At 71.7% G+C, this 114,044-nt stretch carries 90 protein-coding genes and 2 pseudogenes (1 of these 92 only partly in view); 51 read left to right on the plus strand and 41 right to left on the minus strand.

Going from position 1 to position 114,044, the window contains the following annotated elements:
• The 6 genes from atpA to AB0J88_RS05515 all read left to right on the plus strand — a co-directional run.
• On the plus strand, positions 1-1,068 hold the 3' portion of the coding sequence (gene atpA / locus AB0J88_RS05490) for a F0F1 ATP synthase subunit alpha (RefSeq protein ID WP_364352721.1). 576 nt of this gene lie to the left of the window's left edge; 1,068 of the gene's 1,644 nt are visible here — the last part of the coding sequence; its start codon lies beyond the left edge, outside the window; the stop codon is at positions 1,066-1,068.
• Between the two features lie 7 nt (positions 1,069-1,075).
• Positions 1,076-2,005, plus strand: a complete 930-nt coding sequence (locus AB0J88_RS05495; protein ID WP_364352724.1) for a F0F1 ATP synthase subunit gamma — start codon at positions 1,076-1,078, stop codon at positions 2,003-2,005.
• Entirely contained in the window at positions 2,005-3,447 is a 1,443-nt protein-coding gene (atpD, locus tag AB0J88_RS05500; protein ID WP_364352727.1) for a F0F1 ATP synthase subunit beta, read from the plus strand. The genes AB0J88_RS05495 and atpD overlap by 1 nt, the downstream gene beginning before the upstream one ends.
• A 230-nt stretch (positions 3,448-3,677) precedes the next feature.
• Positions 3,678-4,913: an LCP family protein gene (locus tag AB0J88_RS05505; RefSeq protein ID WP_364352730.1), complete on the plus strand. Its 1,236-nt coding sequence runs from the start codon at positions 3,678-3,680 to the stop codon at positions 4,911-4,913.
• Positions 4,914-5,056: 143 nt separating this feature from the next.
• On the plus strand, positions 5,057-5,338 hold the full coding sequence (locus AB0J88_RS05510) for a F0F1 ATP synthase subunit epsilon (RefSeq protein ID WP_364352733.1): 282 nt from the start codon (positions 5,057-5,059) through the stop codon (positions 5,336-5,338).
• A gap of 12 nt (positions 5,339-5,350) precedes the next feature.
• The gene (locus tag AB0J88_RS05515; RefSeq protein WP_364352736.1) at positions 5,351-5,809 is read left to right on the plus strand and encodes a DUF2550 domain-containing protein; all 459 of its coding nucleotides are present in this window, start codon (positions 5,351-5,353) and stop codon (positions 5,807-5,809) included.
• Here the strand turns inward: AB0J88_RS05515 and AB0J88_RS05520 are convergent.
• Positions 5,806-6,660, minus strand: coding sequence for a 3-hydroxyacyl-CoA dehydrogenase family protein (locus AB0J88_RS05520; protein ID WP_364352739.1), 855 nt, complete (start codon positions 6,658-6,660; stop codon positions 5,806-5,808). The two genes, AB0J88_RS05515 and AB0J88_RS05520, sit on opposite strands and share 4 nt — an antisense overlap.
• Positions 6,661-7,454: 794 nt before the next feature.
• Entirely contained in the window at positions 7,455-8,783 is a 1,329-nt protein-coding gene (murA, locus tag AB0J88_RS05525; RefSeq protein WP_364353006.1) for a UDP-N-acetylglucosamine 1-carboxyvinyltransferase, read from the minus strand.
• Positions 8,784-8,850: 67 nt separating this feature from the next.
• Between murA and AB0J88_RS05530 the strand changes: the two genes are divergently transcribed.
• Complete coding sequence (locus AB0J88_RS05530; protein ID WP_364352742.1) at positions 8,851-9,435, plus strand: cob(I)yrinic acid a,c-diamide adenosyltransferase; 585 nt, start codon at positions 8,851-8,853, stop codon at positions 9,433-9,435.
• An 835-nt stretch (positions 9,436-10,270) separates the two neighbouring features.
• Here the strand turns inward: AB0J88_RS05530 and AB0J88_RS05535 are convergent.
• The gene (locus AB0J88_RS05535) at positions 10,271-11,092 is read right to left on the minus strand and encodes an ABC transporter permease (RefSeq protein ID WP_364352745.1); all 822 of its coding nucleotides are present in this window, start codon (positions 11,090-11,092) and stop codon (positions 10,271-10,273) included.
• Positions 11,089-11,940 carry an ABC transporter ATP-binding protein gene (locus tag AB0J88_RS05540; RefSeq protein WP_364352748.1) on the minus strand — a complete coding sequence of 284 codons (852 nt, stop codon included), beginning with the start codon at positions 11,938-11,940 and terminating at the stop codon, positions 11,089-11,091. The genes AB0J88_RS05535 and AB0J88_RS05540 overlap by 4 nt, the downstream gene beginning before the upstream one ends.
• A gap of 175 nt (positions 11,941-12,115) precedes the next feature.
• On the opposite strand from AB0J88_RS05540, the pseudogene AB0J88_RS05545 reads away from it, so the two are divergent.
• Positions 12,116-14,110 (plus strand): annotated as a pseudogene (locus AB0J88_RS05545) (protein meaA); the annotation flags it as partial.
• Between the two features lie 207 nt (positions 14,111-14,317).
• Here the strand turns inward: AB0J88_RS05545 and AB0J88_RS05550 are convergent.
• The 5 genes from AB0J88_RS05550 to AB0J88_RS05570 form a co-directional block, all read right to left on the minus strand.
• Positions 14,318-15,007, minus strand: a complete 690-nt coding sequence (locus tag AB0J88_RS05550) for a hypothetical protein (RefSeq protein ID WP_364352751.1) — start codon at positions 15,005-15,007, stop codon at positions 14,318-14,320.
• A 166-nt stretch (positions 15,008-15,173) separates the two neighbouring features.
• Positions 15,174-17,789 (minus strand): FtsK/SpoIIIE domain-containing protein, encoded by a 2,616-nt coding sequence (locus AB0J88_RS05555; protein ID WP_364352754.1) that lies wholly within the window; start codon positions 17,787-17,789, stop codon positions 15,174-15,176.
• A 1-nt stretch (position 17,790) separates the two neighbouring features.
• Positions 17,791-18,504, minus strand: coding sequence for a hypothetical protein (locus AB0J88_RS05560; protein ID WP_364352757.1), 714 nt, complete (start codon positions 18,502-18,504; stop codon positions 17,791-17,793).
• Positions 18,501-18,761 carry a hypothetical protein gene (locus tag AB0J88_RS05565; RefSeq protein WP_089246402.1) on the minus strand — a complete coding sequence of 87 codons (261 nt, stop codon included), beginning with the start codon at positions 18,759-18,761 and terminating at the stop codon, positions 18,501-18,503. Before AB0J88_RS05565 ends, AB0J88_RS05560 begins: the two co-directional genes overlap by 4 nt.
• 80 nt (positions 18,762-18,841) lie before the next feature.
• Entirely contained in the window at positions 18,842-19,426 is a 585-nt protein-coding gene (locus tag AB0J88_RS05570) for a DUF4126 domain-containing protein (protein ID WP_364352760.1), read from the minus strand.
• Positions 19,427-19,493: 67 nt separating this feature from the next.
• Between AB0J88_RS05570 and nucS the strand changes: the two genes are divergently transcribed.
• The 5 genes from nucS to AB0J88_RS05595 are packed head-to-tail and all read left to right on the plus strand — an operon-like array spanning position 19,494 to position 26,360.
• On the plus strand, positions 19,494-20,153 hold the full coding sequence (nucS, locus tag AB0J88_RS05575) for an endonuclease NucS (RefSeq protein WP_364352763.1): 660 nt from the start codon (positions 19,494-19,496) through the stop codon (positions 20,151-20,153).
• A 37-nt stretch (positions 20,154-20,190) separates the two neighbouring features.
• A complete protein-coding gene (locus tag AB0J88_RS05580; RefSeq protein WP_364352766.1) occupies positions 20,191-21,279 on the plus strand; it encodes a hypothetical protein in 1,089 nt (362 codons plus the stop codon).
• Positions 21,276-22,355, plus strand: coding sequence for a hypothetical protein (locus tag AB0J88_RS05585; RefSeq protein ID WP_364352769.1), 1,080 nt, complete (start codon positions 21,276-21,278; stop codon positions 22,353-22,355). The genes AB0J88_RS05580 and AB0J88_RS05585 overlap by 4 nt, the downstream gene beginning before the upstream one ends.
• A complete protein-coding gene (locus AB0J88_RS05590; protein ID WP_364352772.1) occupies positions 22,348-23,637 on the plus strand; it encodes a hypothetical protein in 1,290 nt (429 codons plus the stop codon). Before AB0J88_RS05585 ends, AB0J88_RS05590 begins: the two co-directional genes overlap by 8 nt.
• Before the next feature lie 5 nt (positions 23,638-23,642).
• Positions 23,643-26,360: a tetratricopeptide repeat protein gene (locus tag AB0J88_RS05595; RefSeq protein ID WP_364352775.1), complete on the plus strand. Its 2,718-nt coding sequence runs from the start codon at positions 23,643-23,645 to the stop codon at positions 26,358-26,360.
• On the opposite strand, the gene AB0J88_RS05600 is transcribed toward AB0J88_RS05595, so the two are convergent.
• The 11 genes from AB0J88_RS05600 to AB0J88_RS05650 form a co-directional block, all read right to left on the minus strand.
• On the minus strand, positions 26,329-27,837 hold the full coding sequence (locus tag AB0J88_RS05600; RefSeq protein ID WP_364352778.1) for an aldehyde dehydrogenase family protein: 1,509 nt from the start codon (positions 27,835-27,837) through the stop codon (positions 26,329-26,331). The two genes, AB0J88_RS05595 and AB0J88_RS05600, sit on opposite strands and share 32 nt — an antisense overlap.
• Positions 27,838-27,876: 39 nt before the next feature.
• On the minus strand, positions 27,877-28,200 hold the full coding sequence (locus AB0J88_RS05605; protein WP_364352780.1) for a hypothetical protein: 324 nt from the start codon (positions 28,198-28,200) through the stop codon (positions 27,877-27,879).
• 2 nt (positions 28,201-28,202) lie between these two features.
• Positions 28,203-29,981 carry a 3-hydroxybutyryl-CoA dehydrogenase gene (locus tag AB0J88_RS05610; protein WP_364352783.1) on the minus strand — a complete coding sequence of 593 codons (1,779 nt, stop codon included), beginning with the start codon at positions 29,979-29,981 and terminating at the stop codon, positions 28,203-28,205.
• Between the two features lie 33 nt (positions 29,982-30,014).
• On the minus strand, positions 30,015-30,893 hold the full coding sequence (locus AB0J88_RS05615) for an alpha/beta hydrolase (RefSeq protein ID WP_364352786.1): 879 nt from the start codon (positions 30,891-30,893) through the stop codon (positions 30,015-30,017).
• Positions 30,890-31,939 (minus strand): alpha/beta fold hydrolase, encoded by a 1,050-nt coding sequence (locus tag AB0J88_RS05620; RefSeq protein WP_364352789.1) that lies wholly within the window; start codon positions 31,937-31,939, stop codon positions 30,890-30,892. Before AB0J88_RS05620 ends, AB0J88_RS05615 begins: the two co-directional genes overlap by 4 nt.
• A gap of 76 nt (positions 31,940-32,015) precedes the next feature.
• On the minus strand, positions 32,016-32,834 hold the full coding sequence (locus tag AB0J88_RS05625; protein WP_364352792.1) for a serine hydrolase domain-containing protein: 819 nt from the start codon (positions 32,832-32,834) through the stop codon (positions 32,016-32,018).
• A gap of 9 nt (positions 32,835-32,843) precedes the next feature.
• Complete coding sequence (locus tag AB0J88_RS05630) at positions 32,844-33,671, minus strand: glycosyltransferase (RefSeq protein ID WP_364352795.1); 828 nt, start codon at positions 33,669-33,671, stop codon at positions 32,844-32,846.
• Positions 33,665-34,510: a glycosyltransferase gene (locus tag AB0J88_RS05635; RefSeq protein ID WP_364352798.1), complete on the minus strand. Its 846-nt coding sequence runs from the start codon at positions 34,508-34,510 to the stop codon at positions 33,665-33,667. The genes AB0J88_RS05630 and AB0J88_RS05635 overlap by 7 nt, the downstream gene beginning before the upstream one ends.
• 13 nt (positions 34,511-34,523) lie before the next feature.
• The gene (locus AB0J88_RS05640) at positions 34,524-35,861 is read right to left on the minus strand and encodes an O-antigen ligase family protein (protein ID WP_364352801.1); all 1,338 of its coding nucleotides are present in this window, start codon (positions 35,859-35,861) and stop codon (positions 34,524-34,526) included.
• A gap of 2 nt (positions 35,862-35,863) precedes the next feature.
• The gene (locus AB0J88_RS05645) at positions 35,864-36,796 is read right to left on the minus strand and encodes a Wzz/FepE/Etk N-terminal domain-containing protein (RefSeq protein ID WP_364352804.1); all 933 of its coding nucleotides are present in this window, start codon (positions 36,794-36,796) and stop codon (positions 35,864-35,866) included.
• A gap of 45 nt (positions 36,797-36,841) precedes the next feature.
• The gene (locus tag AB0J88_RS05650; RefSeq protein ID WP_364352807.1) at positions 36,842-38,113 is read right to left on the minus strand and encodes a glycosyltransferase family 4 protein; all 1,272 of its coding nucleotides are present in this window, start codon (positions 38,111-38,113) and stop codon (positions 36,842-36,844) included.
• A gap of 345 nt (positions 38,114-38,458) precedes the next feature.
• Here AB0J88_RS05650 and AB0J88_RS05655 point away from each other — a divergent pair, with 345 nt between their 5' ends.
• The 3 genes from AB0J88_RS05655 to AB0J88_RS05665 all read left to right on the plus strand — a co-directional run bounded on the left by AB0J88_RS05655 (position 38,459) and on the right by AB0J88_RS05665 (position 47,074).
• A complete protein-coding gene (locus AB0J88_RS05655) occupies positions 38,459-42,142 on the plus strand; it encodes a PQQ-dependent sugar dehydrogenase (protein WP_364352810.1) in 3,684 nt (1,227 codons plus the stop codon).
• A gap of 135 nt (positions 42,143-42,277) precedes the next feature.
• Positions 42,278-45,967 carry a PQQ-dependent sugar dehydrogenase gene (locus AB0J88_RS05660; RefSeq protein ID WP_364352813.1) on the plus strand — a complete coding sequence of 1,230 codons (3,690 nt, stop codon included), beginning with the start codon at positions 42,278-42,280 and terminating at the stop codon, positions 45,965-45,967.
• A 78-nt stretch (positions 45,968-46,045) separates the two neighbouring features.
• The gene (locus AB0J88_RS05665) at positions 46,046-47,074 is read left to right on the plus strand and encodes a DUF2855 family protein (RefSeq protein WP_364352816.1); all 1,029 of its coding nucleotides are present in this window, start codon (positions 46,046-46,048) and stop codon (positions 47,072-47,074) included.
• A gap of 1 nt (position 47,075) precedes the next feature.
• On the opposite strand, the gene AB0J88_RS05670 is transcribed toward AB0J88_RS05665, so the two are convergent.
• Together AB0J88_RS05670 and AB0J88_RS05675 are read right to left on the minus strand one after the other, a co-directional pair.
• Positions 47,076-47,576 (minus strand): FBP domain-containing protein, encoded by a 501-nt coding sequence (locus AB0J88_RS05670; RefSeq protein WP_364352819.1) that lies wholly within the window; start codon positions 47,574-47,576, stop codon positions 47,076-47,078.
• A gap of 43 nt (positions 47,577-47,619) precedes the next feature.
• Positions 47,620-48,492, minus strand: coding sequence for a class I SAM-dependent methyltransferase (locus AB0J88_RS05675; protein ID WP_364352822.1), 873 nt, complete (start codon positions 48,490-48,492; stop codon positions 47,620-47,622).
• Between the two features lie 150 nt (positions 48,493-48,642).
• Here AB0J88_RS05675 and AB0J88_RS05680 point away from each other — a divergent pair, with 150 nt between their 5' ends.
• On the plus strand, positions 48,643-48,939 hold the full coding sequence (locus AB0J88_RS05680) for a hypothetical protein (protein ID WP_364352824.1): 297 nt from the start codon (positions 48,643-48,645) through the stop codon (positions 48,937-48,939).
• Positions 48,940-48,946: 7 nt separating this feature from the next.
• On the opposite strand, the gene dgoD is transcribed toward AB0J88_RS05680, so the two are convergent.
• From dgoD to AB0J88_RS05695, 3 genes are read right to left on the minus strand one after another with little or no spacing between them, the layout of a single operon-like run.
• Entirely contained in the window at positions 48,947-50,095 is a 1,149-nt protein-coding gene (gene dgoD, locus AB0J88_RS05685) for a galactonate dehydratase (RefSeq protein ID WP_364352827.1), read from the minus strand.
• Positions 50,076-50,795 (minus strand): FCD domain-containing protein, encoded by a 720-nt coding sequence (locus tag AB0J88_RS05690; protein ID WP_364352830.1) that lies wholly within the window; start codon positions 50,793-50,795, stop codon positions 50,076-50,078. Before AB0J88_RS05690 ends, dgoD begins: the two co-directional genes overlap by 20 nt.
• Positions 50,796-50,803: 8 nt before the next feature.
• A complete protein-coding gene (locus AB0J88_RS05695; protein WP_364352833.1) occupies positions 50,804-51,553 on the minus strand; it encodes an SDR family oxidoreductase in 750 nt (249 codons plus the stop codon).
• 158 nt (positions 51,554-51,711) lie between these two features.
• Here AB0J88_RS05695 and AB0J88_RS05700 point away from each other — a divergent pair, with 158 nt between their 5' ends.
• The 7 genes from AB0J88_RS05700 to AB0J88_RS05730 all read left to right on the plus strand — a co-directional run bounded on the left by AB0J88_RS05700 (position 51,712) and on the right by AB0J88_RS05730 (position 58,595).
• Positions 51,712-52,989 carry an ABC transporter substrate-binding protein gene (locus AB0J88_RS05700; RefSeq protein WP_364352836.1) on the plus strand — a complete coding sequence of 426 codons (1,278 nt, stop codon included), beginning with the start codon at positions 51,712-51,714 and terminating at the stop codon, positions 52,987-52,989.
• Positions 52,986-53,894, plus strand: a complete 909-nt coding sequence (locus tag AB0J88_RS05705; protein ID WP_364352839.1) for a sugar ABC transporter permease — start codon at positions 52,986-52,988, stop codon at positions 53,892-53,894. Before AB0J88_RS05700 ends, AB0J88_RS05705 begins: the two co-directional genes overlap by 4 nt.
• A gap of 95 nt (positions 53,895-53,989) precedes the next feature.
• Positions 53,990-54,775 carry a carbohydrate ABC transporter permease gene (locus tag AB0J88_RS05710; RefSeq protein ID WP_364352842.1) on the plus strand — a complete coding sequence of 262 codons (786 nt, stop codon included), beginning with the start codon at positions 53,990-53,992 and terminating at the stop codon, positions 54,773-54,775.
• 8 nt (positions 54,776-54,783) lie between these two features.
• A complete protein-coding gene (locus AB0J88_RS05715; RefSeq protein WP_364352845.1) occupies positions 54,784-55,998 on the plus strand; it encodes a cellulase-like family protein in 1,215 nt (404 codons plus the stop codon).
• A gap of 43 nt (positions 55,999-56,041) precedes the next feature.
• A complete protein-coding gene (locus AB0J88_RS05720) occupies positions 56,042-56,812 on the plus strand; it encodes a GNAT family N-acetyltransferase (protein ID WP_364352848.1) in 771 nt (256 codons plus the stop codon).
• On the plus strand, positions 56,812-57,327 hold the full coding sequence (locus AB0J88_RS05725) for a GNAT family N-acetyltransferase (RefSeq protein ID WP_364352851.1): 516 nt from the start codon (positions 56,812-56,814) through the stop codon (positions 57,325-57,327). The genes AB0J88_RS05720 and AB0J88_RS05725 overlap by 1 nt, the downstream gene beginning before the upstream one ends.
• Before the next feature lie 71 nt (positions 57,328-57,398).
• Positions 57,399-58,595: an MFS transporter gene (locus AB0J88_RS05730; protein ID WP_364352854.1), complete on the plus strand. Its 1,197-nt coding sequence runs from the start codon at positions 57,399-57,401 to the stop codon at positions 58,593-58,595.
• A 7-nt stretch (positions 58,596-58,602) separates the two neighbouring features.
• Here AB0J88_RS05730 and AB0J88_RS05735 read toward each other — a convergent pair whose 3' ends face one another.
• Positions 58,603-59,469 carry a winged helix-turn-helix transcriptional regulator gene (locus AB0J88_RS05735; RefSeq protein WP_364352857.1) on the minus strand — a complete coding sequence of 289 codons (867 nt, stop codon included), beginning with the start codon at positions 59,467-59,469 and terminating at the stop codon, positions 58,603-58,605.
• A gap of 100 nt (positions 59,470-59,569) precedes the next feature.
• Here AB0J88_RS05735 and AB0J88_RS05740 point away from each other — a divergent pair, with 100 nt between their 5' ends.
• From AB0J88_RS05740 to AB0J88_RS05750, 3 genes are read left to right on the plus strand one after another with little or no spacing between them, the layout of a single operon-like run.
• Positions 59,570-60,379, plus strand: a complete 810-nt coding sequence (locus AB0J88_RS05740) for an ABC transporter permease (protein ID WP_364352860.1) — start codon at positions 59,570-59,572, stop codon at positions 60,377-60,379.
• The gene (locus AB0J88_RS05745) at positions 60,376-61,353 is read left to right on the plus strand and encodes an ABC transporter ATP-binding protein (RefSeq protein WP_364352863.1); all 978 of its coding nucleotides are present in this window, start codon (positions 60,376-60,378) and stop codon (positions 61,351-61,353) included. The genes AB0J88_RS05740 and AB0J88_RS05745 overlap by 4 nt, the downstream gene beginning before the upstream one ends.
• Positions 61,350-62,171 (plus strand): ABC transporter permease, encoded by an 822-nt coding sequence (locus AB0J88_RS05750; protein ID WP_364352866.1) that lies wholly within the window; start codon positions 61,350-61,352, stop codon positions 62,169-62,171. Before AB0J88_RS05745 ends, AB0J88_RS05750 begins: the two co-directional genes overlap by 4 nt.
• On the opposite strand, the gene AB0J88_RS05755 is transcribed toward AB0J88_RS05750, so the two are convergent.
• The gene (locus AB0J88_RS05755; RefSeq protein ID WP_364352869.1) at positions 62,157-63,002 is read right to left on the minus strand and encodes an NAD(P)H-binding protein; all 846 of its coding nucleotides are present in this window, start codon (positions 63,000-63,002) and stop codon (positions 62,157-62,159) included. The two genes, AB0J88_RS05750 and AB0J88_RS05755, sit on opposite strands and share 15 nt — an antisense overlap.
• A 105-nt stretch (positions 63,003-63,107) precedes the next feature.
• Between AB0J88_RS05755 and AB0J88_RS05760 the strand changes: the two genes are divergently transcribed.
• Positions 63,108-63,473 (plus strand): helix-turn-helix domain-containing protein, encoded by a 366-nt coding sequence (locus tag AB0J88_RS05760; RefSeq protein ID WP_364352872.1) that lies wholly within the window; start codon positions 63,108-63,110, stop codon positions 63,471-63,473.
• A 322-nt stretch (positions 63,474-63,795) separates the two neighbouring features.
• On the opposite strand, the gene AB0J88_RS05765 is transcribed toward AB0J88_RS05760, so the two are convergent.
• From AB0J88_RS05765 to AB0J88_RS05785, 5 genes are read right to left on the minus strand one after another with little or no spacing between them, the layout of a single operon-like run.
• Positions 63,796-65,052: a Coenzyme F420 hydrogenase/dehydrogenase, beta subunit C-terminal domain gene (locus AB0J88_RS05765; RefSeq protein WP_364352875.1), complete on the minus strand. Its 1,257-nt coding sequence runs from the start codon at positions 65,050-65,052 to the stop codon at positions 63,796-63,798.
• Positions 65,049-66,317 carry a polysaccharide pyruvyl transferase family protein gene (locus AB0J88_RS05770; RefSeq protein WP_364737801.1) on the minus strand — a complete coding sequence of 423 codons (1,269 nt, stop codon included), beginning with the start codon at positions 66,315-66,317 and terminating at the stop codon, positions 65,049-65,051. The genes AB0J88_RS05765 and AB0J88_RS05770 overlap by 4 nt, the downstream gene beginning before the upstream one ends.
• Positions 66,314-66,949 (minus strand): PIG-L family deacetylase, encoded by a 636-nt coding sequence (locus AB0J88_RS05775; protein ID WP_364352881.1) that lies wholly within the window; start codon positions 66,947-66,949, stop codon positions 66,314-66,316. Before AB0J88_RS05775 ends, AB0J88_RS05770 begins: the two co-directional genes overlap by 4 nt.
• Before the next feature lie 5 nt (positions 66,950-66,954).
• Positions 66,955-67,770: a glucose-1-phosphate cytidylyltransferase gene (locus tag AB0J88_RS05780; protein WP_364352884.1), complete on the minus strand. Its 816-nt coding sequence runs from the start codon at positions 67,768-67,770 to the stop codon at positions 66,955-66,957.
• A complete protein-coding gene (locus tag AB0J88_RS05785; protein WP_364352887.1) occupies positions 67,770-68,999 on the minus strand; it encodes a class I SAM-dependent methyltransferase in 1,230 nt (409 codons plus the stop codon). Before AB0J88_RS05785 ends, AB0J88_RS05780 begins: the two co-directional genes overlap by 1 nt.
• A 194-nt stretch (positions 69,000-69,193) precedes the next feature.
• Here AB0J88_RS05785 and AB0J88_RS05790 point away from each other — a divergent pair, with 194 nt between their 5' ends.
• From AB0J88_RS05790 to AB0J88_RS05805, 4 genes are read left to right on the plus strand one after another with little or no spacing between them, the layout of a single operon-like run.
• Positions 69,194-70,222, plus strand: coding sequence for an SDR family oxidoreductase (locus AB0J88_RS05790; RefSeq protein ID WP_364352890.1), 1,029 nt, complete (start codon positions 69,194-69,196; stop codon positions 70,220-70,222).
• On the plus strand, positions 70,210-71,388 hold the full coding sequence (locus AB0J88_RS05795; protein ID WP_364352893.1) for a methyltransferase domain-containing protein: 1,179 nt from the start codon (positions 70,210-70,212) through the stop codon (positions 71,386-71,388). Before AB0J88_RS05790 ends, AB0J88_RS05795 begins: the two co-directional genes overlap by 13 nt.
• Positions 71,388-72,284: a glycosyltransferase gene (locus AB0J88_RS05800; protein WP_364352896.1), complete on the plus strand. Its 897-nt coding sequence runs from the start codon at positions 71,388-71,390 to the stop codon at positions 72,282-72,284. The genes AB0J88_RS05795 and AB0J88_RS05800 overlap by 1 nt, the downstream gene beginning before the upstream one ends.
• On the plus strand, positions 72,285-73,823 hold the full coding sequence (locus AB0J88_RS05805; RefSeq protein ID WP_364352899.1) for a lipopolysaccharide biosynthesis protein: 1,539 nt from the start codon (positions 72,285-72,287) through the stop codon (positions 73,821-73,823). It begins immediately after the preceding gene.
• Here AB0J88_RS05805 and AB0J88_RS05810 read toward each other — a convergent pair.
• Together AB0J88_RS05810 and AB0J88_RS05815 are read right to left on the minus strand one after the other, a co-directional pair.
• On the minus strand, positions 73,820-74,350 hold the full coding sequence (locus tag AB0J88_RS05810) for a GNAT family N-acetyltransferase (RefSeq protein WP_364352902.1): 531 nt from the start codon (positions 74,348-74,350) through the stop codon (positions 73,820-73,822). The genes AB0J88_RS05805 and AB0J88_RS05810 overlap by 4 nt on opposite strands.
• Entirely contained in the window at positions 74,347-74,886 is a 540-nt protein-coding gene (locus AB0J88_RS05815; protein WP_364352905.1) for a GNAT family N-acetyltransferase, read from the minus strand. The genes AB0J88_RS05810 and AB0J88_RS05815 overlap by 4 nt, the downstream gene beginning before the upstream one ends.
• Before the next feature lie 185 nt (positions 74,887-75,071).
• Between AB0J88_RS05815 and urtA the strand changes: the two genes are divergently transcribed.
• From urtA to urtE, 5 genes are read left to right on the plus strand one after another with little or no spacing between them, the layout of a single operon-like run.
• Positions 75,072-76,316 carry an urea ABC transporter substrate-binding protein gene (urtA, locus tag AB0J88_RS05820; RefSeq protein ID WP_364352908.1) on the plus strand — a complete coding sequence of 415 codons (1,245 nt, stop codon included), beginning with the start codon at positions 75,072-75,074 and terminating at the stop codon, positions 76,314-76,316.
• Positions 76,295-77,203 carry an urea ABC transporter permease subunit UrtB gene (gene urtB / locus AB0J88_RS05825; RefSeq protein WP_364352911.1) on the plus strand — a complete coding sequence of 303 codons (909 nt, stop codon included), beginning with the start codon at positions 76,295-76,297 and terminating at the stop codon, positions 77,201-77,203. Before urtA ends, urtB begins: the two co-directional genes overlap by 22 nt.
• Positions 77,200-78,309, plus strand: a complete 1,110-nt coding sequence (gene urtC, locus AB0J88_RS05830; protein WP_364352914.1) for an urea ABC transporter permease subunit UrtC — start codon at positions 77,200-77,202, stop codon at positions 78,307-78,309. The genes urtB and urtC overlap by 4 nt, the downstream gene beginning before the upstream one ends.
• Positions 78,306-79,034: an urea ABC transporter ATP-binding protein UrtD gene (urtD, locus tag AB0J88_RS05835; protein WP_364352917.1), complete on the plus strand. Its 729-nt coding sequence runs from the start codon at positions 78,306-78,308 to the stop codon at positions 79,032-79,034. Before urtC ends, urtD begins: the two co-directional genes overlap by 4 nt.
• A complete protein-coding gene (urtE, locus tag AB0J88_RS05840; protein ID WP_364353009.1) occupies positions 79,034-79,726 on the plus strand; it encodes an urea ABC transporter ATP-binding subunit UrtE in 693 nt (230 codons plus the stop codon). Before urtD ends, urtE begins: the two co-directional genes overlap by 1 nt.
• 1 nt (position 79,727) lies before the next feature.
• On the opposite strand, the gene AB0J88_RS05845 is transcribed toward urtE, so the two are convergent.
• The 5 genes from AB0J88_RS05845 to ccrA all read right to left on the minus strand — a co-directional run bounded on the left by AB0J88_RS05845 (position 79,728) and on the right by ccrA (position 86,344).
• Positions 79,728-80,714, minus strand: coding sequence for a hypothetical protein (locus tag AB0J88_RS05845; RefSeq protein ID WP_364352920.1), 987 nt, complete (start codon positions 80,712-80,714; stop codon positions 79,728-79,730).
• A 103-nt stretch (positions 80,715-80,817) separates the two neighbouring features.
• The gene (locus AB0J88_RS05850) at positions 80,818-81,960 is read right to left on the minus strand and encodes an AI-2E family transporter (protein ID WP_364352923.1); all 1,143 of its coding nucleotides are present in this window, start codon (positions 81,958-81,960) and stop codon (positions 80,818-80,820) included.
• Positions 81,961-82,203: 243 nt separating this feature from the next.
• Complete coding sequence (locus AB0J88_RS05855; RefSeq protein WP_364352926.1) at positions 82,204-83,433, minus strand: Laminin subunit beta-1; 1,230 nt, start codon at positions 83,431-83,433, stop codon at positions 82,204-82,206.
• 184 nt (positions 83,434-83,617) lie between these two features.
• Positions 83,618-84,856: a cell division protein DivIVA gene (locus tag AB0J88_RS05860; RefSeq protein ID WP_364352929.1), complete on the minus strand. Its 1,239-nt coding sequence runs from the start codon at positions 84,854-84,856 to the stop codon at positions 83,618-83,620.
• 138 nt (positions 84,857-84,994) lie between these two features.
• Complete coding sequence (ccrA, locus tag AB0J88_RS05865; RefSeq protein ID WP_364352932.1) at positions 84,995-86,344, minus strand: crotonyl-CoA carboxylase/reductase; 1,350 nt, start codon at positions 86,342-86,344, stop codon at positions 84,995-84,997.
• A 95-nt stretch (positions 86,345-86,439) separates the two neighbouring features.
• Here ccrA and AB0J88_RS05870 point away from each other — a divergent pair, with 95 nt between their 5' ends.
• A complete protein-coding gene (locus tag AB0J88_RS05870) occupies positions 86,440-87,363 on the plus strand; it encodes a TIGR03621 family F420-dependent LLM class oxidoreductase (protein WP_364352935.1) in 924 nt (307 codons plus the stop codon).
• On the opposite strand, the gene mce is transcribed toward AB0J88_RS05870, so the two are convergent.
• Complete coding sequence (gene mce / locus AB0J88_RS05875; RefSeq protein ID WP_364352938.1) at positions 87,360-87,830, minus strand: methylmalonyl-CoA epimerase; 471 nt, start codon at positions 87,828-87,830, stop codon at positions 87,360-87,362. The genes AB0J88_RS05870 and mce overlap by 4 nt on opposite strands.
• Before the next feature lie 65 nt (positions 87,831-87,895).
• On the opposite strand from mce, the gene AB0J88_RS05880 reads away from it, so the two are divergent.
• From AB0J88_RS05880 to AB0J88_RS05935, 12 genes and pseudogenes are all read left to right on the plus strand, one after another.
• Positions 87,896-89,080, plus strand: a complete 1,185-nt coding sequence (locus AB0J88_RS05880; RefSeq protein WP_364352941.1) for an acetyl-CoA C-acetyltransferase — start codon at positions 87,896-87,898, stop codon at positions 89,078-89,080.
• The gene (gene meaB / locus AB0J88_RS05885; protein ID WP_364352944.1) at positions 89,077-90,048 is read left to right on the plus strand and encodes a methylmalonyl Co-A mutase-associated GTPase MeaB; all 972 of its coding nucleotides are present in this window, start codon (positions 89,077-89,079) and stop codon (positions 90,046-90,048) included. The genes AB0J88_RS05880 and meaB overlap by 4 nt, the downstream gene beginning before the upstream one ends.
• Positions 90,049-90,096: 48 nt before the next feature.
• Positions 90,097-93,141 (plus strand): FtsX-like permease family protein, encoded by a 3,045-nt coding sequence (locus AB0J88_RS05890; protein WP_364352946.1) that lies wholly within the window; start codon positions 90,097-90,099, stop codon positions 93,139-93,141.
• The gene (locus AB0J88_RS05895; RefSeq protein WP_364352949.1) at positions 93,138-94,016 is read left to right on the plus strand and encodes an ATP-binding cassette domain-containing protein; all 879 of its coding nucleotides are present in this window, start codon (positions 93,138-93,140) and stop codon (positions 94,014-94,016) included. Before AB0J88_RS05890 ends, AB0J88_RS05895 begins: the two co-directional genes overlap by 4 nt.
• Positions 94,013-94,687 (plus strand): ATP-binding cassette domain-containing protein, encoded by a 675-nt coding sequence (locus AB0J88_RS05900; RefSeq protein WP_364352952.1) that lies wholly within the window; start codon positions 94,013-94,015, stop codon positions 94,685-94,687. The genes AB0J88_RS05895 and AB0J88_RS05900 overlap by 4 nt, the downstream gene beginning before the upstream one ends.
• A 32-nt stretch (positions 94,688-94,719) precedes the next feature.
• The gene (locus tag AB0J88_RS05905) at positions 94,720-95,253 is read left to right on the plus strand and encodes an Asp23/Gls24 family envelope stress response protein (RefSeq protein ID WP_364352955.1); all 534 of its coding nucleotides are present in this window, start codon (positions 94,720-94,722) and stop codon (positions 95,251-95,253) included.
• A 32-nt stretch (positions 95,254-95,285) separates the two neighbouring features.
• The gene (locus AB0J88_RS05910) at positions 95,286-96,959 is read left to right on the plus strand and encodes a methylmalonyl-CoA mutase family protein (RefSeq protein ID WP_364352958.1); all 1,674 of its coding nucleotides are present in this window, start codon (positions 95,286-95,288) and stop codon (positions 96,957-96,959) included.
• A 50-nt stretch (positions 96,960-97,009) separates the two neighbouring features.
• Complete coding sequence (locus tag AB0J88_RS05915) at positions 97,010-97,876, plus strand: ATP-binding cassette domain-containing protein (protein WP_364352961.1); 867 nt, start codon at positions 97,010-97,012, stop codon at positions 97,874-97,876.
• Between the two features lie 7 nt (positions 97,877-97,883).
• Positions 97,884-100,991: an FtsX-like permease family protein gene (locus AB0J88_RS05920; RefSeq protein ID WP_364352964.1), complete on the plus strand. Its 3,108-nt coding sequence runs from the start codon at positions 97,884-97,886 to the stop codon at positions 100,989-100,991.
• The gene (locus AB0J88_RS05925; protein WP_364352967.1) at positions 100,988-103,999 is read left to right on the plus strand and encodes an FtsX-like permease family protein; all 3,012 of its coding nucleotides are present in this window, start codon (positions 100,988-100,990) and stop codon (positions 103,997-103,999) included. Before AB0J88_RS05920 ends, AB0J88_RS05925 begins: the two co-directional genes overlap by 4 nt.
• A gap of 6 nt (positions 104,000-104,005) precedes the next feature.
• On the plus strand, positions 104,006-104,917 hold the full coding sequence (locus AB0J88_RS05930) for a tetratricopeptide repeat protein (protein WP_364352970.1): 912 nt from the start codon (positions 104,006-104,008) through the stop codon (positions 104,915-104,917).
• A 13-nt stretch (positions 104,918-104,930) separates the two neighbouring features.
• Positions 104,931-105,833: pseudogene (locus tag AB0J88_RS05935) on the plus strand (arginase family protein); the annotation flags it as partial.
• Between the two features lie 1,030 nt (positions 105,834-106,863).
• On the opposite strand, the gene AB0J88_RS05940 reads toward AB0J88_RS05935, so the two are convergent.
• Positions 106,864-108,774 carry a penicillin-binding transpeptidase domain-containing protein gene (locus AB0J88_RS05940; protein WP_364352973.1) on the minus strand — a complete coding sequence of 637 codons (1,911 nt, stop codon included), beginning with the start codon at positions 108,772-108,774 and terminating at the stop codon, positions 106,864-106,866.
• Positions 108,775-108,956: 182 nt separating this feature from the next.
• Here AB0J88_RS05940 and AB0J88_RS05945 point away from each other — a divergent pair, with 182 nt between their 5' ends.
• Entirely contained in the window at positions 108,957-113,945 is a 4,989-nt protein-coding gene (locus AB0J88_RS05945) for an NAD-glutamate dehydrogenase (protein WP_364352976.1), read from the plus strand.
• Positions 113,946-114,044 lie beyond the last annotated feature (99 nt).

A 114,044-nucleotide genomic window follows, 5' to 3' on the forward strand; every position in this document is an offset into this window, starting at 1 on the left:
TGGGAGTCCGGCGACCCGAAGAAGCAGGTTCGCTGCATCTACGTCGCTATCGGCCAGAAGGCTTCGACCGTGGCGTCGATCAAGGGCATCCTCGACGAGGCCGGCGCGATGGAATACACCACCATCGTCGCCTCGCCCGCGTCGGACCCGGCCGGCTTCAAGTACATCGCGCCCTACACGGGTTCGTCGATCGGCCAGCACTGGATGTACGCCGGCAAGCACGTGCTCATCGTCTTCGACGACCTGAGCAAGCAGGCCGAGGCGTACCGTGCCGTGTCGCTGCTGCTGCGTCGCCCCCCGGGCCGCGAGGCGTACCCCGGTGACGTCTTCTACCTGCACTCCCGCCTGCTGGAGCGCTGCGCGAAGCTCTCCGACGAGCTGGGCGCGGGCTCGATGACCGGTCTGCCGATCATCGAGACGAAGGCCAACGACATCTCGGCCTTCATCCCGACCAACGTCATCTCGATCACCGACGGCCAGATCTTCGTCGAGCCCGACCTGTTCAACCAGGGCGTGCGGCCGGCCATCAACGTCGGCACCTCGGTGTCCCGCGTCGGTGGTGCCGCGCAGGTCAAGCCGATGCGTAAGGTCGCCGGCTCGCTGCGGCTCAACCTCGCGCAGTACCGCGAGCTCGAGGCGTTCGCCGCGTTCGCGTCGGACCTGGACCGGGCCTCCCGCTCGCAGCTGGAGCGCGGTGCCCGCCTGGTCGAGCTGCTCAAGCAGCCCAACTACTCGCCGGTCCCGGTCGCCGAGGAGGCGGTCGTGATCTGGGCGGGTGTCGAGGGCAAGCTCGACGACATCGCGGTCGGTGACGTGCGGCGGTTCGAGGCCGAGTTCCTCGAGCACGTGCGCCGGCACGACAAGGCGACGCTGGCGGCGATCGATTCCGGCCAGTGGGACGACGACATCTCGGGTGCGCTGGACAAGTCCATCAAGGACTTCAAGGCCAACTTCCTGGCCCGGGGCGAGACGACCACGGTCAACGAGGTACCGGCCGAGCCCACCGAGGGTGAGCTCGAGAGCGAGTCGGTGACCCGCTACACCGACCAGCCGGCAGAGAAGGCGTAGGCACCGCATGGCGGCCCAGGTACGCGTCCTTCGGCAGCGCATCCGCTCTGCGAAGGGCATGAAGAAGATCACCAAGGCGATGGAGCTCGTCGCGACGAGCCGCATCGCCAAGGCGCAGGCGCGGGTGGCGGCTTCGCTGCCGTACGCCCAGGCGATCACGGGTGTGCTGTCGGCGCTGGCGTCCAACGCCAGCATCGACCACCCGTTGCTGACGCCGCGCCCGCAGGTGCGTCGGGCCGGGGTGCTGCTGATCACCAGCGACCGGGGCCTGGCCGGCGGTTACAGCACCAACGCGATCCGGACAGCCGAGTCGCTCATCTCGCGGCTGCGGGAAGACGGCAAGGAGCCGGTGCTGTACGTCATCGGGCGCAAGGGCGTCGGGTACTACAAGTTCCGGCAGCGGCCGGTCGAGGCGAGCTGGACCGGTTTCTCGGAGCAGCCGACGTTCGAGGACGCGAAGACCGTGGGTGACACGCTGATCGAGGCGTTCACCCACGGCGCGGACGACACCGATGACGGCCCGGGCGCCGACTCGGTCACCGGGGTCGACGAGCTGCACATCGTCTACACGCAGTTCAAGTCCCTGCTGACCCAGGCGCCGGTGAGCCGGATCATCGGCCCGATGGAGGTCGAGGAGCGGCCCAAGTCCGAAGGGCTGCTGCCGGCGTACGAGTTCGAGCCCGAGGCGGAGGCGCTGCTCGACGCGCTGCTGCCGCGTTACGTCAACACCCGCATCTACGCCGCCCTGCTGGACTCGGCGGCGAGCGAGTCGGCGGCGCGGAGGCGGGCGATGAAGAGCGCGACCGACAACGCGGAAGACATGATCCAGACCTACACGCGCCAGATGAACTCGGCGCGCCAGGCGGGGATCACCCAGGAGATCAGTGAAATTGTCGGCGGCGCGAACGCGCTGGCCGCGGCGGGAAGTGAAGCCTGATGACTGCGACTGTTGAAGCTGAGACCACCACGGCCACCGGCCGTGTCGTCCGGGTCATCGGCCCGGTCGTCGACGCGGAGTTCCCGCGCGACGCGATGCCCGAGATCTACAACGCCCTGCACGTCGAGGTGAAGCTGGCCGGGGGCGACAAGACGCTGACCCTCGAGGTCGCGCAGCACCTCGGCGACAACATGGTGCGCGCGATCTCCATGCAGCCCACCGACGGTCTGGTCCGGGGTGCCGAGGTCAAGGACACCGGCTCGGGCATCACCGTGCCGGTCGGTGACATCACCAAGGGCCACGTCTTCAACGCCATCGGCGAGGTGCTCAACCTCAAGGAGGGCGAGAAGTTCGAGGTGACCGAGCGGTGGCCGATCCACCGTCAGCCCCCGAAGTTCGCCGACCTCGAGCCGAAGACGGAGATGCTGGAGACCGGCATCAAGGTCATCGACCTGCTCACGCCTTATGTAAAGGGTGGCAAGATCGGTCTGTTCGGTGGTGCGGGTGTGGGCAAGACGGTGCTCATCCAGGAGATGATCACCCGCGTCGCCCGCAACTTCGGCGGCACCTCGGTGTTCGCCGGCGTCGGCGAGCGCACCCGTGAGGGCAACGACCTCATCACGGAGATGACCGAGTCCAACGTCCTGCCGCAGACCGCGCTGGTCTTCGGCCAGATGGACGAGCCGCCGGGCACCCGTCTGCGGGTCGCGCTGTCCGCGCTGACGATGGCGGAGTACTTCCGCGACGTGCAGAAGCAGGAGGTGCTGCTCTTCATCGACAACATCTTCCGCTTCACCCAGGCCGGTTCCGAGGTCTCCACGCTGCTCGGCCGCATGCCGTCCGCGGTGGGTTACCAGCCCACCCTGGCCGACGAGATGGGCCAGCTGCAGGAGCGGATCACCTCGGTCCGTGGTCAGGCGATCACCTCGATGCAGGCGATCTACGTGCCCGCCGACGACTACACCGACCCGGCGCCGGCCACCACGTTCGCCCACCTCGACGCCACCACCAACCTGGAGCGGTCGATCTCCGACAAGGGCATCTACCCGGCGGTGGACCCGCTGGCGTCCTCGTCGACGCTGCTCGCGCCGCAGTTCGTGGGCCAGGAGCACTACAACGTCGCGTCCGAGGTCAAGCGGATCCTGCAGCGCTACAAGGACCTGCAGGACATCATCGCCATCCTCGGCATGGAGGAGCTCTCCGAGGACGACAAGGTGACGGTGCAGCGGGCCCGCCGGATCGAGCGGTTCCTCTCGCAGAACACCTACGCCGCGGAGCAGTTCACCGGCGTGCCCGGCTCGACGGTTCCGATCAAGGAGACCATCGAGGCGTTCAAGAAGATCTCCGAGGGCGAGTACGACCACTTCCCCGAGCAGGCCTTCTTCATGTGCGGCGGGCTCGAGGACCTCGAGCGCAAGGCCGCGGAGCTGATGAAGGACTGAGCGTCCTGACTGACAGCGATCCAGGCACCCCGGTGGGTGCCTGGATCGTTGCGTTTTGCCACCGTGATGTTGCCGCTCTGTAAACGTTTTGGCCCGTTTTCGCATGGCGGCGGACCGGGGCGGACCTATCCAGCGATGAGATATAGGCTCTCGGGCGCAACGGCGGACCCCCCTGCACACGTCTCCTTATCGGAATGCGGCACTCGGGGGATCGACGACAAGGAGTTCTGATGGCGAGAAGGTCGGGCAGCGGTTCATCGGGCCGCTCGACCGGGCGCGGTGCGACCGGCAAGGCCACACCCGGCGCCGCCCCGCCGGACTTCGGCGCACCCGCCGGCCCTGGCGCTGGTTCCGGCAAATCGCGCAAGCGCTCCGGCATCCCGCGCTGGGCTCGGTGGTGCACCGTCCTCGGTGCCATCCTGATGGTCGCCAGCGGCGGTCTGCTGGTCACCTCGGAGGCACTGCTGGCCCGCTACGAGGGCGCGGTCGTGCAGGAGGACCTCTTCGGCGACGGTGCCAAGGTCGAGGCCAAGAGCGACATCAAGGGCCCGCTCAACATCCTGCTGGTCGGCATCGACCCCCGCAACGCGACGACGTTGCCCCTGGCCGACTCGGTCATGATCATGCACATCCCCGCGGGCCTCGACCGCGGCTACCTGTTCTCCCTCCCGCGCGACACGTTGGTCGACATCCCGCCGTTCCCCAAGTCCGGCTACCGCGGCGGTCGCGAAAAGCTCAACGCGGCGATGTCCCACGGGGCACGGGTCGAGGGCGGCGGCACCCCCGACCGGGCCAAGGGCTTCGAACTCCTGTCCAACACGATCGCCAACTACACGGGGATCAAGCGCTTCGACGCGGGCGCCATCGTCAACTTCGCCGGCTTCAAGAAGATCGTCGACGCGATGGGCGGCGTCACCATGTACGTCGACGAGGCCGAGGTGCTCTCCGAGCACCTGCAGCCCAACGGCAAGGCCCGCCCGAGGCGCGACTGCAACAGCTGCGCGCACCCGTACTACGGTCCGCAGGCCCGCTACACCAAGGGCACGCACAAGTTCAAGGGTTGGCAGGCGCTCGACTACGTGCGGCAGCGCTACACGGTCGACGGCGGCGACTACGGCCGGCAGCGGCACCAGCAGCAGTTCGTCAAGGCGATGGCCCAGCAGGTGCTGAGCAAGAACGTGATGACCGACCTGCCCAAGCTCGACAAGGTGCTCCGGGCCGCCGGTGAGTCGCTGGTGTTCAGCGGCCGCGGTCACAAGGTCGCCGACTTCGGCTTCGCCCTCAAGGGCATGCGGCAGGACTCGATCACGATGATCAAGCTGCCCGGCGGCGGGGTCAACGAGAACGGTAAATACGCCGGCGAGGCCCTCCAGCCGGTGGCGAAGGACTTCTTCGCCTCCATCCGCAACGAGACGACGGACGCCTTCATCGCCTCGCATCCGGAGCTGGTCAACCGCGACAAGTGACAGACCTCTCGGCTGGGGTGCCTCCTGACACAGGAGGCACCCCAGCTCCGTAGAGGGCGGCTGGGCCGATTAGACTTCAGTCCAATTCCACCGCGACACCGGGCGATCCCCTCGCCCCGGTCCGGCGTCGAAGAGGAGCCATAGTGGCAAATCAGCTCCATGTCGAGCTCGTGTCCGTCGAAGAGAAGGTGTGGACAGGCGAGGCCGAGATGCTCGTCGCCCGCACCACCGAGGGCGAGCTGGGTGTGCTGCCGGGCCATGCGCCGCTCCTGGGCCAGCTGGCCGAGCCGAGTCAGATCCGCATCAAGCTCGACGGCGGCCAGACTCTCGCCTACGACGTAGCCGGCGGCTTCCTCTCGGTCACCGAGAACGGCGTCACGGTTCTCGCGGAGAGCGCGACGCCAGCCGAATCAGCGGCTCGCTGACGGAGCCGGCCGATGCAGATCATCGAGTGGATCGTCATCGGCCTCCTGCTGTTCCTGGTCACGATCGTCCTGTTCTTCGTCCGGCGCGCCGGTTACGCCCGCGCCGGCGGCACGATCCGCTGTGACCTGCGCGTCTCGACGATGCTCGTCGGCCGAGGCTGGTCGCCGGGCTTCGCCCGGTTCGTCGGTGACGAGATGCGGTGGTACCGGCTCTTCAGCATCGCCCTGCGCCCCAAACGCGTGCTGTCCCGGCGCGGGCTGACCGTCGAGAGCCGCCGCCTCCCGGAGGGCCAGGAACGGCTGATCATGCCCGCCGACTGGATCATCCTCCGCTGTGTGGGCCACCAGGCTCCCGTCGAGATAGCGATGGCCCTCGCGACGGTGACCGGCTTCTCCTCCTGGATCGAGGCGGGGCCTCCGGACTACCAGAGCCCCCGCCTGTCCGTGCCGGACTGGCCGCCGGCCGCCTAGCTCTCGTACTCGTAGAAGCCCTTGCCGGTCTTCCGGCCCAGGTCACCCGCGATCACCATCCGCTGGAGCAGCTCCGGCGGGAAGAACTTCTCGTCCGCGGTGTCCGTGTAGATGTTCTTGGCCGCGTGCAGCATCACGTCGACGCCGGTCAGGTCGACGGTGGCCAGCGGACCCATCGCGTGCCCGAAGCCCAGCTTGCAGGCGGTGTCGAGGTCCTCGGCGGACACCACGCCGGACTCGACGAGCTTGATCGCCTCCACCGCCAGCGCGGCGATGAGCCGGGTGGTGACGAACCCGGCGACGTCGCGGTTGACGACCACCACGGTCTTGCCGATCTCCTCGGCGAAGGACTTGGCCGCGTCCAGCGTCGCGTCGCTCGTCTTGAACCCACGGACGAGCTCACAGAGCTTCATCATGGGTACGGGGGAGAAGAAGTGCGTACCCACGACGCTCTCCGGCCGTTGCGTGGCCGCGGCGATCTGGGTGACCGGGATGGCGGAGGTGTTGGTCGCCAGGACGGCGTCGGCCTTGCAGATCTTGTCGAGCTCGCGGAACACGTCCTGCTTGATCTCGAGCCGTTCGAACACGGCCTCGACCACGATGTCGGCGTCCTTGGCCGCCTCGAGGTCGGTCGTGGTGGTGATCCTTTGGAGCGTGGGCTCCACGTCGTCGCCGCTGATCGTCCCCTTGGCCGCGAACCGCTCCAGCGACTTCCGGATGTTGGCGACCCCGCGCCCGGTGGCCGCGTCGTCCAGATCCCGCAGCGTCACCTCCCACCCGGCCTGCGCCGCCACCTGGGCGATGCCAGAACCCATAAGCCCGGCCCCGATGACCGCCAGCCGACCCGCCATGCCGCACTCTCCGTTCCTCTACGTGGTGCACCTGCCAAGCAACTTAGTCGCCCGGGTGAACGATCGGTCAGTCGACGGCTGTGACCGACTCCACGCCGCGCCCGGTTCCCGACTGTCAGACTGTGGCCATGCCAGTTGGCGCCTGGTCTCCAGCCCCACGACCAGCGCATTCGGCGCGGGGCTGAGCGGCGGGGGGCCGGGGATGGGTGGGAAACCGACGAACGAGGGTCCCGACTTCGGTCTGCTGGTCACGGTCGCCTTGACCGACAGCGAGGCCGACGCCGGTGAGCTGCGCCGCCGCCTGAGCGCCAACGGGATCCGGTCGACCGTGGCGCCTGGGTCTGACGGGCGGACGCGGATCTTGGTTTTTCGTGAGAATGCGGCTCGGGCTCGGCGGTTGGTGGCTCGGGACGCCAGTGCTGATTGATCTCGCGTCCCACGATCGGGCGCCGCCTTGTCTTTCGTCTTGGCCCGTCTTGGTTGCGGTCTTGGGCGGGGGAGGGTGTTGTGGTCACCGACAGGCCGCAAAGAGCGCGACCTCTATCGTCGGTGCCCACTTACAACACCCCCCGCCTTGACCTAGTTCGGCCTTGGGTGCCTTCAGCGCCGGCTCAGTGGGCCACAGTCCCTTGGCTGGTCTTCCCATCGCGCCTGGCCGGCACGCGGGCGCGTCGCTCGCCGCGCCTTGCAAGAGGGCCGAGCCGTCCCGGCTGGCATGCACCTCGTGCCCCACGTGCAGACCGCGTCCCGCTGCCCGCGCCCGCTAGCGTCGGTGTTGCTCATTGGGTTTGTGGTCAGAAGGAGAACTGGGGGTCTTCTGGGGCCGCTTCTCGGTGGACTTCGACTCCTAGGGCGGCCAGGTCGCCTACGAAGTCGGGGTAGCCCCGGTCGATGTGGTGGACGTGGGAGACCTCGGTGATGCCGTCCGAGCACAGGGCGGCGATGACCAGGCCCGCGCCCGCGCGGATGTCTGTCGCTCGGACGGGGGCGCTGGACAGGCGTTCGCGGCCGCGTACGACCGCGTGGTGGCCGTCGGTTTTGATGTCCGCGCCCAAGCGGGCCATTTCGTTGATGAACATGAAGCGGCCGTCGAAGATGTTCTCGGTGACCAGCGAGGCGCCGTCGCTGACGGAGGCCAGGCCGATGGCCATCGGGAGCAGGTCGGTCGCGAAGCCCGGGAAGGGCAACGTGACGATGTCGACGGCTTTGGGGCGTTCGTCCATGCGTACCCGGAATGATGCTTCGTGGGTCTCCACCACGCCGCCGGCGGCGACGAGCTTGTCGAGCGCGATGTCCAGGAACGCCGGGTCGACGCCCGTCACCAGCACGTCGCCGCGGGTCATTGCGGCGCCGAAGGCCCACGTGCCGGCCACGATGCGGTCGCCGACGGTCGCGTGGCGCACCGGGGTCAGGGCCTCGACGCCCTCGATCCGCAGCGTCGAGCTGCCGACGCCTTCGATGCGCGCGCCCATCGCGATCAACATCTCGCAGATGTCGACGATCTCGGGCTCGCGCGCCGCGTTGTCGATCTCCGTGCTGCCCTTGGCCAGGACGGCGGCCATGACCAGGTTCTCGGTGGCGCCGACGCTGGGGAAGTCGAGCCAGATCGTGGCACCTTGCAGGCCCTGGGGCGCCGACGCGATCACGAAGCCGTGCTCGCCGGAGATCTCCGCGCCCATCCGGGCCAGGCCGGCGACGTGCATGTCCAGGCCGCGGGAGCCGATCGCGTCGCCGCCGGGATGGGCCACCCGCACGTAGCCCCGGCGGGCCAGCAGCGGCCCCAGGACGGCGATGGAGGCCCGGAGGCGGCGGACGAGGTCGTAGTCGGCCTCCGTGCCCGGTTCGTCCGGCACGTCGATGGTGACCACCACGGACGGCGCCGGCCCCTGGCGTCCCGCCGGCACCTCGTCCGCCGTGATCTCGACCTGGCAGCCGAGCCTGCGGAGCACCTCGGCCATGATCGCGATATCGGTGATGCGCGGCACGTTGGTGAGCACGCTGCGCCCCGGCGCCAGCAGTGTCGCCGCCATCAGCTTGAGCGCTGAGTTCTTCGCGCCGACCACGGCGACCTCGCCGGCCAGCCGCGCGCCGCCCTCGACCTGGATCAGATCCACGTCGGCCATCGTAGGAGTGACTGTCGGTGTGCCGGCCTCGAGGTCGTTCCGCGAGGGCGTCCGTAGGCTGTTCGTCATGGCCGTCCACCTCACCCGCATCTACACGAAGGCCGGCGACACCGGCTCGACCCGACTGGTCAACAACGAGCAGGTGGCGAAGACCCACCCGCGGATCACCGCGTACGCCGACGTCGACGAATGCAACGCGGCGCTCGGCGTGGCGCTCGCGCTGGGCGACCTCACCGCGGAGGTGCGGGAGGTGCTGGCGAAGATCCAGAACGACCTGTTCGACGTGGGCGCCGACCTGGCGACCCCTGTGGAGCCGGAACCGGCGTACCCGCCGCTGAGGGTGACCGAGGAGTACGTGGAGCGGTTGGAGGGCTGGTGCGACGAGTTCAACGACAGGCTGTCCAAGCTCGACTCCTTCGTCCTCCCGGGCGGCACTGCGGGAGCCGCGCTGCTGCACGTGGCGCGCACGGTCGCTCGCCGCGCGGAACGTGCCGCTTGGTCGCTGATCGCGGAGGATCCCGACCGAACCAGCACGCTCCCGGCAAAGTATCTCAACCGGCTCTCGGACTTGCTGTTCATCCTGTCAAGAACAGCCAATCCCGGCGGTGATGTGCTCTGGGTGCCAGGCGGGGGCGCAACCAGGCAGAACTGACGATCCTGGATGGGTTTAGACGGCCGTTTCGGGTGGGTCTTCGGGCAGCCACGCCTTTCGCGCCACGAGATCGACTTGGGTCGGCCAGGCCTCCTGACGACGTAGCCGCCTGGGACCGGTCGCGGCCTGAGTCGGGCTGCTCCCGGCCGGCCTGGGCCTGTGAGCGAGCAGCGATCGCCGTCCGAGGCGCGAAGTCCTTCGCGGTTATCGCCGGCAGCGCGGCGCTCTGCCAGGGTTTGGGTCGTCAGGCCGCATGCCGAGGCGGCGGCGGCCTCTCTGGACCTGGTCCACGCCCCTGACGCGCGGTCTGGACCGTGGCGAAGGCCTGGTCTGCCCGCTGGGCTAGCCCTACAGGTCGCCGTGGCCTGGGATGGCCAAATGCCGCCGCGTGGCGACGTCTCTGGCGGCGCTCTGCGCGGGTTGGCGCTGTCCAGGCCGTGCGAGGGTCTGTCCTGACTGTCGGGCTATGCCTGCGGTCGCCGTGACCAGGGAAGGCCTCTGCCGCAGTGGCGACGTCTGGCGGGCCAGGGATGGCCAGTGCTGCGGCGCGGTGACGTGTCTGGCGGCACTTTGGGCAGGCTGGACCGTGCGGAGGTGTGGCGTGGCGCCGGCTAGCCCTGCGGCCGCCGTGGGATGGCCCGTGCCGCCGCGCGGCGGCATCCCCGGCGGCATCCTTCGCGGCAGGCGCCGCGTAGATCTTGCCGCGCGGCGACATCCCCGGCGGCATCCTTCGTGGCAGGCGACGCGTGGATCTTGCCGCGCGGCGACATCCCCGGCGGCATCCTTCGTGGCGGGCGCCGCCTGGATCTTGTCGGGTTCCCAGGTCGAGCAGGGGCTAGCCGTCGCGCTTCGTTGTCCAGCGGAACGTCGTGATGCAGAGGACCAGGCCGATCGCGCACCAGAGGCCCAGGACCAGGGCGACCTTGCCTAGCTCCCAGGTGCCGCCGGGCTCCTGGGTGGCGAAGGAGTCCGGTAGGAAGACCGAGCGTAGGCCCTGGCACATCCATTTCAGCGGGAAGATCGCGGCGACCTGTTGCATCCAGGTCGGGAGGCTCGTGAAGACGAAGAAGACGCCCGAGATGAACTGCAGGATCAGGGCGACCGGGGTGACTACGGCGGGCGCGCTGCGGGCGGTGCGGGCCACCGACGAGAACGCGATGCCGAGCAGTGTGCAGGCCGAGATGCCCAGCAGCGCCACCCACAGGAAGGTGAGCCAGCGGGCGCCCGAGCTCGGTAGCTCCAGGTCGAAGAAGAGCGCCGAGACGGCGAGCAGGATCGCCGTCTCCACCACACCGACGATCAGGACCATGATCACTTTGCCGGCGAAGTAGACCCACTTCGGCATCGGGGTGCCGCGTAGGCGCTTGAGCACGCCGCGGTCGCGCTCCGCCGGGATCTGGATGGCGAGGCTCTGGAAGCCGACCGACAGGAGCCCGGTCGCGATCATGCCGGTGATGAAGTATTGAGTGAAGTTGACTCCGCCGCCGATCTCGCCGTCGAAGATCGACGCGAAGATGACGATCATGATGGCCGGGAAGGCCATCGTGAAGACCACGGCCTCGCGGCTGCGGGTGAACTGCTTGACCTCGAGGCCACCCTGCCGCAGGCCGAGCGCCAGTGGACCCGGCGCGGCCGGCGTTTGCGTCACAGTGGTCATCGGTGTCCGATCATCGTCAGGTAGACGTCTTCGAGGGTCGGCCGGGTCACGGTCAGACCGGGGATCTCGCCTCCGTAGCCGGCGGCGATCTCGGCTATCAAGGCCGTCGGGGTGGAGGTCTCCTTGCGCTCGACGGTGCCTTCGGCCGTGCGCCAGGACACTGTCGCCGCCGCGTTCTGCCGGTCACCGAGCGACTGCGGCGTGGAGACGGCGACCAGCGTGCCGTCGGCGATCACGGCCAGCCGATCGGCCAGCGCCTCGGCCTCTTCCAGGTAGTGGGTGGTCAGCAGGATCGTCGTGCCGGCCGCCGAGAGGTCGCGGATGAGGTCCCAGAACTCGCGCCGGGCCTCCGGGTCGAAGCCGGTCGTCGGCTCGTCGAGGAAGAGCAGCTCCGGCCGCCCGATGATGCCCAACGCCACGTCGAGCCGGCGCTTCTGGCCCCCCGAGAGGGTGTGGGTGCGCGCCCTTGCTTTCTCGGCCAGGCCGACCCGCGCGATCACCGTCATCGGGTCGTCAGGGCTCGGATAGAACTGCGCGAAGTGGCGCACCACCTCGCCGACGGTCAGGTCGTCGAACTCGCCGGTGCCCTGCAGGACGATGCCGACCCGCGCGCGCCAGGCCCGGTCGGCGTGCTCGGGGTCGGAACCCAGCACGCTCACGGTGCCACCGTCGCGGTGCCGGTAGCCCTCGAGGATCTCGACCGTTGTCGTCTTGCCCGCGCCGTTGGGGCCGAGGAGCGCGAACACCTCGCCCCGGCGAACCTCCAGGTCGACGCCCGCCACCGCGACGTTGTCGCCGTAGGCCTTGCGTAGGCCACTCACCGCGATCGCGGGCTCCTCCTGCGTCATGACGGACATGATGCCTTTCGCGTTCGCTTATGGCCTCGCCGGGTCAGCTAGTTGTGGATAACTTCCGCCCTGTGGATAACTCACAATGATCTCCGCAGGCCATCCACACTCGTTCGCATGCGCCGTCACCCCGGTCAAACGCCCGAAAAGTGGTTAAAAGCCGCCTTACACTGCGGCCATGGAAGGCCGCCTGCCGGAGCGCGACCGCCCGTGGGTCATGCGCACCTACGCCGGGCACTCGTCGGCGACGGCGAGCAACGCGTTGTTCCGCCGCAACCTGGACAAGGGCCAGACGGGCCTGTCGGTGGCGTTCGACCTGCCGACCCAGACCGGCTACGACCCGGACCACCCGCTCGCCGCCGGCGAGGTCGGCCGGGTCGGGGTCCCGATCTCGCACCTCGGCGACATGCGCGCCCTCTTCGACGGCATTCCGTTGGCCGAGGCCAACACGTCGATGACCATCAACGCGACCGCGATGTGGCTGCTGGCCCTCTACGTCGTCGCGGCCGAGGAGCAGGGTGCGGCCGGAGCGGACCTGTCCGGCACCACGCAGAACGACATCGTCAAGGAGTACCTGTCCCGCGGCACCCACATCTTTCCGCCGGGTCCGTCGCTGCGGCTGACCACCGACATGATCGCCTGGACGGTGGCCAACGTCCCGCGGTGGAATCCGATCAACGTCTGCTCCTACCACCTGCAAGAGGCCGGCGCGACGCCGGTGCAGGAGGTCGGCTTCGCGCTCGCGACGGCGGTGGCAGTGCTCGACGCCGTGCGCGACTCCGGGCAGGTGCCCGCCGAGCGGATGGGCGAGGTGGTCGCGCGCATGTCGTTCTTCGTCAACTCCGGCGTGCGGTTCGTCGAGGAGATGGCGAAGATGCGCGCCTTCGGTGCGCTGTGGGACGAGATCACCGCGAGCAGATACCAGATCGACGACCCGAGACAACGGCGCCTGAGGTACGGCGTGCAGGTCAACTCCCTCGGTCTCACGGAGGCCCAGCCGGAGAACAACGTCCAGCGCATCGTGCTGGAGATGCTCGGCGTGACGCTGTCCCGGTCGGCCCGGGCCCGGGCGGTGCAGCTTCCGGCCTGGAACGAGGCCCTGGGCCTGCCGCGCCCGTGGGACCAGCAGTGGTCGCTGCGCATGCAGCAGGTGTTGGCCCTCGAGTCCGACCTGCTCGACTATCCCGACCTCTTCGACGGCTCGACCGTCGTGTCCGCCTTGGTCGACTCGATCGTGGCGGGGGCGCGCCGCGAGCTCGAGGCGATCGAGCGCCTGGGTGGAGTGGTCGCCGCGGTCGACTCGGGCTATCTCAAGGCCGAGTTGGTGACCTCGCTGGCCGAGCGCCGCCGGCGGATCGAGTCGGGCGACGAGGTGGTGGTCGGGGTAAACCGCTACGTCGACACGGAGCCGTCGCCACTCACCACGACCGGCGCCGATCATGTGGAGCTCGTCGACCCGGCGGTCGAGGCCCGGGCAGCGGCGGCCGTACGCGAGTGGCGGGAGTCGCGGGACCAGGCTCCGGTGGCCGCGGCGCTGGCCGGGCTCCGGCGCGACGCGGCCGGCACCGCCAACCTCATGCCGGCCACCATCGCGTGCGCGCGGGCCGGTGTGACGACGGGCGAGTGGGCGGGAGTGCTGCGGGAGGTGTTCGGCGAGTACCGGGCACCGACCGGCCTCTCGGCAGCACGCGTGGGCGGGGCGGACCATTCGCTGGTCGAGGTACGCGAGCGTGTGCTGCGCACGGCAACGGACCTGGGCGGTGGACGGTTGCGGCTCCTGGTCGGCAAGCCCGGCCTCGACGGCCACTCCAACGGCGCCGAGCAGATCGCGGTGCGGGCACGGGATGCCGGCTTCGAGGTGATCTACCAGGGCATCAGACTGACGCCCGAAGAGATCGTCGCGGCGGCGGTCGAGGAAGACGTCGACCTGGTCGGCCTGAGCGTGCTGTCGGGCTCCCACCTGGTCGCGGTGCCAGCGGTGCTCGACGGGCTGCGCGCGGCGGACCGGGCCGACCTGCCGGTTGTCGTCGGCGGGATCATCCCGCCCGCCGACGCGGAGAAGCTGCGTGCGGCCGGTGTCGCCCGCGTCTACACACCGAAGGACTTCGCCCTTACCGCGATCGTCGACGACCTGGTCGAGGTGATCCGCAGAGCCAACGCGCTGCCCTGAGCGGCTCGTCCCGGATGTGCGATGGTGTGGCTCCGAGAGGCAAGTCGGTCCCGAGCCCGGGCGGTCACCCCGCGCTGGGCAAGTCGGGCTGGCCAGGGCTGGGCTGGCCGGGGCGCCGCTGGCTGGTGGGCCGGGGGACGGTCGGGAACTGGGGACGCGGTGGACGGCGCTGTTGGCTCGGCGGGCGATCGACAGGCTGGTCGACGGTCAGGCGAGGGTGATGATCAAGGCGCTCAGGGCGGTCAATCCGCCCAGGACGATGAGGGCTACGCCGCCGGTGTCGAGGCGGGCTGACCAGCGGCGGCGTGCCCACCGAGTGGCAATGGGAATGCCGGCGAACGGTGAGACGAAGTAGGCCAGCCAAGCCACCGCGCGCAGGACGCCGGCAATGGGGAGGTCGAGGGTCGCCAGCGCTGCAAGGGCGCTGGCCAGGGTTGCGGTGATCGCCGTTGCGGCCGCGCCCAGGAAGGGGAGGAGAGGGGGCACCAGGGCGGGGAGTTTTCCGTTGTCACCTAGGGCAATGCGGGGTGGACCGCCGTGGAGTCGGTGGGCCACCCGGGCGAGCATGGCGATGCTGGCGTCTTCGTCCATGTCCAGCGGCGGCTGGGCCGTTGCCGGTGCCGGTTCCGGTGCGGCGCCTGGGCGTTGGCCGGGCCAGACTCGGGTGCGTTGGAGGTCCGACCAGAGGCGCTCGGCCTCGCGGTCAACCTCGACGACCGCGGACGCCGCCGCGGCCGCGCGGCGGTCCGTCTCCTTCGCCTCCTCTTCGGCGCGACGCAGTTCGGCGGCCGCGGCGGCCATGCCCTCGTGGTACGCGCGCTCGGCGACCGCCAGGTTCGCGGCCCGGCGCGTAACGGTCGCGGCGAGCTCCGTCATCAGGTTGCGGTAGTCGCTCATCGACGACCAGCCGAGCGGACATCGCGGGCCGCGAGCGCGCATCGCGCAGCTGATGGCGTGGGTCGGCGGGTGCTCATCAGACCGCGCCGGAAAGGCGTTGTCGGAGTTGGCCGGGTCCGTGGGGTCGGCATCGCGAGTTCGAGCCGGGCAGGTGTTGGAGGGGTGCTCAACGGGTGCCGCCGGTTGCGTTGTCGGCGTCGGCCGGCTGCGCGGCAACTCGGGTGCCGCGGTTCTGGGACGGCAGTGTCGTCGGGATGGGGGTCAGGCGGTCCGGTGGGATCTCGTACGGGACGATCACCTGGGGTGCTCGGTCCGTGCTGCGGTCGAAGAAGAGGGCTCGGCGTTCACGGGGATACCAGGCCGGCCCGCCCGGTTGGGGCGACAGCGGCGCCAGGTCCGTGCCGTGCACGTCCAGTGCCACCCAGCCGCCGATCGCGTCTGTTCGTGAGCCCGGGCCGCCCAGGTCGTCGCGCAGGCGGGCTACCGTGCGCCACCAGCCGATGACGTGTACTCCCTGTTCCGCGCCTCGGCTCAGCAGCGGCTTCAGGTCTATGCCCGGCGGGCGGGCGTCCCAGGCGAAACCGATCACCACGTGCTGGCTCGACAACGGAGACGGGGCATCGAGGGCCGCCGAAAGCTCAGCCACCAGCTCGCCCACCGTGGACCGATCGAAGAAACGGCCGCCCGGCAGCGCGGCGCACAACGTGGCCGCCGCCGGCGAGACCCCGTCGTCCAGGCACACCACGCTGAACGACGGAGAGTCGGACGAAAGCGAGAGCCCCGCCGCCGTCAGGATGGCCGTTGCCTCGGCGGCGCGGGTGCCAAGTACGGCCAGGTTGCGGCCCGGCGCCCGCACCAGTGGGAACACCGCGGGCCGGGCCAGCACGTCGATCGTCTCCCCGAGCACCGCCGACGGTCCCGACGCCGGCAGCGACGGCACCGCGTCGCCGTCGAACAGGCGGGGCGGCGGGCTGGAGGGTGGGCGGCGCGACCACAACGACTGCTGGAGGGTCCGCCACATCGCGCGGTCGCTCGCGTCCGGGACCCGCACCACCTGGTTGGCCGACGTCACCCCCGAGTCGGCGTTGACCACCGCCGTGAAACGGGGAATCCCCTCCGCGGCCAGGTTGGTCTCGGCCAGGATCCGGCGGGCCTTGGGCAGCGCCACCCGCAGCGTGAACTGCGCGACCAGGCCGGCCCGGCCCCACAGCGCCTCGATGCCGGATACGTCCTGGGACGCCAGCACCAGGTGGATGCCCTGGGAGCGGCCCCGCCGGGCCAGGTCCTCCAGCAGCGTCACCGCTTCCGTCGTCACCGCGTCCCGGCCCGTCAGCAGCACCTGGAACTCGTCGATCACCGCGACGATCCGGGGCCAGCGCGAGCCCGGGTCCTCGGCGCGCAGCTCCGCCAGCTTGGTCGCGTCGAAGCGTTTGGCGGCGGCGGCCCGGACCCGCAGCTCGTCGCCCAGGTGCCGGAGCAGGGCCAGCCCGAACTCGCGGTCGTTGTTGATGTTCACCCCGACCAGCCGTACGTGCGGCAGCCAGCTCGCGTCCCGCGCACTCGGCGCGAAGCGCGCGAACGACACGCCTTCCTTGAAATCCAGCAGGTACAGCGCCAGCTCGTCAGGGGAGTAGCGGGCGCACAGGGCGCCGAGCCACGCGTACACCAGGTTGGTCTTGCCCGAACCCGACGGGCCACCGATGAGCGCGTGCGGCGGGTCGTCGCCCAACCCGAGCGACACCAGCGAGGAGCCACCGAGCGCCGTGCCGACCGGGGCCGACACCTCCGAAGCCGCGCCACAGGTCCAATACGACGCCGGCAACAGCTCGGCGAACGTCGCCGCGGGCGGGCCTGAGGTCGCCGCGGCCGCCACCGAGCGGCACACCGCGGCGATCTCGTCCGCCGACGGCGTCGCGTCCACCGTGATCGGCAGGCCCGCCACCGCGTCGGTCACGGCGCGGCCAGGCGACACGGACACCCGCACGACCTGCGGCGACGACGGCAACGGCAGCCCGCGACCGACCACGTGGATGCCACACGGCGGTCCCAGCCGCACGACCCGGTCCAGCTGCGCCGAAGCCGCGGGTGTCAGCTCGTCCGCCGTCGCCGCGTCACCGAGCAGCACCACCACGGACCAGGGCGCGGGGCGGGGCGACAGCGCGGCCACCGAGGTGTGTCCCGCCGCCAGGACCAGCGCGTTGAGCCGCTGGATCTCCTCGACGAGCTCGTCCAGCGCCGGTGCCAGCCCGCCCGGGCCGACGAACCGCACCAGCGACGCCGCACCCAACGGCGCGAAACCGGACAACGTCCCGCCCAGCCGCTCCGGGTCGTACACCGTCAGCCGCACCGAGCCGGGCGCCGTCGACGACAGCACGCGCAGCAGCACGAGCCGCACCGCGGAGTCCACCAGGGACGAAGGCCCGGTGAACCACAGATGGCCGTGGTCGAGCAGCGGCACCAGCGCCGGCACGACGGCCCCGCAGCCGGGCGCCGACACCGTGCCGAGCCGGACCTGCGTGTGGTCCGGCGTGACACCGGCCAACGACGCCGCCAACCGCCGCGACGACTCGACGAAGTCCGCCTCGATCGCGCGCCTGGCCCGCTCCCGCTGCGCGCCCAGCCCGTTCACGCAGGCCAGGTGCGCGTCCTGGACCGCCCGCAGCCGCTCCAGCGCCGCCGCCCGGCGGGACTCGGCGAGAGCCGACGCGGTGCGAGCCTGCCCGCGTGCGACCGCCAGCGACGCACGCACCTCGGCCACCAGCCGCGACCGCGCGCTCGCCACGTCAAAGGTCCTCGAGCGAGGCGCCGGTCATCGACAGCACCACCGAGACCAGCACGACCCCGACCGCCGCCACGTCCGCGGGATGGGCGGAGACCGGATCACCCGGCAGCCGCAGCGCCTGCGACACCAGCGCCGCACCGGACGGCTCGGGCAACCCCGGCAGCAGGCGAGGTAGCAGCGCGAGGCCACCCGACCGCAGCGTCGAAGGCGCGACCACCCCTAGATATCCGGCGGTACGCCCGGCGAGCGCCCAGCCGACCGCGGACGGCGCGACGACCAGCGCCTGCCGCAGCGCCACCCGGTCGACCCGCGACGCGGCGCGAACCGCGGACCCCAGCGCCGCATCCACCGACAGCCGGTCGTCGACAGTGGGCCGCGCCGCACCCACCCGCCCGGTCAGCACGTCGACCCGGTCGGCCCACGGACACGACCCCGAGGTGACGACCGCCGGCGAGGCGACAGGCACGACCCCCACGGACGCGAGATACCGCGACAGCTCGTCCCCGGCCCGACCCAACGCGCCCGCAGCCGCGTCCAGATGGGAGGCCGCGGACGCCAGCAACAAGGCGGGTGAAGGAGAAGAGCTCTCCGACAGGGTCGTCGCCAGCAACGTCGTGGCCGATCGCAGCCGGGTCGACGCCACGTCGACCTCCACCAAAGGCAGGTCCGAACGCACCGTCACCACCCGGCTGGCAAGGGCCGAGAGCAGGCTCACAGCGCCGCGGCGTACGTCTGCGCCTGTTCCATCGCGCCCAGGGTCGCGGTCATGCAGTCGTCGAGCTCCGTGGCCGCCTGGGCCAGGGCGGAGCGGGCCGCCGCGACCGACTCGTGGGCACTGCCGTCGACCGCTGCCGCCAGGCTGGCCTGGGCCGCGTCGAGTTTGTCGTTCGCCGCGCGGACAGCCTCCTGTCCTTCCTGGACATGTGCCATCGCGACGTCGATGGCGGCCTTGACCTCGGCAACGCTCGCCACGGTTCCCCCTCCACGCAGCTTCGAACCGATGACGCTACGTTATCGCCGGAATGCGAGAGGTGAGCGCGCCGCGCCGACACTCAAGCCGCGCGTTGTCGGCGCGCCCCACGCCGGCGCAGAGCCCAGACGAACAGCGCGACGAGCGCGACGAGGAAAAGCAGGATCAGGATCGGCAGGACCAGCGCGACCACCGACATCACCACGCTGACCACGTCTTCGACCGTGCTCGCCACCGGTGCGCCGACGCCCGCGGTGCCGACGTTGATCACCGGCCGGGCGGTCGCCTTGATCCCGTGGACCACCAGGGCGAGCACCACCCCGACGGCCACCGGCACCCACTGGTTGGACCCGAAGAACCCGCCCGGGTCGGTCACCGTGGCGCTGCTCGTGCCCGCGCCGAACGCGAGGCCGCCGGCGGTCGGCCGGACCACCGTCTGCACCACGTCGTTGGCCGAGTCGAGCACCGGCACCTTGTCGGCGACCACCTCGATGGCGAGCAGCGCGCCGAGAATGAGGATCACCCAGCCGTTGCCCAGCCAACCCCAGCCGGCGGGCAGTGAGATCACGTCGGTGTAGCGGGACAACACCCCGATGGCGAGCAGCGGGATGTACGCGTTGAGGCCGGCCGAGGTCGCGAGGCCCGCGCCGGTGAGGGCTTCCAGCACGACCTCAGCATGGCACCACCAAGCCACCCGCATCAGGACGGCGAAGCCACCGGCCTAGGCTGGGCCGGTGCGTCTAGTCATCGCCCGGTGCTCCGTCGACTATGTCGGCCGGCTCTCCGCCCACCTGCCCACGGCCACCCGGTTGCTGATGGTCAAGGCCGACGGTTCGGTGTCCGTGCACGCCGACGACCGTGCCTACAAGCCGCTCAACTGGATGAGCCCGCCGTGCCGGATCCAGGAGGAGCCCGGCGTCTGGCGGGTGGTCAACAAGGCCGGCGAGGAGCTGCGGATCACCCTGGAGGAGATCTTCCAGGACACGTCGTACGAGCTGGGTGTCGATCCCGGCCTGGTCAAGGACGGCGTCGAGGCGCACCTCCAGGAGCTGCTGGCCGCCAACCCGACCACCTTCGGCGAGGGATACACGCTGGTCCGGCGCGAGTACATGACCGCGATCGGCCCCGTCGACCTGCTCTGCAAGGACCAGCACGGCGGCTCGGTCGCGGTCGAGGTCAAGCGCCGGGGTGAGATCGACGGCGTGGAGCAGCTCACGCGCTATCTCGAACTGATGAACCGCGATCCGCTGCTGGCCCCGGTGGCCGGCATCTTCGCCGCGCAGGAGATCAAACCGCAGGCGCGGGTGCTCGCCGAGGACCGCGGCATCCGGTGCGTGGTCGTCGACTACGACAAGCTGCGCGGGATCGAGCGCGACGAGCTGACGTTGTTCTGACTTCCGTCCGGTGCGTCCCTGATGCCAGGCTGTACCGGTGAGCGATGTCGAGATCGGACGGTTCGTGCGGTCGGCCACGGCGGTCCATCGGGCTGGTCGTGATCTTCAGGACGCGCTGGCCGCGGGCGAGGGGCACGACGACGCGGCCGAGCGGCTGGCCCGCTCGATCGAGAGTGGACTGGCCGACCTCCGGCGCGTCGAGACCGGCTTCTTCGAGACCGCGTCACCAGAGGCGGAGCGCACGACCGCCGACCCGGACACCCTGCTCGCCGTCGTCGCGGGTCAGCTCCGGCTCAGCGAGGTCGCCCTGGCCGCCGGCGGTGCCGTGGCGGACACCGACCTCGACACGGCCCTGGCCGACCTGCGCCACACCACTCTCACCCTCGACGAGCCGGCCCGGCACCGGGCGTTCGAGCACGTCCGCACCGTCTCGCACGACCTCCCGGAAGCCGTCGAGACCCTCCGGGATCGGCTGGGCAAGACGCTCGACGCTATCGCCACCGGCACCGCCGACGTGGTCGCCGGCCCGCTGAAGAGCATCGCCGGCAAGGCGCCCGCGCAGTGGAAGGAAGCCTGGGAGAAGGTCAGCAAGCAGCTCTTCCTCGACAACATCGGCGGCCGGCTGGTCCGGCTCGGGCTGCGCGCCCTCTCGGCCGCCCTCGACGCGCTGCGCCGCCTGGTCGACGCGACCTGGCTGGAGACGGCGCGGGACCGGCTCGTCGCCCTGGCCGACCGGGCCGGCGAGGCCGGAGCCGGCGCCGCGCTCCTCGGCGGCGTGATCGGGGCTGAGCGCGCCCGCGAAGAAGCCGCCACCCTGCTGACGGCCACAGGGCTCGACCTGGGCCGGCTCGACGGCGGCACGGAAGCGCTCGAAGCGCTGGCGGACCGGTTCGAGAGCGTGATCGGCAAGCTCGCGCTGGCCCAGGCCGCCGTCGGCGGGATGTTCGTGGTGCAGGGCCACCTCGGCCTGGCCGTGCCCTGGCTGCCGCTCGCGCTGCTCGGCGCCGAGCTCCTGATCGGCGCGGTCGCGGTGGTGCTCGCGATCGACTACATCGACACCACGGTCAGCGTCGGTCGGGTCCGCGGCGCCCGGCTGATCCTCCAGGACGCCGCACGGACCGCATGACCGGCCAGTGGTTCGCCACCCAGGTGCGGCAGGAGGTCACCGAGCTGGCCCAGGTCGGTGAGGCACTGCGGCGCGAGGAGCGGTTGGGCACCACGACCGCGGCGGTACGCGACGACTTCGCACTGCTGCTCCGCGACCGCGTACGCGATCTCGAGGACCTGGCCGACGGCGACTGGGCCGGCCTGGACCTGCTCCGGGCGCGCCGCGTCGCGCCGGTCAAGGCGGCCGCGCTCGCCGTGCTGGAGGGCATCCTGCTGCGCGGCCACCCGTTCTACCGGGCCGTCACCGTGGCGGCCGAGACCCTGCTCGACGCGCTGGTCGAGGCCACCGGGATCGGTCGTGGCGTGCTGCTCTCGGTCGCCGACGGCGAGCGCTTCGAGCGGATGGCCGGGCTCGTCCGGATGCGCTTCCCGGACGTCGACGTCTGGGGCCTGCCGATCCTCGTGCACGAGCTGGGCCACCTGGTCGCCGACGCGCTGCCGGAGCCCGGCGACCGCAACGCCCGCCCGGTGCTGTTCCACCTCGACCGCGAGGACGACCGGCTGCTCGGCGAGCTGTTCGCCGATGTGTTCGCCACGTGGGCGCTGGGTCCGGCCTATCCTTGCGCGGTCATGACGCTGCGTGCCCGGCCCGACCGGTTCGACGACGCGACCCGCACCCACCCCTCCTGGGACCGCCGGGTGTGGACGATGGTGGCCGCCATGCGGAGGACCGCCGAGCTGGTGACCGATCCGCTGACCGCCGCCGGGCACCGCCGGGGTGCCGACCAGATCGCCCGGCTCTGGTCCACGGTGAACGGCCTCGGCACGCAGCCACCGCCCAGGGCCGAACGCGACGCCCGCGGCCTGGTCGACCTGCTCGACCGCAACGCGCCGGCCCGGCTCAGCTACGACCCGCTCGGCAGCCTCGACGCGCTGGTCGCGGCGCTCGACGCCGGCACGCCCGCCAAGGGCAGCCCGGTCGACGTGGTGGCCGCGGCGTGGCGCTGGCGACTGGCCCACCCGGAGGCGAAGCCGGCGAAGCTGCGAACCGTCAGCGCCACCGCCCTGCGCGCCCTGGACCCCGCCGATGCTTGACCTGCTCACCGTGCGCCTGGCCGAGCTGCGCGACGACGTCGACAAGGTGAAGCGCGTCGCCGACCTGGCCGAGAGCCGGCACAGCCGGCTCGACGGCATCCGCACGATCCGCAAGGAGATCCGGGACGGCCTGCTGGACGCCCGAGGGCTGATCCTGGACTACCGGCGCGGCGCGGACGCACCGGAGCTGGAGGTGCTCGGCGACCTCGACGCGCTGCTGATCGACCTGGACCGCAAGGTCGACCAGGCCGGCGTGATGCTCGACCAGCTCAACGGCTCGATGATCCGGCTGATGAACACCGACACGCTGAGCGTGCGGTGCGACGCGATCATCGCCGAGCTCGACCGGCTCGAGCAGAGGGTCGGGACGATCGACCGCGCCGCGGCCTGGGACGCGGTCGACGAGCTGATCGACACGAAGGCCCGGCGCCTGTTCGCCGACTACGTCGACCTGCTCGGCGGGCTCACGTTGCGCGACACCGGCCTCGACGACCGGGTCAGCGAGCTGACCGACCGACTGCTCGAAGAGCTGGCAGCGCCGTTGCGCTCGGTGCCGGCGCGTCCGGCCGAGCTGGTCGGCGGCCGGTCCGTCGGCGACCTCGTGATGCTCTGGTTCCCCGAATGGACGATCTGGGACGTGCCGCTCTTCGGGCACGAGGCCGGCCTGGCCTGGAGCGACACGTCGCAGCTCGCTCGTGGGCTGCTCGGCGACAACCCGACACCGGAGCGGCGCGGGCTGGCCGCCGACGCCTACGCCGCCTACGCGCTCGGACCGGCGTACGCGTGCGCCGTGCTGTTGCTCCGGATGCGTCCGCGCAGCGCGTCCGACGTGGACCGGGCCTACGTCATCCTCGAGGTGCTGAGGGCGACCAGCGGCGACGGCATGGCCGCGGCGGTGATCCAGGAGGTCGCCGACTGCTGGCGCGGCGCGGCCGCCGACGGGGGTGCCGACCCGGAGCCCGGCCGGCGGGCCGAGCTGGACGCGTTCGTCGCGGAGGCCCGCGGGACCCTGCGCAACATCGGCGTGTTCCCCGGCTTCGACTCGGCGCAATGGGAGAAGGAGGCGGCCGGCCCGCACACCGCGCTCGCCGAGGGCGCCGGTGGCGAGGCAACCGCGCGGGGGCGGCTGAACGCCGCTTGGGCAGCGCGGCTGATGCTCACCGATCCGCACGACGCCGACGCGGTGCAGCAGATCGCCGAGGCCGCCCGCGCACTGCCGTGGCCGCGCAAGACGGGACGCCAGTTCGCCCGGCCGGGCCAGGCGCGAGACGGGAAACGATGAGGCCGGTGACGAACGAGCTGCTCACGCAGGCCTGGGCCGCCTACCACGCCGGCGACTTCGCGACGGCGCGGCAGCGGGCCGACGAGGCGGGGGGCCACGACGACCCGGCGACCCAGGGTGTCGGGCTGACCCTCCGCGGCCTGTGCGAGGTACGCGTCGGGGAACCGGACGACGGGTTGTTCGCCGCGGCCGCCGACCGGTTCGCCGCGTCCGAGCGGCCCGACGGCCGGGGGTACGTCGCCGCGTACGGCATCGCACTCGCCCTCAGCGGTCGGTTGGCCGAGGCGGAGTCGCCCCTGCGCCGAGCCCTGATGCTGGAGCTCGGTGGTCCCGACGTCTGGCGGTGCCTGGGCCGGGTGCTCGCCGACCGCGACCAGACGGGCGCCAGGCGCACGTTGGCGGCGGCGGCGCGCGCGTTCCCGGCCGACTGGCTGGTCGCCTTCGACCGGGCCGAACTGGTCACCGGCGACGAGGCGACGGTGGCCGAGGCGTGGGCGACGGCCGGTGCGCTCAGCTTCGCCGCCGGCCGGGTCGACCTCGCGATGACCGCCTACACCAAGGCGGTGGACCGCACGCCGAAGGATCTCCACCTGTTGCTGGAGAAGGCGAAGGTGTGCGTCGCGATCGGCGCGTTCGACGAGCTGACCGCGGCGATGGACCGGGCGGTCGCCATCAGACCGGACCACGCCGAGTTCGTGCCGGTGCTGGTGCGGACGGCCGACCTGGTGCTCGCCGCGGCACCGGACTCGGCGATCACTCTGCTGGAGCGGGTCGTCGAGCTCGAACCCGAGCACGCCCGCGCGCACGCGCTGCTGGGCTCGGCCCGCCGCCACCTCGGCGACGAGGCGGCCGCCAAGGAGGACTACGACCTGGCGTTGGCCCTTGACCCCGACGACGCGTACGCACTGGCGAACCGCGGCGAAGTGCGGTTCGGGCAGGGGGAGCACGAACGGGCGCTCGCCGACCTGGAGCGAGCGGCCGACCTCGAGCCGGCCACCGCCTGGATCCGGCTCAGCGCGGGCGAAGCCTATTTCCTGCGCGCTCAGGCGAGCGGGGCCGATGCCGACATCGCCCGAGCCCTCGCGCACGCGGACGCCGCACTGGCCATCAAACCGGACAGCCCGGCAACTCTGCGGCTCATCGGCTACGCGCATCTGTTGCGACGCGACGCGGAAGCGTTGGATGCCCTGCGCGCCGCCCGCGCCGCCAACCCCGAGGACCCGCAGCTCGCCTACCAGCTCGGCGTGCTGCTCTACGAGAACGGCGCCTACGAGGAGGCGCTGGCCTGCGCCGAACAGGCGCACGCCGGAATGCCGGACGTCCCGGCGGTGCGCTTGCTGCGCGGGCAGCTGTTCCGGGCCACCGGTGAGACGGCGAAGGCGATCGAGGACCTGGAGGTCGCGGCCCGCGCCGCGCCCGACCTCGGCGAAGCGCACGCCGCGCTCGGTGAGGCGTACCGGACGGAGGGCCGGCTGGCCGACGCGCTCACCGCGCTGACCGCGGCCATCGAGGTCCGGCCCGACGACGGCTGGGCGCTGGCCAGCCGGGGCGCCGCCAGGCACGCGCTCGGCGACGCCGATGGCGCGCTCGAAGACCTGCGCCGCTCCGTCGGCCGCGGCGCCGAGCCCAGCTTCGCCGTGTGGTGGCTGCGCGCCGCGCTGCGCGACACCGTCGACAGCGACGGCGTGGTCGCGGAGATCGGCGAGGCGGCGGCGCGCTACCCGGACGACCCCGATGTGCAGGAGGTGTACGCGGACGCGCTGCAGGACGCCCGCCGCTACGCCGAGGCCGCGGCGGCGGCGGAGCGTGGGCTCGTCACCCGGCCCGACCACGTCGGGCTCCTCCGCTCGCTCGGCTGGGCCCAGTCGGCGCTCGGTGAGCAGGCCCGCGCGGTCGAGACGCTCGAACGGGCCGCCAACGTGCGGCCGGACACGACCACGCTGACGGACCTGGCCACGATCGCGGCGCGCGGGGACGACGCGGCCGAGGCGTTGCGCACCATCGACCGCGCGCTCGCCGTCGAGCGCACGTCCGGGCTGCTGCGGTTGCGCGCCGAGGTGTTCGCGGGGCTGGCCGACTGGCCGGCGGCCGTCGAGGCCGCCCGCGCGGCGGTGGCGGCCCCGCCGGTCGACCCGTGGGCGCACTGGGCGTTGGGTCGCGCCCTCCGCTACGTCGACGGCGGCCGGCCGGAGGAGGCGTTGGCCGCGTTCCAGACCATGCGCGAGCAGGAGCCGGACAACCCGATGGGTCCGCAGGGCACCGGCGACGTGCGCTGGGCGATGGGGCGCCGCGCCGAGGCGGAGGCCGACTACCGCAAGGCGATCGAGCTCTACGAGCCGTTCGGGGAGGAGGAGTCGTGGACCCGGCACGGGATCGGGTGGTGCCTGCACAGGCTCGGCCGGTACGCGCAGGCGGCCGACTCCTACCTGTTGGCGCTGCCGACCAGCGACGAGCGGTCCGCGCTGCTGTTCGACATCGGTCTCAACTGGCTGGCGGCCGGCGACGGCGTGCGCGCGGCCGACGCCTACGCGCAGGGCATCGGCGTGCTGCCCGCCATTTCGCCGGCCCGGGCGCCGGCCACGCTGGCGGTCGCGCGGGACGACCTGCTGTCAGCCGTGGCCGCCGGGGTCGTCGCCGACTCGCCGCAGGTCGCCGAGCTCAGCGACCGGTTGGCCAAGGAACGCGCGGCGGCTAGCGACCGGAGCGGCCGTAGATCAGCTTGAGCGCCTTGGTGATCCGGGCGACGTGGGCCGGCGTCCGCTCGAAGGTCATCGCCTTGAGGGCCGACGGGCCGCGCCGGGTGGTGATCGCCTTGGAGCGGGCGAACTCGCGCAGCCCGTCGTCGCCGTGGGTGCGCCCGAAGCCCGAGTTGCCGACACCGCCGAACGGCAGCGACGACATGCCGATGAACGTGATGACCGAGTTGACCGAGGCCATACCCGTGCGCAGCCTGCGGGCCGCGGCCACCGCGCGCCGCTTGCCGAACACCGCGCCGCCCAGCCCGTACGAGGAGGCGTTGGCGAGCCGGACCGCCTCGTCGACGTCGGCGACCTTGCTGATGGTCAGCGTCGGACCGAAGGTCTCCTCGCGTACCGCCGCCGAGTCCTCCGGCACGTCGACCAGGATCGTGGGCTTGACGAACGGTGGCTCGACCGCCTCCCGCCCGCCGAGCACGGCCCGGCCGCCGCTGGCCAGAGCGTCGTCGATGTGCCGCCGGATGGTGTCGATCTGCTTGGGCATGGTGATCGGCCCGATGTCGTAGCCGTCGCCGTAGCCGACCTTGAGCGCCCCGGCGCGGCGCACCACCTCGGCGACGAACGCGTCGTAGACGGGCGCCACCGCGTACACCCGCTCGATGGCCAGGCAGGTCTGCCCGGCGTTGGTGAGCGCACCCCACACGCACGCCTCGGCGGCGGCCGCCACGTCGGCGTCGTCGTCGACGATCAGAGCGTCCTTGCCGCCGGCCTCGATCAGCACCGGCGTCAGGGTCTCGGCACACGCCGCCATCACCTTCCTGCCGGTGGCGGTGGAGCCGGTGAACGCCACCTTGTCGACGCCCGAGTGGCACAGCGCGGCGCCGACCTCGCCCAGGCCGTGCACGATCTGGAGCACCGGCTGCTCGGGCACGATCTCGGCGAAGGTGTCGACCAGCCACTGGCCCACGGCCGGCGTGTATTCGCTGGGCTTGAAGACGACCGTGTTGCCGGCGGCGAGTGCGTAGGCGACCGTGCCCAGCGGCGTGACCACCGGGTAGTTCCAGGGGCCGATCACCCCGACCACGCCCATCGGCTGGTATTCGAGGTGCGCGGAGAACTCGGCCAGCGCCAGCCGGCCGCGCACCCGGCGCGGGCCGAGCACGCGCTTGGCGTTGCGGGCCGCCCAGTCGATGTGGTCGACGGCCGACGCGGTCTCCACTATCGCCTCGGCGATCGGCTTGCCGCCCTCGCGACTGACCAGCGCGGCGACCTCCTCGACCCGCTGGGCGAGCAGGGCGCGCCAGCGCAGCAGTCGGGCACGCCGCCCGGCATGACCGAGCCCGACCCAGAAGGCGGAGGCGTCCCTGGCGCGCTCGACGGCCCGGGCCACGTCGTCGGCGTCGGCGACCGCGAACCGGCCCACCTCTTCACCGGTAGCGGGATTGGTCGAGACGAGTGCGCCGCCTTCGACGACAGGCACGCCGGCGGCCCGGGTAGCGGTCATGCGCGAATACTAGTCGTGAGAGTTACTCGCGGGTAAGGGTTAGCCGTAGCGCGGGGCGTTGCGCGAGCGCACCACGCCGGGTGCGCGCCGGTCGCGGGCCCGCCAACAGCCCGTGTGCCAGTGCCGCCGGTCGGTCAGGTCGCCGCGCTCGTCGGCCGGCCACACCACGACGTGCGCGGTGCCGGGCCGGATCTCCTGGTCGCAGCCGGGGCAGCGGTAGACCTTCGCGCTCGCCCCACCGGGCACCAGCCGCACCATCCACTCGCCGTGCCGGTCGCCCTCGATCGAGCTGCCACGTCGCAGCGCCTCGTCGTCCAGCGGGCGCCCGTCATCGGGCTTCGGACGGTTACGACGGGGGCTCACATCTAAAGGTTAGTGTGGTCGCGGAAGCCCCGGCCGGCCTTGCGTCCCACGTAGCCCGCGGTCACCAGGTGTTCCAGCAGCGGGGCGGGAGCGAAGCCCGGCTCGCGCAGCTCCAGGTAGAGCTCGCGCTGGATGGCCAGCGCCACGTCGAGGCCTACGGTGTCGAGCAGCTCGAACGGACCCATCGGATAGCCGCAGCCGAGCTTCATCGCGTAGTCGATGTCGTCGGCCGACGCGTACGACGCCTCGAGCATCCGGACCGCGTCGTTGAGATAGGGGAACAGCAGCGCGTTGACGATGAAACCGGACCGGTCGGCGCAGTGCACCCCGGTCTTGCCCAGCGCCGCCACGAGCGCGTCGGCCGCCGCGGTGGTCTCCGGCGCGGTGCGGATGGTGCGCACGATCTCGACGAGCGCCATCACCGGCGCCGGATTGAAGAAGTGCAGGCCGACGACGTCGGCCGGGCGCTGGGTGGCCATCGCGATCTCGATGACCGGCAGCGACGAGGTGGTGGTGGCGAGCACCACACCCGGCTTGCAGATCTCGTCGAGGGCGGCGAACACGGCCTTCTTGACCGCCAGCTCCTCGACCACGGACTCGATCACCAGGTCGACGTCGTCGAGGTCCTCGAGCCGGTGCGACCAGGTGATCCGGTCGAGCGCCGCGGCCTGGTCGTCCTCGCTCAGCTTGCCCTTGACCACGGCCTTGGCGAGCGAGCCGCGCACCGCCTCGGACACCGCCGCGGTCTTCGCCTCGCCCCGGGTCACCGAGACCACGTCGAAGCCCGCGCGGGCGACCACCTCGACGATGCCGCGGGCCATCACGCCGGAGCCGACCACGCCGATCGTCGTGATCTGGGTCGACCCGGGGGCCGCGGGCGGGGCAGTCAGTTCGTCGGCCACGACCTTGGGCGAGCCCGCACCCTCGTACGTGTAGAAGCCCCGCCCGGTCTTGCGGCCCAGCAGCCCCGCCGTGACCATCTGCTTGATCAGCGGGACCGGGGCGTGCCGGCGGTCGCGTCCGCCCCGCCGGTACATCGTGTCCAGGATCTCGTACGCGGTGTCGATGCCGATCAGGTCCATCAGCGCCAACGGACCCATCGGGAGCCCGCAGCCGAGCCGCATCGCCGCGTCGATGTCCTCGCGGGTCGCGTACCGCGCCTCCAGCATCGACACGGCCTGGTTGAGATAGCCGAAGAGCAGCGCGTTGGCGATGAACCCGGCCCGGTCGTTGATCGTCACGTCGGTCTTGCCGAGCCGTGCGCAGAGCGCCTCGACGTCGGCCACCACCTCGGGCGCGGTGACCACGGTGCGGACGATCTCGACCAGCTTCATCACGGGCGCCGGGTTGAAGAAGTGCACGCCGATGACCTGGTTGGGCCGGGTCGTGGCGACGGAGATCTCGGTGACCGACAGCGACGAGGTGTTGGTGGCCAGGATCGCGTCCGGCTTGCAGACCCGGTCGAGCTCGGCGAAGATCTGCTGCTTCAGCGGGAGCTGCTCGGGCACCGCCTCGATGACCAGGTCGACGTCGTGCAGCGCGTCGAACCCGACCGCGAAGCCGACCCGGGCGAAGATCTCGTCGCGCGCCTCCGGGGTCAGCTTGCCCTTGGCCACCGCCCGGTCGATCGAGCCGACCAGCGTCGCCTGGCCCCGCTCGACGGCCTCCTCGGTGACCTCGACCGCGACGACGTGGATGCCGCTGCGCGCGAAGACCTCGACGATCCCCGCGCCCATCGTGCCGAGCCCGACAACTCCGACGGTGTTGATCTCCCGCGACACGCAGCGCTCCCCTAACGATCCATAAGGTCAGGGTCAGTCTGCCATGCCCTTTCGCACCTCGACGGCGACCTCGGCGGCGCCCTTCGGGCCGAGCACGATCGTGTAGTGGTTGGTGCCCGGCACCTCACGCTCGACGATGCCGGGGAACGCCCGGGTCGCCTCGCCCGCCGCGATCATCGGGTCCGGCTGGTCGAGCATGCCCCGCTCGGCGCGCAGGAAGACGGCCGGCACCGGCAGGGCGGCGGGCGCCACCGGCCGCCACGCGAACAGGTCCCGCGCGTCGCGCAGGGCCGCTTCCAGGTGGCAGGCCGGCCGCAGCGCACCGTCGACCTCGACCAGGTCGTAGTCGGCGTACTCGGCCATCGTCGGCGACCACTCGGCGAAGGACGGGTGGGCCTGCCAGGTCGCGGCGTAGGTCGGGCGGTCCGGGAAGGTCAGGGTCAGCCGCTCGTACGCCCGCCCGACCGTCTCCGCGATCACGGCGGTGACCTGCGCCGGGCCAGGATCGGCCGGCACACCGGGCGGCGGCGGCATCGCCGGGCCACCGTCGACGAGCACCAGGCGTTCGACCAGCATCGGGTACGACCGGGCCAGCTCGACCGCCGCCCACGCGCCCATGGAGTGGCCGACCACCACGGCCGTCCCGCCGTACGCCTGGATCACCTCGGCCAGGTCGGCCGCGTGCCGCTCCATGCCGTAGGGCGCCGGCAGGTCCCGGCTGTGTCCCCGGCCGCGCAGGTCGGGAGCGACGAACCGGTGGTCCGCGCCCAGGTCGTCACCGACCAGCGCCCAGGCGCGGTGGTGGGAGGTGATCCCGTGCGCCGCCACGACCAGCGGGCCGTCGTCGCCCCACACCCCGACGGCCAGGTCGCCACCGTCGACGGGGACGGCCGCCGTGCGGTAGGCGGTCACGGCAGCACGTCCAGCAGTTCGGCGACGAACTCGGCCGGGCGCTCCAGGTGCGGGGAGTGGCCGCAGCCGGTGTAGACGACCTCGCGGTAGCTGCCGCCCCGCTCGGCGTAGCGGTCGAGCACCGCCCGGGTCTGGCCGACCATCGGCTGTGGCGGGCTCGCCTCGGCACCCGGCCAGCCCGGGACGACTCCCAGCGAGCCGAGGTACGACAGGTCGAACAGCGAGGTGTCCGAGACGATCGCGTCCTGGTCACCGCGTACCCACGTGATGTGCGGTTTGGTCGCGACGGCGACGAGCTCGTCGGCGATCCGGAAGTTGTTCGGCGCCATGGTGTTGAGCACGCCCCGGTCGCCGGGCGCGACGCCGGGCCAGTTCGGGCTCGCGGTCGACGTGCCCGGGTAGTTGTCGTCGCCGGTCACCGTCGAGAGCACGGTGTCGAGCAGCAGCTCCTCGTCGGCACCGAGCGACGCGGGGTCGGCGACGTACGCGGTCCGCATGACCGTGCGCGGGCTGGTCGGCGCGTCGCCCTCGCGGTCCTTGGCGGCCAGCCGCGCGACGAAGTCGGGGTTGGCCGTGCCCGCACCCGTGCCGGCGAAGTCCTCGGTGGTCGGCGTGCCGATCAGGTCACGAGTGCCACCGAAGCCGTACGGCGACAGCGGCGCCTCCAGCAGCATGGCGGCGACCCGGTCGGGGTGGTCGACCAGCAGGCGCATCGCCACGCCGCAGCCCATCGAGTGGGCGACCACGAGCGGTTTGGCGTCCGGCGGGAACAGCTCCGGCTCGTCGAGCAGCGCTGCCACGTCGTCCGCGAAGTCGCCGAGCCCACGGGTGGCGTCGACGGGTGCCGCCTCGGACGCGCCGTAGCCGCGCAGGTCGGGCGCGACGATCCGCAGGTTGGGCGGCAGGTGGCGGAGCAGCGGCCGCCAGAAGTCGGCGGACGAGCAGTTGCCGTGGATCAGCAGCACGGGCGGGCCGTCGGCGGGGCCGGCGACAAGGACGTTCTGGTCGATTCCGCGCGCGTGCACGCGCACCTGCTGGTGCTCCATGGCGCACATCCTCGCGCTCCCCACTCACGTCATGCTGTGTGGTGTCGCCACATAAGAGCGGAACATCGTGTGTCTGTCAGTGCCGAGCGAACTCCGCGAGCACCGCGTCGGAGAGGGCCGGCCAGAGCGGGTGTGCCCACTCGCCGAAGTCGCGGTCGGTGAGGCACGCGCAGGCGAGGCCGGCCACCGGGTCGACCCAGAGGAACGTGCCGGTCTGGCCGAAGTGCCCGAAGGTCGCCGGCGAGTTGTTCGCACCGGTCCAGTGGGGGGTCTTGTGCGACCGGATCTCGAAGCCGAGGCCCCAGTCGTTGGGGTCCTGTCGCCCGTAGCCGGGCAGCACCCCGGACAGGCCCGGGAACGCCACTTTCGCCGCCTCGCGGGTCAGCGCCGGCGCCAGCGTCGGGTTCAGCAGCTCGCGGCCCAGCTTGGCCAGGTCGCCGATCGAGCCCGTCACCTTGGCCGCCGGTGAGCCTTCCAGCACCGTGTTCGGCATGTCGAGCTGGTCCAGCACCAGGTCGATCATCAGGTCCCCGAAGCTGCCCTCGGCCCGCTCGGCCACGACCTCGGCGAGCACCTCAAAGCCGCGGTTGGAGTAGATCCGGCGCTGGCCGGGCTGGCCCATCACCTGATCGTCGCCGAAGTTGAGGCCCGAGGCGTGCGCCAGCAGGTGGCGGACCGTCGAGCCGGGCGGGCCGGCCGGGTCGTCGAGCGCGACCAGACCGTCGTCGATCGCGGCCAGGACCGTCAGCGCCGTCAGCGGCTTGGTCACCGACGCCCAGGGGAGCGGGGTGTCCGGGCCGGTGCGCGCCAGCACGCCGTCGGCGTTGACGACGGCGACGGCGACGGTGTCCACCGGCCACGAGTCGACCAGGGCGAGGGCTTGCGAGTCAGGCACCCCGCAACGCTAACGGGTGGACTCGTCGCGGGCCCACGCGGCGCCGGCCGGGGTGGCCCGCGCGCGCCGCTCGGCCAGCAGCGTCAGGGCGGCATAGCAGGCGCCGGCCGGCCACAGCCAGGGTCGCGGGAGCACCACGTCGACGAGCCAGGACGCCTTGCGCGCCGGCCGGACCGCGACGTCGGCACCGGCGGCGCGCAGCGCGGTGTTCGCCCCACGCACCCGGCCGAGCCGGCGCAGCAGGTCCTCGGTGCGGGTCGGGGTGGCCACCACCGACGGGACCTCGGCGACCTCGCGCTTCTCGCCGGGTGCGAACAGCGCGTCGAGGAAGAGGTCGTCGGCGAACAGGTCGGGGAACTCGCCGAACCGGGCTCGGGCGTCCTTCGACAGCACGATCGCGCCCCGGCCGAACAGCGCGTCGCGGAACGCCGGAAGCCGCCGGTTGACGGCGAAGTAGGCCTTCACCAGCAGCGGCCGGCCCGTGGTGTCCAGCACCCGGCGGGGTGCGGCCGCGATGACGCCGTCGGTGCCGGAGACCCGCGCGGCCAACGCCCGCGCCCCGGCGGCGGAGAGCGTGATGTCGGCGTCGAGGTAGATGCGCGGGAAGCTGGTCGCGGCCGCGTCGCCGGCGTTGAGGGCGGCCGGCTTCGAGGCCACGGACACCTCGACGACCCGGACGCCGGCCACCGCGCCGGCCACGGCGGCGGTGTCGTCGGTGCAGCCGTTGGCCGCCACCACCACGTCGAACTCGCCCGGCTCGGCGCCGTCGAGCAGGTGGCGCAGCGTGCGCCCGATGACCCTCGCCTCGTTGTGCGCGGCCACCACGATGCTCACCACGGCGCGCGCCCGGTGATCGCGCGGCGGACCCGCTTGGAGAGGGACCGGCCGCGCCGGCGCCAGCCGGAGTACTCGCGCAGGTCGAGCGAGGCGGCCTGGACCACGTACGCGGACCGCTTCATCTGCTCGGTCCACTCGGCGACCGTGCGCACGCCCGTCTTCTGCGCGGACAGCGGCCGGCGGGCCATGAAGTCCTCGTCGGTGTGGTAGATCGTGCGGGGGCTGCGCGGGTCGTCGAGGTGGTCCTCGGGCAGGAACGGGTAGACCCAGCCGTTGACGAAGCCGAGGCGCGCGGCCCGCAGGCACCAGCTCGTGAACGAGTCGTCGTCGGCCAGCGGCCCGGTGCGCTCGACCATCGCCCGCTTGAGCAGGTAGCCGCTGCCCTGCACCCAGTGGTTGCGCATCAACCGGTGTCCGCCCGCGTACGAGGCCAGCTTGCGGTCGACCAGCTCCTGCCGGACGTCTGACTCCGGGAAGCGCCAGGTGCCGATCACCCCGAACTCGGGGACGTCCTCGTGCGCCCGCCGGAGCACGTCGAGCCAGGACTTGTCGGGCAGGCAGTCGTCATCGACCTTGCTCAGGTAGTCACCGGTCGACTCCGCCCAGAGCCAGTTGGTCGGTTCGCGCAGCCCGGCGTTGGTCGGGCTGTGGTGGAACCGGTGCACCCGCGGGTCGTGCCGGAGCTCCTCGACCGCCGCCAGGGTCGCCTCGTCGGTGCCGTTGTGCCAGAGCCACACCCGGGAGTCGTCGGTGCAGCTGTCGAGCAGGTGCGGAAGCGACAGGCGGACATACTCCGGCCGGTCGTACGTGATCATCAGAATGTCGATGCCGCCGGACATCTGTGCTGCTCCTCTAGTTGAGTCGTTGTGCCCGGGTCAGTCGCCACATCGCGCCGGCCAGGCCGAGCAGCAGATGCATGGTGAACAGGTACGTGGAGAAGTAGAACGCGTCGAAGGTGAACGCGGTCACCGCCATCACGCCGATCGCGACGGCCAGCACCGCGGCCAGGTCGCGGTCGCTCTCGGTCTTCGCGAACCGGCGGACCCGGGCGGACACGAAGACGCCCGTCAGGAAGAGCACGACCACGCCGGCCGTGCCGATGATGCCGGTCGTCACCACGGTGACCAGCCACTGGTTGTCGAGGAGCTGGTAGAGCTCGGGCAGCCAGGTGCCGATCCCGCGACCGAACCAGGGACGTTCCTTGATGAACGGCGCGACGTAGTCGTAGTCCTCCAGCCGGCCCTGCACGCTCGGGTCACTGCTGCCCGCGAAGAGCAGCGACCGCAGCGCACCGAGCAGGCCGGGCTTGCCGACCTGGATGATCGCGGTGAGGAACAGGCCGGCGACCAGCACGTTGAGCGTCGTGCGCAGGGGCCAGACCAGGATGAGCAGCAGGATCGCCGCGGCCAGGGCCAGCACGCCGGTGCGGGACAGCGAGATCGGGATGACCGCGGCCACGATCATCGCGATTCCGGCGAAGATCTGCCGTTCCCGGCGGGTCGCTGCGAACCGGGCATAGTGGATGGCAACCACCAGTGCGACCACCATCAGCACGCTGAACTCGATGTAGTGCCCGGCGGTGCCGGCCACCCGGACGAGGCCGCCGCCGCCCCGGTCGTCGAAGCCGACCAGGTCACGCTGGAACTGGAGCACCGGCGGTAGCTTGAGATAGCCGGTGAAGTCCTGGCGGAACGCGAACTGGGTCAGCGCGAACAGCGCCATCACCGCGGAGCCGTAGCAGAGCCAGCGCAGCACGGTGTCGATCCGCTCGCGGGTCAGCACGCCGTCGCACGCGGCAAGCAGCAGGCCGCCGGCGGCGAACGCCATCAACACGGTGCGGTCGGCCTGGTTGGCCTCCAGCGGGTCCAGACCACGGGCCTGGCCGGCGATGTACGACGTCGCCATGGTGGCGAAGTAGAAAGCCAGCGCCCAGCGCATGGGCTGTTGGCCGCGCGTGACCAGGGACGGGTGGAAGCGGGTGAGCGCCCACCACACGAACAGCAACAACCCGGCGACCACGCCGGGCCGGCCCAGCGTGGTCAGCGGCGGGAAGATCAGCCGGGCGGGCAGGAAGTACATCGCGAAGATGGTGAAGCTCACCCAGGCGGTCGCGTCCCGGAACTCGATGACGCTGGGTGTCACGCCGTCGTAGACGGTCGCCGTTCTCCGCGCGGATAGATAGGTCTGCACTATTACTGGTCGTCGTTGTCAGGCCTGGGCGTCCGCACGGCGGTGAGCAGGATGGTGTCGTCGGTGTCGGGCGTCCGCACGTAGTCGGCCGAGACCTGCTGGGGCTGCGTGGAGTGCCCGTTGGCGGTGACCGGCGTGCTGTTGATCCGGATGACCTGGGTGGCGTCGACGGGCTCGTCGTCGGCGGGCTCGCGCTCGCCGACCTGTTTGTTGACCGGGCCGACAGGCTTGGCCAGCGGCGGCTGCGGGCGGCGCTGCTCGACCGAGGCGGAACCGGCGGTCGCGTTGGCCCGCAGGCCGGCCCGGGCGTTGACCTGCTTGGTGAGCTTGCGCCGGGCGATCGCGTCGTAGGCGACCACCGCGGCGGCCATCAGCAGCAGGCCGATGGCGAGCACGACGATCTGCGCCCGGAGCACGTTGGACCGCGACGGGGTCACGTTGAGGCCGGGGTCGAGCACCTGGGTGCTGATCTCCTCGCCGGCCTTCGGCTTGTATTTCGCCTGCTGCCCGACGACCTCTTCGCTGATCAGCTTGGTGACGGCCTCGACCGTGGCGAGCGCCTTGGCGCTGGTCTCGCTGGAGATCTCGACGGTCATGATCGAGCTGCGGGTGACCAGGGTGATCTCGTAGGCGGCGTCGCCCCCCGCCGCGACGACCTTCTGCCGGGCATCTCCGGACGACACGGCGATCTGCACCGCCTGCGCCATCTGGGTCTCACCGATGCGCAGCCAGGGGTTGCCCGGGGCCGGCGTCGCGCCGTTGGCCGGCGTCGCCGCCGACGTCGTCGGAGGAACCAGGATCACGGTCGCCGTCGTGTTGTATTCAGGCTGGATCGCGCTGCCGAGCGCGACTGCCGCGGCAAGCGTCACGATGACGATCGGAACCGCGACGTACCACCGCCGGATAACGAGCTTGAGGAGGTCAAGGAGGTCCATGGAAAGGCCCTTTGATCGAATGCGGCGGAAAGGGGCGTCAGGTCGTCAGGAGACCGACTGGTTGGTATCACGCGGGCTCACCGGTCGGTTGCCTCCCCCCACCGGTGAATCTGATTTGTAACCTTTTCGCGTCTGGCGCAGCAACCGATCCCATAGTCGGATGTACGACTTGGCCTGGTGGTCCCAGGCGAGCTGGCCGACGAACCGATCGCGGGCGATCCGGCTCATCGTGGCGCGCGCGGCGCTGTCGCTCAGCAACAGGTCGAGCGCCTTGGCGAGCTCGTCGGGCGCGCCGGTCGGCACGTAGAGCGCCGCGCCCTCCGCCGTGCGCCGCGTCTCCAGCAGGTCGACGGCGACCACCGGGAGACCACGGGCGACGTATTCCACCGTCTTCGCCATGGTCGACAGCTCGGCCATCTTCGTCGGCGGGTCGGGCTGGATCGCGACGGTGGCGGAGTTGAGCAGGGCGTCGACCTCGTCCGCCTCGAGCCAGCCACGGAACTCGACCACGTCGTCGAGCTTGCGGGCGGCGGCCAGCTCGCGCAGGCCGGGCAGGCACTCGCCGTCACCGGCGACCACCAGTTTCCAGTCGCTGTCGCCGCGCAGGCCGACGAGCTGCTCGGCGGCGAGCACGGCCGCCTCGACGTGGTCCTGCGGGTTGATGACGCCGAGGTAGACAACCGTCTGCCGGCCGGCCGGCGCGGGCTCTTCGGTGTAGGCCACCTCGGCGATGGCCGGGCCGTTGCGGACCACGACCACCTTGTCGGGGTCGAGGCCGCCGCGGTTGATCGCCAGATCGCGGTACGACTCGTTGGTCGAGACCACGGCGGTCGCCCGGCGCCAGGACATCCGCTCGAACCACCGCAGGACGGCAAGCACCGTCGGGTTCGGGGTGTCCGTCTTGCACTCGTAGAGCTCGGGGCTCAGGTCGTGGTGGTCGAAGACGAACGGCCGGCCCAGCGCGCGCATCAGCAGCGCCAGGACCCAGAAGACGTCCGGCGGGTTGCACGCCTGCACGGCGTCGACCCGGGTGCGGACCATGAGGCCGAGTAGCCGCGCGGTCACCGCGAGCAGGGCCCAGGCGAACTCGAAGGCGAACGACAGCACTCCGGCGCCCGCGAGCGGCTGGCGGAACGACCGGATGGCGGTCGCCCGGCTGCCCGGCAGCACGGTCAGGCCGGCGGAACCCCGCGGGCAGATCACCGTGACCTGGTAGCCGGCCTCTTCCAGCGCCAAGCACTCACGGATCACCCGTCGGTCTCGTTCGACCGGCAGGTTCACCACGACGATGACCACATGCCCCCGCGTTTTGGTCATCTCCACCTCTGATCACTGTGGACAGTGCTGTGCCCTCCCTTAAGGGAGACTTAACACAGGCGACGATGCTCTATCGGAACCATGCGTGGCAAGGGTGACCGACGGCCGATCTGGTGTCGACTTCACTACATGTCGATGGCCGATCGGTCTATTGCTCGTCGGATTACCGGACCTTACTTGGTGGCGGGTCGGCCGGCCAAATCCCTGCTGTGGCACCGGATTCGGCGGGTGCGTCGGATTTGGGGGCAATGGCCCGTCGCGAATCAGACATCGCTTCCCCTTGATCTGATCGCTACCGTGTCCGCCACGTATGCGTGCAGGTAAATCTTGGGGGAGGTGGCGCGGATGACGCGCCCACGACGTCCGCTGCGGACGATGCTGGCCGCGGCGCTGGTCGCCGGCGGGCTCGTCGCGCTCGCCGAGGTGCAGCCGGCGGCGGCGACCACGCTGCCGACCGGGTTCCAGGAACAGATCGTCTTCAGCGGGTTGAACCAGCCCACCAACCTCGAGTTCGCGCCCGACGGCCGCGTCTTCGTCGCCGAGAAGGGCGGCCGGGTCAAGGTCTACGACAACCTCGCCGACCCGACGCCGACGGTGTTCGCCGACCTGTCGACCAACGTGTTCAACGTCTGGGACCGCGGCCTGCTCGGCCTCGCGCTGCCGCCGGACTTCCCGGCGAACCCCTACGTATACGTGCTTTACACCTATGACGCGCCACCCGGTCAGACCGCGCCGTACTGGAACGACAACTGTGGCGACGCCAACAACGGCCAGTGCGTCGTGCAGGGCCGGCTATCCCGGCTGCAGGCCGCCGGCAATGTGATGACCGGCAGCGAGCAGGTGCTCATCACCGACTGGTGCCAGCAGTTCCCCAGCCACTCGATCGGCGACCTCAAGTTCGGCGCCGACGGCATGCTCTACGTCAGCGGCGGCGACGGCGCCAGCTTCAGCGCCACCGACTACGGCCAGCTCGGCAACCCCCGCAACCCCTGCGCCGACCCGCCCTCCGCGGTCGGTGGCGTGATGAACCCGCCGACCGCCGAGGGAGGCGCGCTGCGCTCGCAGGACGTCCGCTCGACCGGCGACCCGACCAGCCTCGACGGCTCGGTGCTGCGGCTCAACCCGGTCACCGGCGCCGCGGCGGCCGGCAACCCGCTGTCCGGCTCGGCCGACGGCAACGCCCGCCGCATCGTCGCGCACGGCCTGCGCAACCCGTTCCGGATGACCATCCGTCCCGGCACAAACGAGGTGTGGGCGGGCGACGTGGGCTGGAACGTGTGGGAAGAGATCAACCGGGTGACCAACCCGACGGCGGGCGTCACCAACTTCGGCTGGCCCTGCTACGAGGGCATGGGCGTGATGGGCTCGTACGACGGCGCCAACCTCAACCTGTGCGAGTCGCTCTACACCGCGGGGGGCCACGCCCAGCCCTACTACACGTACAACCACACCGGCGCGGTCGTCCCGGGGGAGAACTGCGGCAACGGCGGCGACGCGACCAGCGGCCTGGCGTTCTACCCGACCAGCGGCGGCAACTACCCGGCGGCGTACGCGGGCGGCCTGTTCTTCGCCGACTATTCGCGCAACTGCATCTGGGCGATGAAGCCGACCACCCCGGGCGGGCTGCCCTCCACGGCCGCGATCGAGGCCTTCGGGCAGGCCGCGGCCGGCCCGGTGGACCTGGCGATCGGTCCGGGCAACGAGCTCTACTACGTCGACCTGGGCGGGACGGTCCGGCGGATCCGCTACTTCCCGGGCAACCAGCCGCCGGCGGCCGCGTTCAGCGCCACCCCGGTGGCGGGCCAGCCGCTGCGGCTCGACTTCGACGCCAGCGCCTCGACCGACGCCGACCCGGCCGACCAGGGCCGGCTGACGTACGCCTGGGACTTCACCAACAACGGCTCGACCGACGCGACCGGGGTGACGACCAGCTTCACCTATCCGGCCGCGGGCAGCTACACGGCCAAGCTCACGGTGACCGACACGCTCGGCGCCAGCGACACGCACCTGGTGACCATCCAACCCGGCCGCACCGCGCCCGTCGCCACGATCGACACCCCGGCCGCCTCGACGACCTGGAAGGTGGGCGACCAGATCGCCTTCACCGGGCACGCGAGCGACGCCGAGCAGGGCACCCTGCCGGCGTCCGCGCTGTCGTGGCGGCTGCGGATGCACCACTGCGAGAGCGTCGGCAACTGCCACGTGCACGAGGTGCAGCAGTGGGCCGGCGCCGCGGGCGCTACGTTCGTCGCTCCCGACCACGAGTATCCGTCCTATTTGGAACTGGAACTGACGGCGACCGACGCCGACGGGCTGAGCCACACGGTGTCCCGCAGGCTCGACCCGAAGACCGTCGACCTGACGTTCCGCACCAACCCCGCGGGCCTGTCGCTCAACGTCGGCGCGTTCACCGGCACGACCCCGTTCACCCGCACGGTCATCCAGGGCTCGACCAACACGGTCAGCGCTCCGTCGCCGCAGAGTCAAGATGGCTCGGTCAACACGTTCGCGAGTTGGTCCGACGGCGGTGCCAACAGCCACGTCATCACCGCGCCGACGGCGGCCGCCACCTACACCGCCACCTTCACCAGTGCGGCCGGCTGCGCCGACAGCTTCGGCTACGTCTGCACCACCCGGACCGGCCAGCCGTTCGCCGCGGCCGACGGTGCGGTGCTGCCGCTGACCGGTGACGACGCGGTCACCCCGGTCTCGCTGCCGTTCCCGTTCCGGTTGTACGGCCAGGAGTACGGCAGCGCGTGGGTGTCGACCAACGGCTTCGTCTCGTTCGCCGACCCGGGCCAGGCCGGGCTGGTCGCGGTCAACGGTGCCCTGCCCAACGGCAGTGCGCCCAACGCCGCGGTCTATCCGTTCTGGGACGACCTGGTGCAGCGGGCCGACTCGACGGTGCGCACCGGGGTGAGCGGCACCGCCCCCGACCGGAAGTTCACCGTGGAATGGCGCAACAGCGGTTACTACGGCTCCAACTCCGGGCGCATCCGGTTCTCCGCGGTGTTCGGTGAGGACGGCAGCATCACGTACCACTACGCCGACCTGTCCACCGCCGACCGCGAGGAGGGCAACTCCGCCACTGTCGGCATCGAGGACGGTTCGGGCACCGTAGGGCTCGCGTACTCGGTGGACCAGCCGGTCCTGCGCGATGGCACCACGGTGACGTTCTCGCCGCCCGGTGGCACGCCGCCGCCGACCACCGGCACCATCTCCGGGGTGGTCAGCGCCAACGGGAGCCCGCTGTCCGGTGCCACGCTGACGCTGTCGCCGTCCGGGCGCACGGCGACCAGTGCGGCCAACGGCTCCTACCAGTTCACCGCGGTGCCGCCGGGCGCCTACACGGTTTCCGGCACGGCGCCGGGCGGTTTCACCGGCTCGTCGCCGGTGACCGTGACGGCGGGCGGGGCGCACACCGTCAACCTGACGCTGACCGGGCCGCCACCGGGCTCCGGCGACTACACCAAGACCACGCAGGCACGACCGTACGTGTCGACGGCTGACGGCACGGTGCTGCCGATCACCGGCGACGACGCGGTCGGTCAGGTCACGCTGCCGTTCGGCTTCGAGTTCTACGGCCAGCAGCAGACGACCGCGTGGGTGTCGACCAACGGCGTGCTGTCGTTCGTGAACCCGGGCGGTGCGACGCCGGAGAACACCGCGCTACCGACGGCCGCACTGCCGAACGCGGCCCTCTACCCGTACTGGGACGACCTCGTGCAGCGGTCCGGCAGCGTCATCCGCACGAAGGTGGTCGGGTCCGCGCCCAACCGGCAGTTCGTCGTCGACTGGTTCAACACCGGGATGTACGGCTCATCGTCGGCGCGGATCTCGGCACAGGTGGTGCTCTCCGAGTCCGGCGAGATCGCCTTCAACTACGCCGACCTGGCGACGTCCACGCGGGAGCGCGGCGACTCCGCCACGGTCGGCATCGAGGACGCGGCGGGAGCCGACGCGGTGCAGCACTCCGTCAACCAGGGCGTGCTGAACAACGGCGAGGCGATCGTCTTCACGCCGAACTGAGCGGGTCCCTGCCGGACGGGCGGCCAAAATCGCCCGTCCGGTTAACGGGACCAATCAGGAAGCTGACGATCGGATGTCGCGCCACACGTGACCATGTGATGTCGTCGTCATCCGCATCGCGGGATGGAGCACAGCGTGTCGTTGAGCGTGCGCCGGTTTTTCGCCGGCCTGCTGGCGTTGGTCCTGGGTGCGCCCCTTACGGTGGCCGGGCTGGCCGCGCCGGCCGCCGCCGGCCCGCCACCGACCGGTTTCACCGAGCAGGTGGTGATGACCGGCCTGAGCAGCCCCACGAAGCTGGTCTTCGCCCCCGACGGCCGGATCCTGATCGCGCAGAAGAACGGCGTCATCAAGATCTACGACAGCCTCTCCGACCCGACGCCGACGATCTTCGCCGACCTGAGCGCCGAGGTCTTCACCTATGGCGACCTGGGTCTGCTCGGCCTGGCCGTGCCGCCGGACTTCCCGGCCACGCCCTGGGTCTACGTGAGCTACACCTACGACGGCCCGATCGGTGGCAGCGCGCCGACCTACAACGACCAGTGCGCGGTGCTGGGTGACTGCGTGGTCAGCAACCGGGTGTCCCGGCTGCGGATCGCCGGCAACGTGATGACCGGCAGCGAGCAGGTCCTGCTGCACGACTGGTGCCACGTCTACGAGACGCACGCCGTCGGCAACGTCGGCTTCGGCCCGGACGGCGCGCTCTACGTCAGTGGCGGCGACGGTGCGTCTCCGTCCTTCCCCGACTACGGCCAGCGGGGCGCGGTCACCAACCCGTGCGGCGACCCGGGTGCCCCGGTCGGCGGCACGATGACCCCGCCGACCGCCGAGGGTGGCGCGCTGCGCTCGCAGGACGTGCGCACCCCCGGCGACCCGACGGGCCTGTCCGGCACGTTCATCCGGGTCGACCCGGACACCGGCGCCGCGCTGCCCGACAACCCGATGGCCGGCAGCGCCGACCCCAACACCCGCCGGATCCTGGCGTACGGCCTGCGCAACCCGTACCGCTGGGCGTTCCGTCCGGGCACCGACGAGGTGTGGTTCGGCGACGTGGGCTGGCGGCTCTGGGAGGAGATCGACCGGCTGCCCGACCCCCTCAACGGCCCGGTCGAGAACTTCGGCTGGCCCTGCTACGAGGGTGACGGCCGGCAGAACGGCTACGACTCGCCCAACCTCTCGCTCTGCGAGAGCCTCTACGCGCAGGGCGCGAACGCCGTGGTGCAGCCGCAGTACACCTACAACCACGCGGCCGCGGTGGTGTCCGGCGACGGTTGCCCGACCGGTGGCTCGTCGCCCAGCGCGCTGGCGTTCTACCCGACCAGCGGCGGCAACTACCCGGCGACGTACCGCGGCGCGCTGTTCTGGGGTGACTACGCGCGGCAGTGCATCTGGGCCATGCTGCCCGGCGCCGGCGGAGTGCCCGACCGCGACCACATCGTGCCGTTCACGTCGACCGCGGCGACCCCGGTCGACCTGCAGATCGGCCCCGACAAGCGGCTCTACTACGTCGACCACAGCGGCGGTACGATCCGGCGGTTCAACTACAACACCGGCAACCAGCCCCCGACCGCGGCGGTGACCGCGACGCCGACCGCCGGCAACGCCCCGCTCACGGTCAGCTTCGACGCGTCCGGCTCGACGGATCCCGACGCCGGCGAGGTGCTCTCCTACCAGTGGGACTTCACCGACAACGGCTCGTGGGACGCGGCGGGGGCGACGGCCTCCTACACGTACGGGAGCACCGGCACCTACACCGCCCGGCTGCGGGTCAGCGACCTCGGCGGTCTCTCGGCGGAGCAGACCGTGCAGATCCTGGTCGGCACCGGCGCGCCGACCGCGGTGATCGACACCCCGGCCACGAACCCGAGCTTCAAGGTGGGCGACCCGGTCTCGTTCAGCGGGCACGCCACCGACCCGCAGCAGGGCACCCTGCCGGCCTCGGCGCTGCACTGGCAACTGCTGATGCAGCACTGCTACGCGCCCGACAACTGCCACACGCACAACGTGCAGGAGTGGGATGGGGTCTCGTCCGGGACGTTCAACGCGCCCGACCACGAGTATCCGTCCTATCTGGAGCTCAAGCTGACCGCCACCGACAGCGGCGGGCTCACCCACACGGCCACCCGCCGGCTCGACCCGCGCAGCGTCGACCTGACGTTCACCAGCAACCCGCCGGGTCTGCAGCTCAGCGTCAACGGCGTGCTCGTGACGACGCCCGCGACGCGGACGGTGCTGGCCGGCTCGACCAACTCGGTGAGCGCGCCGACGCCGCAGTCCGGCTACGCCTTCTCCAGCTGGTCCGACGGCGGTGCGGCGACGCACGTGATCACGGCGCCGAGCACGGCGACGACCTACGGCGCGACGTTCGAGTCGACGCAGCAGGGCGGCGACGGATACGAGATGAGCGACGCCACCGGGCAGCCGTTCGTGGCCGCCGACGCGACGACGCTGCCGCTCGCCGGTGACGACGTGAAGCAGCAGGTGTCGCTGCCGTTCGCGTTCCCGTTCTACGGCACACCGCAGAACAGCATGTGGGTGACCAGCAACGGGTTCCTGTCGTTCGCCGACCCGGGCCAGACCGGGCTGATCGCGGTCAACAGCGCCCTGCCCAACGGCAGCGCGCCGAATGCCGCCATCTACCCGTTCTGGGACGACCTGGTGCTGCGTTCCGACTCGTCCATCCGCACCGAGACCTTCGGCTCCGCGCCCGACCGGCGCTTCGTGGTCGAGTGGCACAACGTCGGGCACTACGGCTCCAACTCGGCGCGGCTGTCGGTCAGCGCGGTGCTGCACGAGTCGGGCCGGATCGACTTCAACTACACCGACCTCAGCAGCGCGCGCGAGGACGGCAACTCGGCGACGGTGGGCATCGAGGACGCGGCGGGCTCGTCGGCGCTGACCTACTCGTTCAACCAGCCCAACCTCGACAACGGCAAGCGGATCTCGTTCACGCCCTCGGGCGGCGGTGGCTCCGACGACCCGCCGCCGGCGCCGACCACGGGCACCGTCAGTGGTGTGGTGACCAACGCGGGCACGGGCAACGCGATCGTCGGCGCGGCGGTCACCCTCACACCGGGCAGCGGCTCGACCACCACCACGAGCGGCGGCGCCTATCAGTTCGGCGCGGTGCCGGCGGGGACCTACACGGTCACGGCGACCGCGTCGGGTCAGTCGGCGTCGAAGTCGGTGACGGTGACCGCGGGCGGCACGGCGACGGCTAACCTGGCGATCGGCAGCACGACGCCGCCACCGTCGGGCGGCTACACGAAGACGACCGAGTCACGCACGTACGTGCCGGCGACCGGTGGCACCGACGTCGCGATCACGGGCGACGACGCGACGGCCCAGATCGACCTGCCGTTCGCGGTGCCGTTCTACGGCCAGTCGAAGAATCAGGCGTGGATCTCGACCAACGGTTTCGTCTCGTTCGCCGAGCCGGACTGGGCGCAACCGGAGAACGTGGCGATCCCGGCGGCGGCCCTGCCCAACGCGGCGGTCTACCCGTACTGGGACGACCTGGTGATGCGGTCGGACAGCACGATCCGCACGAAGGTCACCGGCTCGGCCCCGAACCGCGAGCTCACCGTCGAGTGGAACAACATCGGCCAGTACGGCTCGGCGTCGGCGCGCATCTCGATCGAGGCCATCTTCGGCGAGAACGGCACGATCGTCTTCAACTACACGAGCCTGGCCGCGTCGAAGACCCGCGAACGCGGCGACAGCGCGACAGTGGGAGTGGAGAACCCGACCGGCACGGCCGCCGTCCAACACTCCCTCAACCAGCCGGTCCTGGCGGACAACCAGGCCATCGTCTTCACACCCAACTGAGTCTTGCCGCGAGCGGTCCGCGGTCTCTACGGTCGCTGGATGGCTCCCTCGTGGACGTTCGCTGTTGATCGTGAGGACTTGGCTCGCTCCACCGTCGTCGACGGGCCGGTGCCCGAGGTCGGCGACGGTGAGGCGGTGTTGCGGGTCGACCGGGTCGGGATGACCGCCAACAACGTGACCTATGCCGTGCTCGGTGACTCGTTCGGCTACTGGCGGTTCTTCCCGCCCGAGCACCGCGGCATCGAGGCCGGGTGGGGGCTCGTGCCGCTCTGGGGGTTCGCCGACGTCGTCGCCTCCACCGTCGACGGCGTCAGCGTCGGCCAGCGGGTCTACGGCTACCTTCCGCCCGCAGCCCACCTCGTCGTGCGGCCCGACCGCCTCGATGCCAGCGGGTTCCGGGACGCCAGCCCGCACCGGGCCGAGCTGCCGTCGCCCTACAACGCCTACCGGGTGACCACCGGTGACGGTGCCTACCGGGCCGACGAGGAGGACCTGCTGGTGCTCTTCCGGCCGCTGTTCTACACCTCGTTCATGCTGGCCGACTACCTCGCCGACAACGAGTTCTTCGGCGCCACCACGCTCGTGCTCTCCTCGGCGTCCAGCAAGACCGCGTACGCGGCCGCCTTCGAGCTTCGGGGTCAGGGGCCGCGGATCGTCGGGCTCACGTCGCCCGGCAACGTCACCTACACCGAGTCGCTCGGCTGTTACGACGACGTGCTCACGTACTCGCAGGTGGAGACGTTGACCCCGGTCCCGACCGCCTACCTCGACCTCGCCGGTGCGCCGGCCAGCCGGCACGCGCTGCGCGAGCACCTCGGAGAGCACCTGGTCCGCGACGTGGCGGTGGGGCTGACCTACCAGATCCCCAACGCCGGAACCGCCGGTGAGTTCTTCTTCGCGCCCACGCAGATGCGCAAGCGCGGTGCCGACTGGGGCCGCGACGAGCTCGAGCGCCGGTTCGGTGTCGCCTGGCGCCGGTTCGTCGACGCGCTCGGCGGCCTGGTCGACGTCCGGGTCGGCGACGGCCCCGAGGCGTTGCGCGCCGCGTGGCTCGACGCGCTCGCCGGCCGCATCCCGGCCCGGGTCGGCCAGGTCCTGCGGCTGTGAGTCACCCGGCCTTGACCCGTTCGGTGAAGGCGTTCAGGTTGGTCAGTGCGCGCTCGATCCGCTCGTCGACGGTCAGCGACTCCTCGTAGCGGGCCATCAGCAACTTCGGCTGCCGCTTGCCGCGGAGGTAGAGCGAGCAGGCCAGGTCGGAGCACAGGTATTCGCCGACGGTGTTGCCGTTGCGCCCGGCCGGGCCGGCCAGTGGCGCGACGAACAACGCCACACCGGAGGCGCCGTGCCCGGTCAGGCACACCTTGCACATGCTCGACCGGGACAGCGTCGACGCGCGGCGGGGCTCGGGCCGGCGCAGCACGACGCCGGTCGGCCCGGTCTCTCCGGGCACCACCAGCAACGCCCGCAACGGCGCTCCCGGGTCGGTCCAGCCGAGAAAGTCGAGGTCGTCCCAGGGCACGGGGCCGGACGGCAGTTTGATCCGGGCCGCCTCGCCCTTGCTGCAGTTGACGAACGAGCCCCGGATGGCGTCCTCGGTCAGTGGTTCCACGCCACCGAAACTAACGCGGTCGATCCAGCCAGTCACTGGGTTTTCAGTCGCGGTCGGCAACCTGCACCTGGCTCTGGGCGAGCGAGCGGCGGTGCCAGATCGGCACCGGCAGGCTCTCCGCCACGTCCAGGATGTTCAGGTCCGCCGTGACGGTGAAACCGTGCCGGGCCAGCAGTTCCGCCATCGCCGCAGGGGTCCAGGTCGACCGCCAGGGCTCGCGGGTGAACACGCTGGTCTGGCCGGCGGACCGGGACAGCGCCCGGCCCAGCAGGAAGCCGAGTTTGAGGAACGGCACGGGAAGCTGGAAGTTGACGACCAGCCGACTGCCGCGCGCGGAGCAGGCGGCGACCGCGCCGACCGTGGCCTCGACCTCGGCCGGGGTGAGGTAGGGGACGACGCCCTCCCAGACCCAGGTCGTCGGCCGGTCGCCGAGGTGCCCCGCCGCGGCCAGCGCCCGGCTCAGGTCGTCGGTGCGGAAATCGACCGGCACGTACGTCGGTGGCCGGCCGCTCAACACGGCCGCGCGCGACCGCTTGTCCTGCTGCGAGGCGGGCTGGTCGACCTCGAACACCGCGACATCGGCCAGTTCCGGCATCCGCCAGGCCCGGCCGTCCAGCCCCGCGCCGAGGATGACGACCTGCTGGCCGGGCCGGGCCCGCACGGCGTCGTCGATGGCCACGGTCCGCGGCACCATCAGCTCGGTGATCGCCTTGACCGTCTCGTACGCGACCCGGGTCCGCCATTCCTTGGGCGCGCGGCCGTCGCGTACCCAGACCACCGCCTCGCGCTCGTCGGCGCGCAGCAGCGGCAACGCGGTCGGGTCGCTGAACCGCTCGGTCGCCACCAGCCCGTGCGCGGCAGCGCGGCCCTGGCACACCAACACAGCGGTGCGGCTCGCCGGCGGGGTCTCGACCATCAACTCGACGGTAACGCGGATACGGGCACGCGGCGTCATGATCGGACCGACTGCTCGCGCAACCAGCCCGCCGACGTCTGGTTCCTGGCCGGCACGTTCGGCACCTCGGCCACCCGGCGTTGTGACGCACCGGCCGGCCGGCAGATCGTGGTGCCGGTTCTCAACTCGTACGACGCCGCGAACTGCGGCGCGTTCATGGAGGCGGCTCAGGGCGCCGTCCACCTCGACGGCCAGCCGGTGCCGACCCAGCGGATCACCGGCGAGCCGATCAGCTTCGTCGGCGTCGCCGGCAACGCTCTGGGCACCGGGACCGAGCGCGTCGACTCGACCGGTTGCGGCATTTGGGCCACGATCCCGCCGTTGTCCGCGGGCGTCCACGAGGTCCGCGTGCGGGGCACCAGCGCTGATTTCTCGGTGAGCGTGGACTACGCGCTGCACGTCGGCTGAGGGGTGCTCACCATTCGGCGAACGAGCCGTCTTCCTGCCGCCAGACCGGGTTGCGCCAGGCGTGTCCGGCCGCGTCGGCCTGGCGGACCGCCTGTTCGTCGATCGTGATGCCGAGGCCGGGCGCGTCCCACCGGGCGATGTGCCCCTCCACGATCCGCAGCGGCTCCGGGTCGGCCACGTAGTCGAGCAGGTCGGCGCCGCCCCGGTGGTAGTGGATGCCCATGCTCTGTTCCTGGATCAGGAAGTTGGGCGTGGCGAACGCGACCTGCAGGCTGGCCGCCAGCGCGATCGGTCCGAGGGGGCAGTGCGGCGCGAACAGGGCTCCGTAGGTCTCGGCGAGCGCGGCGATCCGGCGCACCTCGGAGATGCCCCCGGCGTGCGAGAGGTCCGGCTGCACGACGCCGACGCCGGCCGCCAGCGCGGGCAGGAAGCCGGCCCGGTCGTAGATCCGTTCGCCGGTGGCCACCGGGACCGTCGTGCGGGCGACCAGGTCGCCGAGCAGGTGGGTCTGTTCGGGCACCAGCGGCTCTTCCACGAGCAGCGGGCGCAGCGGCTCGATGGCGGGCAGGATCATCCGGGCCGCCGGCAGCGTGGCCCGGCCGTGCAGGTCGACCGCCACGTCACGGTCGTCGCCGATCGCTTCCCGGGCCGCGGCGAGGCGCCGCACGATCCGGTCGAGCTCGGCGCTGGTGGGCACGGGGGAGAGCCGGCCGCTCGCGTTCATCTTGACCGCGGTCATCCCGGCCTCGACGTGCGCCGCCACCGCGTCGGTGAGCTCGCTCGGGTCGTCGCCGCCGATCCACGCGTACACCCTGGCCCTGTCCCGGACCGCGCCGCCGATCAGGGCGTGCACCGGCGCGCCGTACGCCTGGCCGGCGATGTCCCACAACGCCTGGTCGAGGCCAGCGACGGCGCTGGAGAGCACCGGACCGCCCCGGTAGAAGCCGCCCTTGGAGAGCACCTGCCAGTGCTGCTCGATCCGCAACGGGTCCTCGCCCAGCAGATATTCGGAGAGCACCTCGACGGCGGTGCGGACCACCTCGGCGCGCCCCTCGACCACCGGCTCCCCCCAGCCGACCAGACCTTCGTCGGTGGCGACGCGGACGAACAGCCAGCGCGGGGGAACGAGGAAGGTCTCAATCTTGTCGATCTTCACGCTGGGTCCTCTCCAGCCTGGCCACGTCTTCGATGGCCTGGTCGAGCAGTTTGCGCATGGCGCGCGCGGCCTGGGCGGGGTTGTGTCGCCGGATCCCGTCGACCACCGCTTTGTGGCTGGGCACCGGATCGCTGGGTCCGTCCGTGCCGTGCACCATCCGGTCGCGCTCGGCCAGACCCGTCTCGATCACCACCTCCATGCGCTCGATGAGCTCGTTGTGGGTGGCGGCGAGCAGCGCACGGTGGAAGGCGAGGTCGGCGGCGACCGCGGCGAGCGGGTCGGAGCCGGCGGCGGCCATGGCGTCCAGCGCGGCGTCCAGCGCCGCGATGTCCTCCTCGGTCGCGCGCGCGGCGGCCAGGCTGGCGGCGCCGGGCTCGACGATGCTGCGGAGCTCGTGCAGGTCGTCGAAGAGCCCCGGCCCGGGGGAGCGGGCGAACTGCCACCGGAGCACGTCGCCGTCGAGCAGGCTCCAGGCCGACCGCGGGCGCACGAACGTGCCGCGCTTGGGCCGCGCGTCGACCAGTCCCTTGGCGGCGAGCACGCGCAGGGCCTCGCGCAGCACCGTTAGGCTGACGTCGAACTCGCTCTGCAGCGCGGTCAGGTCGAGGATCGCGCCCTCGGGGAGCTGGCCGGTGAGGATCCGCTGTGCGAGCACCTCCACCGTCTGGCCGTGCACGCCGCGCGCCGTGTACTGCTGCATGTTCTCCCCTAGGCCGATGCTTTGGTGGCGGTCCAACCGCCGTCGACCACCAGGCTCGCGCCGGTCACGTAGGCCGCTTCGGACGAGGCGAGGAACGCCACCGCGGCGGCCACTTCGTCGGGCGTGCCGAACCGCTTGGCCACCGTCTCGGCCACACTGCTCGCGCGGTCCTCCGCGGACACCCAGTCCCATGCGGCGGTCATGATCGGTCCAGGTAGGACGGTGTTGACCCGCAGCGCCGGACCATACTCCACGGCGAGCTGCCGGGCCAGGGCCGTCAGGCCGCCTTTGGCCGCCGCGTAAGCCGGACGTCCGGGCAGGCCGACCAGCGCGTGCACCGACGACACCACCACGACGCTGCCGTCGTGCGCGGTCAGGTCGGGCAGCAGCGCCTTGACGCCGAGGAACGTGCCGGTCAGCGTGACCGCGATCTGCCGGTTCCAGGACTCCAGGCTGGTCTGCGCGGCGGGCAGAACCTCCACTGTGTACGCATTGCTGACCAGCACGCCGACTGGCCCGAACTCGTCACGCGCGGTAGTCGCGACGCGAGCCCAGTCGCCTTCGTCGGCGGCGTCCGCGAGCACTGCCTTGGCCCGTCCGCCGGCGGCGCTGATCGACGCCGCGACCTCGTCGGCCGGCCGCACGTCGGCGAGCACCACGGCGGCGCCCTCGGCTGCCAACCGGCGCGCGCAGGCCGCACCGATGCCCCCGGCCGCACCCGTGACAATCGCGGTGCGACCTGCGAAGCGACCCGCCATGCGCCAAACTCCCTCGGTCACGAAGTCTTCATTAATTACGAAGATATGTTGACAGCCCATCCACGTTGATGCAACCTCTTGGAAACACGACTCCCCCGTTCCCTTTGCTGTGCGCCGACCGAAGGTCCAGGCGCCTTAACAAGCACAGGAGGCTTCGCATGAGTTCTGCTCGCTTCAGTCGCCGCGGGTTCCTCGCCGGGATCGGCGGTGTCGGTGCTGCCTCGCTCCTCGGTGCATGCGCTACCGGGAGTGATGACAGCGTCGGTGCCGCCTCCTCGACGCTGACCCTCCAGTCCTCGCTTTCCGATCCTGATCCCAAGGCCGCGCTCACCAAGGTGGTCGAGGGCTACAGCAAGACCCCGGTCACCCTGAACACCATCGCCATCGAGACGTTCCGGGCGCAGCTGCCCACCTACCTGAACTCGGGCAACCCACCGGACGTGCTGACCTGGTACGCCGGGTCGGTGGCCCGTGACTATGCCAGCAAGGGCTTCCTGCTCGACGTGTCCGACCTGTGGACCGGCAGCGGGGCGTGCGCCAACTTCTCGCCCGCGCTGAAGGAACTGTCCACTGCGGACGGCAAGCAGATCTTCGTGCCGACCAACTACTACTGGTGGGGCGTCTTCTACCGGAAGTCCGCGTTCCAGGAGTGGGGCGTGCAGGTCCCGACGACCTGGGACGAGTTCATCCAGGTCTGCAAGACGATCAAGAGCAAGGGCGTCGCGCCGATCAGCATGGGCACCGGGTCCACCCCGTGGGTCGCCTCGGGCTGGTTCGACTACCTCAACCTGCGCATCAACGGCGCCGAGTTCCACCGCGAGCTGCTGGCCGGCAAGCACTCCTTCGACGGTCCCGAGGTCAAGGCCGTGATGGACCACTACCGCCAGCTCGTCGAGTACATCGACCCCAAGGGCCGGTCGTACTCGTGGCAGGACGCGGTCACCCCGCTGACCTCCAAGAAGGCCGGCATGTACCTGATCGGCGCGTTCATCACCTCGGGCGTGCCGTCGGACGCCGTCGACGACCTCGACTTCTTCCGGGTGCCGATCATCGACCCGAGCGTGCCGGTCGCCGAGGAAGCGCCCACGGACGGCTACTTCGCGAGCGCCAAGTCGAAGAACGCCGCGGGCGCCAAGGAGCTGCTGTCCTACCTCGCGTCCGCGCCGGCGCAGCAGCAGTTCATCCAGCTCGCCAAGTCGTCGAACCTGCCCACCTCGCAGGCGGTCGACACGACCACCTTCGCGCCGCTGGTGCAGAAGGGCATCAAGCTGCTCAACGAGAGCAAGGCGATCACCCAGTTCTTCAACCGGGACTCCAGCGACGAGCTGCAGACCACGGCCGACACGGCCCTCACCAAGTTCCTCGACAAGCCCGGTGACGTCAACAAGATCCTGGCTGAATGGCAGGCGTCGGCGAAGAAGGTCCTAGGGTCGTGACCTCGGTGGCGGCACCACCACGGCACAGGCGTGCGGGCCTGCGCGCCGTACCCAAGGTGGTCTGGCTCTTCCTGCTGATCCCGGCGGCGGTCGAGGTCGGCATGGTGTTCTGGCCGGCGGTCAACAGCTTCTACCTGTCGTTGACCGAGTGGAACGGGCTGGGCGCTGCCCAGCCCGTCGGGCTCGACAACTTCAAGGACCTGTTCGCCGACGACATCTTCCGCGGCGCGCTGTGGAACAACGTCATCTGGGCGGTCGGCTTCGGCGGGCTCTCGGTGCTCGGCGGGCTGGCGCTCGCGGTGGCGCTCAACCGGCCCCGCCGCGGTGTCGGCCTCTACCGCAGCGCGATCTACCTGCCGATGGTGTTCTCGCTGGCGGTGACCGGCCTGTTCTGGCGGGTGCAGTACCAGCCGGACGGCACCATCAACACGCTGCTCGGCGCGATCGGCCTCGAAAGCGTCGAGCGGCAGTGGCTGGCCGACCCGGACACCGCCCTCTACGCGGTGCTGATCGCGGCGGTCTGGCGGCAGGTCGGCTACGTGATGGTGCTCTACCTGGCCGGGCTCAAGAGCACCGACCCGACGCTGGACGACGCGGCGGCGGTGGACGGTGCCGGTGCGTGGCAACGCTTCCGCTTCGTCACCTGGCCGCAGCTGCGCGGTGTCAACACGGTGGTGTTCGCGGTGACGGTGATCGACTCGCTGCGCACCTTCGACATCGTCTGGGCGATGACCCAGGGCGGCCCGTACCACTCTTCGGAGCTGCTCAGCACGTACATGTTCCAGCAGGGCTTCACGTTCCTGAACCTGGGCTACGCGTCGGCGATCGCCGTCGTGATCTTCGCGCTCGCGCTGATCTTCATCATCACGTACCTGGTCCGGGCCACCAAGGAGGAGATCGCCTGATGTCCACCGCGACCCTGACCCCCGCTGCCGCTGCGAGAACGAGCCTGCCCCCCGCGAAGCCAAGACGCCGTCGCGGCTGGGTCTTCCACGCCGTCATGGCACCACTCACCCTGCTCTGGGTGGCGCCGATGGTGTTCGTCGTCGTCCTGGCCTTCCGGTCCTTCGACGACATCGCCGCCAACGGCACCGCCGCGTGGCCGGTCTCGTTCGGCCTCGAAGGCTTCCGCGAGGCGCTCGGGCGGGGCACCATGGGCCGGGCGCTGTGGACCAGCGTCCAGGTGACCGTCCCGGCCGTGATCCTCAGCCTGCTGCTCGCCTCCTGGGCGGCGTACGCCCTGGCGCGCTTCGACATCCCCGGCCGGCGGGCGATCCTGCTCACGATGCTGGCCGGCAACCTGCTGCCGCCACAGATCCTGCTGATCCCGGTGTCGCGGGTGATGGAGTCGCTGGGCATCTATGACACCCTGTTCGCGCTGGTCACGATCCACGTCGGCTTCGGGCTCGGCTTCTACACCTTCGTGCTGCACGGCTTCATGCGGTCGATCCCGGGTGAGCTGACCGAGGCCGCGCGGATCGACGGCGCCGGCCCGGTGCAGATCTATGCCCGGATCATCATGCCGCTGTGCCGGCCGTCGCTGGCCGCTCTAGGCGCGCTCGCCACGACCTGGATCTTCAACGACCTGATCTGGGCGATCACCGTGTTGCGCACCGAGGCCAAGCTGCCGGTCACCGCCGCACTGCTCAACCTCCAGGGTGGGTACGTCAGCAACTGGAACGTGGTCGCCGCCGCCTCGGTGATCGCCGCGGTCCCCACCGCCATCGTGTTCTTCGCCTTCCAGCGCCACTTCGTCTCCGGCCTGCTGATGGGATCGAACAAATGAGCCGACCCATGACCATCTCGTTGTGGGACTTCACCTGGTACACCCGCACCGGTCCGGGAGAGCCGTTCGCGGACCTGGGTGCGGCGTTCGCGCAGGCGGTGGAGCGGGGCTACGACACCGTGCGCGTCTGCGCGATGCCGTACCTCCTGTTCGGTTCGGGCCTCGACACCTCGGCGCTGCGGTTCGCCGGGCTCGGTGGCGAGTTCGGGCAACGGACCCGGTGGTACGACGTGCCCGCAGGGCCACCGGTCGACGGCCGCGCCCACCTGTTGGAGCTCTTCCGCCAGGCCGCCGCGCACGACTGCCGGATCATCGTGTCGAGCTGGGAGTACCAGCAGAGCCCGTCGTTCGGCGTCGACGACGGGTGGCACCGGGCGTTGCAGGCGGTGCCGCGGGCCTCGCGCACCGTCGCGCTGGCTGACGCGCACGCCGACCTCGTCGACTTCCTGCGCGCCTCGGGCGGCCTGGACGAGGTGATCGCGTACGTCGAGCTGCACAACGAGGTGCAGCACAGCGGGCTGCACGCGGGAGAGGGCGTCGTCGGGCTGCGCGACTCGCTGGAGCGCGGGATCGACCGGTTCAAGGAGCGGCACCCGTCCGTGCCGGTGACGGTCAACTACTCGCGCGTGCCGGTGGGCGAGATGCGCGGGCTGCCGCGCAACATGGACGTCGCGGTCTTCCATCCTTACGTGTACGGGGTGCTGGGCCAGCTCTACGACGAGTTCGCGCTGCGCGACACCTCCAGAGCCTTTCCGCAAGAGCGGGCGTTCGTCGAGCTTTTGCGCGACGGGGCACCGAAGCTGGAGGACTGGCGGCCGCCGGCGTCGTGGAAGAGCGAGGCGACCATCGTGCCGCACCGCGAGATCTACACCCACGACTGGTGCGACCCTGCGAAATGGGATCGCTGGCTGTACGACCGCTACTCCGAGCACCGGCACGCCATGCGGCAGACGCTGGACACCTGGCTGGCGGTGGCGGCCGACCACGCCGCCGCGCGCGGCATCCCTCTGGTGTTCGGCGAGGGCTGGGTCGGCTATACGCCGCTGCACGCCACCTTCGAGGAGGGGCCGGTCGGTGCGGAGATCTGCGCGCACGCCGTGCGGACGGCCCGGGACCTCGGCGCGTGGGGCACGGTGGTCTGCTCGAACGCGGCACCCCATCACCCGATGTGGCAGGACGTGGCGCTCCAGCGCCGCCTCAACGACGAGTTCCGGAGCCGCTGAAACCGGTTGCCCGGTGTGGGTGCCGTTGGCATGCTGCGGCGTGATGACTGACGAACTCCTGATCCAGCATGACCGGCAGGTGCGCGGCACGCTGGCCGCGCGGCTGCCGAAGTCGTGGAATGCCGTCTGGGACGGCCCGGTCCTGCTGGCGAAGACGCCCTTCCGCTCGATGGCCTTCGCCCAGGACCTGGACGACCTCAGCGTCGCCGACCTGGACGCGTTGATCGCCCGGGTCCGCGACCGCGGCGAGACGGTCGAGTGGAAGACCTACGGGCACGACCGGCCGGACCTGGTCGAGCGGCTGCGGCTGGCTGGCTTCGTGCCGGAGGACCAGGAGACCGTGCTAGTCGGCCTGGCGGCCGACCTGACCGGCGCCGGCGAGGCTCCCGACGGCGTGTCCATCCGGGAGACGACGGACCCGGCCGACCTGCGCCGGATCGGGGCGATGGAGTCCGAGGTGTGGGGCATCGACCTGTCCTCGCTGGCCGACGACCTGCGCGACCGCATCGAGGCCACGCCGGACGACATCGTCGTCTTCGTCGCCGAGGCCGGCGGCGAGGTGGTGTCGGCGGCCTGGATGCCGATCTTCCGCGGCACGGAGTTCGCCGGGCTCTGGGGCGGCTCGACCCTCGCGGCCTGGCGCCGCATGGGCATCTACCGCGCGCTGGTCGCGCGGCGCGCCCGCGTCGCCACCGACCGCGGCATCCGCTACCTCATGGTCGACGCCTCGGACGACAGTCGCCCGATCCTGCAACGCCTGGGCCTGCGCGCGGTCACCACCACGACGCCCTGGGTCTGGACGCCGGCCGACTGATGCGCACCATCACCAGCGACCGGCTGCTGCTGCGTCCCTGGCAGGACGACGACGCCGACTTCCTGCTCGACCTCGAGTCGCGCTGGGAGGTCGTGCGCTTCCTGGGTCCACACCCGGTCGTCATGAGCAGCCGCGCAGAGGCGTTGGCCTCGATCGCCCGCCGCCGTGCGTTCGACGACCCGATCCACGGCATCTGGCTGATCGCCGCGGCCGGCCGACCGGTCGGCAATCTCCTGCTCAAGCCGATCCCGTTGTCGGCCGGCCAAGAAGACCCCGGTGACGTCGAGATCGGGTGGCATCTCCATCCGGACGCGTGGGGACACGGCTACGCCACCGAAGCCGCCTCGGTGGTCATGGCGGACGCCTTCGATCGAGGTCTGCGGCGGGTCGTCGCCGTGACCATGCCCGAGAACCAGGCCTCGCAGGCCGTCTGCCGGCGGCTCGGCATGACCCACCTCGGCCGCACGACGCGCTACTACGGCACCATCAAAGAGCTCTTCGAGAAAACCGTTTGACGGCACCGATAATCTGATCCTCCGTACCTCGAGTCGGTGGGGGCCCTGCCTCCACCACCTCGGGAGTATCGATGCGCCGGGCACCTGCCCTCTCGTTTCTGCTGGTCACCGTGTTCGTCGACATGCTCGGTCTGGGCATCGTCGTGCCGATCGTGCCGGCTCTCATGCTCGAGCTCACCGGACGGTCGGCCGACGCCGTCGCCTGGTCCGGACTGCTCGGGTCGACTTTCGGCCTCGCGCAGTTCCTCACCGCGCCGCTGCTGGGCCGGCTCGCCGACCGCTACGGCCGCCGGCCCGTCCTGCTCACCGCGCTCGCCTGCCTCGGCCTCGACTGGGTCGGGCACGCGCTCACCCCGACGGTCGGGTTGCTGCTGGTCTGCCACGCGTTCGCCGGCGCCTGCGGCGGCACCGCGACGGTCGTCAACGCGTACGTCGCCGACGTCACCCCGCCGGACCGGCGCGCGCACGCCTTCGCGCTCGTCGGGTCCGCGTTCGGGCTAGGGTTCGTCGCCGGCCCGGTGATCGGCGGGCTGCTCGGCGCGATGGACCCGCGGCTGCCGTTCTGGGCCGCCGCCGGCCTGGCCTTCGCCAACGTCGCCTACGGCTGCTGGGTCCTGCCGGAGTCCCGCCCGGGCGACGGTACGACCCCACTGAGCCTGCGCGCCGCCAGCCCGTTCGCGGCCATCGCGGCCGTGGCGCGCCGCCCCGTGCTCGGCCGGCTGATGATCGCCCGGTTCTGCGCCGACGTCGCGAGGATGACCCACCAGGCGATCTGGGCCTTCTTCGTCACACACCAGTTCGCCTGGAACACGTTCCAGGTCGGCGTCACGATGTCCGTGGGCGCGATCGCGGGTGCCGCCTTCCAGGCGCGCGCGGTCGGCCCGATCGTTCGCCGGCTCGGCGAGCCGCGGGCGGCCGTCCTCGGCAGCCTGTGCGCGGCGGTGGCGTTGGGTGGCACGGCGTTGGCGACCAGCCCGGCGGCGATCTATGTCCTCCAGGTCGTCGGCGTGCTCGGCGCCGTGGGTGCGGCCGCCGGTCAGTCCTGGCTCGCCCGCGTGACCGGTGCCGACGAGCGCGGCACGGTCAACGGCGCACTGACCGGGGTCGCCGCCGTGGCCGAGACCGCCGTTCCGCTGCTGGCCGGTGCGGCGTTCGCCTGGTCGCTCGCCTACGCCGCGCCGGGCCTCGTCTTCGCCGTTGCCGCCGCGTTCGCCGCGGCCTCCACGCTGCTCCTGGCGCGAACCGCCGCCGCCTCCCGAAGGTCCTGACGCCCGGTCAAAGCCGGCGACCGACGGCGAGGGCCTCGTCGACGGCGGCCGGGATGTCCGTCACCGGGAAGATGGTGTGGCGGACCACCCGGTCGCCGTCGGCGATCAGGACCAGGCGCTTGAGGCGCTGCTGCTGTGCGATCCGCACCGCCGGCAGTCGCAGTGCCGCAGTCAAGGCCAGGTCCACATCGGACAGAAGCGGGAACGGGATTCCTTCCTCGGCCGCGAACGTCGCCTGCTCCTCCGGGCGCTGCGTGCTCACGCCGTGCACCGCGACCCCGGCTGCCTGGAACTCCGGCAAACGGTCGCGGAAGAGCCGGTTCTCCAGCGTGCAGCCGATCGTGCCCGCGATCGTGTCCCAGCCCGCCGGATGCGGGTTCGGGCGGCCCGTGGCGGGATAGGCGAACAGCACGGTCGGACCCTGGCCGAGCACGTCGCGCTCCGGTCCGGCGGCGGACGGCAGCGACACCTCGGGCACCCGGGTGCCGAGCAGGGACGCGACGCGGTCGTGCTCGGCGCCCGCGGGCGGCGCGGTCGCGGTCAGCGTGCCGTCGCCGAGCAGCCAGCGGTCGGCCCAGTCCTGCATGCCGACCAGCACGGGAAGGAAAGCCTCGCCGCGCGCCGTCAGCCGGTACTCGTAGCGCGTCGGGCGGTCCTGGTAAGGCGTGCGCTCCAGAACCCCGTGCTCGACGAGGTGGGCCAGCCGCTCGGTCAGCACCCGCCGCGACACCGACAGCTCCGTGACGAGCCCGTCGAAGCGGTGGTGGCCGCGTGCGACCTCGCGCAGCACCAGCAGGTTCCACCAGTCGCCCATCACCGAGGCGGCCTGGGCGATGCCGCACGCCTCGTCGACGGCACGTATCCGAGCGGTCACCGCGGCCTCCCTCGCACATCAGATCTGTACATCTTGAGCGCCAGCCACTAAGTTCCCAAGTGAAACTGGCTAAGTTCCACATTAAAACTCAGGAGGGACCTTGGCCACCGCCCTGCCGACGCTGCGGCGTAACTGGCTGGTCACCATGCGGGCGTACCAATGGACCTACTTCGTCGGCACGCTTGCCACCGGGATCCTCACGGTCGGGCTGGCCTATCTCGCCTACCACGCCATCGGGGGCGGCCGTGCCGGCGGCGGTTTCGCGGCCGCCGCCGGCACGGCGGACTACCTCGGTTACGTCACCGTCGGCGCCGCCGCTTCGATGTTCACGGTCCGGATGGTGCTCTGGGTCGCCAAGGCGCAGATCACCGAACAGCGCGAGGGCACCCTGGAAAGCCAGGTCCTGGCGCCCGCGCGGCGGCTCCCGTACCTGGTCGGCGTCGGTCTTCAGGCCCTGACCACGACGGTCGTCGAGGTGGTGGTGATGCTGACCTTCGCGATCATGATCGGGGTACGCCTGCCCGCGCCCGACCCGCTCACCCTGCTCGCCGCGTTCGTCGCGGCCTCCGTGGCGGTCTTCGGGATCTCCGTGCCGCTGAGCGCCGTCATGATCAGCGTCGGCGAGGCGCACATCACGCAGAACACGCTGTTCGTCGCGATGGGTCTGCTGTGCGGCTTCACCTTCCCGCCCGCCTACCTGCCGGACCCGCTGCGCTGGCTCGGCGAGGCGCTGCCGGTCACCTCGGCGCTGCGGGCGCTGCGGGCGGCGACGCTCGAGCACGCACCGCTCTCGATCGCCGCGCCGGACCTGTTGCTCTGCCTGGCTCTGGGCCTCGCCTACCTGGTCGTCGGGCTCCGGCTGCTCGGACCCGCCGAACGCATCGCCATCCAACGTGGAGGATCAGCGTGATCGTCACCCACGAGCTGCGCAAGACGTTTCCGGGGCAGCGCAAGCTGTTCCGGCCGGCCGGCCCCGCGACCCACGCCGTGGACGGCCTGTCACTGTCGATCCCGCCCGGCGCGGTGACCGGCCTGCTCGGGCTCAACGGCGCCGGCAAGACCACGACCATCAAGGTGCTCGCCACGCTGCTGCGCCCCACCTCCGGCTCGGTCACCGTGGACGGCCTGGACGTGGTCGGCCACGCCCGCGCGATCCGGCGCCGGATCAACCTCATCGCCGGCGGCGAGCGCATGGTGTACGCGCGACTGACCGGCCGGGAGAACCTCTGGTACTTCGGCCAGCTCTACGACGTGCCGCGCGCCGTGCTCGCGAAGCGGATCGACGAGCTGCTGGAGCTCGTCGGGCTCACGGACGCGGCCGGCACGGTCGTCGAGCGCTACTCGCGCGGCATGCGGCAGCGGCTGAGCATCGCCCGCGGGTTGATCAACGCGCCCGCGTACCTGCTGCTCGACGAGCCGACCCTGGGCCTGGACGCGCCTATCGCGCGCGACCTGCGCGCGGTGGTCGCGAACCTGGCCCGCGACGGCGTCGGGGTCCTGCTCACCTCGCACTATTTGGCCGAGGTCGAGCAGCTGTGCGGGCACGTCTACGTGGTCGACCGCGGCCGGCTCGTCGCCGAGGGCAGCCCGACCGCGCTGACCGCCGGCACCCGCCTGCCGCACACGGTCGAGCTGACCCTGGCCGAGCACGCGCCGGCGGTCAGCGCGGCCGTCGCCGCCCTGGGTGCCGAGTTCGAGGTGGGCGTCGACGCCGAGGAGCGGCCCACGTTCGTGCTGCGCAGCCCCGAGGACCTGACCGGCGAGCTCGCCACCGCGGTGGTCCGGGCCGGCGGCGCGATCGTGCGGCTGGAGGTCAACCCACCGACGTTGGAGGACGCGATCCTGGCGATGGCGGGGGCGCCGGCCGCGGTGGCCGCGAGATGAGGGCCGCCCTGCGGGTGTTCGCGGCCGAGGGTCTCAAACAACACCGCCGGATCTTCGGCAGCAAGCTGGTCGTGTTCTCGATGCTGCTCTGGCCGGTGCTGACATTGGCCACCACCTACTACACGGTGCTGCCGGTGACCTCGGCGCCCGGCGCGGCGCAGCGGTGGCCACTGGTCGCGGAACCCGGCCGACTGCTGGCGTTCCTGGCCGCGGGCGCGCTCGCGTACACCTTCTTCTTCTCGCTCGTGCAGTCCGCCTGGCACTTCTCCTGGGAACGGGTCAGCGGCACGCTGGAGGCGATGTTCCTGACGCCGGCGAGCCGGATGGCGCTGGTGCTGGCCAACGGCTCCAGCGCGCTGGTGCAGAACGCGTGGCTGTTCGGCTGCTTCGGCCTCGCGGCCGCGGTCGCCACCGGCACGCTGCATCTGGCCCACCCCGGCATGCTCGGGATCGCCGCGCTGGCGCTGCTGGTGCCCGCGGTCGCCTGGGGCGCCTTCCTCAACAGCCTGCTGATGTTCAGCCGCGACTCGGCCTTCCTCTACACGCTGCTCGACGATCCACTGTGGTTCATCGCCGGCGTGCGCCTGCCGCTCTTCGCCCTGCCCGTCTGGATCAAGGCGATCGGCCTGGCCTTCCCGCTGACCACCAGCCTGGTCGTGCTCCGCGGCGCGCTGCTCGACGGCAAGGACACCGCCGACCTGGCCGGCCAGTTGGCGTTCCTGGCCGGCCTGTCGGCGGTGCTGCTGGGCCTGACCGCCCTGCTGCTGCGGGTGGGGGAGCGGCACGCCCAACGCACGGGCTCGCTACAGCTGTTCTGACCGGAAGGCCGCGGCGTTGCGCCGCGCCCAGTCGGCGAAGCTGCCCGGCGCGCGGCCCAGGATCTCCGCCACGTGCGGGCTGACCCGCCGCTCGGCTTCGGTCGGCGTGCCGAGGACGGCGAGCGTGCCGTCCACCACGGGGGCGGGCATGAAGCCCAGCATCCGCTCGCGTGCCGCGTCCCGCGACAGCTCCACGAACCCGATCGGCTCGCCCAGCGCGGCACCGATGGCCGCCGCCTGCGCGCGGGGCGTCACCGTGGCGGGACCGGTCAACACGTAGGTGCGGCCGTCGTGCGGGTCGCCGTCGCGCAGCACGGCGGCGGCCACCTCGGCGACGTCGACCGGGTCGAGCACGGGCAGCCCGACATCGCCGAAGGGCGCGATCACGACGCGCTGCTCGCGAATCGAGCCGGCCCAGCCGAACGCGTTGGAGGCCAGTCCGGCAATGCGCAGGACGGTCCACTTGAGACCCGAACCGGCGACCGCGTCCTCGATGGTGCGCAAGGGAGCGTAGGACGCCGAACCCGGCCGCGTGCCGACCGCCTGCGACGAGAGTGAGACCACCCGGTCGACGCCGCCGGCCTTGGCGACCGCGAGGATCGCGTCGATGTCCAACCCCGCGCCGACGCCCGGAACCAGCAGGAAGAGGGCGGCGGCCCCGTCGACCGCCGGTTTCAGGGTCTCCGGGTGGAACAGGTCGGCGGGCACGTGCCGCACGTCGTCCGGCGGCCGCGTTGCCCGTGACACGGCTGTCACCCGCTCGCCCGCGTCGCTCAACGCCCGCACCAGCGGACGGCCCACGTTGCCTGTCGCTCCGGTCACCACGATCATCGAATGCTCCCCGATGTTTTCGCCGTCGCCCGCGCCTCGTGCGCGGCGGCTGAGCGACGCTAACATCATGGAGATAGTAGGTACCTAGAGGAAAGTGGCTATCCCATGCAGCCCAGCGCGGCGCCGGAACAGGCCTGCCCCATCTCGCCGGTGGTCGACATCGTGTTCAGCCGGTGGACCACGCCGATCCTGTGGACGCTCAACTACCACGGCCGGCAGCGCTTCGTGGAGCTCGAACGGCGGATCACCACGATCACGCCGAAGGTGCTGACCCAACGGCTCCGCCAACTCGAACGCGACGGGCTGGTGGTCCGCACGTACCACGCGGAGATCCCACCCCGCGTCGAGTACGAGATCAGCGATTTGGGCCGCACCCTGGCACCGCTGTTCGCCCACCTCTCTGACTGGGCCACCACGCACCTCGACAGAGTGGAGGAAGCCCGGGTGGCCTACGACGGCACCACTCGTTGACCATCGCGTTTCACCCGGTCGGGGGCCGCGCTGTTCGGCATCTTCCTGCCGCGCGGTCGTGAGTCGATGACCTGGCTCGAACGGGTGCTGACGGGAAGCTCGTCGCCGCCGATCCGGACCCAACAGACCGGCGCGGCCGACGTCCTCCCGGACGTGGCCACCACGTCGGCTCCGTAACGCTCCTTGTCGGTGCGGAGCGGGCGGCCCGCCCTACGCCGCCCAGAAGACGGTGCACTCGCCTGCCGCCCGCACCCGCTCGGCAGTGAGCGGGCACCGCATCCGGTCGACCGGGACTCGCGTTGCGTCCAGCAGGAACCGGGCGCTACTCCATCGGGGTGAGGTCGGCGGGGGCGCGTAGGGACTTGCGGCGGATGCGGCGGACCGTGCCGACCGTCGACTGGAGCTTCTCCTTCGTCGACAGGTTCTCGCGCCACATCCGGGCCATCGGCAGGTGCCGCGTGCGCGGGGTCATCAGGCCGGCCGCGCGCAGCGTGACCATCCGGCCCCAGACCGCGCCCCGGGCGCGCAGCAGGTTCGGCTGTGAGGCGGGCAGGAGCTCCGGGCCGACCTGCTCCAGCACCAGCGCGCCGGCGGCGATCGCGGCCTCGATCAGTTTCAGGCCGCGCTCCGTGCGCGCCAGCACCAGCGAGCGGCCCGGGTCGCCGGCGGTCGGCCGGTACCACGGGTCGCCGACCGCGACGTCGGCGAACTCGCCCGTGTGGTCGGCGCACAGGTAGCAGCGCCACTGGCGGTGCTTCTGGAGGATGTCGCCCCAGGACTGCTCGTAGGTCAGCGTGCGCTCTTCGGACTCGCCGGCGACACCCGTGCGGGCGTTGCCCGGCCAGCCGTTGCCCCGGTAAGCCACGTGCGAGATGGTCGACGGGTCGTCGACACCCATCACCTTGAGCATCTCCAGGGTGCCCTGCGTCGACGGGGTCCCAGCGCAGAACACCGCGATGGTCAGCCCGACCTTGCGGTCGAGCTGCGGCCGCTCGCGCCGGGCCATCGAGACCGCGGCCACGTCGCACGGCTTGCCGATGAACACGCTCGGGGTCTCGCCCGCCTCGACCAGGTCGAGCCGTTCGCACGGGCTGGCCGGCGCGTAGCGGGAGCCGGCGTTGGCCAGCAGCTCGTCCCGGCTGCGGGACAGCCGCGCCTCGTTGAGGTAGGGCACGTCCTCGCGCGCGCCGATGTGCAGCGCGCCAGTCATGCCCTCCTGCTCGATCAGGAACGCCGAGAGTGCCGTCGCCACGCCGCCGCTGGAGCCGGCGAAGCGGATCTCCGGGTCGGCCGCGTAGCCCTCGTACACCCGCAGCACCGGACCCCAGGCATCGCGCAGGTCCGCGTACTCGCCGGGACCGGCTTCGCCCGAGTCGTGCTCCAGCTTGACGCCGGGGCAGCACGACAACGCCGCTGCCGCACCGGGGCCCCGGACCGGCAACAAGGGGAGGGGACGGCGCCCGTACTCGAGGACGTCGCCCATCCGCACCTCGTCCGGCGCCAGGTAGGCACAGACACCGCAGCCGGTGCACATCTTCTGCTCGGCGACGTCGTGCACGTCGCGCGGAGACCGAGTCATGCGGCGCCGCCCCGGGCCAGGGCGACGATCTCGTCCATCTGCTCTCCCGCCCGGTGGACCGCCACCGGCACCCGTTCGGCCAGCTCCGCCGCCGCGGCGGAGCGGTTGGACCACGACTTCCACAGCGTGTCGAGCAGCTCGTCGTCGCCGAGCGTGCGGGCGTCCGCGACGTGCCGCTCCTGCCCGACCGTCGCGAACACACCACGAGCCTTGAGGCTGTACGCCAGGATCGCGGCCGGAACCGCCGACGACAGCGCCGCGATCGTGGCGTGCATCCGCATCCCGCAGAACCACGCCGTGCGGCTGATCACCCACTTGGTCTGGTGCGGGTCGAGCCCACGCGGGGTGATCGCGATCCGGTCGCCGTACTTCGCGGTCAGGTCGGCCCGCAGCGCCTCGCTGGTCGCGGTGTCGTCGTCGGTGCCGCCGGCCGCCAACACGTGCGGCACGATGATGACCCGGGTGTTGGGCTCGTCGAGCACCCGCTCGCAGATCTGCCGGGCCACCCGGCCGCCGTCGCCGGCCAGCCGGAACTGTGCGATCCCCTCGGCCCGCGACATCAGGCCGCTGACGTTGATGCCCATCACCGGGCCGTCGGCGGCCGCGAACCAGGCGGCGAGCTGGTCGAACGCCGCACCCTCGGGGGCACGCGGCTCCAGGCCGAAGGCCACGTCGACGCCCTCGCGGTGCCTGCGCGGATCGAAGTCGGCACCGAGCAGCTCGCGCAGCGCGGCGAAGCTGTCGGGGTCGCGCGCCCAGGCCATCGACGCACCGCGGGCCAGCGACACGGCCTCGGCCCGGATCCGCGGGATCTTGAACGGGCCGTATGTCTGCGGCAGCAGCACGAGCTTGCGCTTGCGCAGCAGGGCGAGCTTCTTGGGCCAGGCGACCGTGCGGAACCGGTGCTCGCCGTAGATGTCGCTGAAGCTGTCGCCGCCGCTGACGTCGAGCACCACGTCGGCGCCGTCGATCGCGCTGACGCCGTGGTTGCCGAGGCCGCCCAACGCCGCGCTGAGCCGCATGTTCACATAGGACTCGGGACGGTGGTAGCGGCGCGAGTGGCGCGCGCCGGACAGGGTGATCGGCACCGCCTGGCCGTGCACGTACGCGGTGCCCTGCCGTTCGCCCCAGCCGTCGTCGAAGACAGTCATCCGGGCGTCCGGCACGCGGGCCAGGAAAGCGCCGATCGTGGCCGCCCGCAACGCGCCGACGCCCAGGTTCAATGTGGACCCTGGAACCCCGAACAGACACGCACCGACGCTCACAGCGCCATCACCGCCTTCTCACAGGTGTACGCCTCGGCATACCTCGACCGGCATTCCATGCCGCGGAGCCGGGCGAGGCCGAGGAAGACCTCGTCGTCCCACCAGTCGCGGTCCTTCTGTGACGGGAAGTTGGCATGCAGCAGCTCCACCTTGCGGCGGGCGCGCTCGTCGGCCAGCGGCACGTAGACGTTACGCCGCCCGAGATCGCCGTCCCATTTCGGGATCTCGTAGTGCAGCACCACCGCGTCGCGGAACGCGGTCGGCACGAGCTCGGCCAACAGCCGGTGATCCTGGTGCGCGTCGTCCTTCGCCGGGGCGACCACCAGATCGGCACCACCGACGGCGGCCGCCTGGACGAGCTCCTTTGCCCGCTCCCAGTGCGCCGGCACCCGCCCGTCGGGCAGGTCGTGCAGCGAGAACGAAAGACGGGCGCCGGGCAGGAAGGCGGCCGCGGCGGCCCGCGCCTCCGCCTGCCGGTCCGGCGTGCCGCTGAGCAGCACGTAGCGGACGTCGAGGTCGGAAACGGTGGCGGCCAGCGTGAGCAGCAGGCCGCCGGCGCCGATCTCGATGTCGTCCGGGTGCGCGCCGAACAGGACGACCCGCCGGACTGCCGACAGTGCGAACGGAAGCATCGGCGTCAGGAGACCAGAGCCGGGGCGAGCGAGCCGCCAGTGCGGTTGGAGTCCCAGAGCATCCACGGGCACCGGGCCGAGAAGTAGAGCTGCTCGAGCTCCGCCCGGTCCTTGAACGTGTCGGCCGCGCGCCAGAAGCCCTTGTAGCGCTGGGCGATGACCCGTCCGCTCGGCATCAGCCGCTCCAGCGCGTCCGGCACCAGTTCCTCGCCCTCGCGCATGTGGTCGAAGATCTCCGGGCGGAGGATGAAGTAGCCGCCGTTCTCCCACTGGGTCAGCTCGCGCATCGGCGTGATGCCGGTCACCCGGTCGCCGTTCTCGATGTCGAGCACGTGATGCGTCGACTGCACCGGCACCGCCAGCAGGCTGGCCACCGCGTCGGACCGGTCGAACCGCTTGACCATCTCGTCGAGCGGAGCGTTGGTCAGCGTGTCGGCGTAGTTGGCCAGGAACACCGGCTCGTTCTCGACGTGCGCCCGCACCCGCATCAGCCGCTCGCCGATGGTCGAGTGCAGGCCCGTGTCGATGAAGGTGATGTTCCAGTCGGTGATGTCCGACGAGAACAGGTGCAGGTCCCGGTCACCCATGGTGAGCGTGAAGTCGTTGGAGAGCGTCTCGTCGTAGTGCAGGAAGTAGTCCTTCACGGCGGCCGCGCCGTAACCGAGGCACAGCACGAAGTCGGTGTGGCCGAAGTGCGCGTAGTAGCGCATCACGTGCCAGAGCAGCGGGCGATCACCGATCATCGCCATCGGCTTCGGCGCGGACTGGGCGTCCTCCCGCATCCGCATGCCGAGGCCGCCGCAGAACAGGACGACCTTCATCACACCACCTCGAGGTCCGGGATCGGGAAGACCAGCCGGCCGCCCCACTCTCGCACGTACGACAGTTGGGCCGAGATCTCGCTGCGCAGGTTCCACGGGAGCACGAGCACGTAATCCGGGCGGTCCTGGGCGATTCGCTCAGGAGCGTGGATCGGGATGTGCGTGCCCGGCAGGAACATGCCCTGCTTGTGCGGGCTGCGATCGACCGTGTACTCCAGCAGATCGGCCCGGATGCCGCAGTGGTTGAGGAGCGTGTTGCCCTTGCCGGGGGCGCCGTAGCCGACCACCCGCTTGCCCTCGGCCCGCGCGGTCAGCAGGAAGTCCAGCAGGTCGCGCTTGATGTCGAAAACCGCCTCGGCGAAGCCTTTGTGGCCTTCGACGGTGTGCAGGCCGGCCTCGGCCTCGGCTTCGAGCACCGACTTGACGTTGCTGGACGCCTCGCCCGCCGCGGCGCCGTGCCGGGCGTGCACCCGCAGCGACCCGCCGTGCGTCGACAATTCCTCGACGTCGACCACCACGAGCCCGGCGGTGGCCAGGGCGCGCTCGGCGGTCAGCAGCGACAGGTACTGGTAGTGCTCGTGGTAGATGGTGTCGTACTGGCGCCGCTCGATCAGCCGCAGCAGGTGCGGGAACTCCAGCGTCACCAGGCCGTCGGGCTTGACCAGCGCGGCCAGGCCGGCGGTGAAGCCGACGAGGTCGGGCACGTGCGCGTAGACGTTGTTGCCCGCGACCAGGTCGGCGCGGCCGTGCTTGGCCGCCAGCGCCGCACCGGTCTCGGCGCCCAGGAACTCGTTCTCGGTCCGGATCCCGCGAGACCGCGCGACTTCCGCGATGTTCGCCGCCGGCTCGACGCCCAGCACCGGGATGCCGCGCGCCACGAAGTGCTGGAGCAGATACCCGTCGTTGCTGGCGACCTCGGTCACCAGGCTGTCCGGACCGAGGCCGAGGTGCTCGGCCATGGTGTCGGCGTAGCGCTTGGCGTGCGCGACCCACGAGTCCGAGTACGAGGAGAAGTAGGCGTAATCGGAGAAGATGTCTTCGCCGGGCACGTATGCGGGCAACTGCACCAGCAGACAGCTCGGGCAGAGGCGGACGTGCAGCGGGTAGAAGGTCTCCGCGCTGTCCAGCCGTTCGGCCGGAAGGTAGCTCTCGCACAGCGGGGACATGCCCAGGTCGACGAACGTTTCGGTCAACTCCGCCGCACAAAGGCGACATACGGCAGTTGTCATGCGCAGGTACCCCGATTTCGAGCAAACACCGGTCAGCGCGGCCCTCGGCCCCGGCCCGCGCCCGGCGAAACGCTAGCCAGGTGGCGCATGGCCATGGAGCCTGGAGTAAGAAGTCCGACACTAGTCCGGACCGTACCGACGAGCCGTCCGTAGACTCGCGATTCTCACCCCGGACAACGCTGCGGAGCTTCACCATGCGCACACTCGTGACCGGCCACGACGGCTACATCGGCAGCGTGCTGGTGCCGCTGCTGCAGGCCGCGGGACACGACGTCACCGGCCTCGACATCAGCCTGTACGCCGACGGCGTGCTCGGCCCGCCGCCGCCCGCGGTGCCGGCGCTCCGGGTGGACCTGCGCGACGTCGAGCCCGAGCACCTACGCGGCTACGACGCGGTGGTGCACCTGGCCGCACTGTGCAACGACCCGATCGGCAACCTCAACCCGGACCTCACGTACGACATCAACCACCGGTCGACGGTGCGTCTGGCCAGGGCGGCCAAGGCAGCCGGCGTCGGCACGTTCCTGTTCTCGTCGTCCTGCTCGCTCTACGGCGCCGGGCTCGACGACCGCCCGCTCGACGAGGACGCCGGCTTCGCGCCCGTGACGCCGTACGGCGAGTCGAAGATCCTCTCCGAGCAGGACCTCGCCGAGCTCGCGGACGACGACTTCTCCCCGGTCTACCTGCGCAACGCCACCGCGTACGGCTTCTCGCCCCGACTCCGCGGCGACCTGGTCGTCAACGACCTCGCCGCGCACGCGCTGCTGACCGGCGAGGTGCGGCTGCTCTCCGACGGCACCGCCTGGCGCCCGCTGGTGCACGTCGAGGACATCTCGGCGGCGTTCCTGGCGCTGCTGGAGGCGCCGCGTGACGTGGTGCACAACCGGGCCTACAACATCGGGCAGACCAGTGAGAACTACCTCATCCGCGACGTGGCCGAGATCGTCCGCGACGTGGTGACCGGTTCCACGGTGACCTTCGCCGGTGGCGCGTCCGCCGACTCCCGCAACTACCGGGTCAGCTGCGACCGGATCGCCGCCGAGGTGCCCGGCTTCCGTCCAGCGTGGACAGTGCGCAAGGGCGTGGAGCAACTGGTCGAGGAATACCGCCGCCACGGGCTGACCATCGAGCAATTCACCGGAGAGGGGCACCAGCGGCTCAAGAAGATCCGGGCGCTGCTGGCCGCAGGGAAGATCGACGAGCAGCTGCGGTGGACCTCGTGACCCGCTGCTTCGCGTGCGGCGAGGGTGAGCTCGTCCCGTTCGCCGACCTGGGCACGATCCCGGTGCTCTGCGGCGTGCACTGGGCCAGCCGCGACGAGGCGCTCGCCTCGCCGCTCGGCCGGATGGAGCTGTCGTACTGCCCGTCGTGCGCGTACGTGCGGAACGTGGCCTTCGAGCCGGAGCTCCTGCACTACGACACGACGATGGACACCAACCTGCACCACTCGCCCGCGTTCCAGTCGTTCTCGGCGGAGCTGGTCAAGCACCTGACCGAGCGCTATCCGTTGCGGGGCGCGACCGTGCTCGACATCGGGTGCGGGCAGGGCGAGTTCCTTCGTGAGCTCTGCCACGTCGCGGGAGCGCGGGGCATCGGCTACGACGCGATGTACGCGGGCCCGACCGGCCCGGACCCGTCCGGCGCGGAGTTCCACAGTGGACACGCTCCGCTCGACGGGACGACGCCGCCGTTCGACTTCGTCACGTCCCGGCACTGGTTCGAGCACATCGACGACCCGTACGACTTCCTGGTGAGCCTGCGCACCCTGGCCGGCGACCGGCCCGTGCGCGGCTACATCGAGGTGCCGGACGCCTGCTACGACATGGCCACCGCGGGCTGGGAGGTCATCTACCCGCACGTGTCGTACTTCGACGCGTACTCGCTGCGCCGGATCGTCGAGCGTGCCGGCTGGCGGGTCGAGGACACCGGCCCGCTGTTCCAGGGGATGTTCCGGTTCGTGGAGTTCTCGGCCAACGTGTCCGGCCCGCCCGCCTCGACCGCGCCGCTGCCCGGCGCCGACGCGGTCTCGCGGCAACTCGAAGCCATCCGGGGCTTCGCGGCCCGGCACTTCGCCGAGCGTGACAGGTGGCGCACCCTGATCGCCGACCGGATCGCCGACGGCGACCGCCCGGTGCTCTGGGGCGCCGGCTCGCGCGGCGTGCAGTTCCTGCACCTCGCCGACCCCGACGGCAAGCTGGCCGCGGTGGTCGACGTCAACTCCCGCAAGTGGGGTAGGTTCCTGCCCGTGACAGGGCACGAGGTCACCGCGCCGGCGACGCTGGCCGGGCTGGGCACGCGCACCGTCATCATCACCAACCCGGCATATCGCAACGAGATCGGCGCGACGCTGAGTGAGCTCGGCGTCGACGCCGAGCTTCTGGTGGCGTGATGGCCCGGGTCACCATCGGCGTGCCGGTCTACAACGCGGCCCGCTACCTGCCGGTGGCGCTCGATGCGCTGCGCGCCCAGGACCATCCCGACTTCGAGATCGTCATCAGCGACAACGCGTCGACCGACGAGACCTGGGACATCTGCCAGAGCTACGCGGTGGCCGATCCGCGGATCCGACTGTGGCGCAACGAGCGGAACCTGGGCGGCCACGCCAACTTCGCGAAGGTCGTCGAGCTGGCGTCGGGTGAGCTGTTCAAGTGGGCCGCGTACGACGACATCTGCCGGCCCGGGTTCGTCAGCGCGTGCGTGGCCGCGCTCGACGCCGCCGGGCCGCGCGCGGTGCTCGCGTACCCGAAGACGGTGTTGATCGACGAGGACGGCGTGGAGCTCGGCGCGTACGCCGACAAGCTCGACCTGCGCGACCAGCGCGCCTGGAAGCGGCTGTCGGGGCTGGCCAACAACATCAGCCTGTGCCACGCGCACTTCGGGGTCTTCCGGATCGACGCGCTGCGCCGCACCGGGCTGATCCGGCCGTTCCTGTCGTCGGACTACACGCTGATGGCGGAGATCGCCGCGATCGGCGAGGTGCACGAGGTGCCGGAAAGGCTGTTCCTGCGCCGGGTGCACGGCGGGTCGACCCGGCAGGCGGGCAACAGCGCCGCCTCGGCGACGAGCTGGTTCGCGCCGGACGGGGGCGCTCGAAATGCGCGGTCGCCAAGGTCGAACATGCTTCGGCAGACGGTACGCGTCCTGCGCGGCCACCCCGGCGGGCTCAGCAACTCGGCGGCCTTCCTCGGCACCTGGTACGCGCGGCGGGCCAGGGTGCGGTTGGGCGCGCTGCGGAGAAGGTTGAGCGGCAAGCCGATGCCGGCGCTGACCGAGAGCGGCGCGTAGGTGGTCTCGGCACCTCCCGCCGCGCCGCCGGCCGCCCGCAAGCCCGGCGTCGGCAGTGCGATCGGCTGGTCGTACGTGCTCACCGGCGGCCGGATCGGCGCGACGGTCCTGGTCACCTTCGTGCTGGCCAAGCTGCTCGGCCCCAGCGAGTTCGGCGTCGTGGCGATGGCGACCGTGTTCATCACCGTCGCGCAGACGATCCTCCAGCAAGGCTTGGTCTCGGCGATCGTGCAGCGCGACAAGCTGACGCCCGAGCACCTCGACGCCGCGTTCGGCGTGATGGTCATCTCGGGCTTCGTGGTCGGTGGCGCGGCGGCCGCGCTGAGCCCGGTCTGGGCTCTGGTCAACCGGGAGCCGCAGCTCACGGTCGTCTGTCTGGCGCTGTCGCCGCTGGTGCTGATGCAGGCGCTGACCATCGTGCCGGAGGCGGTGCTGCGCCGGGAGCTCGCGTTCAAGTCGGTCGCGGTGCGCACGCTGAGCGCGTCGGTGGTCAGCGGCGTCGTCGGGGTGGTGCTGGCGCTGCTCGGCGCCGGCGTGTGGGCGCTGGTCGCGCAGTCACTGGTCAACGCGTTCGTCGGCCTGGTCGTGCTGTGGACGGTGTGCCCGTGGCGGCCGTCCCGCCGGCTGCGGCTCGGCGCGGTCCGCGACCTGTGGAAGTTCTCGATGCACTCGGCCAACGCCGGCCTCGGCTCGATGCTGAGCTCGAAGGCCGACATCATCTTCACGGGCCTGTTCTTCGGCCCGGTGGCGACGGGCATCTACCGGCTGGCCGCGCGCCTGCCCGACATGCTGGTCGACGTGACCGTGCGGTCGCTGCAACAGGTGGCGCTGCCGTCGCTGTCGCGCTTGCAGAACGACCGACCGGCGTTCGTCCGGCACCTCACCACGCTCCAGCACCTGGGTGCGATCACCGGCCTGCCGCTGCTCGGCGTCCTCGTCGCCGGGGCCGGCCCGCTGGTCGCTTTCCTGGGGCCGCAGTGGTCCGGCACGGAGGTCCCGCTCGCGCTGCTGTGCCTCTACGGTGCCCTCAACGCGTACGGCGTGCTGCTCGGCCCGGCCCTGCAGGCGATCAGCCAGCCGGCCAAGCTGGCGGCGATCCTGTGGACCCGCGGCCTCCTCGGCGTCGGGGTGTTCGCCGGCGTGGGCACGCTGCTGCACGACTCGTCGGCGGCCCGGCAGGCGACCGCGATCGCCCTGGCGGCCATCGGGATGCAGGTCGTGATGAACGCGGCCTCGATCTGGGTCACGGTCTCCCGAGCGGTGGGCGGCTCGATACCGCGCTTCCTGGCCCCGACCCTCCCGGCGGTCCTGGCCGGCGGGGTGGCGGCCGCGGTCCCCGTGCTCTTCGACGCGGTGGGCGTCTCGATCGAGCCGCCGCTGCTGGCGCTGGTGGTCTACTGCGCTGTGGCCGCGGCCCTGTCCGGAGCGCTGCTGTGGCTGCTCGACCGGCGCCTGCGCACGCTGGTCCGCAAGAAACTCGGCAACCGCCTGTCCTGGATTCCCCTGAGCCACCCCCGCGCGGGCCGGCACGAGGCCTAGGCCCCGTAGAACGCGAGCTGGGCCGTCTTCTCCGGCGTCGTCACCACGGCGTCGAAGACGAAACCCAGGCGCCGCCAGCGGAGCAGGGCGCGTTCGTTGCGGACGTCCGGTTCGATCACGATGCGCTTCGTGCCCGGGTGGGCGAAGGCGAACCGCAGCAGCGCGACGGCCACCGCCCCCGTGAAGCCTGGCACCGGTGGATCGGCGGGGGCCAGGAACAGGTGGATGCCGAAGTCGCCCTCGCGGACCTCGTAGTACTCCCCGATCGGGTCCGCGGCCGGCTCGTACGTCTGGAAGATGCCGATCGGCTTCCCCGCCAGGCGCATCAGATAAGCGTGGTGCGTCTCCAGACCATCCACGAACTCGTAGACCTCCTGCACCACCTCGGGGGAGTGCTCGGTCATCCCCCAGAACCGCGCGCGCGGCTGGCTCACCCAGCCGTGCACCAGGTCCCGGTCTCGCGCCGGATCCAGGCGCACCAGTTCGAAGGCCCCGAAACCCGGCAGGTCCTCCGCGTACGCGCTCATCGCCGGCTCGCCAGCGGCAACGGGCACACCAGCATCCGATGTGGACGCCAGCCTGGGAACGGAAGGACGTCGCCGACGTGGGCGAAGCCCAGTGCCCCCAACGCCCGCCAGACCCGGGTGTTGGCCTCGGCCACGGCCATCGTGACGCGATCCTCGGGCCGGCCTGCCAGCAGGTCGAGGAACAGCGGCACGCCGAGCCGTCGCCGGCGGTGCTCGGGCAGCACGAACGCCTCGCAGATCGCGAACGTGCGACCGGTCCGTTCGCGCGTGACGGCCGGGTCGACGTCGGCCAGGTCGCGCCACCAGAGCGTGTCGGGCGGCAGCGGGCAGCCCATGACCGCGCCGGCGAGCTTGCCGTCGACGTGGGCGACCGTGGCAGCGAAGCCGGGCGCCTCGACCGTCCAGGCCAGTCGCTCCTCGACCGTCGGCTCGCTGTGGTCGACCAGGTGCAGGTCAGCCGCGTGCACGTCGCGATAGACCCGGGACAGCTCGGCGATGTCCACGGTCTCCGTCACGGCGACCGTTACAGATGCCAAAGAGAGCTCCTCAAGTTTGGTTAGCCTCACCTAACCACAGAACCTCGAGAAGCGAAAGTCGCTTGTGGAGTGTCCGTTGGTTACCGAGGGTCGCTCGGTTGGCAACGGTCGGTAAATCGCTCGGAAATAGCCGCGCAACGGGCGATGCGGACGATGTGACTCCCGTCGACGCGCATGGAGGATCGATGCTTGCCGATCATTGGCGCCGCCGCACCTTGTTAGCGACTGTCCTCGCCGCCGGCCTCGTCCTGGCCGGCTGCGGCAGCAAGACCGGCCAGAACGAGTCGGCCGTCGGGGCCAGCGTGGACCTCACCGGCGACACCGTCAAGGTGGGCCTGCTCAACTCGCTGTCCGGGACGATGGCGATCAGCGAGGTCACGGTCCGCGACGCCGTCCTGCTCGCGGTCGAGGAGATCAATGCCGCGGGTGGCGTGCTCGGTAAGAAGATCGAGCCGATCGGCGAGGACGGCGCCTCTGACTGGCCGACCTTCGCGGAGAAGGCGGAGAAGCTCATCAAGGAGAACGCCGTCGCGGCGGTATTCGGGTGCTGGACCTCGGCCAGCCGCAAGGCCGTCAAGCCGGTGTTCGAGGAGAACAAGTCGCTGCTGTTCTATCCCGTGCAGTACGAAGGGCTGGAGCAGTCGCCCTACATCTTCTACACCGGCGCCACCACCAACCAGCAGATCGTGCCGGGCCTCGACTACCTCAAGTCGCAGGGCAAGAGCTCGGTCTACCTGGTTGGCAGCGACTACGTCTTCCCGCGGACGGCCAACAAGATCATCAAGGCGTACGCGCAAGCCAACGGGATGACGGTCCTCGGCGAGGACTACGCGCCGCTCGGGTCCACGGAGTTCGGCACGATCGTCAACAAGGTCAAGGCAGCCAAGGCGGACGCGGTCTTCAACACGCTCAACGGCGACAGCAACGTCGCCTTCTTCAAGGAGTACAAGTCGGCCGGGTTGGCCCCGGCCAGCACGCCGGTCGTGTCGGTGTCGATCGCCGAGGAAGAGGTCAAGAGCATCGGCACGCAGTACCTCGCCGACCAGCTGACCGCCTGGAACTACTACCAGACCACGCCGGGAGCGGCCAACCAGAAGTTCGTCGCCGCCTACAAGGCGAAGTACGGCGCCGACAAGCCGACCAGCGACCCGATGGAGGCCGCGTACGTGTCGGTCCATCTGTGGAAGGCGATGGTGGAGAAGGCCGGCTCGTTCGAGGTCGAGAAGGTCAAGGCCGCGGCCGACGGCGTCACCTTCGACGCTCCCGAGGGCCTGGTCACGGTCGACGGTGCGACCCAGCACATCCACAAGACCGCGCGGATCGGCAAGGTGGGCCAGGACGGCCTGATCACCGAGGTGTGGAACTCCGGCGCTCCGCTCAAGCCGGACCCGTACCTCAAGGGCTATCCGTGGGCGACGGGCCTGTCCTGATGACGGTCCTGGTCAGCCAGCTCTTCACCGGCGTCAGCATCGGGGCCGTGCTGCTGCTGATCGCCCTCGGCCTTTCCCTGACCTTCGGCCAGATGGGCGTCATCAACATGGCCCACGGCGAGTTCATCATGGCCGGCGCCTACACGGTGTACGTCCTGCAGGGCGCCGTCTCCGGTGCGGGAGTCTCGTTGCTCGTGGCGCTGCCGGTGGCCTTCCTGGTCGCCGGCGCGCTCGGCGCGGCCCTCGAGTACCTGCTGATCCGCCGGCTCTACGCCCGGCCACTGGACACGCTGCTGGTCACCTGGGGCGTCTCGCTGATCCTCCAACAGCTCGCCCGCGACATCTTCGGCGCGCCGAACGTGCAGACGCGCGCGCCGGACTGGCTCACCGGCAACGTGCCGGTGTTCGGTGACCTCACGCTGTCGACCAACCGGCTGTTCATCCTGGCGCTGGCCGTCCTCGCGGTGGCGGGGCTGACGCTCGTGCTCCGGCTGACCCCGCTGGGCCGGCGGATCCGGGCGGTGGTGCAGAACCGCGACCTCGCCGCGGTCTCCGGCATCCCGACCGGACGGGTCGACCGGCTCACCTTCTTCATCGGCTCCGGCCTGGCCGGCGTCGCCGGGGTCGCGCTGACCCTGCTCGGTCCGATCGGGCCGACGATGGGCACCAACCTCATCATCGACGCGTTCCTGGTCGTCGTCGTGGGCGGCATCGGGACGCTGAAGGGCGGCGTGATCGTCGCCTTCGCGCTCGGCACGCTCCAGTCGCTGGTCGAGTACACGACCACGCTCAGCGTCGCCAAGGTCGTCGTGTTCGTCGCGATCGTCGGCTTCCTCCAGTGGCGGCCCCAGGGCCTGTTCACCCTTCGCACCCGGAGCCTGGCATGACCGCGACGACGGCGCCGCCGACCCCCGACACGACCGCGCCGGCACCCGCCCCGCGCCGGACCCTCCGGACGCCGGCTCGGGCGGCGATCGGGTTCGCGTCCGGCGCACTGCTGCTGTTCGCCCTCGCACCCTCCGTGCTGTCCGACTTCCGGCTCAGCCTCCTCGCCAAGTACCTCTGCCTCGCGATGGTCGCCGTCGGCATCGGCCTCGCCTGGGGTCGCGGCGGCCTGCTCACCCTCGGCCAGGGCGTGTTCTTCGGCCTCGGCGGCTATGCCATGGCCATGCACCTCAAGCTCGCCGACGCCGGGCCGGGCGAGCTGCCGGACTTCATGGCGCTGTACGGACAGCTCGACGAGCTGCCGTGGTGGTGGCGCCCGTTCGCGAGCCCCTGGTTCGCGGTGCCGGCCACGGTGCTGCTCCCCATGCTCGTCGCGTACCTGCTCGGCTCCCTGGTCTTCCGGCGAAGGGTCCGTGGCGCGTACTTCGCGATCCTCAGCCAGGCCCTCGCCGCCGCCCTGGTGATCTTCCTGATCGGACAGCAGGGCACGACGGGCGGCACCAACGGCCTGACCGACTTCGAGGGCTTCTTCGGGTACGACCTCGACGACCCGGTCAACCAGCGGATGGTCTACTTCGTCGTCGCGGGCGGTCTGCTCCTGCTGCTGGCGCTGGCCCGCCAGCTGATGCACAGCAGATACGGCGAGCTGCTCGTGGCGGTGCGCGACGGTGAGGAGCGGGTGCGGTTCCTCGGCCACGACCCGGCGAACGTCAAGCTCGTCGCGTACGTGGTCGCCGCCGGGATGGCGGGCCTGGCCGGTGCGCTGTTCGTGCCGGCGGTGGGCATCATCAACCCCGCCCTGATCGGGGTCGTGCCGTCGATCGAGTTCGTCGTCGGCGTCGCGGTGGGTGGCCGGGCGGTGCTGCTCGGCCCGGTCCTCGGCGCGGTCGCGGTGGCCTGGGCCCGGACGAGCCTGTCCGAGGAGTTCCCGGCCGCGTGGACGTACCTGCAAGGGCTCTTGTTCGTCCTGGTCGTCGCGTTCCTGCCGGGCGGCCTGGCGTCGTTGCCGGCGCTGTTGCGGCGCCGACGGGGGGAGGTCGGCACGTGAACGGTCTCGAGATCCGCGGGCTGCGGGTGAGCTTCGACGGGTTCGTGGCCGTCGACGGGGTCGACCTGACGGTGGCGCCGGGCGACATCAGGTTTCTGATCGGCCCGAACGGCGCCGGCAAGACGACGCTGGTCGACGCGGTGACCGGGTTGGTGAAGGCCGGCGGCTCGGTGCTCTTCGGCGACCAGGAGCTGCTGGGCCGGCCGGTGCACCGGATCGCGCGGCTCGGCGTCGGGCGCACCTTCCAGACCTCGTCGGTGTTCGAGGGCCTGAGCGTCCTGCAGAACCTCGACATCGCGGCGGGTGCCGGGCGGAGCGCGTGGACGATGGTGCGCCGCCGGCGGACGGTGCCCGAGGTGGTGTCCCAGGCGCTGGAGACGATCGGGCTCACCGACCGGCGGGACGCGCTGGCCGGCACCCTCGCCCACGGCCACAAGCAGTGGCTGGAGATCGGGATGCTGCTGGTGCAGAACGTCGACCTGCTGCTGCTCGACGAGCCGGTGGCGGGCATGAGCCACGAGGAGCGGGACGCCACGGGTTCGCTGCTGGCGGCGATCAGCGCCGAACGGACCGTGGTGGTGATCGAGCACGACATGGACTTCATGCGCAGCTTCGCCCGTACGGTCACCGTGCTGCACGCCGGCCGGGTGTTGAGCGAGGGCACGGTGGCGCAGGTGCAGGCGGACCCGCGGGTCCAGGAGGTCTATCTGGGGGCTGCCACATGATGCTGTCGGTGGCGGACGTCGCCGCGGGCTACGGCCGGACGTCCGTCCTGCACGGAGTGTCCGTCGAGGTGCCGGACGGGCGGATCTCGGCCCTGCTGGGGCACAACGGCGCGGGCAAGAGCACGCTGCTGCGCACCGCGATCGGCCTGCTGCGCACCCAGCGCGGCACGGTCACCTTCGACGGCGTCGACGTCACCAGGTCGGCGCCGCACGAACGGGTGGCCCGCGGGATGGGCTACGTGCCGCAAGGCCAGCAGTGCTTCCCGCACTTGACGGCCGCCGAGAACCTACGACTGGTCGCCGACACCCGCCGCGGCGGCCCGGCGGCGATGGCGGAGGCGATGGACCTGTTCCCGGCGCTCGGCCCGCTGTCGGCCCGGCGTGCCGGCCTGCTCTCGGGCGGCCAGCGGCAGCAGTTGGCCATCGCCCGCGCCCTGATCACGGAGCCGCGGCTGCTGTTGCTCGACGAGCCGACGGAGGGCATCCAACCGTCGGTGGTCGCCGAGATCGAACGCGCGATCCTGGAGATCAGTCGGGCTCGGGGCATCTCGTTCCTGCTGGTCGAACAGCACATCGGGTTCGCGGTGCGGGCCGCGGACCGCTACTTCGTGCTCGAGTCCGGCCGGATCACCTCGGAGGGCGCGGGCGGTCAGGCGGCGGAGGCCACCGTGCGGGCCGCGTTGGCCGTCTGAGCTACTTGTCGAGGACGGGCTTGCGGGAGTCGGCCCAGAGGTTGGTGTCGGCCCAGGTGATGCCCGGGTGGTCCGGGCGGGCGACCACGCCGTAGCGGAAGTCGCGGCCGAAGACGTTGCGGCGGAAGGTGACCGCCTCGGCCTTCAGGTCGTCGCGGATGCCGACCGAGTAGTTGCCGCCGTTGCAGTAGTTGTCCTCGACGACCAGGTCACGGACCAGCGGCGCGGTGGTCGAGCCGACCATTAGGCAGGCGTTGAACGGGTCCCGCGTGGCCTTGTCGTACAGGTCCAGGCGGTTGTGCTTGACCACGATGCCCCGGCCGCCGGTGGTCTGGAGCGCGTCGTTGTGCGAGTTGTCGGTGCGGGCCAGGTCGTGCACCCACGAGTCGACCACGGTGACGTTGTCGCCCAGCCGCGGTCCGTCGATGACGTCGTGCACGTCGACCCGGCGCAGCGTGTAGTTGTCGCAGCAGACCGCCGTCGAGTTGACGCCCGTGCCGTCGATCTCGACGTCTTCCAGCACGAGGTTCGCGGTGGTGTCGAAGGTGCGCACGGCCCAGGTCTTGCGGTCGCAGGTGATCCGGGACTGGCGGATCGTCACGTTGCGCGCGTGCACGTCGACGCAGCCCTCGATGTCGAGCCCGGTGAGCACCTCGCCGTCGGTGACGAGGTCGAGGCTCTCGGCCTTGGTGAGCGCCAGGCCCTCGGGCACACCGGTGTTCGACGCGTCGGGCCACGAGGTCGGCACCGGAGCATCGGCCTCGACCCGCACGCCGGGGGAGGCGCTCGGCGTGGGGGCGCCGGCCACCGGCGGCGTGAGGGTCGGCGCGCCGCTCGGAAACAGCCACGGTGCGACCAGGGCGCCGACCAGCACGACGGCCAGCACTCCGAGAGCGATCCCGATCGGACGGCGCCAGCGGACGGGGCTCTTGGGTGGCGGGTCTCCGGGGCCTCGCACGTTGGCGACGCCGACGGCGGTGTTGGTCACGATCCCCCCAGGTTTCGCACGGCACGGCGCCAACGAGGGACGCCGCCGGGCTGCGAACGCATCGACGCTACAAGGAGCCGTCGCCAGGTCACAAGCGAGCGGGTCAGCGAGCTTCCTGTCGCGGCATGACCACCTCGCGGACGATGAGCTGCACGGCCGCCACCGCCGGGATCGCCACCAGGGCGCCCAGCACGCCGAACAGGCCGACGCCGACCAGGGCCGCCACGATCGCGGCCACGTCGCTGACCTTGACCGACTTGCGCATCACCTTCGGATAGATCAGGTAGTTCTCGACCTGCTGGTAGACGAGGAAGAACACCGCGGCCGCGATGCCGACCGTGAGCGAGTCGGCGAACGCGACGATGGTGACGATCACCGCCCCGATGGTCGCGCCGATCTGCGGGATCAGATCGCAGACCGCGACCACCACGGCGAGCGCGAACGGGTACGCGAGGCCGACGATCAGCGCGAACACGAAGGCGCTGATGCCGGCCAGCACCGCGATCGCCAGCGCGCCGACGATGTAGGCGCCGACCTTGGCGAGGATCTCGTCGGAGAGCAGCTGGACCCGTTCGCGGCGGGAAGCCGGCACCAGGCCGTACGCGGCGCTCTTCATCCTGTCGAACGACGCCATGAAGTAGATGGTCAGCACCAGCACGGTGAGCACCTGGAAGATGGTGCCGAAGAGCAGCTTGGCGCCGCCGAAGACGCCACCCAGCGCGCGGCTGAGCGTTTCCGGGCTGGCCAGCGACTTGACCCGGTCGACGAGGTCGAACTGGCCGACCAGGTCGTTGATGGTGTCGTTGCGCTGCAACGCCTCGATGTAGCCGGGCGCCGCCGTGATGAAGTCACCTACCTGCGTGACCAGCGGCGGCACCAGCGCACCGATCGCGCCGGCCAGCACCAGCACGAGCGCGAGCGCGACGATCGCCACGGCACCGCCGCGCGGCACGCCGATCTTGCGTAGCCGAACCACGGCCGGGTTGAGGCCGATGGCCAGGAACAGCGCGATGAAGATGAGGACGAGGATGCCGAGCGCGTTGCGCGCCGCGAGGTAGGTGGCATACGCGAGGACCAGGCCGAGCCCGCCGACGAAGCCGACCGTGAAGGGGCTGCGCCGGAACGGCCGGCCGGGCTTGCCGAAGGGGAGGTCCTCGGGCTCCGGATCCTTCGAGCGTGGCTTGGGAACCGGCTCGTCCTTGGTCGCCCGCTGGTCGGCCGCCGGGGTCGGATCGTCGACGCTCACGTGGCTCCCCTCGTCACCCTTCAGGCCCGGCACGTTACAAGACCGGTGCGACAGCCGGAACGCCGCCGCACCGATCTATCGGTCAGCGCACGACGCCGATACCCGAAACGGTCCTGTCGTACTCCGTGAAGGTCCGGTTGTCGTAGGGCCCGTAGACCCAGGTGCGCTCCATGCATGGATGTCCATGGACAACCCGTATGTTAGGTACGCGAAATGGACGCCAGGCGTCGTGATCGTGGCCAGTCAGTCGGCGGCGAGCGTCGCCGCGTCGACCTTCCCGTTGCCGTTGGACTCGACCTCGACCTCGACCGGCGTCGGCGCGGGCGTGACGGCCGCCGCGCGCGCGTCGGCCAGCGCCTGGTGCGCCTTGGCCAGCTCGGCCTGGGCCTCGGCGAGCTGCTTGCGGGCCGACTCGGTCTCCTGCTGGGTCGTGGCCAGCCGCTCGGCCTCTTCGTCGTGCCGCTGGCGCAGCGCCGCCGCCTGCTCCTCGGCCTGACGGCGCAGCTCGGCCGCGTAGCGCTCGGCCTCCACCCGCTGCGCCGTGACCTGCTGCTCGATGCCCGTGCGCCACTGCGTCAGCTCGCGTTCGGCCGCGGCGCTGCGAGTCGCATAGTCCTTTTCGGCGCGGCTCTGCCGCTCGCTGATCTGCTGCTCCAGCGCCGCGCGGTGCTGGCCCAGCTCGAGCTCGATGGCCGCCCGGCCCTCCGCCGCCGTCTTGTCCAGCTCGGCTCGCTGCTCGGTGCCGGCCCGATCGAGGGCGGCCCGCTGCTCGGCGGTCTCCCGCTCGACCGCGGCCCGCTGCGCCGCGACCAGCGCCTCGGTCTCCGCGCGCAGCGCGGCCAACTCGCGCTCGGCGGTGGACCGTTTTCCGCTGATCTCCTGGTCGACCGCGGCGCGGATCGAGTCGGCCTCCTGCCGCGCGGTGACCAGGATCTGCCCGGACTCGTCGTGCAGCCGCTGGATCTCGGCGTGGGTCGCGGCCAGCTGTGCCTCGACCTCGGCGCGGCGGGCGATGTCGACCCGCTCCTCCTCGCCGCGGCGAGCGGCCAGGGCGAGCTCGAAGTCGCGGATCGCGGAGGCGGCGTGCCCGCGTGCCTCGTCGATGATGTTGTCGGCCTGGTCGCGCTGGGACTGCACCGAGCGGTGCGCGTCGGCACGGATCTCGTCGGCCTGCTCCTCGGCCAGCGCGAGGATCTGCTCGACGCGGGGACCGAGGTGGCGGAACCGCACGACGTCGATGCTCGCCGCCTCCCGGCGCACCGCGGCCAGCTCGACCTGGAGCTGCTCGACCTGCGCCGAGAGCGTGTGGATCTGGCCGAAGTGGTGTTCGCGTTCGGCGAGCAGCGCGGCGATCTCCTGCTCGGCCTGGCTGACGTAGCGGTCGACCTGGCGACGGTCGTAACCGCGCAGCGCGGACTCGAAGTGGGGGGAGTTGTCGCCGCCCAGTGCGAACAGTTCCGCGCCGTTGGACATGGTCACATCCTCACACGCGCCGTCCCGTAGCGCTCCGAAACATACCGCATGGCGAGACGTGCGACCGTTGCTGCCGAATTGAGGGAAGTAGACCAATATTAGACGAGCCCGGAAACGGCGTCAGGCCGCACCACGACTTCGTGGTGCGGCCTGAGGATGCCAGCCGTGCGCCCCAGCAGCGGGGTCAGGCGCTGGCCGCCGACTTGTCCTCGGCGTCCTTGTCCTGCTTGGTCTCCTGCTTGGGCGGTGCCACCGTCGGGACGATGCCCGCGAGGCCCGACAGCATCTGCCCGAGCTGCGCGGTGACCGCGTCCTTCTGGCGGGTGAGGTCTTCGACCTCGCGCCGGGCCGTGTTCGTGGTGATCTCGGCCTCGGTGCGCGCCTCGGTGAGGTGGCGGTGCGCCTCGGACTGCGCTTCCTTGAGAGCCTTGTCGGCCGCGGCACGGGCCCGGTCGACCGTCTCGGCGGCGGTGCGCTCGGACTCGACCCGGCGCGCCTCGGCGCGCTGCTCGATCTCCTTGGCGCGGTCCTCGGCGGCGCGGGCGCGCTCCTCGGCCTCGGCGACCAGCTTCTGGGTCTGCGCGACCTGGGCGGCGTGCCGTTCGGACTCTTCGCGCTCGGCCTTCTCGCGGCGCTCGGCGAGCTCGAGCGCGAGGGCCTGGAGGTCCTTGTCGCGCTTGTCGCGGGCGTCGCTGAGCATCTTGGTGGCCTCGGCGCGCTTCTCCTCGGCCTCGCGGCCGGCCTTGGCCCGCAGCTGGGTGATCTCCCGCTCGGCGGTCGCGCGCAGCGTCGCGACCTCGCGCTCCACGGTCGACTTGAGCTCGGCGACCTCGTGGGCGGTGACCGTGCGGAGCTGCTTTGTCTCGCGGTCGGCATCGGCGCGCAGCGTGTCGGCCTCGCGGCGGGCCTGCACCCGGACCTCGGCGGCCTCGCGCTCGGCGGCGGTGCGCAGGCTGCCGGCCTCGCGCTCGGCGGTGGCCTTCATGGCCGCGGCCTCGGCGCGCGCCTTGTCGGTGATCTCGCGGGCCTCGAGCCGGGCCGCGGAGAGGATGCCCTCGGACTCGCGCTTGGCCTCGCCCCGGTGGTCGTTGGCCTGCTCCTCGGCGAGGCGCAGGATCTGCTCGACCCGGGTGCCGAGACCGGAGAGCGTCGGCCGGTTGTTCTCCTCGAGCTGCTTGTTGGTGTCGTTCAGCTTCTGCTCGAGTGCGCCGAGCCGCTGCTCGGCCTGGCGCAGGCGGCGCTGCGCGTCGTTGGTCTTCTGCTCCGCGTCGGCGCGCTCCTTCTCGGCGGCGGCGAGGCGGTTCTGGAGACGCGAGATGGTGTCGTCGACCTGCCTGCGGTCGTAGCCGCGCAGAGCGACGGTGAACTCTTCCGTCGAGTTAGCGTTCTCGAAGAAGCCAAGGGAGGACTGCTGCTGGGGCATTGGGACATCCTGGCAGACCTACCAGGGGGCAGCGCAAGGGCGGTGCGGCCGTTGTCGCCCGACAAAGCATGGTCATCTTACCAGCCCTGGCCGTCGACATAGGAAATTCCGCCGATCGTGGACAAACGGCGAGTCGGCCTATTCGCCACGGAACCTGTTGATCTCTTCTTCGTGCCGCCCGCGCAGCTCAGGATCACGAATGCCCAGCCCTTCGGCCGGTGCGAGGCAGCGCACGCCGACCTTTCCCTGATGCCTGTTGCGTTGTACGTCGAGGGTCGCCTGGCCCGTCTGCTCCAGCGGATAGACACGCGAGAGCGTCGGATGGATTCGAGCCGAAGAGATGAGTCGATTCGCTTCCCACGCCTCGCGATAGTTGGCGAAGTGGCTGCCGATGATCCGCTTCAGGTTCATCCACAGATAGCGGTTGTCGAACTCGTGTTGGAAACCACTTGTCGACGCGCACGTGACGATCGTCCCGCCGCGCCGCGCGACGTACACGCTGGCTCCGAAGGTCTCGCGGCCCGGGTGCTCGAAGACGATGTCCGGGTCACGGCCGTCGGTCAGCGTCCGGATCAGCTCGCCCAGCCGGCGCCATTCGCCCGGGTCCTGGGTGTGCTCGTCGGACCAGAACCGGAAGCCCTCCGCGGCGCGGTCGATGACGAGCTCGGCGCCCATCCGCCGGCACAGCTCGGCCTTCTCGGGGGAGGACACCACGCAGACCGGCGTCGCGCCGCCGTTGAGGGCGTACTGGGTCGCGTACCCGCCGAGTCCGCCGGAGGCGCCCCAGATCAGCACGACGTCGCCCTGCTTCATCGCGGCGCCGTGGTGCGAGACGAGCTGCCGGTAGGCGGTCGAGTTCACCAGCCCCGGACACGCGGCCTCCTCCCACGTGAGGTGGCGCGGCTTCGGCATGAGCTGGTTGGCCTTGACCACTGCCAGTTCGGCCAGGCCGCCGAAGTTGGTCTCGAAGCCCCAGATCCGCTGCTCCGGGTCGAGCATGGTGTCGTCGTGCCCGTCGGCCTCCTCGAGCTCGACCGAGAGGCAATGCGCCACCACCTCGTCACCCGGGCGCCATTTGGAGACACCGGCACCCACGCGGAGCACGACGCCGGCGGCGTCCGAACCCACCACCTGGTACGGCAGCTCGTGCCGCTTGGTGACCGCCGAGAGCTTGCCGTAGCGGCGCAGGAACGCGAACGTCGGCACCGGCTCGAAGATGCTCGTCCACACGGTGTTGTAGTTGATGGCGCTCGCCATGACCGCGACCAGCGCCTCGCCCGGCGCGAGCTCCGGCGTCGGCACCTCCTGCACGTGCAGCGACTTGCGCGGGTCCTTGTCGCCGGTGGCGAGCCCTTCGAACATGCCGGTCTCGTCGGCCCGCACCACCACGCCCCGGTAGGTGGGCGGCACCGGCACCCGGCCCAGCGCGGACAGATCAGGCGAAGTGGAGCCTTCGCCCGCCATGATCGCTTCGACGACCTCGCGCACCGGAACCTCCGCAGCCCCCCGACAATCCCGCTGATCCGGACGTTACGCACGCGGCTGCCACCCCGTTCGGGAAACGAGCCACTAGGGTCGGCGCCATGCCGAAGCCGTTTCGCTTCACCGCGTCCATGCCTGGCCTCAACCGGCCTCCGGAGCGGTGGCGCGACCAGATCCGCCGGATCGAAGAGCTGGGGTTCAGCTCGGTCGCCGTGTCCGACCATTTCACCGACGGCTGGGCGATGGACCCGATCGTGTCGATGACGGTGGCCGCCGAGGCGACCAGCCGGCTCAACGTGCTCGCACTGGTGTTCTGCAACGACTTCCGGCACCCCGTGCTGCTGCACAAGTCGATGGCCAACCTCGCCGTGTTCTCCGGCGGTCGCGTCGAGGTCGGCCTGGGCGCGGGCTGGAAGCAGAGCGAGCACGAGGCGGCCGGGCTCACCTTCGACGCGCCGGCCGAACGGGTCGAGCGGCTCGCCGAGTCGATCGAGGTGGTCTCCGGGCTGTTCGGTCCGGCGCCGCTGACGTACGCGGGCAAGCACTATCGGATCACCGACCTGGACGGGCTGCCGAAGCCGGAGCGGCGCCCGCCGCTGCTGGTCGGCGGCGGCGGCCGCAAGGTGCTCGAACTGGCCGGCCGCACCGCGGACATCGTCGGCATCAACCCGCGGCTGACCGCCGGCGGTGGGCTGGCCGCCGCGATGGCCGACATGACCGCCGAGCGGATCGCGCGGAAGGTGGCCTGGGCACGTGCCGCCGCCGCCGACCCGGAGCGGCTCGAGTTCCAGATGACGATGCTCAGCGTGCGGGTGACGGTCGGCGGCGAGACGCACGGCTCGACGTCGAGCCAGGCCGCGTCGGCCACGCCTGAGGAGTTGGCGGCCTCGCCCGCGGTGCTGCACGGCAGCGTCGACGAGTGCGTCGACAAGCTGGTCGAGGTGCGCGAGCGGTTCGGGATCAGCTACTTCCACCTGGGCGGCAACCTGGCCGCCGCCGCGCCGATCGTGGCGAAGCTCGCCTAGCGGGGCGGCTCGACGAGCTCGACCAGCACGCCGCCGGCGTCCTTCGGGTGCACGAAGTTGATCCGGGAGCCGGCGGTGCCGCGCCGGGGTGCGTCGTAGAGCAGCCGCATGCCGCGGTCGCGCAGCACGGCGGCCGCCACTTCCACGTCACGCACCGTGTACGCGACCTGCTGCACGCCCGGCCCCGAGCGGTCGAGGAACTTGGCGATGGCCGACTCCGGCGACAGCGGCGCGAGCAGCTGCACGCAACCGCCCTCGGTGGTCGGGCCGACCGACATCATCGCCTCGCGTACGCCCTGGTCGGTGTTCTCCTCGATGTGGACGCAGGTCATCCCGAACACGCGGGTGTAGAACTCGACGGCCTCGTCGAGGTCGGCCACCGCCACCCCGACGTGGTCGATGCGGAGCAGTCCCACATCTCCTGTGACTTTGTCGTCAGCGCGCTTCGCGGCGGCGTCCTGGCCCATGGCGATATTCTGGCCGAACGATCGCTAAGGTGACCGGTCGACACCCGTTCTGAGAGGTAAACGACATGACGAGCGTGATCGTTGGCGGCGCGCGCACGCCGATGGGCCGGCTGTTGGGCAACCTCAAGGACTTCCCGGCCACGAAACTGGGCGGATTCGCCATCAAGGCCGCGCTCGAGCGCGCCGGCGTGGCGCCCGACCAGGTCGACTACGTGATCATGGGCCAGGTGCTCCAGGCCGGCTCCGGGCAGATCCCCGCCCGCCAGGCCGCCGTCGAGGCCGGCATCCCGATGTCCGTGCCGGCGCTGACCATCAACAAGGTCTGTCTCTCCGGCCTCGACGCGATCGCCCTCGCCGATCAGCTCGTCCGCGCGGGCGAGGCGGAGATCGTGGTGGCCGGCGGCATGGAGTCGATGACCAACGCGCCGCACCTGATGCTCGGCCAGCGGGGTGGCTACAAGTACGGCGACGTGACGGTCAAGGACCACATGGCGCTCGACGGGCTCACCGACGCCTTCGACCAGATCAGCATGGGCGAGTCGACCGAGCGGCTGGGCACGAAGCTGGGCATCGGCCGGGCCGAGCAGGACGAGTTCGCCGCCCGCAGCCACCAGCGGGCCGCCGCCGCGCAGAAGAACGGCTTCCTGGCCGACGAGATCGTGCCGATCGAGGTGCCGCAGCGCCGGGGTGAGCCGATCGTGATCAGCGAGGACGAGGGCATCCGCCCCGACTCGACCGCCGAGTCGCTGGGCAAGCTGCGCCCGGCGTTCACCGCCGACGGCACGATCACCGCCGGCAGCTCGTCTCCGATCTCCGACGGTGCCGCCGCGGTGGTCGTGATGAGCAGGGCGAAGGCCGAGGAGCTGGGCCTGGCCTGGCTCGCCGAGATCGGCGCGCACGGCATGGTGGCCGGCCCCGACAACTCGCTGCACTCGCAGCCGTCCAACGCGATCAAGAAGGCGCTGGCCAAGCAGGGCCTGACCGCCGCGGACCTCGACCTGATCGAGATCAACGAGGCGTTCGCCCAGGTCGGCATCCAGTCGATGCGCGATCTCGGCGTCACCGACGAGATCGTCAACGTCAACGGCGGCGCGATCGCACTCGGCCACCCGATCGGCATGAGCGGCGCCCGGCTGGCGCTCACCCTGGCGCTGGAGCTCAAGCGGCGCGGCGGCGGCACCGGCGCGGCGGCCCTCTGCGGCGGCGGCGGCCAGGGCGACGCCCTCATCCTCACCGTCCCCAAGCCGTGAGCCTGAGGCGCAGCCGGAGCGTTCCCGAGCTGGTCACGCAGGCTCGGGAGGGGGACCACCGCGCGGTCGCGCGGCTGATCACCCTGGTGGAGAACGGCGACGAGCTGCTGCCCGAGATCGCGGCCGCGCTCGCGTCGCACACCGGTCAGGCCCAGGTGATCGGTCTGACCGGGTCGCCCGGCGTCGGCAAGTCGACGACCACCAACGAGCTCGTGCGCCAGCTGCGCAAGCAGGGGCACCGGGTGGGCGTGCTGGCGGTCGACCCGTCCAGCCCGTTCACCGGCGGCGCGATCCTCGGCGACCGGGTGCGGATGCAGGACCACGCGACCGATCCGGGTGTCTACATCCGGTCGATGTCGTCCCGCGGCCACCTCGGCGGGCTCGGCGCCGCCACCCCGCAGGCGGTCCGGGTGCTGGAGGGCGCCGGCTGCGACGTGGTGCTGGTCGAGACCGTCGGTGTCGGGCAGGCGGAGGTGGAGGTCGCCTCGCTTGCCGACACCACGCTGGTGCTGCTCGCGCCCGGCATGGGCGACGCGATCCAGGCGGTCAAGGCCGGCATCCTGGAGATCGCCGACGTGTTCGTGGTCAACAAGGCCGACCGGGACGGCGCCGACAACACGTACCGGGACATCCAGGGCATGATCGGCCTCGGCGAGCGCGGTCCGGGCGACTGGCGCCCGCAGGTCGTGCGCGCGGTGGCCAGCAAGGCCGAGGGCATCTCCGACATCGTCGCCGCGGTCGACAAGCACCGCGCCTGGCTGGTCGAGCACGGCGAGCTTCGCCTCCGCCGGGAGCGGCGGGCCGCCGCCGAGATCGAGGCGATCACGCTGGGGACGCTGCGCGCCCGGATGGCCTCGTTCCGCGACGGTACGACGCTCGGAGAGCTGGCCTCGGCGGTCGCGGCCGGCGAGCTGTCGCCCTATGCCGCCGCCGACCGCCTCCTGGAAACTCTGGAGATCGAAAACTAGGCAACCTTCGGGGAGACGTCGCGCGTTACGTTCCCCGGAGGTGAGCCAGTGTCCGGTCTGATCGTGACCCTGCGCGGCATCCGATCACGATCTGGTCGGTCGACCCTTGTCGTCCTGCTCTCGACGATCGCGATCGCGGCTGCCGTGCTGGTGCCGTTGTATTCGAGAGCCGCCGCGCAGTCCGTGCTGACTGACACGGTCGCGGATCCGCCGCCGATCGTGGCGGGGTTGACGGCTCGCAGCACCGCGCTGAAGGCGATGTCCGAGCAGGTAGAGGACCGGCTCGCGAACGCTCCGGCGGTGGCCGCCGTCCTGGGTCCGGCCCAGCCGACCATCGCCGTCGGTGTCGACCCGGCCACCAAGGTGAAGAGCCGGGGCCGGGTGGTCTACCGCCCGGGCGCCTGTGAGCACCTGACGATCGTCGAGGGGCGGTGTCCGGGCGAGGGCGAGGTGATGGTCAGCGACCGGACCGTCGAGCGGGTCAAGGTCAAGCTGGGCGACGCACCGGTGCTGTCGGCGACCGGCGGCCAGTCGCGCACCACGATCGGCGAGCCTCCACCGAAGAACCCGAGCTTCCCGGTCGTGGGCGTCTACCGGATCGGCGACCCGACCGACCCGTACTGGGAGACGACCGGTTTCTTCGGTGGCTCGGAGCTCAACGAGCTCGACGACGGCACCCGGATCGTCGACGAGCTGTTCACCGGCAGCGAAGGCACCGTGCTGAGCGTCCCGAACGGCCGTCCGGTGGCCACGCTCGACTACCCGCTCGTCGCCGAACGGGTCCGGCTGGCCGACGTGCCGGCGTTGGTCAGTCAGCTCAACTCCCTGAGCGAAGGCAACACGATCGAGGGGGTGGCGTACACCGTAGGCCTGCTGGAGAGCCTGCGCCTCGCCGAACGGCAACGTTCCGCCATCACCGCCGCGGTGCCTACGGTCGCCCTGCCGCTGGTCGTCCTCTGCTGGTTCGTGCTGTTCCTGGTGGTCGCCGCCGTCACCGACGACCGGCGGGCGGAGATCGCCGTCGGCAAGCTGCGGGGGCTCAGCCTCGGTGGGATCACGCGGTTCGCGGTCGGAGAGCCGTTGCTGCTGATCGCCCTGGCCGCACCGCTCGGGCTGCTGCTCGGCATCGGGTTGACCGACCTCGCGGCCCGCGCCTTCCTCGCTCCCGCCGTCGACGTCCAGATCGGCTGGCCGGCGTTGGTGGTCGGCCTCGGTGCGCTGCTCGGAGCCGTGGCCGCCGCCGTGCTCGGCGCCCGCGAGACCGTGCGGGCCAGCATCGGCGCGCTGTTGCGTCGGGTGCCGCACCGGGCCCGGCGACGGGCGCTCGTGGTCGAGGCGATCGTCGCGGCGCTCGCCCTGGCCGCCCTCTACCAGCTCCTGGTCGGCAGCGACGGGCAGAGCGCGACGCTGGGCTACGCGGCGCCGGCGCTGATCGCCCTGCTCGCCGGCCTGCTCACCGCGCGACTGCTCGGCCTGGTCGCGCGCCGCCGGTTGCCCAGGGCGGTTCGCCGAGGCCGGCTGCCCGCGTTGCTCGCCGCGGCCCAGGTCGGCCGCCGGCCGGAGAGCGGCCGGCTGGTCGCCGTGCTGACCGTCGCCCTGGCGCTGCTGACGTTCGCGGCGACCATCTGGGACGTGTCGTCGGCGAACCGGCTGCGCACCGCCAACGCGGACATCGGCGCCGACAAGGTCTACGTCGTCGTCGCCACCGAGCCCGGCGCCGTCCGCACCGCGGTGGACCGGATCGACCCGACGGGCAGGACGGCGATGGCGGTGGTGCGGGTCAAGCAGAGCTACGCCGGCGACTACGTCGACCTGATCGGCGTCGACGCTGACCGGATGCTGGCCGTCAGCCGCTGGCCCGACAAGTCACCCGAGGAGGTCGCCGCGGTCGCCAAGAGCCTCGACGACGCCAGCGCGCCGACCGTGGCGTTGAAAACCGGTCGAGTGACGGTGCGGGCGAACGTTCGGGCGTTGGAGCAGCAGCGGCCGATGAGCCTCGGGATGGTCGTCGGCGAGCCCGGCGCCGCACCGCGGTCAGTCCCGCTGGGCCGACTCGAGAGCGGCGCCGCCACGTACACGGGCGACCTGAGCTGTGTCGCCAGCTGCCGGCTGCTCGGCATGGAGGTGCGCCGGTACCCGGGTGACAATGCGCCCGGTGCCGCGACAGTCACCGTCGAGAGCCTCGAGCTCGACGGCGCGCCGCTGGACGCCGCGCTGAGCGTGCCGGGCGCCTGGCGGGCGACCGAGCCCCAGCCGGAGGGCCAGACGATGGCCGTCAGCACCGACGACGCCGGGCTCACCTTGGACGTGACCAGCGAGAGCAGCGCCGACGTCGTGGCCCAGTACGGCGACGTGGCCGCCGAGGCGCCGGTCGTGCTGGCCGGGCCGGCGCCGGCCGACGACCCCGACGCGGACGCCTTCTCGTTCCCGCTCCTCGGCCGGGCACCTGACCCGGTCAAGGTGGCCGACAAGGTCAAGCTGGTGCCCCGCGGCGGCGATCACGCGATGCTCTTCGACGGCCCCTCGATGGTGGAACGGGCCGAACGCTCCGCCGGACTCAACACCGACCAGATGACGTACGAGGTCTGGGCGACCGACGCGGCGCCCGCCGACCTCGGCGCGCGGCTGGCGGCCGAGGGCATCCCGGTGCTGCGCACGGAGGTCTGGTCGCAGCGGATGACCCAGCTCGGTCGGGCGGCACCGGCTCTGGCCCTGCGGCTCTACCTGTTCGCCGGCCTGGTCGCGCTGCTGCTCGCGCTCGGCGCGCTGGTCCTCGACGCTGGCATCACGGCGCCGTGGCGCCGCGAGCAGGCGCGCGGGCTGCGCAGGACCGGCGTGCCGGCCCGGGCGCTGCGCGGCATGGCCAACCGGGAGAACCTGATGGTGCTCGGCTATCCGGTGGTTGCCGGGATCGCGGCCGGTGTCGGCGGCGCCGCGCTGGTGCTGCCGGCGATCGCGCTGGTGTCGATCGACGGCGGCGACCAGGCTTATCGGCTGGGCGGCTGGTGGCTGCGCGGCTCGCTGTTGTTCCTGCTGGCCGCACTGGTGGCCGCGGGCGTGGTGCTGCGCCGGGTGCGGGGAGGTGCGCGATGACCGCGCGGGTCGAATCGGTGGATGCCGAGGTGGGCTTCGTCCCGCTGGGCGTCACCTGCCGGGGCGTGGTGCTGATCTACCGGCTCGAGGGGTACGACGTGGTGGCGCTGGCCGGCGTCGACCTCGACATCGCGCCGGGCGAGTCGCTGGCCCTGGTCGGGCCGTCCGGCGCGGGCAAGTCCACGCTGCTGTCGCTGATGTCCGGCGTGCTGCGGCCCTCGGCCGGCCGGTTGCACGTCGGCGAGCTCGACATGGTCCGGGCCGGTCCGGCCGACGTGCAGCGGCTGCGCGCCGTCGACGTCGGCGTCTCGCTGCAGGGCAGCACCCGCAACCTGTTGCCGTACCTGACCTGCGAGCAGAACGTGCGGTTCGCCCAACGAGCCGCCCGCGGTCGCGGCCGGCGCCCGCCGGATCCGGCCGTGATCCTCGACGAGGTGGGCCTGCTCGGGCGGCGCCGCGCCGTGCCGGCTGAGCTGGCTCCGGGGGAGCGGCAGCGGCTGGCCTTCGCGGTGGCGCTGGCCGCCCGCCCCGGGCTGTTGCTGCTGGACGAGCCGACCAACCAGCTCGACGAGCACTCGCGCGACGAGGTGATGGAGGTGCTGCACCGCGTGAACGCGGCCGGCACCACGGTCGTCGTGGTCACCCACGACATGGAGGTGGGCGCCGCGCTCGGCCGCACGGTGACCATCCGCGACGGTCGCGTCGGCGCGGAGGGCCGGCGAGGAGAGGACTACTCCGTCGTGGGTCGCGACGGTAGCGTGCACCTTCCGGCGGAGCTGCTCGATCGGCTGCCGCCGGGGACGCTTGTCAAGATCGCGCCTGACGCCGACGGCACCATCCGGATCGTACCGGCGCTCGAAGGGGGGAACCGATGAGCAGGACCATCGTCGTCGACGAGGTGACCGTCGCGTACGGCGCGGGCGAGCCGGTGCTGGCCGGTGTCTCGGCGCTCGTGACACCGGGGCAGGTGCTCGCCGTGACCGGCCCCTCGGGTGCCGGCAAGACGACGCTGCTGTGGACCATGGCCGGGCTGCTGCGCCCGTCGGCGGGCAGCGTGACCGTCGACGGCGAGACGATCCGCGACCGGGACTTCGCGGTCGCGCAGCAGATCGTGCTGGTGCCGCAGGACAACGGGCTCGCGGCGATCCTCACCGCCGCCGAGAACGTGCAGGTCGCCCTCATCGCCGGTGGCGTCACGCCGCCGGAGGCGCGCCGGCGCACCGCCGAGGCACTGGAGCGGCTGGGCCTGAGCGGGCAGGCCGACCAGCTCGTCGAGGAGCTGTCCGGCGGCCAGCAGCAGCGCACCGCCATCGCACGCGGGCTGGCGCTGCACGGTGACGTCGTGCTGGCCGACGAGGTCACCAGCGAGCTCGACGCGACCAACCGCCAGAAGGTCATCGACCTGCTGCGGGAGGAGGCGTTCCGGGGCGCGGCCGTCGTGTTCGCGACTCACGACCCGGAAGCGGCCGCGGCTTGCGACGCTGAGCTGCACCTCGTCGACGGGCGGGCCGAACTGGTGCGGGGTGCTGCCGTCACGGCCGGCTGACAGGGTTGCCGGCCGGGGCTAGGGTGCCGGCCATGACCGACACTCCCGCCCCGGAGGCGGCAGACCAGGTGCACGTGCCCGCACAACGGCCGGAGAGCAACGGCGACGGCGTGGCAATGGGTGAGGTGGTCGAACGCGCCTCCGCGGCGTCCGGCCGGGTCGCCTCGGCGGTCGTCGAACGGCTGAGGAACGAGGGCTCGCTGGTCGCCGAGCGCGGCGCCACGACGATCGCCGACGAGGTGGTCGAGAAGATCGCCGGGATCGCGGCGCGGGGCGTGCCGGGTGTGCACGACCTGGGTGGCGACGTCGCACGGGTGTTCGCGGGGCTCCGCGAGCGGGTCGGGCTCGGCGACGCCGACGACGACACCGACCGCGGTGTCAAGGTCCGCCTGGCCGGTGACCAGGCGACGGTCGAGATCACCCTCGTCATCGAGTACGGGCAGGTCGTGCGCACCGTGACCGACGCCGTGCGCACCGAGGTGATCGCCGCCGTGGAGAAGATGCTCAATCTGCAGGTGACCGAGGTGAACATCCGGGTCGACGACGTGCACGTGCCAGAGGCTTAGCGATCGTTCAGGCGACCATCTAGACTGGCCCGATGGACGCCGAGGAGATCGCTGCCGGAAGGGCGCGCTGGCAGGCGCGCTACGACGCCGCGCGCAAGCGTGACGCCGACTTCACCACGCTTTCCGGCATGCCGGTCGAGCCGGTCTACGGGCCGCCCGAGGGCGCCGACGTGCCCGGTTTCGAGCGGATCGGCTGGCCGGGCGAATACCCGTACACCCGTGGCCTCTATCCGACCGGATACCGGGGCCGCACCTGGACGATCCGGCAGTTCGCCGGCTTCGGCAACGCCCAGCAGACCAACGAGCGCTACAAGCTGATCCTCGGCGCCGGTGGCGGCGGGCTCTCGGTCGCGTTCGACATGCCGACCCTGATGGGCCGCGACTCCGACGACGCGCAGGCGCTGGGCGAGGTCGGCCACTGCGGCGTGGCGATCGACTCGGCCGCCGACATGGACGTGCTCTTCGACGGCATCGACCTGGCCTCGGTCACCACCTCGATGACCATCTCCGGGCCGGCCGTGCCGGTCTTCTGCATGTATCTGGTGGCCGCCGAGCGGCAGGGCGCCGACCTGAGCAAGCTCGACGGCACGCTGCAGACCGACATCTTCAAGGAATACATCGCGCAGAAGGAGTGGCTCTTCGAGCCGGAGCCGCATCTGCGCCTGATCGGCGACCTGATGGAATACTGCGCCCGCGAGATCCCGCGCTACAAGCCGCTGTCGGTCTCGGGCTACCACATCCGCGAGGCCGGCTCGACCGCCGCGCAGGAGCTGGCGTACACGCTCGCCGACGGTTTCGGCTATGTCGAGCTCGGCCTATCCCGTGGGCTCGACGTCAACACGTTCGCGCCCGGCCTGTCGTTCTTCTTCGACTCGCACGTCGACTTCTTCGAAGAGATCGCCAAGTTCCGCGCCGCCCGGCGGATCTGGGCGCGCTGGCTGCGCGACGTCTACGGCGCGACCGACGAGCGCGCCCTCTGGCTGCGCTTCCACACCCAGACCGCGGGCGTCTCGCTGACCGCGCAGCAGCCGGTCAACAACGTCGTACGCACGGCCGTCGAGGCGCTGGCGGCGGTGCTCGGCGGCACCAACTCGCTGCACACCAACGCGCTCGACGAGACGCTGGCGCTGCCCACCGACGAGTCGGCCGAGATCGCCCTGCGCACGCAGCAGGTGCTGATGGAGGAGACCGGGGTGACCAACGTGGCCGACCCGCTGGGCGGCTCCTGGTACGTCGAGGCGCTCACCGACGCCATCGAGGCCGAGGCGGAGAAGATCTTCGAGCGGATCCGCGAGCTGGGCTCGGACGGCACGATCACCTCGGGCATCCTGCGCGGCATCGAGGACGGCTGGTTCACCGCCGCGATCGCCGACTCGGCATTCACTTATCAGCGCGCTCTGGAAAAGGGCGAGAAGAAGATCGTCGGCGTCAACGTGCACACCTCCACGACCGCCAAGGAGCTCGAGATCCTGCGCATCTCGCACGAGGTCGAGATCGAGCAGAAGGCCCTGCTCGGCCGCCGCCGCGCCGCGCGCGACGAGGCGGTCGTCCAGGCGGCCCTCAAACGGATGGTCGACGTGGCCGGGACCAGCGAGAACATGATCCCGGCGATGCTCGACGCGGTGCGCGCCGAGGCGACCCTGGGCGAGATCTGCGGTGTCCTCAAGGACGAGTGGGGTGTCTACCGCGAGCCGGCCCGGTTCTAGCTATTGATCACGGGGCTGCGCTTTCGCTGGTGAGGTGGTAGGCAGTACCCGTGTCGGGTCTCGCTGTCGCTTGCCGCCGGGTGGTGCACATCTACCGTGCCGAGGCGGGAGACGTCGTCGCCCTCTCGGGTGTCGACCTGTCCATCGGTCCCGGCGAGATGCTCGCGCTGGTCGGCCCTTCGGGTTCCGGCAAGTCCACGTTGGTCGCGCTGCTCGCCGGGCTGATGCGCCCGTCCGCGGGCCGGGTCAACGTCGGCACCTACGACCTCGGCAAGCTCAGCGACGCCGAGATCTCCCGGCTGCGTGGCACCCAGATCGGTGTCGTGCTCCAGGGCGCGGCGCGCAACCTGCTGCCGTACGCGTCGCTGGAGCGCAACGTCTGGCTCGCCCAGCGCCGGGCCGCCCGCACCGAGGGCATCGAGCTCGAAGACCCGGAGCGCATCCTCGACCTGGTCGGCCTGCGCGGCAAGGGCGCGGCGCGGTTGACCGACCTGGCGCCCGGTGCCCGCCAGCGCGCGGCGCTCGCGGTCGGCATCGCCGCGTCGCCCGGCCTGCTGCTGGTCGACGAGCCGACCAGCCAGCTCGACTCGCACGGCCGCGACGAGGTGCTCGACGCGCTGGAGACGGTCAACGCCGAGCGCGGCACCACGGTCGTGGTCGTCACCCACGATGCGGAGGTCGGCGCCCGCCTGGGCCGCGCGGTCACCATCCGCGACGGCCGGGTCGGTGCCGAAGGGCGCGGCGGCCAGGACTTCGCCGTGGTCGCCGGCGACGGCACGGTGCAGCTACCGCCCGACGTGCTCGGGCACTTCCCGCCCGGCACCCTGTTCACCGTCGACCAGGCCGACGGCACCGTGACGCTGGTTCCCGGCGGCGCGGCCCAGATCCCGGAGTCGCACACCGGCGACGCGGCGTAGACCGCGGATGTTCAAAGTCGTTCGGGGCGCGCTGCGGGCGCGCCGTGCTCAGGCCGCGACGGTGCTCGTGCTCACCGGCCTCGCCGTGGCCGTCGCCGCGGCGGCGCCCTGGTACGTCAGCGCCGCGGAACGTTCGGTCGCGGTGGCCGACGTCGACGGAGCCCGGTCCAGCGAACTCGTCGTGTGGGTCGCCGGCCGGGTCGAGGGTTCGATCGCGGCCGGCGGCACGGTTCGCCCGGGGGCCGAGGTGGTCTCCGAGGTCGAGCAGCAGGCCGGCGCGCTGGTCGACCTCCCGGGCGCCGGCACCACCACGTCCCTGCGGGAGACCGGTTCGATCGTCTCCGACCTGGGCAAGGTCGGCCTGCGGGTGGTCTACCGCGACGACATGTGCGAGCACCTGGCGGTCGAGGGCAGTTGCCCGCGCGAGCGCGGCGAGGTGCTGCTGAGCCGGCGCACCGCGCAGGCCCTCCAGGTCAAGGCCGGCGACAAGGTCGACTTCGCGCTGTCCTCGCAGCCGCCGATCGAGTTCACCGTCGCCGGCACCTACCAGCTGTCGGATCCGCTCGGCCCCTACTGGGCGCTGACCGACTACGGCGGCTCGGGAGCACTCGACCCGAGCGGGGACGGGCCCGGCGACCCCGCCTTCGTCAGCTCGGACACCATCGCCGCGCTGCCGATCAAGGAGATCCTCGCCGACTACCACCTGCGCATCCCGCCCGGCATGTTCCTCGACGACCTCGCCGGGCTGCGCGCTGCCCTGGCCGCGGTGGGCCGCGACAACGGCGCATGGCGGGTCAGCACCGACGCCGTCACGCTGGCCGGGCGGATCGACCGGGAACGCGACCTCGTCGGCCTCGGCGTCGGGCTGGCGGCCGTACAGCTGCTGGTGCTCTGCTGGTTCGGACTGTTCTTCGCGGTCCGGCACACGGCCGAGCAGCGCCGGCCCGACATCGGCCTGCTGAAGCTGCGCGGTGCCGCGCGCTGGCGGCTCTGGCACCTGGCGATCTCGCAGAGCGCGGTGCCGATGCTGTTCGGTGCGGCGCTCGGCGCGGCCGTCGGGCTCGGGGTGGCCAGGTTGGTCGCCGGCGACGTCCGGCAGACCGCGTCGGCCGCCATCCTCTCCGGCGTCGCCGCGCTCGCGGCCCTGATCGGGGCGGTGCTCGCGGCGATCGTCGCCGACGCCGGCGGCATGCGCGCACCGGTCGGCGACCTGCTCCGGCACGTGCCGTCCCGGCGACGTGGCTGGCGGGCCGAGGTGGTTGACCTGCTCATCGTGCTCGTCGCCGCCGGCGGGCTCTACCAGAGCTACGCGACCTCGGTCGACCGCGACGACACCACCGGCCTCGCGCTGCTCGCGCCCGCATTGGTCGCCGTCCTCGTCGCGCTCGCCGCCGCGCGGCTGCTCACCCCGCTGGCCGGTGGGGTCGGCAAGCGGGCGCTCCGCTCCGGCCACGTCCCGGCGGCCTTGGGTGCCACCCAGCTCGCCCGGCGGCCCGGCACCCACCGCGTCTTCGCGCTGCTGGTCATCGCCGTCGCGTTGCTCGGCACGGCGGTCGGCGGGTGGACCGCGGCGACCGACGGCCGGGTCGAGCGGGCCCGACACGAGCTCGGCGCCGACCGGGTGCTCACGGTCCAGGCGCGCAGCCGCGCGCAGCTTGTCGCCGCTGTGCGGGCCGCCGACCCGGGCGGCCGGCAGGCGATGGCGGTCGTCCGCAGCCTCAACGGGCCCGCCACGGTGCTGCTCGCCGTCGATTCGGCCCGCTTCGCGGCGGTCGCCGACTGGCAGGCGGTGTACGGCGGCCCGCCGCCCGCCGCCCTGGCCGACCTGCTCCACCCGCCGGCACCGGCCGCGCTGTCCACTCCCGATGGACGGCTGACCCTCGATGTCGAGGTCAAGCTGACGCCTGCGCCGTTGGCGCCGCCGGGCGCGGACGACCCGGGCGGTCTCGGCGGCGGCATCGCGCCGACCGCGTCCGACCCCGTGCTCGTCCTGCTGCACCTGATGAACGCGGCCGGTGACCAGGTCACCGTGCGGTTCGGCCCGGTCAGCGGCCCGCGGGCCAGCTACACCGCGACGCTGAGCGGTTGCGACGCGGGCTGCCGGGTGCTCGGCGTCGAGCCGGTGGCCCGCAACTTCGCCGGGCGCTCGGTGGTGCCCGAGCCGGGCACGACGGTCACCGTCTTCGGGCTGACCGGTGCGGCCGGGCCGGTCCTGCCGCCGGCAACGCTCGGCGACGTGTCGCGCTGGCGGGCCGGCGTCGGCGCCGACGTGGTCGGCCCGAGCCTGGCCACGAAGGACGGGGCGCTCACGATCACCGCGGTCCGCGCCGCGCGCGACCCTGACCGGGCCACCCTGGCGTACGTCGTCGACTCGCCCGCGCCGCTGCCGGTGGTCACCACCGCCAACGCCCGGACCCCGGCGAGCGGCGACCCACGACTGCCCGTCTTCGGGGGTGATCGGGTCCCGATTCGCACGGTCGGTGTTGTCGGCACCCTGCCCACCGCCACCCGTTTCGGTTACCTGATGGACCTCGAATACGCGGACCGGATCGCCGAGAACCCCGGCGCCGACGATGTGCCGCAGGTCTGGCTGACCGCCGACGCCGACCCCGGCATCCTCGACCGGCTGCGGGCCGGCGGGGTGACCGTGATCTCCGACAAGACCTCGGCCGCGTTGACCGACCGGTTCGGTCGCGAGGCACCACCGGCCGCGTTGCGTTTCCAGCTCGTGGCCGCCCTCGCCGGACTGCTGCTCACCGCCGGCGCCTTCATCGTGGTGGCTGCTGTCGAACGCCCCGAACGGGCGGCCGAACTCGCCGCGCTGCGCGCACAGGGCCTGGCCCCCCGGGCGGTCAGCCGGGTCGCCTGGGGTGGCTACCTCGGACTCGCGTTGGCGGCGATCGTGCTCGGCATCGGCGCGAGTGCGCTGGCCCAGGCGGTCACCCGCCAGCCGATCCCGCTCTTCGTCGACGGCTGGAACGTGCTACCGGTCGCCGTCGGCCCACAGTTCGTGCCGCTCGGCCTGGCGCTGCTCGGTGCGCTGCTGGTCGTCGGCGCCGCCGGCGCGGCGGCCGCGACGCTGCTCGTCCGTGCGGTCGACGAGGAGTCCGTGTGATCGCTCTGGTGCGTCTGATGATCACTGCCCGCCGGGCGCAGGCGGCGCTGGTGGTGCTGCTCAGCGCGCTGGCCACGGCGGCGGCGGTGGCCGGCCCGGTCTATACGGCCTCGGTGGACCGGGCCGCGGTGGTCGCCGAGGTGGCCAACACGCCGCCGGAGGAGCGCACGGTGGCGATCCAAGCCGGCATCGACAGCTCCCAGCAGGAGCGGTTCGACTCGTTGGCCGACGACCTGGCCGAGCTGCCCCGGTTCAACACCGTGCTGACCGCGATCCTGCCGGTGCTCGGCCTGGAAGGCGAGTCGAACGACGTGTCGTGGCTGACCTTCCGCGACGGCCTCTGCGAACACGTGCGGATCGTCACTGGGCGCTGTCTGATGGCGGCCGGCGAGGTGGTGGTCGGCGAGTCCACCGCCCGCCGGCTCAAAGTGACGCCCGGCGGGTCGACGATGCTCAGCTGGGCCCGCTACGACGACATCACCGGCAAGTGGTTCATCGCCGGGCGGCCGGAGCCGATCACCGTCGTCGGCGTCTACCGACCACTCGACCGCGACGAGCCGTACTGGGGGCGCAGCGGCTACTTCGCACCGACCGCCCCGGACACCGCCGCGGAGCCGCTGTTCGCCGGGCGGCCGACGGTCGACGGGATCGAGCACGACTTCGACAACCGCACCGTCGAGGCGATCCCGGGCCCGGGCGCTCTCGACGCCGACCATCTGCCGGAGCTGTCCGCGGCGCTCGACAAGCTGAGCGACGACCTGGGCTCCGACGACGAAACGTCGCGCTTCGCCTCGTTCACCAACGAGCTGCCGGGGTTCTTCGAACGCGTACACCGTTCCGACGCCCTGACCCGCGAGTTGGTGCCGTTGGCCGGGCTACCACTGATCGGCCTGTGCTGGCTCGTCATCTTCGTCGCGGTCGCCGGCTCGACCGCGGCCCGCCGGCACGAGCAGGCCCTGATCGCACTGCGCGGCGCGCCGCGGATCGGCCGGTTCTGGCTCGCCGCGGGGGAGAGCGTGATCGCGATCGCGGTCGGTGCCCCGCTCGGCTACCTGGCCGGCACCCTGGCCACCCGGGCGGTCGCCGACGCGCGATTCGGCCCGATCCCCGTCTTCGATCTCACGCCCGCGCCGGGCGCGGTGTCGGCCGCCCTGATCGCGGTCGCCGGAGCGGTGCTGGTCGGGCTGCTGGCATTGCGCCGCGATCTCGCCAGCCCGGTCGTCGACCTGCTGCGGCGGGTGCCGGCGCGGGGCAGCAACTGGCAGACGATCGCGATCGACGCCGGTGCGGTCGTGCTCGCCGTGCTCGCCACAGTGCAGCTACGTGCGTTCGACGGCCAGTTGCTCGGGCTCGGCCTGCTGGTGCCAGGGCTGATCGGGCTCGCGTTGGCGGTGCTCGTCGGTCGGCTGTTGATGCCGCTCGCCGCGTGGCTCGGCCGCCGAGCGGTCGAGCGCGGCCGCCTCGGATTGGCCCTCGGTGCCCTCCAGGTCGCCCGGCGGCCGGGCAGCCAGCGCCTGTTCGTGCTGCTGGCCGTCGCTGTCGCGGTGTTCGGCTTCGCGACCACCACGGTCGACGTGGCCGACCGGGCGCGCGCTGACCGGGCTGCCGTGCAGACCGGCGCCATCCGCACGGTGGAAGTCGCGCCGACGGACTCGGGCACCCTGCGGGCGGCGGTGCGAGCCGTCGACCCGGACGGCCGGTTCGCGATGGCGGTCGGCACCCGACGAGTGCTCGACGGGCCGCAGGTGCTCTTCGCTGACACCGCCGCCCTGCCCGCCGTGGCGAACTGGCGCCCGGAGTACGGCGGCCGCTCGCCGGCCGAGGTCGCCGCCGCGCTGCGACCGCCGGACGACGAGCCGGTGATCGTCAAGGGCGTGGAACTCGCGCTCGCCGTCGACTACGGGACGCCGACGCGACCGGGCACCGAACTGCATCTGACCGCGTTGCTCCGCCCGCTCGCCGGCGGCGCACCCGTGCGGGCCGGCAGTGCCAAGATCGAGCCGGGCCGGCACAGCTGGCCGCTGTTCAGCCCTGCCTGTGCCGACGGTTGCCGGTTGGCCGGGATCGAGGCGGTCTACTCCGCGGCCGGCGGCGAGGCGGCCGAGGTGTCGGTCGTGTCGCTGGCCGTCCGAGCCGACTGGGGCCAGCCGCTCACCGACGTTGTGCCGGCCTTCACGACCGACAAATGGCGGGCCAACGACGACGCCAAGGCGACTGCGGCGGACGGCGGCGTGCACGTCGTCGTGCCCGGCGCGGTCATCCAGCCGAAGCCGACCGTACTGGTGCCGACCGGCACTCCCGTCGACGTCCCGGTGCTCAGCGGCGGGCCGCCGCCCAGGTCGGGCGACGCCGAGGGCGTCGACGGTAACGCGGTGGCCATCCGGCCGGTCGGGCAGGCTCGCGCGCTGCCGCGGATCGGCACGGGGCTGCTGATGGACCTCGGGTACGCCGAGTGGCTCGCCACGGGCAGCACCGACCTGGACCTTCCCGAGGTCTGGCTCGGGCCGGCGGCTCCGCCCGACATCGAGCAGCGGCTCGCCGCCAAGGGGCTGGTGGTGACCGGCCGGGACTCGATGGCGGCGGCCGCCGACCGGCTCGACGGGCGCGGGCCGGCGCTCGCCGTCTGGTTCCACCCGCTGGCCGGTGGGGTCGCGGTGCTGCTCGCCGCGTGCGGCATGTGGCTGATGGCGGCCGTCGACCGTCGGCGGGTGCTCGACGACATGGTCGCCCTGCGGCGGCAGGGACTCGCGGCGCGTACCGGCGGGAGCTGGGTTCTCTGGGCCTATCTGCCGGTCGCCATCGCGGCCGTGGTAACCGGTTTGGTAGCGGCCGTCATCGCCTGGGCGGTGGTCGGCCGGTATGTCCCGTATTTCGTCGATGATGACTTCGCGCTCGCGGCACCGACCTGGCCCAGGCTCATCGCCATCGCCCTTCCGGCGGTCGTGGCGGCCCTGCTGTTCACCACCGTGGCGGTCGGTCTGCGTCGCGCGCTGCGCGTGCGAGACTAGGGAACCATGAGCGAACCACGGACCTCTCCGTCGATCTTCACCCGCGGTGCGGTCGATCTCGGCGCACTGCGGCCGTCCGGATCACCGTCCCCGGCGGCCGGTGCCAGCGAGGGCGGGCCGGCCTCACCGCCCGCTTTCTCACCCTCGGGCGGCGGCAGCTCCGCCGTGATCGAGGTAACCGAGGCGACCTTCCAGGCCGAGGTCCTCGAACGTTCCATGACGACCCCCGTGGTGATCGACTTCTGGGCCGAGTGGTGCGAGCCGTGCAAGCAGCTCTCGCCGGTCCTGGAGAAGCTCGCCATCGAGGGCGGCGGCGCCTGGGTGCTCGCCAAGATCGATGTTGACGCCAACCAGCGGCTCGCGCAGATGTTCCGGGTGCAGGGCATCCCGATGGTCTTCGCGGTCGTCGGTGGCCAGCCCGTCGACGCCTTCTCCGGGGTCGTGCCCGAGGCCCAGCTCCGCCAGTGGATCGGCGCGGTCCTCAAGGCGGGCGGCGTCGAGGTCGAGACGCCGGCCGACCCGCGGCTCGAGTCCGCCGACGACGCGCTGATGGTGGGCGACCTCGACGCGGCCGAGGCGGCGTACAAGAAGATCCTGTTCGAGGCGCCGGCCGATGCCGCGGCCGAGGCCGGGCTGGCCCAGGTCGGCCTCTTCCGCCGGGTGCAGGGCGTCGACGCGGCCACGGCCCTGGCCGCCGCTCCGGACGACATCCCGGGGCAGCTGCTCGCGGCCGACGTCGAGGTGCTCGGCGGCGAGGCGGAGCGCGCCTACAAGAGACTGGTCGACCTGGTCCGACGCAGCGTCGGCGACGACAAGGAGACGGTCCGCAAGCATCTGGTGTCGTTGTTCACGATCGCCGGACCCGACGACCCGGCGGTCTCCGCGGCCCGCCGGGCCCTGGCCAGCGCGCTGTTCTGAGCCGGTGACCGCCGTGCGCCGGATCGCACTCCTGGACGCGCCGTCGAACCTGGGCCTACGACCGCCCACGCCGACGTCCACTCCGGGCTGCGCCAAGGCGCCCGGCGCTCTCCGCGACCACGGCCTGCTGGGCCGCCTCGCCGCCCGCGACGCGGGCTGTCTGACCCCGCCACGGTACGACCCGGGCGACTGGCGACCGGGCGACGGCGTCTGCCACGCGAACGCGATCGCCGCGTACTCGGTAGCCCTGGCGGGCCGCATCGGCGCCATCATCGACGCGGACGAGTTCCCGGTGGTCCTGGGCGGTGACTGTTCCATCCTGCTGGGCTCCGGCCTGGCCATGCACCGCCTCGGCGAGGCGGTCGGTGGCCGGATCGGCCTGGTCTTCGTAGACGGCCACTCCGACTTCCGCCACCCGGGCAACGCGTCCTATGTGGGTGCGGCGGCCGGCGAGGACCTGGCCCTGGCCACGGGCCGCGGCCAGGCCGACCTGGCGGCCATCGAAGGCCGAAGACCCTACTTCCGCGACATAGACGTGGTGGTGCTGGGCATCCGAGCCCAGGACGAGTACCGCCTGGACCTCCAGGCCGCCGGCATCCTGACCCGCCCGGTGCCGGCGCTGCGCGCGGAGGGCGCGGCCCGCTCGGCGCAGTGGGCGCGCGACCAACTCGCGGACTGTGCGGGCTACTGGGTACACGTCGACGTCGACGTCCTGGACCCGGCGGTGATGCCGGCGGTGGACGCGCCTGATCCGGGCGGGATCGCCTTCACCGAGCTGGAGCTGCTGATCGCCGGATTGGTCGACACCCCACACTGCCTGGGGATCGAGCTCACGGTCTTCGACCCGGACTACGACGCGGACGGCACGTACGCGGCCGAGATCGTGAGCTCGCTCGTCGCGGGCCTGGCTCCGATCCGCGCGGCGGCGGCAGCGTCGACACGATCTCCGCTGGCCTTCACGCCGCGCCGCAGGCCGGCACCCGATGGTGACCGCTTCCGGCCGCCGCTGACGGCTGTGGCGGACGGGCCGGAGCCGGTGGTAGCGGTCGCCGAGCCGGCGCCTGTTGTGGTCCCGGTTCCGGTGGTGACCGAGCCGGATGAGCCGGCGCCGACGGTGGCCGAGGCGTCGCCGGCGACCGAAGACCAGAATCCGGCTCCGGAACCCAAGAAGCCGGCGATCGGACGCCAGCGCCGGTCGGCCTTCGACGTGCTCAGCGGCGACGCCGACAACGCCCGCAAACGACGCTCGGCCGCCGACATCCTGGCCGCCCCACTCGGCAGCGACACCGCCGGCCCAGGCCGCCTCCGTCGCGCCACCAACGACGATCCCGCCGCGACCGACTCGCGTCCGAGTACCCCACGACGCCGACCTTCGTCCGATGAAGCAGACCCGGCCGCGGCGGAGGTGCGCCCAGGCGGCCTGCGGCGGCGCCCTACGTCCGATGAGGACGACCCGGCGGTGCGGCCCGGCGGCTTGCGTCGGCGGACTTCCGCTGAGCGCGACGACTCGGGCGCGGACGACATCCGCCCGGGCGGCCTGCGGCGGCGGCCTTCGTCGGCTGGCGAAGACTCGGGTGTGGAGGACGTGCGGCCGGGTGGTTTGCGTCGCCGGGCCTCGACCGACGACGGCGATGTGGTCGCGACGGATGTGCGGCCCGGTGGGCTGCGGCGGCCCGGTCAGGTCGGTGACGGCGACCCGGTGCCGACCGAGACGCACCCTGATGGTTGGCGGCGCACGACGTCACCTGATGACGATGACGCCCTAGTCGCGGACGTGCGGCCCGGAGGCCTGCGCCGTCCCGGCACACCCACCGACGAGTCGCCGGCAGGCTGACGGACGTCCACGGCTGCCGCGGCCTGGACCAGCATGCCGCGGGACCAGACCACGTCAAGCCAGGTGATCAGCCCGACCGCTCGGCGCGATGATGCTCCCGTTCGGTGACCGGTCAATGCAGGGCGCGGATGAAGCGCTCCGCGGCCGGGACCGCTGTTGTGCCGCTGCCGCCGCCGTTCTCGACGAAGACCGCGAACGCGATGTCGCCCTGCCAGCCCACGAACCAGGCGTGCGTGTGCTCCGGGTTGTCGTCGAACTCCGCCGTCCCTGTCTTGCCCGACACCGCGCCGCCCGGTACGTCCTTCAGGGCCGTCGCCGTCCCCGATGTGACCACCTGGCGCATCATCGACTTCAGCGGGCCGAGGGCCTCGGCCTTCAGCGCCGCCCCAGCAGCCGCCGCCGGTCGGTCCGCGAGCACCTGGGGCGTCACCGCTGAGCCCTTCGCCACCGATGCCGTCGCCGCGGCCATCGAAAGCGGCGACACCAGCGTCGTGCCCTGGCCGAAGGCCGCCGCCGCCCGTTCGGCCGCCGAGCCCCCGGACGAGACCTTGCCGCTGAACGCGTCCACGCCCAGGTCCCACTTGGCCTCCAGGCCCAGCGCCCGGCCGGCCGCGGCCAGGCCGTCGTCGCCCAGCGACGGTGCCAGGGACGCGAACGCCGTGTTGCACGACTTGGCGAAGTCGACCTGGAACGGCACCTTGCCCAGGGCGAAGTTCTCCGAGTTCTTGAACGACCGGCCGTCGACGGTGAAGGTCTTCGGGCAGTCGACCGCCGTCGACGCCGTCACCTTGCCGTCGGCGAGCAGGCCGTAACCACTGACCACCTTGAACGTCGACCCCGGCGGCACCTGCGCGGTGAACGCCAGGTTCTCGCCCGAGCCGCCGTCGGGGCCGTTCGCCGCCGCGAGCACGGCGCCGTCGCTGACCCGCACGGCGACCAGCGCGGAACGCTGCCGCACCCCGGCCAGCGCCGAGTCAGCGGCCTCCTGCACCGGCACGGAGAGCGTGGTCTTCACCGGCGTGCCGGGCTTGGCCTCCGACCGCCACAGCTCCTCGCCGTCGACGACCTCGTCCTCCGCGTTCTTGTTCGCGATCACGACCGAGACGCCGGGCGTACCCCGGAGCTGTTTGTCCAAAGCGCCCTGAATGCCGCCGTGGCCGACCAGGTCTCCCGCGGCCACCTCGGAAGGCCGTTTGTCGATGTCCTCCTTGAGCGCCGGATCGGCCGAGCCGAGCAGTGCGCGGGCGAACGCGCGGGTCGGGGCCAGGTCGCGCTTCTCCTCGCGGAACCGGGTGCCCTCCAAAGGCTGGATCTTCGAGCGGATCTGCAGGTACGCGTCGCGGCGCAGACTGACGACATCGAGGAACTGCTCCGGATCCTCGGCCGAGGTGATCCGCTTCGGCAGGTCCGACACGTCGATCGGCGGCAGCGCGGGCCGCACCGACTTGAACGCCTTGTCCAACGCCCGGGCGATGCCCTCCGGGTCGTCGACGCCGGCCGGCTCGACGCCGACCACCACCACGTCGCGGGGCTCGACGATCGGCTTGCCCGCGCCGTCCAGGATGCCGGCCCGCTCCGGCCGTTGGCGGCGCAGCGCGAGCTGGTCGCCGCTCTTGAGCTTGGCGTTGACGATCGCCGGCTCCCAGATCACCGACCAGGTGTCGTCGTTGCCCTGGACGAGCCGGACCGTCGACGGATAGGTCCAGTGCGTGTCGCCCGGCAGCGTCCAGTCGACGTTGATCGCCGCGGTCGCGCTGCCCTCGACCTCCTTGGGGTCGCCTTCCCGGCGTACCGCCGGCGCGGGAAGCTCTCCCGTCAGCTCCTTGAGAGCCGTCGCGACCTCGCTGGCGGCGATCTTGGAGCCGGTCGGTTCGACGAAGGGGATCTGGCTGAAGTCGCCGGACTTCCACGCCGACAGGAAGCTGTCGACGGCGTCGTCCGGGCCGGGGTCGCTGGAACATCCGGCCAGTCCGGCCGCGACGACGGCCAGGCCGGCCACGATCGCTGCGGGACGCTTTCTCATCCACCGACGCATGCCTGAAAATCCTTCCCCCGGGAACATCAGGACCCTAGTACGCGACGCAAAACGGGTATGAGCACCAGTACTTAGGAAGACCCGATCCGACGCGGAACCTTTACCGGGACCGCCGTACGCTGACGGGATTGGGCCCCACAACGTGGTGGGTTTCGAGGGGAGTGGCACCGATGGACCGGCGTCCCACGCGAACGTCGCAGAGCACGGCACCGACCCGCGGCGGTGCGCGCCGCTCAGGCCAGCCGGAGTTGACCGAGGAGTACGACACCGCGCTCGACGACGACGCCGTGTTCGTCACGCCCGTGGCGGCCGGCGCCGCGACCGCGACCGCCGACGACGGTGACGACAGCGAGCTTGACGAGCCGGTGCCCAACGCCGAGCGACTGGTCGCCGAGGCGGTCGCCCTGGCCGGCCCGGGCAGTCCGGAAGCGGCCCTGGTGGCCAGATTCTGGCGATTCGCCCCCGACGAGGAGCTGGTCGGCTACACCGCGCAGGAGATGGCCGACGCCGCCCGGAGCCACCGCGAGCTGGCCGAGCAGCGGATGCCGGGCCAGCTCAAGCTGCGCATCACGGAACCCGTGGCCGATCTGCCACACACGGTGATCGAGATCGTCATCGACGACATGCCGTTCCTGGTCGGCTCGGTCACGGCGCTGCTCACCGGCCGGCACCTCGACGTGCACCTGCTCGTGCACCCGCTGGTCGTGGTCCGCCGCGAGCCGATGGGCAAGCTCATCGAGGTGGCCGCCGAGGTCGAGCCCGACGACGCCATCGACGGCGACATCGTGGAGAGCTGGATGCGCGTCGAGATCGACGCGATCCGCGACGCCACCGAGCGTGAGCAGCTCGAACGCGAGCTGGTGCGGGTGCTGACCGACGTGCGCGAGGCCGTCGAGGACTGGCCCAAGATGCGGCAGAAGGCCCTCGCGATGGCCGACGAGCTGGCCGCAACCCGCACGACCGACGCGCGCCCGCCGGTGCCGGAGAAGGACATCACCGACTCGGTCGAGCTGCTGCGCTGGCTGGCCCACGAGCACTTCACGTTCCTCGGCTACCGCGAATACAAGCTGGTGCCGGGCGAGGGCGGCGAGCAGCTCCTGGCCGCCGAGATGGGCACCGGGCTGGGCATCCTGCGCCAGGACCAGACCACGCCGTTGGCATTGAGCGCCCTGCCGCCCGAGGCGCGGGCCAAGGTGCTGGAGAAGCGGCTGCTGATCATCACCAAGGCCAACTCCCGGGCCACGGTGCAGCGCTCCGCGTACCTCGACTACATCGGTTTCAAGGTCTTCAACGACAAGGGCGAGGTGATCGGCGAGCGCCGGTTCCTCGGCCTGTTCTCCAGCGCCGCCTACCGCACCAGCGTGCGCGAGCTGCCCGTGGTGCGCCGCAAGGTCGCCGAGGTGTTCGACCGCTCCGGGCTCTCCCCCCGCGGCCACTCCGGCAAGGACCTGCTCCAGATCCTCGAGACGTACCCCCGCGACGAGCTTTTCCAGATCAAGACCGACGACCTGTACCGCGCGGTGATCGGCGTGCTGCGGATGGCCGGGCGGCGCCAGCTGCGGGTGTTCGTCCGCCGCGACGGCTACGGCCGGTTCATCTCGTGCCTGATCTACCTGCCCCGGGACCGGTTCACCACGCACAACCGGCTGCGCATGCAGGAGATCCTGTTGCGCCGGTTCAACGGCGTCGGGTTGGACTACACGACCCGGGTCACCGAGTCGCTGCTGGCCCGCGTGCACGTGGTCGTGCGGACCGACCCGACCAACCCGCCCGGCGCCGTCGACGTCGACGCGCTGGCCGAAGAGCTCGCGGACGCCACCCGCCTGTGGGACGACGACTTCAACCTCATGCTCAGCCGCAAACTCGGCGACGAGCAGGGCAAAGCGCTCTTCGCGCGGTACGCGGACGCGTTCCCGGACGGCTACAAGGAGGAGAACACCCCGTACGAGGCGTTCAAGGACCTGGCCAAGCTCGAGCTGCTGGAGGAGCCGGGCCAGCTCGAGATGCACCTGTTCCGGAAGAACCGCGACGACCTCGACGTGCGGTTCAAGGTCTTCCGGTACGGCGAGCCGATGGTGCTCTCCGCAGTGCTGCCGGTGCTGCACTCGCTGGGCGTGCGGGTCTCCGACGAGCGGCCCTACGAGGTCGAGCGGGCGGACGGCACCGTCTACCTCTACGACTTCGGCCTGGAGCTGCCCGACGGGCAGACGCTGCCGACGGCGGTGCGGCCGCACGTGGAGAACGCGTTCGCGGCGGCCTGGCGCGGCGAGGCCGAGGTCGACGGGTTCAACCAGCTCGTCCTGCTGGCCGGCCTGACCTGGCGGCAGGCGGTGATCCTGCGGGCGTACGCGAAGTACCTGCGCCAGGCGGGCACGGTCTTCTCGCAGGACTACATGGAGGCGACCTTCGTCGCGTACCCGGAGATCGCGACCCGGCTCGTCGAGCTGTTCGAGGTGCGCTTCTCACCCCGGCTCGCGCTGGGCGACGACGACCGCGCCGAGCGGGCCGCCACCCTGGTCGACGAGATCGGCAAGCGGCTCGACGACGTCAACAGCCTCGACCAGGACCGGATCCTTCGGTCCTACCTGACGCTGATCCAGGCGACCCTGCGCACCAGCTTCTTCCAGCGGGGTGCCGACGGCCGGCCGAAGTCCTACGTGGCCTTCAAGCTCGACCCGCAGGCCGTGCCGGACCTGCCGGCGCCCCGACCGAAATTTGAGATCTTCGTGTACTCGCCCCGGTTCGAGGGCGTGCACCTGCGGTTCGGGCCGGTCGCCCGGGGCGGGCTGCGCTGGTCCGACCGGCGCGAGGACTTCCGCACCGAGGTGCTCGGCCTGGTCAAGGCGCAGATGGTCAAGAACGCCGTCATCGTGCCGGTGGGCGCCAAGGGCGGCTTCGTCCTCAAGCAGAAGCCGGGCGACCGCGACGAGGCGGTGACCTGCTACAACCTGTTCATCAGCGCACTGCTCGACGTCACCGACAACATCGTGGGCGGCGAGATTCGGCACCCGTCCGACGTGGTGCGGCACGACGGCGACGACCCCTACCTGGTGGTGGCCGCCGACAAGGGCACCGCGACGTTCTCCGACTACGCCAACGCGATCTCGGTGGCGCAGGGGTTCTGGCTCGGCGACGCGTTCGCGTCCGGCGGCTCGGCCGGTTACGACCACAAGAAGATGGGCATCACCGCCCGTGGCGCGTGGGAGTCGGTCAAGCGGCATTTCCGCGACCTCGGCACCGACATCCAGACCACCGACTTCACCGTGGTCGGTGTCGGTGACATGTCCGGCGACGTGTTCGGCAACGGGATGCTGCTCTCGCCGCACATCCGGCTGGTGGCCGCCTTCGACCACCGGCACATCTTCCTGGACCCGTCGCCTGACGCCGCGTCGTCCTATGCGGAGCGGAGGCGGCTGTTCGACCTGCCGCGCTCGTCGTGGGCCGACTACGACGCCGCGCTGATCTCGTCCGGTGGCGGGATCTTCGCTCGTACGCTCAAGTCGATCCCGATCTCCCCCCAGGTGCGCGACGCGCTCGGGCTGGGCGAGGACGTGACCGCCCTGTCCCCGTCCGACCTCCAGAAGGCGATCCTGCAGGCGCCCGTCGACCTGCTGTGGAACGGCGGCATCGGCACGTACGTCAAGGCCACCTCGGAGACGCACGCGGAGGTGGGCGACAAGTCCAACGACGCGATCCGCGTCAACGGCAAGCAGGTGCGCGCGCGGGTCGTCGGCGAGGGCGGCAACCTGGGGCTGACCCAACTGGGCCGCATCGAGTACGCGTTGCGCGGCGGCCGGGTCTACACGGACTTCATCGACAACAGCGCCGGCGTCGACTGCTCCGACCACGAGGTCAACATCAAGATCCTGCTCGGTGGCGCGGTCGCCGACGGCGAGCTCACCGTGCCCGACCGCGACGCGCTGCTGGCCGAGATGACCGACGAGGTCGCGGACCTCGTGCTGCGCGACAACTACAGCCAGGCCACCGCGCTCGGCACGGCTATCGTCCAGGCCGAGTCGCTGCTGCCGGTGCACCGCCGGCTGATCAGCGACATGGAACGCTCGGGCCTGCTGGACCGCTCGCTGGAGGGTCTGCCCACCGACGAAGAGTTGGCCGCCCGCCCCGGCGGCCTGACCGCGCCGGAGTTCGCGGTGCTGCTCGCGTACGTGAAGATCGACCTGGAGAACCAGGTGCTCGCGGACCCGCTGGTCGACGAGCCGTGGACCTTCGAGGTGCTGGCGGACTACTTCCCGACCCCGTTGCGCGCGGCGTACGCGGACCGGATGGCCGGCCACCGCCTGCGCCGCGAGATCGTCACCACGGTGCTGGTCAACGAGGTCGTCAACCGCGGCGGCACGTCCTTCGTCTACCGCGCGATGGAGGAGACGGGAGCCTCGGCCGCCGACGTCATCCGGGCGTTCGTGGCGGCCCGCGAGATCTACGGCCTGCGCCGGCTCTGGGAGTCGGTGGAGGCGCTCGACAACTCGGTGCCGACGTCGGCGCAGACGAAGGTCTACCTGGAGCTGCGGCGGTTGATGGACCGGGCGGTCCGCTGGCTGGTCACGAACCGCCGGTCGCCGCTGGACGTCGAGGGCGAGATCGCCCGCTTCGCCGCGGTGTCGGACCTGCTCGGGGAGCTCGACACCCGGTTCGTGGGAGCCGAGCGCGAGTCGCTGCTGGCGCACATGGAAGAGGTCGAGGCCCGCGGCATGCCGGCGAGCCTGGCGACCGCGGTGGCCCGGGTGATGTACGGCTTCGGCCTGATCGACGTGGTCGAGACGGCCCGGGTGACCGCGCGCGCCCCTGGCGACGTGGCACAGGTCTACTTCGTGCTGAGCGACCGGCTGCGGGTCGACGCGCTGCTGTCGAAGATCTCGCTCCTGCCGCGCGAGGACCGCTGGCAGACCCTGGCGCGAATGGCGCTGCGCTACGACCTGTACGCGGCACTGGCGGCCCTGACGGCGGGAATCCTGCAGACGACGCCGGACGGCGCGCCGATCGAGGAACGCGTGGCGGCGTGGGAAGCCGCCAACGCCACGGCGGTCGGTCGGGCTCAGCGCGCGATCAACGAGTTCGGCGAGTCCAACTCGGACCTGGCCGCCCTGTCGGTCCTGCTACGCCAGATCCGCCAATTGGTCCGCCAGTCCTCCGCGAACTGACGTCCCGTCGCGGGGGGGGCCGGGGGGGGGGGGGGGGCCCCCCCCCCCGCCGCCGGGGGGGGGGGGGGGGGCGGGGGGGGGGGGGGCCCCCCCCCCCCC

Origin of the sequence: Asanoa sp. NPDC049475, from assembly GCF_040676915.1 — a bacterium.
Lineage (GTDB): Bacteria > Actinomycetota > Actinomycetes > Mycobacteriales > Micromonosporaceae > Asanoa.

Bases quoted from the DNA above. Each gene is read 5' to 3' on its own strand.
- AB0J88_RS05495 (WP_364352724.1), top strand. From the start codon at position 1,076: ATGGCGGCCCAGGTACGCGTCCTTCGGCAGCGCATCCGCTCTGCGAAG.
- atpD (WP_364352727.1), top strand. From the start codon at position 2,005: ATGACTGCGACTGTTGAAGCTGAGACCACCACGGCCACCGGCCGTGTC.
- AB0J88_RS05505 (WP_364352730.1), top strand. From the start codon at position 3,678: ATGGCGAGAAGGTCGGGCAGCGGTTCATCGGGCCGCTCGACCGGGCGC.
- AB0J88_RS05515 (WP_364352736.1), top strand. From the start codon at position 5,351: ATGCAGATCATCGAGTGGATCGTCATCGGCCTCCTGCTGTTCCTGGTC.
- AB0J88_RS05520 (WP_364352739.1), bottom strand. From the start codon at position 6,660: ATGGCGGGTCGGCTGGCGGTCATCGGGGCCGGGCTTATGGGTTCTGGC.
- murA (WP_364353006.1), bottom strand. From the start codon at position 8,783: ATGGCCGACGTGGATCTGATCCAGGTCGAGGGCGGCGCGCGGCTGGCC.
- AB0J88_RS05530 (WP_364352742.1), top strand. From the start codon at position 8,851: ATGGCCGTCCACCTCACCCGCATCTACACGAAGGCCGGCGACACCGGC.
- AB0J88_RS05535 (WP_364352745.1), bottom strand. From the start codon at position 11,092: ATGACCACTGTGACGCAAACGCCGGCCGCGCCGGGTCCACTGGCGCTC.
- AB0J88_RS05540 (WP_364352748.1), bottom strand. From the start codon at position 11,940: ATGACGCAGGAGGAGCCCGCGATCGCGGTGAGTGGCCTACGCAAGGCC.
- AB0J88_RS05550 (WP_364352751.1), bottom strand. From the start codon at position 15,007: ATGAGCGACTACCGCAACCTGATGACGGAGCTCGCCGCGACCGTTACG.
- AB0J88_RS05585 (WP_364352769.1), top strand. From the start codon at position 21,276: ATGACCGGCCAGTGGTTCGCCACCCAGGTGCGGCAGGAGGTCACCGAG.
- AB0J88_RS05590 (WP_364352772.1), top strand. From the start codon at position 22,348: ATGCTTGACCTGCTCACCGTGCGCCTGGCCGAGCTGCGCGACGACGTC.
- AB0J88_RS05600 (WP_364352778.1), bottom strand. From the start codon at position 27,837: ATGACCGCTACCCGGGCCGCCGGCGTGCCTGTCGTCGAAGGCGGCGCA.
- AB0J88_RS05620 (WP_364352789.1), bottom strand. From the start codon at position 31,939: ATGGAGCACCAGCAGGTGCGCGTGCACGCGCGCGGAATCGACCAGAAC.
- AB0J88_RS05635 (WP_364352798.1), bottom strand. From the start codon at position 34,510: ATGTCCGGCGGCATCGACATTCTGATGATCACGTACGACCGGCCGGAG.
- AB0J88_RS05645 (WP_364352804.1), bottom strand. From the start codon at position 36,796: ATGGACCTCCTTGACCTCCTCAAGCTCGTTATCCGGCGGTGGTACGTC.
- AB0J88_RS05650 (WP_364352807.1), bottom strand. From the start codon at position 38,113: ATGACCAAAACGCGGGGGCATGTGGTCATCGTCGTGGTGAACCTGCCG.
- AB0J88_RS05655 (WP_364352810.1), top strand. From the start codon at position 38,459: ATGACGCGCCCACGACGTCCGCTGCGGACGATGCTGGCCGCGGCGCTG.
- AB0J88_RS05675 (WP_364352822.1), bottom strand. From the start codon at position 48,492: ATGGTCGAGACCCCGCCGGCGAGCCGCACCGCTGTGTTGGTGTGCCAG.
- AB0J88_RS05690 (WP_364352830.1), bottom strand. From the start codon at position 50,795: ATGCAGCAGTACACGGCGCGCGGCGTGCACGGCCAGACGGTGGAGGTG.
- AB0J88_RS05695 (WP_364352833.1), bottom strand. From the start codon at position 51,553: ATGGCGGGTCGCTTCGCAGGTCGCACCGCGATTGTCACGGGTGCGGCC.
- AB0J88_RS05700 (WP_364352836.1), top strand. From the start codon at position 51,712: ATGAGTTCTGCTCGCTTCAGTCGCCGCGGGTTCCTCGCCGGGATCGGC.
- AB0J88_RS05710 (WP_364352842.1), top strand. From the start codon at position 53,990: ATGGCACCACTCACCCTGCTCTGGGTGGCGCCGATGGTGTTCGTCGTC.
- AB0J88_RS05715 (WP_364352845.1), top strand. From the start codon at position 54,784: ATGACCATCTCGTTGTGGGACTTCACCTGGTACACCCGCACCGGTCCG.
- AB0J88_RS05720 (WP_364352848.1), top strand. From the start codon at position 56,042: ATGACTGACGAACTCCTGATCCAGCATGACCGGCAGGTGCGCGGCACG.
- AB0J88_RS05725 (WP_364352851.1), top strand. From the start codon at position 56,812: ATGCGCACCATCACCAGCGACCGGCTGCTGCTGCGTCCCTGGCAGGAC.
- AB0J88_RS05730 (WP_364352854.1), top strand. From the start codon at position 57,399: ATGCGCCGGGCACCTGCCCTCTCGTTTCTGCTGGTCACCGTGTTCGTC.
- AB0J88_RS05750 (WP_364352866.1), top strand. From the start codon at position 61,350: ATGAGGGCCGCCCTGCGGGTGTTCGCGGCCGAGGGTCTCAAACAACAC.
- AB0J88_RS05755 (WP_364352869.1), bottom strand. From the start codon at position 63,002: ATGATCGTGGTGACCGGAGCGACAGGCAACGTGGGCCGTCCGCTGGTG.
- AB0J88_RS05760 (WP_364352872.1), top strand. From the start codon at position 63,108: ATGCAGCCCAGCGCGGCGCCGGAACAGGCCTGCCCCATCTCGCCGGTG.
- AB0J88_RS05765 (WP_364352875.1), bottom strand. From the start codon at position 65,052: ATGACTCGGTCTCCGCGCGACGTGCACGACGTCGCCGAGCAGAAGATG.
- AB0J88_RS05775 (WP_364352881.1), bottom strand. From the start codon at position 66,949: ATGCTTCCGTTCGCACTGTCGGCAGTCCGGCGGGTCGTCCTGTTCGGC.
- AB0J88_RS05780 (WP_364352884.1), bottom strand. From the start codon at position 67,770: ATGAAGGTCGTCCTGTTCTGCGGCGGCCTCGGCATGCGGATGCGGGAG.
- AB0J88_RS05785 (WP_364352887.1), bottom strand. From the start codon at position 68,999: ATGACAACTGCCGTATGTCGCCTTTGTGCGGCGGAGTTGACCGAAACG.
- AB0J88_RS05790 (WP_364352890.1), top strand. From the start codon at position 69,194: ATGCGCACACTCGTGACCGGCCACGACGGCTACATCGGCAGCGTGCTG.
- AB0J88_RS05800 (WP_364352896.1), top strand. From the start codon at position 71,388: ATGGCCCGGGTCACCATCGGCGTGCCGGTCTACAACGCGGCCCGCTAC.
- AB0J88_RS05810 (WP_364352902.1), bottom strand. From the start codon at position 74,350: ATGAGCGCGTACGCGGAGGACCTGCCGGGTTTCGGGGCCTTCGAACTG.
- urtA (WP_364352908.1), top strand. From the start codon at position 75,072: ATGCTTGCCGATCATTGGCGCCGCCGCACCTTGTTAGCGACTGTCCTC.
- urtC (WP_364352914.1), top strand. From the start codon at position 77,200: ATGACCGCGACGACGGCGCCGCCGACCCCCGACACGACCGCGCCGGCA.
- urtE (WP_364353009.1), top strand. From the start codon at position 79,034: ATGCTGTCGGTGGCGGACGTCGCCGCGGGCTACGGCCGGACGTCCGTC.
- AB0J88_RS05855 (WP_364352926.1), bottom strand. From the start codon at position 83,433: ATGTCCAACGGCGCGGAACTGTTCGCACTGGGCGGCGACAACTCCCCC.
- AB0J88_RS05860 (WP_364352929.1), bottom strand. From the start codon at position 84,856: ATGCCCCAGCAGCAGTCCTCCCTTGGCTTCTTCGAGAACGCTAACTCG.
- AB0J88_RS05870 (WP_364352935.1), top strand. From the start codon at position 86,440: ATGCCGAAGCCGTTTCGCTTCACCGCGTCCATGCCTGGCCTCAACCGG.
- mce (WP_364352938.1), bottom strand. From the start codon at position 87,830: ATGGGCCAGGACGCCGCCGCGAAGCGCGCTGACGACAAAGTCACAGGA.
- AB0J88_RS05880 (WP_364352941.1), top strand. From the start codon at position 87,896: ATGACGAGCGTGATCGTTGGCGGCGCGCGCACGCCGATGGGCCGGCTG.
- AB0J88_RS05895 (WP_364352949.1), top strand. From the start codon at position 93,138: ATGACCGCGCGGGTCGAATCGGTGGATGCCGAGGTGGGCTTCGTCCCG.
- AB0J88_RS05900 (WP_364352952.1), top strand. From the start codon at position 94,013: ATGAGCAGGACCATCGTCGTCGACGAGGTGACCGTCGCGTACGGCGCG.
- AB0J88_RS05905 (WP_364352955.1), top strand. From the start codon at position 94,720: ATGACCGACACTCCCGCCCCGGAGGCGGCAGACCAGGTGCACGTGCCC.
- AB0J88_RS05910 (WP_364352958.1), top strand. From the start codon at position 95,286: ATGGACGCCGAGGAGATCGCTGCCGGAAGGGCGCGCTGGCAGGCGCGC.
- AB0J88_RS05920 (WP_364352964.1), top strand. From the start codon at position 97,884: ATGTTCAAAGTCGTTCGGGGCGCGCTGCGGGCGCGCCGTGCTCAGGCC.
- AB0J88_RS05930 (WP_364352970.1), top strand. From the start codon at position 104,006: ATGAGCGAACCACGGACCTCTCCGTCGATCTTCACCCGCGGTGCGGTC.
- AB0J88_RS05940 (WP_364352973.1), bottom strand. From the start codon at position 108,774: ATGAGAAAGCGTCCCGCAGCGATCGTGGCCGGCCTGGCCGTCGTCGCG.
- AB0J88_RS05945 (WP_364352976.1), top strand. From the start codon at position 108,957: ATGGACCGGCGTCCCACGCGAACGTCGCAGAGCACGGCACCGACCCGC.